This window comes from Kribbella sp. NPDC000426 (assembly GCF_040300265.1).
Lineage (GTDB): Bacteria > Actinomycetota > Actinomycetes > Propionibacteriales > Kribbellaceae > Kribbella.
In genome coordinates, this window is record NZ_JBEPDK010000005.1 from 668875 (window position 1) to 780657 (window position 111783).

General features: G+C 68.8%; 120 protein-coding genes, 3 tRNA genes and 2 pseudogenes (1 of these 125 only partly in view). 51 read left to right on the forward strand and 74 right to left on the reverse strand.

What is annotated here, in order from left to right:
• Positions 1–153: 153 nt before the first annotated feature.
• From ABT313_RS27405 to ABT313_RS27415, 3 genes are read right to left on the reverse strand one after another with little or no spacing between them, the layout of a single operon-like run.
• Positions 154–1179 (reverse strand): UDP-N-acetylmuramate dehydrogenase, encoded by a 1026-nt coding sequence (locus ABT313_RS27405; RefSeq protein WP_350859697.1) that lies wholly within the window; start codon positions 1177–1179, stop codon positions 154–156.
• Positions 1176–1580 carry a MaoC/PaaZ C-terminal domain-containing protein gene (locus tag ABT313_RS27410; protein WP_502884029.1) on the reverse strand — a complete coding sequence of 135 codons (405 nt, stop codon included), beginning with the start codon at positions 1578–1580 and terminating at the stop codon, positions 1176–1178. Before ABT313_RS27410 ends, ABT313_RS27405 begins: the two co-directional genes overlap by 4 nt.
• Positions 1574–1996, reverse strand: coding sequence for an FAS1-like dehydratase domain-containing protein (locus tag ABT313_RS27415; protein ID WP_350859703.1), 423 nt, complete (start codon positions 1994–1996; stop codon positions 1574–1576). Before ABT313_RS27415 ends, ABT313_RS27410 begins: the two co-directional genes overlap by 7 nt.
• 69 nt (positions 1997–2065) lie before the next feature.
• Here ABT313_RS27415 and ABT313_RS27420 point away from each other — a divergent pair, with 69 nt between their 5' ends.
• On the forward strand, positions 2066–2815 hold the full coding sequence (locus ABT313_RS27420) for a (2Fe-2S)-binding protein (protein WP_350859706.1): 750 nt from the start codon (positions 2066–2068) through the stop codon (positions 2813–2815).
• Between the two features lie 58 nt (positions 2816–2873).
• Here ABT313_RS27420 and rpmG read toward each other — a convergent pair whose 3' ends face one another.
• The 4 genes from rpmG to ABT313_RS27440 all read right to left on the reverse strand — a co-directional run bounded on the left by rpmG (position 2874) and on the right by ABT313_RS27440 (position 4361).
• Positions 2874–3041 carry a 50S ribosomal protein L33 gene (gene rpmG / locus ABT313_RS27425; RefSeq protein ID WP_130384703.1) on the reverse strand — a complete coding sequence of 56 codons (168 nt, stop codon included), beginning with the start codon at positions 3039–3041 and terminating at the stop codon, positions 2874–2876.
• Between the two features lie 64 nt (positions 3042–3105).
• A tRNA-Met gene (locus tag ABT313_RS27430) sits at positions 3106–3179 on the reverse strand.
• 45 nt (positions 3180–3224) lie between these two features.
• Positions 3225–3297 (reverse strand) — tRNA-Thr (locus tag ABT313_RS27435).
• A gap of 122 nt (positions 3298–3419) precedes the next feature.
• On the reverse strand, positions 3420–4361 hold the full coding sequence (locus ABT313_RS27440; protein ID WP_350859710.1) for an NAD-dependent epimerase/dehydratase family protein: 942 nt from the start codon (positions 4359–4361) through the stop codon (positions 3420–3422).
• Between the two features lie 127 nt (positions 4362–4488).
• Between ABT313_RS27440 and ABT313_RS27445 the strand changes: the two genes are divergently transcribed.
• A complete protein-coding gene (locus tag ABT313_RS27445; RefSeq protein ID WP_350859713.1) occupies positions 4489–5112 on the forward strand; it encodes a DUF899 family protein in 624 nt (207 codons plus the stop codon).
• Here the strand turns inward: ABT313_RS27445 and ABT313_RS27450 are convergent.
• The 4 genes from ABT313_RS27450 to ABT313_RS27465 all read right to left on the reverse strand — a co-directional run bounded on the left by ABT313_RS27450 (position 5109) and on the right by ABT313_RS27465 (position 9051).
• Positions 5109–5891 carry a DUF1684 domain-containing protein gene (locus tag ABT313_RS27450; protein ID WP_350859716.1) on the reverse strand — a complete coding sequence of 261 codons (783 nt, stop codon included), beginning with the start codon at positions 5889–5891 and terminating at the stop codon, positions 5109–5111. The genes ABT313_RS27445 and ABT313_RS27450 overlap by 4 nt on opposite strands.
• On the reverse strand, positions 5888–6982 hold the full coding sequence (locus tag ABT313_RS27455; protein ID WP_350859718.1) for an LLM class flavin-dependent oxidoreductase: 1095 nt from the start codon (positions 6980–6982) through the stop codon (positions 5888–5890). The genes ABT313_RS27450 and ABT313_RS27455 overlap by 4 nt, the downstream gene beginning before the upstream one ends.
• Entirely contained in the window at positions 6972–8897 is a 1926-nt protein-coding gene (locus ABT313_RS27460) for an FAD/NAD(P)-binding protein (protein WP_350859721.1), read from the reverse strand. Before ABT313_RS27460 ends, ABT313_RS27455 begins: the two co-directional genes overlap by 11 nt.
• Before the next feature lie 79 nt (positions 8898–8976).
• Entirely contained in the window at positions 8977–9051 is a 75-nt protein-coding gene (locus ABT313_RS27465) for a putative leader peptide (RefSeq protein WP_350860213.1), read from the reverse strand.
• Between the two features lie 342 nt (positions 9052–9393).
• On the opposite strand from ABT313_RS27465, the gene ABT313_RS27470 reads away from it, so the two are divergent.
• Positions 9394–10311, forward strand: coding sequence for a M23 family metallopeptidase (locus ABT313_RS27470; RefSeq protein WP_350859724.1), 918 nt, complete (start codon positions 9394–9396; stop codon positions 10309–10311).
• A gap of 41 nt (positions 10312–10352) precedes the next feature.
• Positions 10353–11045, forward strand: coding sequence for a hypothetical protein (locus ABT313_RS27475; protein ID WP_350859727.1), 693 nt, complete (start codon positions 10353–10355; stop codon positions 11043–11045).
• Here ABT313_RS27475 and ABT313_RS27480 read toward each other — a convergent pair.
• Genes ABT313_RS27480 through ABT313_RS27490 form a run of 3 tightly spaced genes read right to left on the reverse strand, consistent with a single transcriptional unit; the run spans position 11042 to position 13329 of the window.
• Positions 11042–11551, reverse strand: coding sequence for a GNAT family N-acetyltransferase (locus ABT313_RS27480; protein ID WP_350859730.1), 510 nt, complete (start codon positions 11549–11551; stop codon positions 11042–11044). The genes ABT313_RS27475 and ABT313_RS27480 overlap by 4 nt on opposite strands.
• Before the next feature lie 42 nt (positions 11552–11593).
• Positions 11594–12670: a sensor histidine kinase gene (locus ABT313_RS27485; RefSeq protein WP_350859733.1), complete on the reverse strand. Its 1077-nt coding sequence runs from the start codon at positions 12668–12670 to the stop codon at positions 11594–11596.
• Positions 12667–13329: a response regulator transcription factor gene (locus ABT313_RS27490; protein WP_350859735.1), complete on the reverse strand. Its 663-nt coding sequence runs from the start codon at positions 13327–13329 to the stop codon at positions 12667–12669. Before ABT313_RS27490 ends, ABT313_RS27485 begins: the two co-directional genes overlap by 4 nt.
• A gap of 87 nt (positions 13330–13416) precedes the next feature.
• Between ABT313_RS27490 and ABT313_RS27495 the strand changes: the two genes are divergently transcribed.
• Entirely contained in the window at positions 13417–13980 is a 564-nt protein-coding gene (locus tag ABT313_RS27495) for a M15 family metallopeptidase (protein ID WP_350859738.1), read from the forward strand.
• Here ABT313_RS27495 and ABT313_RS27500 read toward each other — a convergent pair.
• Positions 13977–14498, reverse strand: coding sequence for a GNAT family N-acetyltransferase (locus ABT313_RS27500; RefSeq protein ID WP_350859739.1), 522 nt, complete (start codon positions 14496–14498; stop codon positions 13977–13979). The genes ABT313_RS27495 and ABT313_RS27500 overlap by 4 nt on opposite strands.
• 38 nt (positions 14499–14536) lie before the next feature.
• On the opposite strand from ABT313_RS27500, the gene ABT313_RS27505 reads away from it, so the two are divergent.
• Positions 14537–15100, forward strand: coding sequence for a helix-turn-helix domain-containing protein (locus tag ABT313_RS27505; RefSeq protein WP_350859742.1), 564 nt, complete (start codon positions 14537–14539; stop codon positions 15098–15100).
• Here ABT313_RS27505 and ABT313_RS27510 read toward each other — a convergent pair.
• Positions 15067–16644: an FAD-dependent monooxygenase gene (locus ABT313_RS27510; RefSeq protein WP_350859744.1), complete on the reverse strand. Its 1578-nt coding sequence runs from the start codon at positions 16642–16644 to the stop codon at positions 15067–15069. The genes ABT313_RS27505 and ABT313_RS27510 overlap by 34 nt on opposite strands.
• A 65-nt stretch (positions 16645–16709) precedes the next feature.
• A complete protein-coding gene (locus ABT313_RS27515; protein ID WP_350859746.1) occupies positions 16710–17318 on the reverse strand; it encodes an acyl-CoA-like ligand-binding transcription factor in 609 nt (202 codons plus the stop codon).
• A 101-nt stretch (positions 17319–17419) separates the two neighbouring features.
• Between ABT313_RS27515 and ABT313_RS27520 the strand changes: the two genes are divergently transcribed.
• Positions 17420–18628 (forward strand): TerC family protein, encoded by a 1209-nt coding sequence (locus tag ABT313_RS27520; RefSeq protein ID WP_350859749.1) that lies wholly within the window; start codon positions 17420–17422, stop codon positions 18626–18628.
• Here ABT313_RS27520 and ABT313_RS27525 read toward each other — a convergent pair.
• The 4 genes from ABT313_RS27525 to ABT313_RS27540 are packed head-to-tail and all read right to left on the reverse strand — an operon-like array spanning position 18618 to position 23465.
• Positions 18618–19448, reverse strand: coding sequence for a carbohydrate ABC transporter permease (locus ABT313_RS27525; protein WP_350859751.1), 831 nt, complete (start codon positions 19446–19448; stop codon positions 18618–18620). The genes ABT313_RS27520 and ABT313_RS27525 overlap by 11 nt on opposite strands.
• On the reverse strand, positions 19448–20329 hold the full coding sequence (locus ABT313_RS27530; protein ID WP_350859753.1) for a carbohydrate ABC transporter permease: 882 nt from the start codon (positions 20327–20329) through the stop codon (positions 19448–19450). The genes ABT313_RS27525 and ABT313_RS27530 overlap by 1 nt, the downstream gene beginning before the upstream one ends.
• The gene (locus ABT313_RS27535; RefSeq protein WP_350859756.1) at positions 20326–21636 is read right to left on the reverse strand and encodes an extracellular solute-binding protein; all 1311 of its coding nucleotides are present in this window, start codon (positions 21634–21636) and stop codon (positions 20326–20328) included. The genes ABT313_RS27530 and ABT313_RS27535 overlap by 4 nt, the downstream gene beginning before the upstream one ends.
• A 2-nt stretch (positions 21637–21638) precedes the next feature.
• On the reverse strand, positions 21639–23465 hold the full coding sequence (locus ABT313_RS27540) for a glycoside hydrolase family 127 protein (RefSeq protein WP_350859759.1): 1827 nt from the start codon (positions 23463–23465) through the stop codon (positions 21639–21641).
• Between the two features lie 123 nt (positions 23466–23588).
• Between ABT313_RS27540 and ABT313_RS27545 the strand changes: the two genes are divergently transcribed.
• Genes ABT313_RS27545 through ABT313_RS27555 form a run of 3 tightly spaced genes read left to right on the forward strand, consistent with a single transcriptional unit; the run spans position 23589 to position 26632 of the window.
• Complete coding sequence (locus ABT313_RS27545) at positions 23589–24587, forward strand: LacI family DNA-binding transcriptional regulator (RefSeq protein ID WP_350859762.1); 999 nt, start codon at positions 23589–23591, stop codon at positions 24585–24587.
• Between the two features lie 53 nt (positions 24588–24640).
• Positions 24641–25819, forward strand: a complete 1179-nt coding sequence (locus ABT313_RS27550; protein ID WP_350859765.1) for a hypothetical protein — start codon at positions 24641–24643, stop codon at positions 25817–25819.
• A gap of 9 nt (positions 25820–25828) precedes the next feature.
• A complete protein-coding gene (locus ABT313_RS27555) occupies positions 25829–26632 on the forward strand; it encodes a TrmH family RNA methyltransferase (protein ID WP_350859768.1) in 804 nt (267 codons plus the stop codon).
• On the opposite strand, the gene ABT313_RS27560 is transcribed toward ABT313_RS27555, so the two are convergent.
• Positions 26615–27409 carry a class I SAM-dependent methyltransferase gene (locus ABT313_RS27560; protein ID WP_350859771.1) on the reverse strand — a complete coding sequence of 265 codons (795 nt, stop codon included), beginning with the start codon at positions 27407–27409 and terminating at the stop codon, positions 26615–26617. The two genes, ABT313_RS27555 and ABT313_RS27560, sit on opposite strands and share 18 nt — an antisense overlap.
• 170 nt (positions 27410–27579) lie before the next feature.
• Between ABT313_RS27560 and ABT313_RS27565 the strand changes: the two genes are divergently transcribed.
• Positions 27580–27876, forward strand: coding sequence for a putative quinol monooxygenase (locus tag ABT313_RS27565; RefSeq protein WP_350859773.1), 297 nt, complete (start codon positions 27580–27582; stop codon positions 27874–27876).
• Positions 27873–28622 (forward strand): isocitrate lyase/PEP mutase family protein, encoded by a 750-nt coding sequence (locus tag ABT313_RS27570; RefSeq protein WP_350859776.1) that lies wholly within the window; start codon positions 27873–27875, stop codon positions 28620–28622. Before ABT313_RS27565 ends, ABT313_RS27570 begins: the two co-directional genes overlap by 4 nt.
• On the opposite strand, the gene ABT313_RS27575 is transcribed toward ABT313_RS27570, so the two are convergent.
• Positions 28601–29857 (reverse strand): AlkA N-terminal domain-containing protein, encoded by a 1257-nt coding sequence (locus ABT313_RS27575; protein WP_350859779.1) that lies wholly within the window; start codon positions 29855–29857, stop codon positions 28601–28603. The genes ABT313_RS27570 and ABT313_RS27575 overlap by 22 nt on opposite strands.
• Positions 29858–29940: 83 nt before the next feature.
• On the opposite strand from ABT313_RS27575, the gene ABT313_RS27580 reads away from it, so the two are divergent.
• From ABT313_RS27580 to ABT313_RS27590, 3 genes are all read left to right on the forward strand, one after another.
• Positions 29941–30480 (forward strand): P-loop nucleotide/nucleoside kinase family protein, encoded by a 540-nt coding sequence (locus ABT313_RS27580; RefSeq protein WP_350859782.1) that lies wholly within the window; start codon positions 29941–29943, stop codon positions 30478–30480.
• Positions 30481–30590: 110 nt separating this feature from the next.
• On the forward strand, positions 30591–31274 hold the full coding sequence (locus ABT313_RS27585) for an RraA family protein (protein WP_350859785.1): 684 nt from the start codon (positions 30591–30593) through the stop codon (positions 31272–31274).
• The gene (locus ABT313_RS27590; protein WP_350859788.1) at positions 31271–32143 is read left to right on the forward strand and encodes an oxidoreductase; all 873 of its coding nucleotides are present in this window, start codon (positions 31271–31273) and stop codon (positions 32141–32143) included. Before ABT313_RS27585 ends, ABT313_RS27590 begins: the two co-directional genes overlap by 4 nt.
• Here ABT313_RS27590 and ABT313_RS27595 read toward each other — a convergent pair.
• A complete protein-coding gene (locus ABT313_RS27595) occupies positions 32136–33020 on the reverse strand; it encodes an LLM class flavin-dependent oxidoreductase (RefSeq protein WP_350859791.1) in 885 nt (294 codons plus the stop codon). The two genes, ABT313_RS27590 and ABT313_RS27595, sit on opposite strands and share 8 nt — an antisense overlap.
• Positions 33021–33115: 95 nt before the next feature.
• Here ABT313_RS27595 and ABT313_RS27600 point away from each other — a divergent pair, with 95 nt between their 5' ends.
• Both ABT313_RS27600 and ABT313_RS27605 read left to right on the forward strand, forming a co-directional pair.
• Positions 33116–33538 (forward strand): MarR family winged helix-turn-helix transcriptional regulator, encoded by a 423-nt coding sequence (locus tag ABT313_RS27600; protein ID WP_350859793.1) that lies wholly within the window; start codon positions 33116–33118, stop codon positions 33536–33538.
• Positions 33535–34230: an alpha/beta fold hydrolase gene (locus ABT313_RS27605; protein WP_350859796.1), complete on the forward strand. Its 696-nt coding sequence runs from the start codon at positions 33535–33537 to the stop codon at positions 34228–34230. The genes ABT313_RS27600 and ABT313_RS27605 overlap by 4 nt, the downstream gene beginning before the upstream one ends.
• Here the strand turns inward: ABT313_RS27605 and ABT313_RS27610 are convergent.
• Both ABT313_RS27610 and ABT313_RS27615 read right to left on the reverse strand, forming a co-directional pair.
• Complete coding sequence (locus ABT313_RS27610; RefSeq protein ID WP_350859799.1) at positions 34202–34399, reverse strand: hypothetical protein; 198 nt, start codon at positions 34397–34399, stop codon at positions 34202–34204. The genes ABT313_RS27605 and ABT313_RS27610 overlap by 29 nt on opposite strands.
• A gap of 25 nt (positions 34400–34424) precedes the next feature.
• Positions 34425–34622 (reverse strand): metallophosphoesterase family protein, encoded by a 198-nt coding sequence (locus ABT313_RS27615; RefSeq protein ID WP_350859802.1) that lies wholly within the window; start codon positions 34620–34622, stop codon positions 34425–34427.
• A 147-nt stretch (positions 34623–34769) separates the two neighbouring features.
• Between ABT313_RS27615 and ABT313_RS27620 the strand changes: the two genes are divergently transcribed.
• Entirely contained in the window at positions 34770–34976 is a 207-nt protein-coding gene (locus ABT313_RS27620; protein WP_350859805.1) for a hypothetical protein, read from the forward strand.
• A 157-nt stretch (positions 34977–35133) separates the two neighbouring features.
• Here the strand turns inward: ABT313_RS27620 and ABT313_RS27625 are convergent, their stop codons facing one another.
• The 5 genes from ABT313_RS27625 to ABT313_RS27645 all read right to left on the reverse strand — a co-directional run bounded on the left by ABT313_RS27625 (position 35134) and on the right by ABT313_RS27645 (position 42877).
• Positions 35134–35652 carry a YciI family protein gene (locus ABT313_RS27625; RefSeq protein ID WP_350859808.1) on the reverse strand — a complete coding sequence of 173 codons (519 nt, stop codon included), beginning with the start codon at positions 35650–35652 and terminating at the stop codon, positions 35134–35136.
• Positions 35649–36737, reverse strand: coding sequence for a hypothetical protein (locus tag ABT313_RS27630; protein WP_350859811.1), 1089 nt, complete (start codon positions 36735–36737; stop codon positions 35649–35651). The genes ABT313_RS27625 and ABT313_RS27630 overlap by 4 nt, the downstream gene beginning before the upstream one ends.
• A gap of 65 nt (positions 36738–36802) precedes the next feature.
• Positions 36803–38959, reverse strand: a complete 2157-nt coding sequence (locus ABT313_RS27635; protein WP_350859814.1) for an outer membrane protein assembly factor BamB family protein — start codon at positions 38957–38959, stop codon at positions 36803–36805.
• Between the two features lie 42 nt (positions 38960–39001).
• Positions 39002–42409, reverse strand: coding sequence for a phosphodiester glycosidase family protein (locus tag ABT313_RS27640; protein ID WP_350859817.1), 3408 nt, complete (start codon positions 42407–42409; stop codon positions 39002–39004).
• Between the two features lie 111 nt (positions 42410–42520).
• Positions 42521–42877, reverse strand: coding sequence for a YciI family protein (locus tag ABT313_RS27645; protein WP_350859820.1), 357 nt, complete (start codon positions 42875–42877; stop codon positions 42521–42523).
• Between the two features lie 98 nt (positions 42878–42975).
• On the opposite strand from ABT313_RS27645, the gene ABT313_RS27650 reads away from it, so the two are divergent.
• Positions 42976–43362, forward strand: a complete 387-nt coding sequence (locus ABT313_RS27650) for a hypothetical protein (protein WP_350859823.1) — start codon at positions 42976–42978, stop codon at positions 43360–43362.
• Here ABT313_RS27650 and ABT313_RS27655 read toward each other — a convergent pair.
• The 3 genes from ABT313_RS27655 to ABT313_RS27665 all read right to left on the reverse strand — a co-directional run bounded on the left by ABT313_RS27655 (position 43352) and on the right by ABT313_RS27665 (position 44341).
• Positions 43352–43627 carry a YggT family protein gene (locus tag ABT313_RS27655; RefSeq protein ID WP_350859825.1) on the reverse strand — a complete coding sequence of 92 codons (276 nt, stop codon included), beginning with the start codon at positions 43625–43627 and terminating at the stop codon, positions 43352–43354. The genes ABT313_RS27650 and ABT313_RS27655 overlap by 11 nt on opposite strands.
• A 66-nt stretch (positions 43628–43693) precedes the next feature.
• Complete coding sequence (locus ABT313_RS27660; protein WP_350859828.1) at positions 43694–44026, reverse strand: DUF1330 domain-containing protein; 333 nt, start codon at positions 44024–44026, stop codon at positions 43694–43696.
• Between the two features lie 232 nt (positions 44027–44258).
• Positions 44259–44341: transfer RNA gene (locus ABT313_RS27665), tRNA-Tyr, on the reverse strand.
• Positions 44342–44423: 82 nt separating this feature from the next.
• On the opposite strand from ABT313_RS27665, the gene ABT313_RS27670 reads away from it, so the two are divergent.
• Together ABT313_RS27670 and ABT313_RS27675 are read left to right on the forward strand one after the other, a co-directional pair.
• The gene (locus tag ABT313_RS27670; RefSeq protein ID WP_350859831.1) at positions 44424–44915 is read left to right on the forward strand and encodes a YajQ family cyclic di-GMP-binding protein; all 492 of its coding nucleotides are present in this window, start codon (positions 44424–44426) and stop codon (positions 44913–44915) included.
• 67 nt (positions 44916–44982) lie between these two features.
• Complete coding sequence (locus ABT313_RS27675) at positions 44983–45921, forward strand: phosphotransferase enzyme family protein (RefSeq protein ID WP_350859833.1); 939 nt, start codon at positions 44983–44985, stop codon at positions 45919–45921.
• Here ABT313_RS27675 and ABT313_RS27680 read toward each other — a convergent pair.
• On the reverse strand, positions 45905–47182 hold the full coding sequence (locus ABT313_RS27680) for a vanadium-dependent haloperoxidase (protein ID WP_350859836.1): 1278 nt from the start codon (positions 47180–47182) through the stop codon (positions 45905–45907). The genes ABT313_RS27675 and ABT313_RS27680 overlap by 17 nt on opposite strands.
• Positions 47179–47457, reverse strand: coding sequence for a hypothetical protein (locus ABT313_RS27685; RefSeq protein WP_350859839.1), 279 nt, complete (start codon positions 47455–47457; stop codon positions 47179–47181). The genes ABT313_RS27680 and ABT313_RS27685 overlap by 4 nt, the downstream gene beginning before the upstream one ends.
• 160 nt (positions 47458–47617) lie before the next feature.
• Here ABT313_RS27685 and ABT313_RS27690 point away from each other — a divergent pair, with 160 nt between their 5' ends.
• A complete protein-coding gene (locus tag ABT313_RS27690) occupies positions 47618–48370 on the forward strand; it encodes a response regulator transcription factor (protein ID WP_350859842.1) in 753 nt (250 codons plus the stop codon).
• Here the strand turns inward: ABT313_RS27690 and ABT313_RS27695 are convergent.
• Positions 48367–49101: a hypothetical protein gene (locus ABT313_RS27695; protein WP_350859845.1), complete on the reverse strand. Its 735-nt coding sequence runs from the start codon at positions 49099–49101 to the stop codon at positions 48367–48369. The two genes, ABT313_RS27690 and ABT313_RS27695, sit on opposite strands and share 4 nt — an antisense overlap.
• Positions 49102–49111: 10 nt before the next feature.
• Positions 49112–49903 carry a helix-turn-helix domain-containing protein gene (locus ABT313_RS27700; RefSeq protein WP_350859848.1) on the reverse strand — a complete coding sequence of 264 codons (792 nt, stop codon included), beginning with the start codon at positions 49901–49903 and terminating at the stop codon, positions 49112–49114.
• Between the two features lie 101 nt (positions 49904–50004).
• Here ABT313_RS27700 and ABT313_RS27705 point away from each other — a divergent pair, with 101 nt between their 5' ends.
• Both ABT313_RS27705 and ABT313_RS27710 read left to right on the forward strand, forming a co-directional pair.
• Complete coding sequence (locus ABT313_RS27705; protein WP_350859851.1) at positions 50005–50871, forward strand: phytanoyl-CoA dioxygenase family protein; 867 nt, start codon at positions 50005–50007, stop codon at positions 50869–50871.
• Entirely contained in the window at positions 50868–51164 is a 297-nt protein-coding gene (locus tag ABT313_RS27710) for a hypothetical protein (RefSeq protein ID WP_350859853.1), read from the forward strand. Before ABT313_RS27705 ends, ABT313_RS27710 begins: the two co-directional genes overlap by 4 nt.
• On the opposite strand, the gene ABT313_RS27715 is transcribed toward ABT313_RS27710, so the two are convergent.
• Positions 51161–52729 (reverse strand): GNAT family N-acetyltransferase, encoded by a 1569-nt coding sequence (locus ABT313_RS27715; protein WP_350859856.1) that lies wholly within the window; start codon positions 52727–52729, stop codon positions 51161–51163. The genes ABT313_RS27710 and ABT313_RS27715 overlap by 4 nt on opposite strands.
• Positions 52730–52748: 19 nt before the next feature.
• Here ABT313_RS27715 and ABT313_RS27720 point away from each other — a divergent pair, with 19 nt between their 5' ends.
• Positions 52749–53600, forward strand: coding sequence for an arylamine N-acetyltransferase family protein (locus ABT313_RS27720; RefSeq protein ID WP_350859859.1), 852 nt, complete (start codon positions 52749–52751; stop codon positions 53598–53600).
• Here ABT313_RS27720 and ABT313_RS27725 read toward each other — a convergent pair.
• The 12 genes and pseudogenes from ABT313_RS27725 to ABT313_RS27780 form a co-directional block, all read right to left on the reverse strand.
• Positions 53584–54060: a hypothetical protein gene (locus ABT313_RS27725; protein ID WP_350859862.1), complete on the reverse strand. Its 477-nt coding sequence runs from the start codon at positions 54058–54060 to the stop codon at positions 53584–53586. The two genes, ABT313_RS27720 and ABT313_RS27725, sit on opposite strands and share 17 nt — an antisense overlap.
• A gap of 75 nt (positions 54061–54135) precedes the next feature.
• Positions 54136–55587: an NADH-quinone oxidoreductase subunit N gene (locus ABT313_RS27730; RefSeq protein ID WP_350859865.1), complete on the reverse strand. Its 1452-nt coding sequence runs from the start codon at positions 55585–55587 to the stop codon at positions 54136–54138.
• On the reverse strand, positions 55584–57137 hold the full coding sequence (locus tag ABT313_RS27735; RefSeq protein WP_350859868.1) for a complex I subunit 4 family protein: 1554 nt from the start codon (positions 57135–57137) through the stop codon (positions 55584–55586). Before ABT313_RS27735 ends, ABT313_RS27730 begins: the two co-directional genes overlap by 4 nt.
• Positions 57134–58900, reverse strand: coding sequence for an NADH-quinone oxidoreductase subunit 5 family protein (locus tag ABT313_RS27740; protein WP_350859871.1), 1767 nt, complete (start codon positions 58898–58900; stop codon positions 57134–57136). The genes ABT313_RS27735 and ABT313_RS27740 overlap by 4 nt, the downstream gene beginning before the upstream one ends.
• Positions 58897–59214, reverse strand: coding sequence for an NADH-quinone oxidoreductase subunit NuoK (nuoK, locus tag ABT313_RS27745; RefSeq protein WP_350859874.1), 318 nt, complete (start codon positions 59212–59214; stop codon positions 58897–58899). Before nuoK ends, ABT313_RS27740 begins: the two co-directional genes overlap by 4 nt.
• A 1-nt stretch (position 59215) precedes the next feature.
• The gene (locus tag ABT313_RS27750; protein WP_350859877.1) at positions 59216–59710 is read right to left on the reverse strand and encodes an NADH-quinone oxidoreductase subunit J family protein; all 495 of its coding nucleotides are present in this window, start codon (positions 59708–59710) and stop codon (positions 59216–59218) included.
• Between the two features lie 149 nt (positions 59711–59859).
• Positions 59860–60075, reverse strand: a pseudogene (locus ABT313_RS27755) (4Fe-4S binding protein); the annotation flags it as partial.
• Positions 60076–60256: 181 nt separating this feature from the next.
• Positions 60257–61015 (reverse strand): methylenetetrahydrofolate reductase, encoded by a 759-nt coding sequence (locus ABT313_RS27760; RefSeq protein ID WP_350859880.1) that lies wholly within the window; start codon positions 61013–61015, stop codon positions 60257–60259.
• Positions 61016–61024: 9 nt separating this feature from the next.
• Positions 61025–62221, reverse strand: coding sequence for an RNA polymerase sigma factor (locus ABT313_RS27765; protein WP_350859883.1), 1197 nt, complete (start codon positions 62219–62221; stop codon positions 61025–61027).
• Positions 62218–62562: a YciI family protein gene (locus tag ABT313_RS27770; RefSeq protein WP_350859886.1), complete on the reverse strand. Its 345-nt coding sequence runs from the start codon at positions 62560–62562 to the stop codon at positions 62218–62220. Before ABT313_RS27770 ends, ABT313_RS27765 begins: the two co-directional genes overlap by 4 nt.
• Positions 62563–62596: 34 nt before the next feature.
• The gene (locus ABT313_RS27775; protein ID WP_350859889.1) at positions 62597–63802 is read right to left on the reverse strand and encodes a sensor histidine kinase; all 1206 of its coding nucleotides are present in this window, start codon (positions 63800–63802) and stop codon (positions 62597–62599) included.
• Positions 63799–64455, reverse strand: coding sequence for a response regulator transcription factor (locus tag ABT313_RS27780; protein ID WP_350859892.1), 657 nt, complete (start codon positions 64453–64455; stop codon positions 63799–63801). The genes ABT313_RS27775 and ABT313_RS27780 overlap by 4 nt, the downstream gene beginning before the upstream one ends.
• Positions 64456–64562: 107 nt before the next feature.
• Here ABT313_RS27780 and ABT313_RS27785 point away from each other — a divergent pair, with 107 nt between their 5' ends.
• From ABT313_RS27785 to ABT313_RS27800, 4 genes are read left to right on the forward strand one after another with little or no spacing between them, the layout of a single operon-like run.
• Positions 64563–65072, forward strand: coding sequence for a hypothetical protein (locus tag ABT313_RS27785; RefSeq protein ID WP_350859895.1), 510 nt, complete (start codon positions 64563–64565; stop codon positions 65070–65072).
• A complete protein-coding gene (locus tag ABT313_RS27790; RefSeq protein ID WP_350859898.1) occupies positions 65072–66124 on the forward strand; it encodes a peptidoglycan-binding protein in 1053 nt (350 codons plus the stop codon). The genes ABT313_RS27785 and ABT313_RS27790 overlap by 1 nt, the downstream gene beginning before the upstream one ends.
• Positions 66121–66786, forward strand: a complete 666-nt coding sequence (locus ABT313_RS27795; RefSeq protein ID WP_350859901.1) for an ABC transporter ATP-binding protein — start codon at positions 66121–66123, stop codon at positions 66784–66786. Before ABT313_RS27790 ends, ABT313_RS27795 begins: the two co-directional genes overlap by 4 nt.
• Positions 66783–67982, forward strand: coding sequence for an ABC transporter permease (locus ABT313_RS27800; protein WP_350859904.1), 1200 nt, complete (start codon positions 66783–66785; stop codon positions 67980–67982). The genes ABT313_RS27795 and ABT313_RS27800 overlap by 4 nt, the downstream gene beginning before the upstream one ends.
• Here the strand turns inward: ABT313_RS27800 and ABT313_RS27805 are convergent.
• On the reverse strand, positions 67979–68926 hold the full coding sequence (locus ABT313_RS27805) for a complex I subunit 1/NuoH family protein (RefSeq protein WP_350859907.1): 948 nt from the start codon (positions 68924–68926) through the stop codon (positions 67979–67981). The genes ABT313_RS27800 and ABT313_RS27805 overlap by 4 nt on opposite strands.
• A gap of 60 nt (positions 68927–68986) precedes the next feature.
• Here ABT313_RS27805 and ABT313_RS27810 point away from each other — a divergent pair, with 60 nt between their 5' ends.
• Complete coding sequence (locus ABT313_RS27810) at positions 68987–70171, forward strand: NAD(P)H-binding protein (protein ID WP_350859910.1); 1185 nt, start codon at positions 68987–68989, stop codon at positions 70169–70171.
• Here ABT313_RS27810 and ABT313_RS27815 read toward each other — a convergent pair.
• The 4 genes from ABT313_RS27815 to ABT313_RS27830 are packed head-to-tail and all read right to left on the reverse strand — an operon-like array spanning position 70147 to position 73289.
• Positions 70147–71079, reverse strand: a complete 933-nt coding sequence (locus ABT313_RS27815; protein WP_350859912.1) for a GNAT family N-acetyltransferase — start codon at positions 71077–71079, stop codon at positions 70147–70149. The two genes, ABT313_RS27810 and ABT313_RS27815, sit on opposite strands and share 25 nt — an antisense overlap.
• Positions 71076–71891 (reverse strand): NADH-quinone oxidoreductase subunit C, encoded by an 816-nt coding sequence (locus ABT313_RS27820; protein WP_350859914.1) that lies wholly within the window; start codon positions 71889–71891, stop codon positions 71076–71078. The genes ABT313_RS27815 and ABT313_RS27820 overlap by 4 nt, the downstream gene beginning before the upstream one ends.
• Positions 71888–72439 (reverse strand): NADH-quinone oxidoreductase subunit B, encoded by a 552-nt coding sequence (locus ABT313_RS27825; protein WP_134120366.1) that lies wholly within the window; start codon positions 72437–72439, stop codon positions 71888–71890. The genes ABT313_RS27820 and ABT313_RS27825 overlap by 4 nt, the downstream gene beginning before the upstream one ends.
• Positions 72440–72443: 4 nt before the next feature.
• Positions 72444–73289, reverse strand: a complete 846-nt coding sequence (locus tag ABT313_RS27830) for an alpha/beta fold hydrolase (RefSeq protein WP_350859917.1) — start codon at positions 73287–73289, stop codon at positions 72444–72446.
• Positions 73290–73389: 100 nt separating this feature from the next.
• Here ABT313_RS27830 and ABT313_RS27835 point away from each other — a divergent pair, with 100 nt between their 5' ends.
• The 7 genes from ABT313_RS27835 to ABT313_RS27865 all read left to right on the forward strand — a co-directional run bounded on the left by ABT313_RS27835 (position 73390) and on the right by ABT313_RS27865 (position 80000).
• Positions 73390–74847, forward strand: coding sequence for a purine-cytosine permease family protein (locus ABT313_RS27835; RefSeq protein ID WP_350859918.1), 1458 nt, complete (start codon positions 73390–73392; stop codon positions 74845–74847).
• On the forward strand, positions 74847–75362 hold the full coding sequence (locus ABT313_RS27840; protein ID WP_350859920.1) for a cysteine hydrolase family protein: 516 nt from the start codon (positions 74847–74849) through the stop codon (positions 75360–75362). The genes ABT313_RS27835 and ABT313_RS27840 overlap by 1 nt, the downstream gene beginning before the upstream one ends.
• Positions 75362–76069 (forward strand): GntR family transcriptional regulator, encoded by a 708-nt coding sequence (locus ABT313_RS27845; protein ID WP_350859922.1) that lies wholly within the window; start codon positions 75362–75364, stop codon positions 76067–76069. The genes ABT313_RS27840 and ABT313_RS27845 overlap by 1 nt, the downstream gene beginning before the upstream one ends.
• Before the next feature lie 127 nt (positions 76070–76196).
• On the forward strand, positions 76197–76355 hold the full coding sequence (locus ABT313_RS27850; RefSeq protein ID WP_350859924.1) for a hypothetical protein: 159 nt from the start codon (positions 76197–76199) through the stop codon (positions 76353–76355).
• Positions 76356–76625: 270 nt separating this feature from the next.
• Entirely contained in the window at positions 76626–76754 is a 129-nt protein-coding gene (locus ABT313_RS27855; protein ID WP_350859926.1) for a hypothetical protein, read from the forward strand.
• Between the two features lie 13 nt (positions 76755–76767).
• Complete coding sequence (locus ABT313_RS27860) at positions 76768–76938, forward strand: hypothetical protein (protein ID WP_350859928.1); 171 nt, start codon at positions 76768–76770, stop codon at positions 76936–76938.
• Between the two features lie 143 nt (positions 76939–77081).
• On the forward strand, positions 77082–80000 hold the full coding sequence (locus tag ABT313_RS27865) for a helix-turn-helix transcriptional regulator (protein ID WP_350859930.1): 2919 nt from the start codon (positions 77082–77084) through the stop codon (positions 79998–80000).
• Here ABT313_RS27865 and ABT313_RS27870 read toward each other — a convergent pair.
• The 3 genes and pseudogenes from ABT313_RS27870 to ABT313_RS27880 form a co-directional block, all read right to left on the reverse strand.
• Positions 79997–80212 (reverse strand): hypothetical protein, encoded by a 216-nt coding sequence (locus ABT313_RS27870; protein WP_350859932.1) that lies wholly within the window; start codon positions 80210–80212, stop codon positions 79997–79999. The two genes, ABT313_RS27865 and ABT313_RS27870, sit on opposite strands and share 4 nt — an antisense overlap.
• A gap of 180 nt (positions 80213–80392) precedes the next feature.
• Positions 80393–81628: pseudogene (locus tag ABT313_RS27875) on the reverse strand (serine hydrolase domain-containing protein); the annotation flags it as partial.
• 22 nt (positions 81629–81650) lie between these two features.
• The gene (locus tag ABT313_RS27880; protein WP_350859934.1) at positions 81651–82658 is read right to left on the reverse strand and encodes a dipeptidase; all 1008 of its coding nucleotides are present in this window, start codon (positions 82656–82658) and stop codon (positions 81651–81653) included.
• 40 nt (positions 82659–82698) lie between these two features.
• Between ABT313_RS27880 and ABT313_RS27885 the strand changes: the two genes are divergently transcribed.
• Entirely contained in the window at positions 82699–83598 is a 900-nt protein-coding gene (locus tag ABT313_RS27885; RefSeq protein WP_350859936.1) for an ornithine cyclodeaminase family protein, read from the forward strand.
• Between the two features lie 12 nt (positions 83599–83610).
• Here ABT313_RS27885 and ABT313_RS27890 read toward each other — a convergent pair whose 3' ends face one another.
• On the reverse strand, positions 83611–83967 hold the full coding sequence (locus ABT313_RS27890; RefSeq protein WP_350859938.1) for an NADH-quinone oxidoreductase subunit A: 357 nt from the start codon (positions 83965–83967) through the stop codon (positions 83611–83613).
• A gap of 9 nt (positions 83968–83976) precedes the next feature.
• Complete coding sequence (locus ABT313_RS27895) at positions 83977–84744, reverse strand: hypothetical protein (protein WP_350859940.1); 768 nt, start codon at positions 84742–84744, stop codon at positions 83977–83979.
• 269 nt (positions 84745–85013) lie between these two features.
• Here ABT313_RS27895 and ABT313_RS27900 point away from each other — a divergent pair, with 269 nt between their 5' ends.
• Both ABT313_RS27900 and ABT313_RS27905 read left to right on the forward strand, forming a co-directional pair.
• On the forward strand, positions 85014–87005 hold the full coding sequence (locus ABT313_RS27900; RefSeq protein ID WP_350859941.1) for a 2-oxoacid:acceptor oxidoreductase subunit alpha: 1992 nt from the start codon (positions 85014–85016) through the stop codon (positions 87003–87005).
• Positions 87002–88081: a 2-oxoacid:ferredoxin oxidoreductase subunit beta gene (locus tag ABT313_RS27905; RefSeq protein WP_350859943.1), complete on the forward strand. Its 1080-nt coding sequence runs from the start codon at positions 87002–87004 to the stop codon at positions 88079–88081. Before ABT313_RS27900 ends, ABT313_RS27905 begins: the two co-directional genes overlap by 4 nt.
• Positions 88082–88145: 64 nt before the next feature.
• Here ABT313_RS27905 and ABT313_RS27910 read toward each other — a convergent pair whose 3' ends face one another.
• From ABT313_RS27910 to ABT313_RS27940, 7 genes are all read right to left on the reverse strand, one after another.
• A complete protein-coding gene (locus tag ABT313_RS27910; RefSeq protein ID WP_350859945.1) occupies positions 88146–88463 on the reverse strand; it encodes a YlcI/YnfO family protein in 318 nt (105 codons plus the stop codon).
• 109 nt (positions 88464–88572) lie between these two features.
• Positions 88573–89325, reverse strand: a complete 753-nt coding sequence (locus ABT313_RS27915) for an alpha/beta fold hydrolase (RefSeq protein WP_350859947.1) — start codon at positions 89323–89325, stop codon at positions 88573–88575.
• A 1-nt stretch (position 89326) separates the two neighbouring features.
• Positions 89327–90478, reverse strand: coding sequence for a serine hydrolase domain-containing protein (locus tag ABT313_RS27920; protein WP_350859949.1), 1152 nt, complete (start codon positions 90476–90478; stop codon positions 89327–89329).
• Between the two features lie 51 nt (positions 90479–90529).
• Entirely contained in the window at positions 90530–91174 is a 645-nt protein-coding gene (locus ABT313_RS27925; protein WP_350859951.1) for an HAD family hydrolase, read from the reverse strand.
• A complete protein-coding gene (locus ABT313_RS27930) occupies positions 91171–92193 on the reverse strand; it encodes an alpha-hydroxy-acid oxidizing protein (protein WP_350859953.1) in 1023 nt (340 codons plus the stop codon). The genes ABT313_RS27925 and ABT313_RS27930 overlap by 4 nt, the downstream gene beginning before the upstream one ends.
• On the reverse strand, positions 92081–93841 hold the full coding sequence (locus ABT313_RS27935) for a nitrilase-related carbon-nitrogen hydrolase (protein ID WP_350859955.1): 1761 nt from the start codon (positions 93839–93841) through the stop codon (positions 92081–92083). The genes ABT313_RS27930 and ABT313_RS27935 overlap by 113 nt, the downstream gene beginning before the upstream one ends.
• Positions 93825–94409, reverse strand: coding sequence for a TetR/AcrR family transcriptional regulator (locus ABT313_RS27940; protein ID WP_350859957.1), 585 nt, complete (start codon positions 94407–94409; stop codon positions 93825–93827). The genes ABT313_RS27935 and ABT313_RS27940 overlap by 17 nt, the downstream gene beginning before the upstream one ends.
• 163 nt (positions 94410–94572) lie before the next feature.
• Here ABT313_RS27940 and ABT313_RS27945 point away from each other — a divergent pair, with 163 nt between their 5' ends.
• Genes ABT313_RS27945 through ABT313_RS27960 form a run of 4 tightly spaced genes read left to right on the forward strand, consistent with a single transcriptional unit; the run spans position 94573 to position 98594 of the window.
• A complete protein-coding gene (locus ABT313_RS27945) occupies positions 94573–95571 on the forward strand; it encodes a hypothetical protein (protein ID WP_350859959.1) in 999 nt (332 codons plus the stop codon).
• A complete protein-coding gene (locus tag ABT313_RS27950) occupies positions 95561–96757 on the forward strand; it encodes an MFS transporter (RefSeq protein WP_350859961.1) in 1197 nt (398 codons plus the stop codon). The genes ABT313_RS27945 and ABT313_RS27950 overlap by 11 nt, the downstream gene beginning before the upstream one ends.
• Positions 96758–96792: 35 nt before the next feature.
• The gene (locus tag ABT313_RS27955; RefSeq protein ID WP_350859962.1) at positions 96793–98040 is read left to right on the forward strand and encodes a DUF445 domain-containing protein; all 1248 of its coding nucleotides are present in this window, start codon (positions 96793–96795) and stop codon (positions 98038–98040) included.
• Positions 98037–98594 carry a DUF402 domain-containing protein gene (locus tag ABT313_RS27960; RefSeq protein ID WP_350859964.1) on the forward strand — a complete coding sequence of 186 codons (558 nt, stop codon included), beginning with the start codon at positions 98037–98039 and terminating at the stop codon, positions 98592–98594. The genes ABT313_RS27955 and ABT313_RS27960 overlap by 4 nt, the downstream gene beginning before the upstream one ends.
• A gap of 18 nt (positions 98595–98612) precedes the next feature.
• Here ABT313_RS27960 and ABT313_RS27965 read toward each other — a convergent pair whose 3' ends face one another.
• Complete coding sequence (locus tag ABT313_RS27965) at positions 98613–99353, reverse strand: D-Ala-D-Ala carboxypeptidase family metallohydrolase (RefSeq protein ID WP_350859966.1); 741 nt, start codon at positions 99351–99353, stop codon at positions 98613–98615.
• Positions 99354–99500: 147 nt separating this feature from the next.
• Here ABT313_RS27965 and ABT313_RS27970 point away from each other — a divergent pair, with 147 nt between their 5' ends.
• Complete coding sequence (locus ABT313_RS27970; protein WP_350859967.1) at positions 99501–100052, forward strand: SigE family RNA polymerase sigma factor; 552 nt, start codon at positions 99501–99503, stop codon at positions 100050–100052.
• The gene (locus ABT313_RS27975) at positions 100049–101482 is read left to right on the forward strand and encodes a hypothetical protein (protein ID WP_350859969.1); all 1434 of its coding nucleotides are present in this window, start codon (positions 100049–100051) and stop codon (positions 101480–101482) included. The genes ABT313_RS27970 and ABT313_RS27975 overlap by 4 nt, the downstream gene beginning before the upstream one ends.
• Here the strand turns inward: ABT313_RS27975 and ABT313_RS27980 are convergent.
• On the reverse strand, positions 101479–102231 hold the full coding sequence (locus ABT313_RS27980) for a sugar phosphate isomerase/epimerase family protein (RefSeq protein WP_350859971.1): 753 nt from the start codon (positions 102229–102231) through the stop codon (positions 101479–101481). The two genes, ABT313_RS27975 and ABT313_RS27980, sit on opposite strands and share 4 nt — an antisense overlap.
• Positions 102232–102361: 130 nt before the next feature.
• Here ABT313_RS27980 and rarD point away from each other — a divergent pair, with 130 nt between their 5' ends.
• From rarD to qcrB, 5 genes are all read left to right on the forward strand, one after another.
• Positions 102362–103279, forward strand: a complete 918-nt coding sequence (rarD, locus tag ABT313_RS27985) for an EamA family transporter RarD (RefSeq protein ID WP_350859973.1) — start codon at positions 102362–102364, stop codon at positions 103277–103279.
• 55 nt (positions 103280–103334) lie between these two features.
• Positions 103335–103817 carry an RrF2 family transcriptional regulator gene (locus ABT313_RS27990; protein WP_350859975.1) on the forward strand — a complete coding sequence of 161 codons (483 nt, stop codon included), beginning with the start codon at positions 103335–103337 and terminating at the stop codon, positions 103815–103817.
• A gap of 54 nt (positions 103818–103871) precedes the next feature.
• The gene (locus ABT313_RS27995; RefSeq protein ID WP_350859977.1) at positions 103872–104333 is read left to right on the forward strand and encodes a cupin domain-containing protein; all 462 of its coding nucleotides are present in this window, start codon (positions 103872–103874) and stop codon (positions 104331–104333) included.
• Between the two features lie 20 nt (positions 104334–104353).
• Positions 104354–105868, forward strand: a complete 1515-nt coding sequence (locus ABT313_RS28000) for a phospholipase D family protein (protein WP_350859979.1) — start codon at positions 104354–104356, stop codon at positions 105866–105868.
• Between the two features lie 78 nt (positions 105869–105946).
• Complete coding sequence (gene qcrB / locus ABT313_RS28005; RefSeq protein ID WP_350859981.1) at positions 105947–107338, forward strand: cytochrome bc1 complex cytochrome b subunit; 1392 nt, start codon at positions 105947–105949, stop codon at positions 107336–107338.
• Here qcrB and ABT313_RS28010 read toward each other — a convergent pair.
• The 4 genes from ABT313_RS28010 to ABT313_RS28025 form a co-directional block, all read right to left on the reverse strand.
• On the reverse strand, positions 107297–108409 hold the full coding sequence (locus ABT313_RS28010) for an XdhC family protein (protein WP_350859983.1): 1113 nt from the start codon (positions 108407–108409) through the stop codon (positions 107297–107299). The two genes, qcrB and ABT313_RS28010, sit on opposite strands and share 42 nt — an antisense overlap.
• Positions 108402–108884 (reverse strand): (2Fe-2S)-binding protein, encoded by a 483-nt coding sequence (locus tag ABT313_RS28015; RefSeq protein WP_350859984.1) that lies wholly within the window; start codon positions 108882–108884, stop codon positions 108402–108404. The genes ABT313_RS28010 and ABT313_RS28015 overlap by 8 nt, the downstream gene beginning before the upstream one ends.
• Positions 108885–108891: 7 nt before the next feature.
• Entirely contained in the window at positions 108892–111237 is a 2346-nt protein-coding gene (locus tag ABT313_RS28020; protein ID WP_350859985.1) for a molybdopterin cofactor-binding domain-containing protein, read from the reverse strand.
• A gap of 126 nt (positions 111238–111363) precedes the next feature.
• Positions 111364–111783: the final stretch of a PucR family transcriptional regulator gene (locus tag ABT313_RS28025; protein ID WP_350859987.1), read on the reverse strand. The gene runs 804 nt beyond the window's last position; 420 of the gene's 1224 nt are visible here — the last part of the coding sequence; its start codon lies beyond the right edge, outside the window; its stop codon occupies positions 111364–111366.

Here is a 111783-nt window from a genome sequence, read left to right on the forward strand (position 1 = left end):
CCCCAGCCGCCAGCCCCGCCCCCAACCCCGCGAGAACCTCCCGCCGAGAAAATCTTTTGCGCCTCACACTCCACCTCCCATCAACTTTCGCAAAAGATTAGCGAGAGAGGCCGTGAGGCGGAAGGGGTCGTGTAAAAGTTTTTCAGGTCTCCGTCAGAGGGAGCAGTTCACCAGGACGGGTTCGTTGATCAGGGTGATGTTGAAGGAGTGCTGGACCTGGGTGCGGACGTGGGTGGCCAGGGTGAGGAGTTCCTTGGCGGTGGCTCCGCCCTGGTTGGTCAGGGCCAGGGTGTGTTTGGAGGAGACGGCGGCGGCGCCGATGGCGTAGCCCTTGGAGACGCCGGCGTGTTCGATGAGCCAGGCGGCGCTGGTCTTGACCCGGCCGTCGGGTTGGGGCCATTGGGGGGCGCCGGCCGGGACCTCGGCGGGGGTGTCGAGGATCGGGTTGGTGAAGAAGGAGCCGGCGCTCCAGGTGTCGTGGTCGGCGGGGTCGAGGACCATGCCTTTGCTGCGGCGCAGGCCCAGGACGGCTTCGCGGACCTCGGTCATCGGCGCGCGGGAGCCTGGTTCGACGTCCAGGACCCGGGCCAGCTCGGCGTACCCGACCTCCGCGGACAGGTCACCCAGCGTCAGTTGGAAGGTGACCTCGAGGACGACGTACCGCGACGGGTCGGCCTTGAAGCGGGAGTTGCGGTAGCTGAATCCGCAGTCCGCGGCGAACATCGTCTGCACCTTGCCGAGCACCCGGTCCCAGACCCGGACCGACGCGATCGTCTCGGCGACCTCGTGACCGTAGGCCCCGACGTTCTGCACCGGTGTCGACCCGGTCAGGCCGGGGATGCCGGACATCGACTCGAGCCCGCTCCACTCCTCGGCGATCGCGCGTTGTACGACGCCGTCCCAGTCCTCGCCGGCCGCGATGTGCACCATCGCGCCGGAGCACATGTCCGCGTCAACGCGGATCCCCGTGGTCGCGATCTTGATGACCGTCCCGCGGAATCCGTCGTCCCCGATCACCACATTGCTGCCGCCCGACAGCAACAGCACCGGCTCCCCGGCGGCGTCCGCGTCGCGGACCGCGGTGATCAGGTCGTCCTCGGTGCTGACCTCGACGAACTTGTCGGCCGACCCGCCGATCCGCAGCGTGGTGTAGTCGGCCAGCGACACATGCGTTCTCACTGGACGCGCACGACCGCCCTGGCCCGGCCGAGCACCTTCTCCTCGCCGGCAACTGCGGTGATGTCGATCTCGGCGCGTCCGTCCGCGACCTTGTCGACCTTCGCCGAGAACATCACGTTCACGCCCTTGTCGTCATCCGGTACGACGACGGGCTTGGTGAACCGTACGCCGTACTCGATCAGGTCGGCCGGATCGGAGATCCAGTCCGTGACGACGCGGACGGCGGACGCCATCGTGAGCATCCCGTGCGCGATCACGCCGGGCAGCCCGAGCGCGCCGGCCATCCGGTCGCTCCAGTGGATCGGGTTGAAGTCGCCGCTCGCTCCGGCGTACCGGACCAGGTCCTCGCGCCGGAACGTCACGGTCAGCGGCGGGAGCTCCGTGCCTACCTCGATCACGATTCCCCCCGGTTGTGCGAGATCGTCGACGTCGACGTGGCGATCGGCTCGCCGTCGACGGTGGTCAGGGCGGTCTCGTACATGATCACCTCGACGTCACCGGCCTTGCGCACGGTGGTGATGGTCGCGGTCGCGGCGATGTCGTCGCCGGCCTTGATCGGACGGGTGTAGCTGAACTTCTGCGCTCCGTGCACGATCCGGTCCAGCCGCAGGCCGAGTTCCTCGTCGTTCAGCAGCTGCTCCAGGGCCCGGCTGCCGAGCATGAACGCGAACGTCGGCGGCGCCACCGCGTCATCACCGGTGTACGCCGGGTTGGGGTCGCCGATCGCGGCGGCGAACTCGCGGATCTTCTCCCGGCCGACCTGGTAGGACTCGGCGGCCGTGTAGCTCCGGCCGACCATCGTGGCGTCGATCGTCATATCCGCTAACCCTACTGGCAGACTGTTCCCCGGGTTGCCGCCGCCCACCGATCCGACTGGGGAAGGTTGATGGTGACGGCAGTTGCGGGGCTGGCGCGGTATGCGCCGAGGTACCAGGTGCATCTAGGCGTGCCGGAGGGTTCGGACTGGCTCCGGGTGGACCGGATTCTCGAGCCGGGCAGTCCTGAGCTCACCGAGCTGCTCAAACGCGACGACGAGGCCAGCAACCACCGCAGCGCCCATGCGAACGCGCTCAGCATGATGTCGTTCTACGCCGGCCGCGCACCGGCGACCGCGCTGTTGCTCTGGGCGCTGGAGGGCCGTGTCCTCGACATCCGCCCGCAGAACCTCTGGGTCCGCCCGCACGACGGCCATGGCATCGCGGGCGTCGCCGTACGCTCTGCCAGCTTCCTCCCCGGCGGGTTGGAGACGCTGTACGACGTCGTACTGCGCCAGCACCTGCTGCCGTTGGCCGAGGAGCTGCACCGGCGGACGCGGGCCGGGCTGCGGCAGGTCTACGGAGCGGTCGCGGCCGGATGTGCGATGGGGTTCTGCGCGGCTACCCGCGAGGAGGTCACCGTGAAACCGGAGTACATGCTGGATCGGTGGATGACCTTCGCGACCAAGGCGCCCGGCGGGCTGGCACGGCTCGGCGACGTGGAGATCGCGGCCGGGAAGCTCGTCTACCTGCGGAACACCTGCTGCCTCTACTACACCAGCGAGGTCGGCAAGGGCACACTCTGCGGCTCCTGCTGCCTCACTCCGCGTGACGAGCGTCTCACCGCCTACGAGGGCGGCCGCCCGATCCTGACCGTCTGAAGACACAGCGAAGGGCCGCTTCGACTATCCGAAGCGGCCCTCGCAAAGAGACCTGAGGTCAGCGGGTCTCGCGGTGGTCCGTGTGGTCGTTGCAGCGGTGGCAGTACTTCTTCAGCTCAAGACGGTCCGGGTCGTTACGCCGGTTCTTCTTGGTGATGTAGTTCCGCTCCTTGCACACCGTGCACGCCAGCGTGATCTTCGGGCGAATATCGGTCGACTTGGCCACTGCTACCTCTTCAGGTCATGAGTACGCAACTTGGGTGATCGCACTCTCGAAAGTACAGATTCGGTAGCGGGGGCGGGAGTCGAACCCGCGACACCACGATTATGAGCCGTGTGCTCTAACCACCTGAGCTACCCCGCCGGGTGAGGTGAGCGATCCCACCCGAAGGTGGGATGCCGTTCTCCGAGCCCCTTTACGGAATCGAACCGTAGACCTTCTCCTTACCATGGAGACGCTCTGCCGACTGAGCTAAAGGGGCGGGCCGAGGAGAGAGATTACACGGTCCGCCACCTCGATGTGAAATCGAGCCGGCCGACCCTGCGAGCCCCTCAGTCCGTCCCGGAAAGCATACCGGTTCCCCGGAGTGCTTCTGACCAATTTTCAGCCGAGTACGGCGTCATCCGCGGAGAAGTCGTCCGACGCATCGGCCGGCGGGTTCGCCAGGTGCCAGCGGACCGACGTCAGCAGCGTCCCGGACGGGTCCGCCGGCGCCCAGCCGAGCACCGTCCGCGCCTTCGCCGAGTCGACGAGCAGATGCTGGTCGACGGTCCCGGTGAGCGCCAGATCCTCCGGCAGCAGGTCGTCCCGCACCTTCACCAGCTCCACATCCGCAGCGTCCGCCGCAGCCAGGATCTGCTCGGCAAACAGCCGGTACGGCGCTGTGGACGGCTCCGCCAGGTTGAACGCACCCGGGAAGTCCCCCGCGAGCACCAAGGACACGGCGGCGGCCACGTCCCCGACGTACACGCGGCTGAACAGGAACTGCCCCGATCCGACCGGTATCCGCCTCCGGCCCGCCCGCACCCGACGCAGTACGAACTCGAATCGCGTCTGGTAGTCGTGCTCGCCGTACACCGCCCCCAGCCGCAGCACGGTCGCCCCGCGCGGCAGGTACCGCTCCTCCATCTCCAGGTTCTCGTACTGCGACCCGTCGATGAACCGCCGTTCCCGCAGCGGCGACTCCTCCGTCAACGGCAGCGCATCCGTCGTCCGGTCCGAGTGCACACCCTCGTACGCGCGGTAGACGTCACAGCTGGAGATCGCGACCAGCTTCACGTCCGGCCCGACCGCACCGAGCGCCGCGTCGGCGGCCGCCGCGTTCATCCCGGAGATGTCGACCAGCGCCTCCGCGTCGAACGGCTTGAGCGCCGCAGCCAAGGCCGCGCCGTCATGGCGGTCCACGTGGGCGTGCTCGACGGCTGCCAGGCCGGACGGCTCGTGGTCGCCGCGGTGGACCACCAGCAGCGTGTGTCCCTCTGCGGTGAGGCGCTCCACGACTGCCCTGCCGATGAACCGGGTTCCACCCAGAATCGCGATTCTCATGCCCACAGTCCTATCGGTCCGGGCACCGGGAACCCAGACTCGTCTGCGACCGGCAGAAAGTCGATGTCGAGAAGGTCCGGGCGGCTTCGTCATACGAGTAGGACCTAGCAACAGGAAGGAACGGCTCATGACTGCAATGCCGACAGTTGTCTCGGCTGAGGAGTGGGAGAAGGCTCGCGCGGAGCTGCTGGTCGCGGAGAAGGCGGCCACCCGCGAGCAGGACCGGATCGCCGCTCAGCGCCGGCGGCTGCCGATGGTGGAGTTTCCGGAGTACACGTTTGCGTCGGCGGACGGGCCGGTGACGCTGCTGGACCTGTTCGGCGACCAGCGGCAGCTCGCGCTCTACCAGTTCATGCACTCCGGCCCGGACCACTTCTGCCCGGGCTGCACGCACTTCACGAAACACGTGGCCAACCTCGACGTACTGGCCCGGAGCGGACTGGCCTGGGCGACCGTCTCTGACATGCCGCTCGACCAGATGGCCGGCTACTGGAAGCGGATGGGCTGGACTGTCCCGTTCGCGTCCTCGGCGGGTACGACGTTCTCCGCGGACTGCGGCGCGGGCGGCGGATTCCTCCTCAACATGTTCCTGCGCGACGGCGACACCGTTTACCGCACCTACTCGACCGGCCAGCGCGGCGTCGACCGGCTGCTGTTCGTCAACCACCTCCTCGACCACGCACCGTACGGCCGCCAGGAAGACTGGGAGGACTCCCCCGAAGGCTGGCCCCAGGACCCGACGTACGGCTAGGACCAGGGCTTCTTCTCTCCTGCGGTGACCGGCAGCCCCAGGCGGTTGCCGGCTACCGGCGCGGGGCAGGTGCCGTACGCCGTGAACGCGAAGGGGAGGTTGATCGTCCGGTTGAAGTCGATGACCACTGACCCGTCCCGTCCGACCGGGCCGGTGGTCACCGTGCGCCAGGGAGCGGTCTCCTCACCGTTGGTCTTGTCGTGGAAGGACAGGTTCAGTCGCCCGTCCCCTGCGGCAGTGGCGACCAGCTCGTACGCCGTGCCGCCCAGTGCGACGTGTACCGCGCCGACCGTGGTCACGTGCTGCCGCAGGTCGTCCCGCGCGGTGGCCACCTCGACCCGCTCCGGCTTCGCGATCGGCGTGAAGTAGCCGGTCACGACCCAGCGGTCGTCCTGCGGGTACGTCGGTACGCCGGTGAACTCCTGCCTGGTTGCAGCACGCGGATCCCGCTGGCGTACGGCGTACCGTCCGCCGCGGAGCACCAACTCGACCAGGCGGTCGCCGTAAAACAGCCAGCTGAGTGAGCCGGCTTCGGGGACGCTGGCGGACACGGTGCCGTTGACCGGCTCACCGCTGAGTGTCAGCTGCCCGTCGGCCGTCACGTGTGCACGCTGGTCGTCGGACCACCAGATACCTGGCAGGCCGGGCAGTGCGACCGGTGAGCTCGGCAGCCAGTCGAAGGCGACGACGGACAGCCAGCCGTAATCGGTGTCGAGGTCGCGTTCGCGCGCCGCGTGCCAGGTCTGCCAGTCCTGCTCCAGGTCCGAGATGACGGTCATGACGCCTTCCTCTGTTCGCGGTGGGCTACCTCGGAGCGGACGAGCGGGATGACGTAGCGGCCGAAGTCGGTCGCGTCGTCGTAGATGTCGTAGCCGCGGGCGGAGAAGATCCGGATGCCGAGGTCGTAGCAGTCGAGGAGGGCGGCCGCGATCGTCTCCGGCGTACCGACGAGAGCCGTCGAGTTACCGGTTCCACCGGTAACACCGGTCGGTGCGGTCCAGAGGGCGCGGTCGTGACGCTCGCCTTCCGCGACGGCTTTGAGTAGTCGCTGGGAGCCGGCGTTCTCGGGTGTCTTCGAGCGGAGTCGTGTCGGCGCCGGGCCTGCCTTCACGTCCTTGATCCGGCCGAGGATGCTTTCCGCCTTCTCCCACGCGAGTTCTTCGGTGGGCGCGATGATCGGCCGGAACGCGATCTGGATGATCGGCCGATCTGCCCGGCCGGCACGAGCGGCCTCGGCGTCGATCGTCGCGAGCTGTTCGCGGGTCCCGGCGAGCGGTTCGCCCCAGAGCGCGAAGATGTCCGCTTCCGCGGCACCGACGGCGTACGCCGCAGCGGACGAGCCGCCGAACGAGATCCGCGGACGCGGTTGCTGGACCGGCTTGATATCGGCGAGGAACTGCTCGAAGCGGTAGTGCTCGCCGTTGAAGTCGAACCGGGTGTCGGAGGTCCAGGCCTGTTTGAGGATCTGGATGAACTCGCGGGTCCGCCCGTACCGGTCGTCCTTGGCCAGGAAGTCGCCCTCGGCCGCCTGGTCGGCGGTCGAGCCGCCGGTGATCACGTGCACCTCGAACCGGCCGCCGCTGATGTGGTCGAGGGTCGCGAACGTCTTCGCGGTCAGGGTCGGGTAGGCGACGTTCGGCCGGTGCGCGACGACCAGGTTGATGTGGCCGGTGCGACCGGCGACGTACGCCGCGACCTGGGCCGGGTCGGGCGATCCGGAGTGGTAGGCGAACAGGATCCGGTCCCAGCCGTTGTCCTCGTGGGCGCGGGCGAGCTTGGAGGTGTACTCGAGGTCCAGCGGGCCGCCGGTTCGCGGCGTCACCTCGCTGGCCGGGTTGGTCCCGGCGATGCCCAGGAACTCAACTGGCATGGCGTTCTTCCTTCCATATGGTGGGTGCGAGCAGTTTGAGGAGGTCCCGCGCGACGGCGTCGTTCTGCCGGAATCCTGGGCCGTTGAAATACGGACGGGAGAACCCGGACGAGCCGGCCGAGCCCGACACCGACGGGCCCAGCAGGAACAGCTCTTCCTGGACGGACCCGTCGGCGCGGATCGCGCGGGACCGCGAGTCGGCCTTCAGCTGCCCGCCGCCGAGACTGGTGCCGTCGGCCGCGAACAGTTCGTCGGCCGCGAGCGCGCCCGAGTCGAGCAGACCGCGCAGCAGCGGATCGGTCGTGGCAAGTACGTCGGGCCGCGGCAGCCGGGCTTCGACGAACGCCCGCGCGCGGAGCCCGCCGGCCACTCCCGGGCTCCGGGCAACGAAATGGTCGTTGTCGATGGCAACTTCAAGGTCAGGCCCGGCGAACCGCACGACCCCGGCCCGGTGCAACGCCAGCAACTCTTCCAACCGCCGCGGCGGAGGCCCACTGGCCACGAACGAGAAGAACCCGTGCCACTCGGTCTCAACCCGCCGCACCCGATCCTCGTCCGACAGTCGGCCTGCGGTGATCGCCGCGGACAGAACGCTGTAGATGCTCAGGAGCGCGTCGAACACCGCCAGATCCGCCGAGTACTCCGGACTCGCCCGCCGCAGCAGATCACCCTCGATCAACTCGGTCAGGAACCGCTCGAAACGGTCGCGGTCCTCGAAGAACCGCCCAGCCAGCGGCCGATCCACCTCCTGCCGAACGAACCGGTCCGCAGAATCCGGCACAGCAGCAGCAACCACAACAGCAAACGGCCCGCTACTCACGCCGGCCGATCCCTCGTCGGCTTCGCCTGGCGACCAGGCGTCGAGGACGTTCGCGAACTCTTCCCATGGCCAACGGGTGCGTTCCGGATGGGCTGCGAACAGTTGCTTGTAGTGGGCGTAGGCCAGCTCCTTCTCGATCAGCGGGGCGACGTCGCGGTCGAAGTCGAGCGGGCCTTCGCCGAGGGCCTCGGGTGTCAAGTACCGGGTAGGAACGGGCTTCGTGCCGGCGACGGTGTAGCCGAGCTTCGCGTGGTACGGCACGCCGCGGCGGGACCCGACGTACAGGATCGGCTCCTCGCCGGACGGGTGATACGTGAGCAGCCCGGAGCACTCGTCGTACCAGCCGCCCCGGCCTTCGGTCAGCAGGACCATCAGGTCGATGAACGCCTGACCGAACCCGCGCACGATCACCGGCGCCTGGGGCCACAACCCGTCGAGGTCAACGTCGGCCGTATACCCAGGCGGGATGTAGGTCAGCCCCGCATCCGCGGCCTGCGCCGCCCACGCGGATTCCGATGCTGTAGGCAACCGATCGAGGTAGCCGAGGGCAAGTACCACAGCGTCGGCCGCGATCTCCCGGCCCGACTCCAGCACCACCCGCCGGTCCGCGGTCAGCTCGACCGCGCGCTCGCGATGGGTGGTCACGGTCGCGGGGAGATCGCGGACGACGCGCTCCCACACCCACGCCAGGTACTCCGCCTGCACCAGCCGCGGCGGGAAGTCCATCGGCCCCGGCTGCTCGAGCCCAGCCTTCTCCAGAATCACCGCGCCTTCACCGGCAACCCAGGTCGCAAGATCCGGACCCGGCACGATCGGCCCGTCACACTCGACCGAATCGTCGGTAAAGATCGTCACGTCCGACGTCATCGAGTTCATCCACAACAACCGCGACTGCTCCCGCCGCCAGATCCGCCCACCACCGACCGGATACGGATCCACCACATGGATCTCGACGTCACGCCCGTCGAGCAACTCCGCCGCACTGGCCGCGAACCGCTCGAGCAGCCCGACCGTCCGCGGACCTCCACCCACGAACACGACAGTCGCCGACGGGCCGGACGCAGACGTGACTGACCTAACGGACGTGATCGACACGATGAGACTCCCTGGCGATGGGCAGGCTTCCGCGCACGTCCGGAACCGGACGCCTCAGCGGTACGAGAAGGGGTTCAGCTCAACGCCGACACAGCGCGCTGGAGACCCGGAGAAGGTCGATGTGGAGCCGGTAGTACGGCGGCTTGCGCGACATCCCCGTCTCCTCTCGTCGCTCGTGTCATTCAGTATGGGACGGCAGCGAAAGTTCAGTAAGTGGGTCGACAAAGCTCTCAATATATGGACGCCTTATACCGCCCCGGAGGGGCTGCGCCGCGCCAATCGGGCGGTGATCCGCGTCACGCAGATAGTTGAGTCTTCACTGGGCAGGTTCACGCCTGAGCGCGTACAGGGCGGCAGGACGGCCTCACCGAGCGTGTTCGATTTCGTTGATCTTTTCGCAATCCGTGTTTGAGGCCGCTGTGATGCCGTCGTTATGGTCGTTCAGGTCGCCGTACCCCTCCCTGACGGCGAACGCCCCTCCCTGGAAGGTTTTCTCGTGCCTACGCACCAAGACGTGCCGGAAGCAGATCGGCCGGCATCGCGTCGTCCGGCTGCCCCGCGCCGGGTGGCCAAGCACCGCTCGCTCAGTCGACTCGGAACCCGCCGTACCCAGCTGATCGGTCTGACCGCCGCTCTGGCTGCCGCGGCCGGCACCACCGCCGTCGGCGTCAGCTCGTCGGCCGCCGGTCCGGCCACCCCGAACACAGGCACCGGCCTGAGCCCCTCACAGGCCGGCGCTCTTACCTCCGCCCGGATCGACCGTCGTGACCTCGGGTCCCGGGATGCCTCCCGGATCGACCTGTCGCTGGCGTCGACGCAGAAGGCGGCGGCCGACAAGGCCGCGAAGCAACGCGCCGCGAAGCTGGCCGCGAACGCGACCCTGACCCAGCGCCGGGCGCTCGCCCTGGTAGCGGCGAAGGCAGCCTCGGCGAAGAAGGCAGCCGACTCGGCCAAGGCCCTGGCCGCGGCGAAGAAGGCAGCGATCGCGAAGGCGGCCGCGATTGCCGCAGCCGCGCCGAAGATCGTCCTGCCGACGACCGGGTATCACCTGACCGCCCGCTTCAACCAGGCCGGCGGCCGCTGGGCGCACAACCACACCGGCCTCGACTTCGCGGCCCCGATGGGTACGCCGGTCCGTTCGGTGATGGCCGGCGAGGTCATTCAGGCCGACTGGGAAGGCGCGTACGGCCGCCAGGTGAAGGTGCGTCACGCCGATGGCACGGTCACGTCGTACAGCCACATGGAGGAGTTCGACGTCTCCGTCGGCGACTCCGTCCAGGCCGGCACCATGGTCGGCCGCATCGGCATGACCGGCAACACCACCGGCCCCCACGTCCACTTCGAGGTCCTCCCCGGCGGCGGCGCCCCCATCGACCCCGAACCCTGGCTCCGCAAGCACGGCCTCAACCCGTAGTCCGCTAGCGTTCCCCCACACACTTCCAAGAGGGGGAACTCTTGAAGCTCTACAAGACGCTGCTGGCTGCCGTCGCCCTGATGGCAGCCAGCCTTGTCACCGTCCAACCGGGCCAGGCCGCCACCACGCGCGCCACGGCGGCGACCTGTTCGCTCAAGGTCCCACCGCGGCTGGCGATGACTGCGGCGAGCACGCGCTACGACATACCGCTCGGGAGCGACTGTCCGGCCACCATGGTCTCGGGTCTCTGGACGGCGACGTTCAAGAACGGCAACGTCGAGGATGTCCTGTGCCAGAACGGTACGTGCCCACGCATCCTGCTATCGACGGACTATGTGCCGGTCGGCAAGGTCACCTGGGTGGGCTCCCCGTACGGCGGCGTCGACCAGAACAACCAGAAGGTCGCGACCTTGCTGCCGGCCTACTCGGAGGTCAGGCTCGGCTCGTCGGCGAGCGTGAATGCCGGACGGAAGGGCACCCGGACCGCCTTCCTGACGACCGTCTGGTACTTCAACCCGAAGACCAACACCTACTCCCGCTGGGCCGGTCGCAAGCTCCTGCTGCAGTACCAGGAGATCGGTACGACGACCTGGAAGGGCCTCGCCTACACGACGACGAACGCCAGCGGCCAGGCGGCGTACACCTACTACCCCGGCCGGACCCGCAGGTATCGCGTGTATGTGCCAGCGTCGACGTCCGTCTGGGACTACTACAGCCCAAGCATCAGCCGTTAGAGCATCTTCGCCATGTCGAGGGCGGCTATCAGGTTGCCCTCGATGAGGAATTCGTTGGGGTGGGTGCCTTCGACGAGGTAGCCGTGGCGTTCGTACAGGGTGCGGGCGGCGGTGTTCGTGCTGTGGACGTGGAGCGAGATCTTGCGGGCGCCGCGCAGTACGCCCTCGGCGGTCGCCGCTTCCAGGAGCGCGGACGCCGCACCCAGCCGGCGTGCGGACGGCGCGATCGCCAAGCCGTTGATCGTCAGCACGCCGGCGCCCTCGGGGAACGGGTACTTGTCCTGCAGCCGCAGATACCCGACAACCTCACCGTCGTACTCGGCGACCAGGTGCGCCTCCGGGCCGCTGCGCGCGAAGAACGTGTCCTTCAGGTCCTCCTGGTACGACGGGAAACCCGACGACGCGTCCCACGACACCTGCTCGATGGCGAGCAACGCGGCGTCGTCCTCCTCGACGGCACGTCGTACGGTCACCTGCTGGTCGGCTGAACGGCGCTCGTCACTCACCGCACCATCCTCTCCCGCAGACCGGGCCAACCGCTTGCCGGGTCAGCTATCAGCCTCAGGCAGTACGACGGTCGCGGTCAGCCCGCCATCCACGTTCGCGACCAGTTCGAGCCGCCCGTGATGGACCTCGACGATCCGATCCACCAGCGCGAGCCCCAGCCCGTGCCCGGCGCCGTACCTGCTCTTCGCGAACGGCTCCACGAACGTCCGCACCACGACCGGGTCGAGCACCGCACCGTCGTTCCGTACGACGAGAGTCCCGCGCGCGACCGTGACCGTGACGATGCCACCACCGTGCCGGATCGCGTTCTGGACGAGATTCGTTACCAGTTGATGCAGTAACACGTCGTTGCCCTCAACAACGGATTCCTGCAGCTCGGACGCCAGCCGCACCCCGGCTTCGGCCGCCTCCGACGAGAGCGCCGGCCACGCGGACCGCAGTACCGTGGCCAGATCGACCGGGTCGAGCTCCACTTCCCGGTTGCTCAGCGCGGTCAGGCTGAGCAGCGTTTCGACGATGTTGATCCCGCGCTGGTTGGTCTCCGCCAGCCGTTTCACCAGTTGCGGCACGTCCTGATGCTCCGGATCCGCCTGGGCCACGTCGAGCATCGTCTTCATCACCGCGTGCGGCGTCCGCAACTCGTGTGAGGCGTTCGCCGCGAACCGCCGGTACTGCTCGAACGACCGCTGCAGACGCTCCAGCATCTCGTCGAAGGTGTCCGACAGATCGGTGAACTCGTCCCGGATCCCGGTCAGCCCGATCCGGTGATCCAGCGACCCGCTCGCCGCCTTCCGCGCCGCGGCGGTGATGTCCTGCAGCGGCTTGAGCATCCGGCCGGCGAGGAACCACCCGCCGACGAGCCCGATGATCGCCAGGATTCCCAACGCCCAGCCGGACAGCGTCACGACCAGGTGGAGGATCTCACCGCGGGTCGGTGCGGGCTGTTGGTCATGCGGGTTGGCCGCGGTGAGCGGGTAGTTCGGCACGATCCGGAAGACCAGCCAGATGATGCACGCGACCACGGCTCCGGCGACCACGAGCAGCCCCGCGTAGCTCAGCGTCAACCGGAGCCGAACCGTCAGCCGCGGCCGCCACGTCATCAACCGCTCGTCACTCATGGCTCCCCGATCCGGTAGCCGACGCCCGGCACCGTGTGGATGACCCACGGATCGCCCAGCCGCTTCCGCAACGCCGAGATCGTCAGCCGGACCGAGTTGCTGAACGGGTCGGCGTTCTCGTCCCACGCCTTCTCCAGCAGGGTCTCCGCGCTGATGACCCCGCCGCGCGCCGCCATCAGCACCTCCAGTACGGCGAACTGCTTGCGCGCGAGCTTCACGTACCGCCCGCCCCGGTAGACCTCCCGCCGGTACGGGTCGAGCCGCACTCCGGCGTACTCGAGCACGACCGGCGTGGCGGCAGCGGGCCGCCGTACCAGCGCCCGCAGGCGGACGACGAGCTCGCGCAACTCGAACGGTTTCGTCAGATAGTCGTCCGCACCGAGCTCGAACCCGGCGACCTTGTCGTCGAGATCGCCCGCCGCAGTGAGCATCAGCACTCGACATCCGATGCCTTGCGCAACGATCTGACGGCAGACCTCGTCACCGCTGGTCCCCGGCAGATCGCGGTCGAGGACGACCACGTCGTACGCGTTGACCGTCACGGACTCGAGCGCGGCGTTGCCGTCGAACGCCAGATCGGCCGCGATCGCCTCCAGCCGCAGCCCCGCCTGGATCGCCTCGGCCAGATAGACCTCGTCCTCGACGACCAGCACCCGCATATCACCCATTGAACCAGGCCGGGCGTATCGAAAACGTATCCGGATTCACAGACGCTCTCGCAACATCACCTTGGATGAACTGTCGGCATGCTGACCGATCACCGCACCACCGTCGTGGCGATTGTTGCCGCCGTCACCTGTCTGGGACTGACCTCCTGTACGGCGGCCTCGGCCCAGGACGACGCGACCCCGTCCACCTCAGGCTCGAGCGGACCGCCGCGCGCGGCCGACGGCGTACTGCCCGACCACACCTCGGCGTACGACACCGACCTCCCCGGCATCGCCAAGCTCGACCCAGAGCTGCGCAAGGCGGTCCAGCAGGCCGAGACCGCCATGAAGAACGACGGCATCAACATGCAGGTCACCACGGGCTGGCGCAGCAAGAAGTACCAGGAAGAGCTGCTGGACAAGGCGATCCGCAAGTACGGCAGCAAGAAGAAGGCCCTCGAGTACGTCGCCGAACCCGACGCCTCGCATCACGTCACGGGCCATGCCGTGGATATCGGCCCCACCGACGCCGACGACTGGCTCTCCCGCCACGGCAACCGCTACGGCCTCTGCCAGACGCTCTCCAACGAGATCTGGCACTTCGAGCTGGTCACCAAGCCCGGCGAGGACTGCCCGCCGATGACTGATCCCACCAAGAGCTAGCGGGGTTCCGAGGGCGGGTCGGGGAGTTGCGCGAGGGGGCGCTGGACCCATGCCACGTCGTGCCAGTTGTCGAGTTTCCAGCCGATGTTCCGGTAGGTGCCGATCGGCTCGAAGCCGAGGGACTTGTGCAGGCCTTCGCTGGCCGCGTTCGGGAGGGTCATGCCGGCGACCGCTGTGCGGTAGCCGCGGGCGGTGAGGCGGGCGAAGAGGGCCTCGTAGAGCGCGCGGCCGGCGCCGGTGCGACGGCGGCCCGCTTCCAGGTAGACGCTGACCTCGCAGGACCAGCGGTACGCCGCGCGCGGTTTCATCGGGCCGCCGTACGCGTAGCCGACCACGCGATTCTCGTCCTCGGCGACCAACCATGCGTGGGTCGACTGAGCCTGGGCGATCCGCGAAGCCATCTCGACCGGGCCGGGCGGGTCGATCTCGAAGGTGATGGCGGAGTCGGTGACGTAGGGGGCATAGATCGCCGCGCAGGCCTCGGCATCGGCTACCGAGGCGTCTCTAACCTGAACCATGACACGATAGTAGCCACAACTGCCGCTATAGTGGCAACGTGATTGACGATCTGTCTCGCTCCCTGGCAGCGACCGTGCAGCAGGCCCGCACGACGCAGGACCTGTCCGTGAACGCGCTGGCCGAGCGGTCGGGCGTCTCGCGGGCGATGATCGGCAAGATCGAGCGCGGCGAGGCGCAGCCCACCGCCGTACTGCTGGGCAAGCTGTCCGGAGCACTCGGTATGACGTTGTCCGAGCTCGTCGCCCGCGCGGAGAACACCGGCGAACTGCTGCGCCGGGCACAGGACCAGCCGGTCTGGACAGACCCGGTCACCGGGTACCACCGCCGCGCGGTGTCCCCGGTGACCGAATCACCGCTGGAGTTGGTCGAGGTCGAGCTGCCACCCGGCGCATCGGTCTCGTACCCGGCCGACGCGTACATCTTCAAATACCAGCAGCTGTGGATCCTCGACGGCCATCTCCGCTTCCACGAAGGACCGCAGGTCCACGAGCTACACATCGGCGACTGCCTGCAACTCGGCCCACCCTCGGCGACAACCTTCCACAACCCAGGTACGACGCCGTGCCGCTACCTCGTCGCACTCGTCAAAGGCCGTGCCTGAAACCACGTGTCAAGCGCATCCAGCAGCCCGTCCCGCTCAGCGGCCCCATCACCCTCAGCAGCCCAGGCGACGTAACCGTCGGGGCGGATGAGCAAAGCGATCTGACGATCGCTGCGGCCGGTGATCACGTCGACCTGGTCCGGCACGGCGGTCGCGGCGAAGGCGCCGTTGGGCGTCAGGTCGAGGAGGACCGGACGGCCCGAGCGCATCAACTCAGCCAACCGCACCCGGGCGGAGGTGGAAGGCGCCAGCGCCGACCCGAGTGACGAAGAGGCTGGGGCCGCGGCTTCTATCGAGAGATCCGGTGCCCAGCGGCCCGTCAGCGGGTGGGCGCCGTCGTAGTAGCGGATGTCGGCGCCGGTGATCAGGTCCGCGATCCGCTGGACATTGCGCGGCTCAGTGAGGAGCTCACCGAAGAGTTCGCGCAGTGCCGTCACCTCGTTGCCCGGGGCAATCAACGCAGTCTGCGCCTGCGTCTGCATCACCACGCGCTCGCCAACCGGCCGCCGCTCCGACTCATAGGTGTCGAGCAGACCCGACGGCGCACGACCCTGGACCTCCGCGGCCAGCTTCCAGCCGAGGTTGATCGCGTCCTGCAACCCGAGGTTCAGCCCCGGCCCGCCCATCGCCGAATGAACGTGGGCAGCGTCGCCGACCAGCAGCACCCGGCCCTCGCGGTACCGGTCGGCCAGCCGGCTGTTGCCACCGACGAGCCGGCGCATCAGCCGAGGACCGTCACCGTCCGGCGGCGTCAGCGGAACATGCACGCCGAGGACGCGATCGGCGCTCGCCTGAAGCTCCTCGAAGGTCATCTCCACGTCGTCGGCGGGATCGTCCCACTCCCCCGTGCTCACCGCTTGACGCCCGGGGAACGGCGCGAACACGAACATCCCGCGCTCGGTCCGGTGATGCATGAACGGCGGAATGACGCCGTACCCCGGAATCGTCAAGGCACCGGTCTCCGGATCGACGAGCTCCGGCGGCACCAGGGCACTCGCCGTACGGGAGACCATCCGGTCGTTGGTCACGCCGGGGAAGTCGATCCCGGCCAGCTTGCGGGTGAGGCTGTGACCGCCGTCGGCGCCGACGAGATAGCGGGTCTGAAGCTCGTACACACCATCCGGACCAGTGACCTCGACCGTGACCGAGTCCGCATCCTGCGACAGCCCGGACAGCTCGTGACCCTGACGGATCTCGGCGCCGAGTTCGAGCGCCCGCTCACGAAGCACAGCCTCGACCCGGACCTGCGGCACCGGCAGCAAGTAGACAGGGTTGTCCTCGATCGACGCGAGCGGCAACTCCATGGCCCCGAAGATGTACGCCGCTTGCGGTTGCGGCGGGCCGGGCGTACCCGCGAGCCGTTCGTACAGCCCGCGCCGGTCGAGCATCCGCACGACCTGGCCGACCAGGCCGTTGGCCCGTGGAGTGGAGTTCGGTTCGGGCAGCCGTTCCAGCACCAGCGGCCGGACCCCGGCCAAGCGCAGTTCGATGGCGAGCATGAGGCCGTTCGGTCCGGCCCCGGCAATGACGACTTCGGCATCCATGACGTTCCTCCGTTTAGGCATGACTGACCACCCCGGCCGCCGGCCAGGGGAATCAGGAAGTTGGTTTATTCGGGTACTGGCAGGCCGGCTTCGACCTGGTCGAGGGCCTCGGACAGCAGATCGGCGATCGAACGCGGCGGGTCGGCCCGCATCCACTCGGCCATCACGACACCCCGGACCGCGCCGATGACCTCGGCCACCAGCCGCGGATACAGCCCGGTCGTGCCCGTACGGTCGGCGATCGCGGCGGCCATCTCCTCGCCGACCCGGGCATACGCCCGCGCGATCGCGCCCTGCAGCGCGGGCTCGGTCATCATCACCCGGATGCCCTTGACCCATTGCTCGTCCGGCGGCGTCCGGCTCCCGTGTCCCTCCGCACCGAGCGCAAAGTGCGCCTCGATCGCGGCCCGGACCGCCACCCACAGCGGCTCGTCGGCAGGCCGGGCACGGAGCTCCTCGGCGATCTTCAGGCTGCGATCCACCTCACGCGCGGCGATCGCGTCCGCCTTGCTGTCGAAGTAGTTGCGGAACGTCCGCAGCGAGACCCCGGCCTCCGCGGCGATGTCCTCGATCCGGACCGCGCCGTACCCGCGCTCGACGGTGAGCCGGACCGCCGCCCAGCTCAACGCGATCCGCGTCTCCTGCTTCTTCCGCTCCCGCAACCCTTCGGCCATGACACGACGGTAGCAGAACTTGCCGAAAGAGCAAAGATGCCTTTTAGGCAATTTCACTTCAGCGCGGGAATCCCACCGGCCCGCCATGGTTGGGTTACGACATGACGGTGTCGCCGCTGGTCTGGGTGCTGACATTGCTGGCGATTGCCGGCTTGCTGCTGTTCGACTACTTCTTCCACGTCCGGTCGGCGCACGTCCCGACACTGCGCGAGGCCGCGGCCTGGTCCGCGGTGTACGTCGGGATCGCGATCCTGTTCGGTCTTGGCGCGCTGGTCATCGGCGGCACCGAGATGGGTTCGGAGTACTTCGCCGGGTACGTCACGGAGAAGGCGCTGTCGGTCGACAACCTGTTCGTGTTCCTGATCATCATGACCGGCTTCCGGGTGCCGCGGGAGAACCAGCAGAAGGTACTGCTGGTCGGGATCGTGGTCAGCCTGATCGCGCGGGCGGGGTTCATCTTCGCCGGCTCGGCGCTGCTGCACACGTTCTCCTGGGTGTTCTACCTGTTCGGCGTCGCCCTGCTGCTGACCGCCGGCAACATGCTCAAGCCGGAGACCGAGGAGTCGCACCAGGCGCAGAACTTCGTGGTCCGGTTGGCCCGCCGCCTGTTCCGGACCAGCGAGGAGTACGACGGCGACCGGCTGACCACCGTGGTCGACGGCCGCCGGATGCTGACGCCGATGCTGCTGGTGATGGTCGCGATCGGCGCCACCGACCTGCTGTTCGCACTCGACTCGATCCCGGCGATCTTCGGCCTGACCCAGAACGTGTACGTCGTCTTCACCGCGACCGCGTTCAGTCTGCTGGGACTGCGGCAACTGTTCTTCCTGCTCGACGGACTGCTGGACCGGTTGATCTACCTGTCGTTCGGGCTGGCCGCGATCCTGATGTTCATCGGCGCGAAGCTGATCCTGCACGCGCTGCACGAGAACAACCTGCCGTTCGTGAACGGCGGCGAGCACGTCGAGGTGGTGGAGATCAGCACCGGTCTCTCGCTGGCGGTGATCCTGGTCGTGCTGCTGATCACGATCTTCGCCTCACTGTTCAGCACCCGCGGGCGGACGCAGACCGCGATGGCCCACATCCGCCGCGACGCGAACGCCTACCTCGATCCGGAGTACACCGACGACCCGGACGAGCGGGAGCGCGTCTTCCAGCGACTGCTCCGCGCCCGCGACCACATCACCGACCTGGGCCCGAAGGCCAAGCAGCACGTCCTGAACGAGGCGGACCTGATGGCCCTGTGCCGCCAGGTCGGCGAGGCCCACGCCGCCGCCCACGCCGACCACGAGATCCGACCTAGCCTTTGACTGCTCCCGACGCGAGGCCGCTGACGTAGAAGCGTTGGAGGCCGACGTACAGGATCACGCAGGGGATCATCGCGATCACCGCGCCGGCCACGAGGGAGCCGAAGTTGATCTCGCCGTACGCGCCGGCCTGGACGTTCACCAGCGCGACGGGCAGCGTGTAGAGCTCGTCCTTGGTCAGGAAGGTGAGCGCGCCGAGGAACTCCGTCCACGCGGCCAGGAACGCGTACAGCGCGACGGTCGCGGCGCCCGGCATGATCAACGGGCGCAGTACCGAGCCGAGCATCCGGAACGTGCCGCAGCCGTCGACGTGGGCGGAGTCCTCGAGCTCGACCGGCACCGAGGCGAACGAGTTCCGCATCACGAACACCCCGAACGGCAGGTTGACGGTCGTGTAGAACAGCACGAGTCCGAACAGGCTGTCGGTCAGCCGGAGCGTGTTCATCTCCAGGTACAGCGGGGTCAGGATCGCCTGGAACGGGATCATCATCGACACCACGACCAGCGCGAACAGCACCGGCGCACTCCGGAACCGGAACCGCGCGAACCCGTACCCGGCCAGCGTCGCCAGCAGCGCCGTCAGGATCGCGGTGCTCAGGGCAACGATCAGGCTGTTGCCGACGGCCCGGATCAGGTTGCCCGGTCCCTCGATCAGCGTCCGGAAGTTGTCCCAGGTCAGATGGAAGAACGTCGACGCGTTCGGGGCCGCGACGATCACGTCGTTCGGCTGCACCGACCGGAAGAGTGCCCACAGCAACGGTACGGCGAAGACCAGGAAGGCGCCGCCGCCACCGATCACGTAGAAGGTGTTCTTGAGTCTCATCAGTCCTTCTCCCGAAGCAACCGGAACTGGGCCGCGGTGACGAGTCCGACCACGATGACGAGCACGATCGACAGCGCGGTCGCGGCACCGAGCTGCAACTGGACGAAGGCCCGGTTGTAGATGTACTGCACCACGGTCGTGGTGTCGGTGCCCGGACCGCCGCGGGTCAGGATGTAGAACTGCGAGAACGCCAGCAGCGAGCCGATCACCGAGATGATCACGGCCATCGCGATCGTGCGGCGCAGGATCGGGATCGTGATCTCCCGCTCGGTCTTCCACCAGCCCGCACCGTCCAGCTGCGCCGACTCGTAGTACTCCCGCGGGATGGCCTGCATACCGGCCATCAGCAGCATCATCGTCAGCCCGCTGACCGCCCAGATCACCAGCACGCAGATCAGCCCGGTCGCGAGCGGGCCGTCCACCAGCCAGGCCGTCGTACCGTCGGTGATCCCGAGCTTCTTCAGCACGATGTTGATCACGCCGCTCTCCGGCTGCGCCTCCAGGACCGTCACGAAGCTGAGCGTCGACAGCCCGACGACGAATGGGAGGAAGAACACCGTACGGAGCAGCGTCGAGCCACGGCGCTTGCGGCGTACCAGGACGGCGAGGGCGTAGCCGAGCACCAGGATCGGCCCGGTCACGATGACCGTGTAGAGCAACGTGTACAACACGGACTTGGCGAAGGCGGCGTCGGAGACGATCGCGGTGTAGTTCTTCAACCCGCTGAACTTCACCGAGCCGATCAGCGGCCAGTTGGTCAGCGAGATCACCAACGCGAACGCCAACGGCACCAGCACGAACACACCGACGAAGAGAACCGCTGGGGTGACCAACAACAGCCCGGTTCGTCCCGGGTGGGTCAGAGAACGCGAGGTACTCATGCCTGCCCCTGTTTCAGGATGCGGTCGTAGTTCTGCTGGGCTTCCTTCATGGCGGCCTCCAGTTCGCCGTCGAACACCGCGCGCCGGAACATCTGCAGCCACGGCCCGTCCGGCTGGTTGTAGAGGAGGTTGTAGGACAACGTGGTCGGCGCGTACCCCTCCTGGATGCGCTCCAGCGGCAGCGTCGCCAACGGATACTTCTTCGCGAACTCCGGCGTCCGGGCGTCCGATCGCACCGGCGTGTAGCCACCGGCCGGCAGATCGATCTGCTGCGGCAGATCCAGCGCGAACCGCACGAACTCCCACGCCCCCGATGCATTCTTCGCGCCGCGTGGGATACACATGTTGTCGCCGCCGTCGAAGAAGGCCGACCCGCCGTCCGGCCCGGACAACAGCCGTGGCGTGACCTTCTGGTGGAACGCAGCGTCGGACGCCGACACGACCACGCTGTAGTTGGACGGGAAGATGCCGATCTTGCCGGCCCGGAAGTCGCTGCCCCACCGGGACGCGTCGTCAGAGAAGTTTGCCCTCGGCACCAGCCCGTCGACCCACAACTGACGGTGCAGCTCGAGCATCCGCTGCACGACGTCGTTCCCGACGATGTGCCCGGACTGGCTTCCGATCGTGCCCTGGATCAGGTCGGTGTCCGCGGCCCACACCATCGGCTGTACGACGAACCCGAGCGCGCCCGGGCTGTTCGCCGGGAAGCTCCACGCGTAGATGTCGTCGCCGAGCTTGCGGAGCTTCTTGGCCGCATCGAGCAGGTTGTCGAACGACTTCACCGCCTCGTCCGGATCGACCTCGGCGCGATCGCACAACTCGGTGTTGAACCAGAACATCGAGTTGTCCGCCAGGTACGGAACCCCGTACACGCGGTCGCTCTTCGTTGCCAGCCGCAAGTGACCCGGGCTGAGCTTGTCCCGGAAGTCCAGCGCGGCGAGCGGTTCGGTCAGATCGGTGAAGGCGTCGCGATAGATGAACAGCATCGAGTTGATGTCGTCGATATCGACCAGGTCCGGCACGCTCCGCCCGCGGATCGCGGTCGCCAGTTTGGTCACGTACTGCGCGTCCAGTACCGGCGTCAGCTCGACGGTGAGCCGGTCCTGGGACGCGTTGAACTTCTTCACCAGGTCGGTGAGACCGGTTTGCGTCGCCGCCCGGCACCAAACCTGCACGGTGCCGGTGGCCTCCTGCCCGAAACCCGCCGCCTGGACGTCGGGTTCGGGCAGGACCGAGCTACAGCCCGGAAGCAGACCGGCCGTGGTCGCTCCGGCCGCGAGGCCGAGGAACTGCCGACGCGTGACCACGGTCAGCCCCTGGGCAGCCAGACACGCATGGCACCGATCTCCCGGTTGGCCCACGCGTAGTACGGCACCGCGGTCACCTCGACCTCGTCGCCCAGGGCATCCTCGGCATCGACGACGAACGGCCATCCCGGCCGATGGCCCTCACCCCGGCGCCCCCGGGCCTTCAGGACGGTGACTCCGTCCAGGAGATCCGAGTTCTCGGAGGTAGGTGCCTCAGGCAACAGATGCAGATCGTCGACGGGTGCCTGGTTGTCGGCCTGTTCGACGGCGTAAACCAGCGGCCCGCGCTCGAGCGCCACACACCCGCGGACTGCATCGACGCGCGGATCGGCGCCGACTACGCGGGGCGTGAGCGGTAGATGCAGCTCGATCTCGGCTGCTTCGACACGGGCATACCCACCCGCGGCGACCGCGTCGCCGTTCACGGTGGCACCTTCTGCCCACGCCGGAATGCGGAGCTCGACAACGGTCGGTTCCGGAGCCGTGATGCGGACCGTGCCGTCCCACGGATAGGCCGTCTCCACCTGCAGGTTGCCGATCACGCCGGTGGCGTACTGGTGGATCTGGATGGCGTCGTCGGTGGTGGTTGCCAAGTAGCCGTCGAGGCTGGCGAGCGTACGCATGATGTTCGGCGGGCAGCAGGCGCAGTCGAACCAGCCGCGCCGGCCGTGCGCCGGACTCCGACCGTTGTCCGGATGCGCCCCGCCGCGCAACTGCAGCGGGTTCACGTAGAAGTACTCCGTACCGGCCAGCGACACCCCGGCGAGGAAGCCGTTGTAGAGCATCCGCTCGATCGCGTCGGCGTACGACGCCTCGCCCGTCGCGAGCAGCATCCGCCACGCCCACTGGATGCCGCCGATCGCAGCGCACGTCTCGGCGTACGCCCGGTCGGCCGGCAGCTCGTACTCGTCGCCGAACGCCTCGCCCTCCCAGCGTGCACCCAGGCCGCCGGTGACGTAGGTCTTCGTCGACCACATGTGGTCGAACTGCCGCTTCAGCGCTTCGAGCAGCTCGGTGTCGCCGGTCTCCAGCGCGACGTCGGTCGCACCCGCGGCCAGGTAGACCGCGCGGACCGAGTGCCCTTCGACCGTGGTCGCCTCGCGGACCGGGACACGGTCGGAGAAGTACGTCGGCGAGTGGCCGTGGTTCTCGATGATCCCGTGCCCGCGCGCCTCCACGAACCACCTGGCCAGGTCCAGGTACGCCGCCGTACCGGTTTCTCGATAAAGCTCGACCAGGGCCATCTCGATCACCGGGTGGCCGTCGACGTCGACGGTCTTGCCGTCGCCGAACGTCGCCAGCAGGTGATCCGCGAGCTTGGTCGCGACCTCGAGGAGCGCGGTGTCGCCGGTGCAGCGGACCTGGGCGACCGCGGCCTGGATCAGGTGGCCGGCGCAGTAGTGCTCGTGGCTCCAGACGAGTTGCTGGTAACGCCCCTCGTCGCCGTACCGGAGCTGGACGACCGAGTCGAGGTATCCGTCCTCGCGCTGCGCGGCCGCGACGACGGCGGTGAGATCGCGGATGCGCTTCAGCAGGTCCTCGTCGGGGGTGCGGCCGTACTCCCAGGCTGCGGCCTCGAGCCATTTGTAGACGTCGGAGTCGGCGAAGACCGGACCGATCGCCTCGCCCTCGCCGATACCGGCGGCCAGGCGGAGGTTCTGCAGGTTGCCGGCCTTCTCGAGCTGATCCTGGCCGCTGGGGATCGCGTCCAGACCGTTGCGGGTCTGCCGCGGCGCCCAGAAACCGCCGGTGATCGTGGCCTGGCCGAGTCCGAGCGGGCGGCGGCGCCCCTTCGTGGTGGCGGCCGGGCTGCGGGTGGCTGCGCTCATCTGTCGTGGCTCCTGAGTTTAGGAAAATCCGGAACACGTTTTCCTGCTTGAAGGTAGAGCGGATGATGGCGACGGTCAACCCTTCGGGCTAGACTCCCGGAAACCTCGGAAAGGAGTTGCCGGATGGCGTCACCGCTGCGTTCACAGCCGCGGATCACCGACGTGGCTGCGTTGGCAGGGGTCTCCACGAGCACCGCGTCGAAGGCGCTCAACGACACCGGCCAGCTCCGCGAGGAGACCCGCGAGCGGGTCCGCCGGGCCGCCGAGCAGCTCGGGTTCACACCCGACAGCCGCGGCCGGGCGCTGTCGTCCGGGCGGAGCTTCACGGTCGGGCTGATCACGACCGACAGCTCCGGCCGGTTCAGCATCCCGATCATGCTCGGCGCCGAGGACGCGCTCAGCGCCGGCGAGATGGCGCTCGTGCTGTGCGACACGCGCGACGACCCGCTCCGCGAGCAGCACTACCTGAAGTCGCTGGTCTCCCGCCGGGTCGACGGGATCATCGTCACCGGTCGCCGGACCGAGCCACGGGCGCCGATCGACGTACCGATCCCGGTCATCTACGCGTTCAGCCCGTCGACCGATCCGGATGACACCTCGGTGATCGTCGACGACCACGGCGGCGCCGGTTCGGCCGTGCGGCATCTGCTGTCGCTCGGTCGCTCGAAGATCGCCCATGTCACCGGCCCGGACTCCCACCACAGCGCGCGGGTCCGCGCCGCCGCCACCGTCGAGGCGGCCGGTGACGCGTTCGCCGGTGAGCCGCTGCACGGCGAGTGGAGCGAACGCTGGGGCCGGCACGCGGTCGACGTACTGCTGCGGTCCCGACCCGACGTCGACGCGATCGCCTGCGCCAGCGACCAGATCGCCCGCGGGGTCTGCGACCGCCTCCGCGAGCTCGGCCGCTCGGTCCCGGACGACATCGCGGTCACCGGTTACGACAACTGGTCGGTGATGGCGCTCGCGAGCCGGCCGCCGCTCACCACCGTCGACATGGAGCTCGAGGAGCTCGGCCGCCGTACCGCGAACCTGCTGCTCGACGCGATCGCCGGCTCGGCCCATCCCGGCCCGATGGAGCTCCCCACCCGGCTCATCACCCGGGAATCGACGCTGGGCACCTGAACGTCACCTTCGCGACTCCCGGTAGTCGCCCAACGGGCCCTAGATTTGTTCGGGTGCTGCGCAAGCTCGTTGTCGGCGTAGCGGTGATCGCCACCCTGGTGGCGGGGGTGGGCACCGCACGCCTGGTTCTCGATCCCACCGGCGGCGTGGTCAAACAGCTCGCGTTCCTGCGGGCCGAGATCGAGAACGGGGCGGATCGAGCTGCACAGAAACAGTTTCCGGAGGGGTACTTCTTCCTGAACGTGCTGTACGGACTCAGCTGGGTCCAGGTCGGTCTCGACGACCCGGAGCAGTCCGCCGACGCCACCACGGAGGTCCGCTGGTCCCTCGATCGGCTCGCCTCCACGGACGGTACGGTGCCCTTCGACGCGTCGCTCGAACCGCAGTACGGCGTCTTCTACGCGGGTTGGACGAACTGGCTGCGTGGCGGGCTCATCGCACTCGGCCACTCCGACGCGGCCGACCGCGACACGTTCACCAGCGAGTCGGTCGAACTCGCCACCGCGTTCCGGACCTCGAGGACGCCGTTCCTCGCGGCGTACCCGGGTCAGGCCTGGCCGGTCGACTCGGTCGTCGCGATCGCCTCACTCCGCCAGTACGACGCGTTGGTCGCGCCGCGGTTCGGGCAGATCGCGCGGAACTGGGTGACGACGGCGAAGACCAAGCTGGACCCGGCGACCGGGCTCCTGCCGCATCAGGTGGCACCCCAGGTGTCGGGCGCGCGCGGCTCCTCGCAGGCGATGATCCAGCGCTTCCTGGTCGACATCGACCCGACGTTCGCGCGGACGCAGTACGAGATCTTCAAGGACAAGTTCGTCACCGGGATCGGTGTCCGCGAGTACCCGAAGGGCAGCGACGGCACGGGTGATGTCGATTCCGGGCCGCTGGTGCTCGGGTCGAGTCTGTCCGCGACCGTTGTTGCGATGGGTGCGGCGCGGGTTCACAACGATCCGCTCGGGGATCGGCTCGGGCGGGAGGGTGAGCTGCTCGGGCTTCCGCTGTCCGGGTTGAAGACCAAGCGGTACGCGTTCGGCGCGGTGCCGATCGGGGACGCGTTCCTGGCCTGGTCGACCTCCGCGCGGCCGCTGGTCGCGCCCGAGCAGCCGAAGCTCGACGGCGGCTCCGGCTGGTGGCGGCTTCCGTGGCTGCTCGTGCTGTGGTTGCCTGCTTTGATCCTGTGGGGCGTTCTCCGACTCAGGCACCGGGGCCGAAGACGACGGCGTGCACATTAAGGTGGTCGGGTGCAACGGATCTCGTCGCGGAACGCCAGGTTCCAGGTGTGGCAGGCGTCGCTGACCAATCGGACCAAGCGGCAGCGGGCCGGCGAGTTCCTGGTCCAGGGCGTGCGGCCGATTTCTGTTGCCGTAGACAACGGTTGGCCGGTGCGGACGGTGATCACCGACGCCTCCCGGCCGCTGTCGAAGTGGGCGTCGGAGTTGCTGCAGCGACTCCCGGACGTCGAACGGGTCGCGATGGCGCCGGACCTGCTCGCGGAGCTTGGTGAGAAGGAGTCGGAGCTGATCGCCGTACTCGAGCTGCCGGCCGACGACCTCGATCGGATCCCGGTCGGGCCGGACTTCCTCGGGGTCGTGTTCGACCGGCCGACCGGGCCGGGGAACATCGGCTCGATCATCCGGTCCGCGGACGCGTTCGGCGCCGACGGGCTGATCGTCACCGGACATGCGGCCGACGTGTACGACCCGAAGGCGGTCCGCGCGACGACGGGATCGCTGTTCGCGGTTCCCGCCGTACGCGCGGCATCCCATCGCGAGGTCCTCGACTGGGTACGCCGCTCCCGGGTCCCGATCGTCGTCGTCGGCACCGACGAGCACGGGTCGACCGACGTCTACGACTTCGACTTCACCCAGCCGGTCCTGCTCCTGATCGGCAACGAGACGGCCGGCCTGAGCTCGGCCTGGAGAGAAGCGGCCGACCACCTCGTCCGCATCCCCATCACCGGCTCGGCCAGCTCGCTCAACGCGGCCAACGCCGCAACCGCAGTCCTCTACGAGATCTCTCGCCAGCGTTCACGCCCGGCACAGTAGTTCGCCGTGGAGGATGGAGATGGTCGCGTCCGGCGTGGCCGTCCAGGACTGCCACGCTTCCGAGATCGCCTCCAGCTGCTGCTCCGGTACGCCGGATGCGCGCGCCTGGTCCGCGAGCGCCGACTTCAGGATCCGGTCCGCCCACATACCGCCCCAGAACGCACGATCCTCGGGGTTGGTGAACGCCCAGGTCGAGGTCGTCGCCTCGACGTCCTGGAAGCCCGCCGCCAGCGCCCAGGACAGCAGGCGTCGGCCGGCATCCGGCTCGCCGCCGTTGGCGCGGGCCATCCGCTGGTAGAGCGCCATCCATTCGTCGAGCTCGTGCAGCTCCGGGTACCAGATGAAGCCGTGGTAGTCCGAGTCGCGGACCGCGACGATCCCGCCGGGCTTGCAGACCCGGCGCATCTCGCGCAACGCCTGCACCGGATCTGCGACATGCTGTAGGACCTGGTGCGCGTGGACGACGTCGTACGTGTCGTCCGGCAGGTCCAGCGCGTGTACGTCGCCAACGACGAACTCCACGCCGAGGTCGAGATCCGCGAACGTCGCCCTGGTGATGTCGAGGGCGGCGTCGTTGGCCTCCAGCGCGGTGGTCCGGCCGGGCTCGACCAGGCGGGCCAGGTCGGCGGTGATCGTGCCGGGACCGGCGCCGACGTCGAGCAACGACATCCCGGGCCGCAGGTGCGCCAGCAGGTAGCCGGCCGAATTCTCCGCCGTGCGCCAGGTGTGCGATCGCAGTACCGACTCGTGATGTCCGTGCGTGTACACGTTGTTCATCCCAGGCTCCTTTGCCTTCTCTCGACAGTCTCCACGCTAATCCACAATCTTGATTTATGAGACATATTGTCTTGAGATACGAGACGATGGAGATGACCGAATATGGCCAGACCGAAGGCCCGCCGGCGGGCGAACCTTGAGGAACGAACGAACCCGTCAGGAGGATGCAGATGCTGGCAAAGGTGTTTCCGATCAAGCTGAAGGACGGCAACCAGGCCGCCGCCGAGGCGATCGTGCAGGAGTTCGCGCCGAAAGGACCGGGCGCGGAGGAAGGGACGCTGTCGTTCCGCGTGTACCGCGACCCCGCGAAGCCCGATTACCTGTTGTTCGTCGAGCACTTCGCGGACCAGGCGGCGTACGACGCGCACACCGGCTCGTCGGCGTACAAGGAGCTGATCGCGGGCCGGTTCGCCGACCTGATCGTCGAGTTCGTCGAGATCGACCACGAACTGCTGGTGAGCCTGTGAGTGGGCAGAACGAGTTGGCGCGGCGGTTGCGTGCGCTGCACGAGGAGGCGCCGCTGGTGCTGCCGAACGCGTGGGACGCGGGGTCGGCGCGGGCGATCGAGGCGGCCGGAGCGAAGGCGATCGCGACGACGAGCGCCGGTGTGGCTTGGGCGCATGGTGTTGACGATGCGGGTGGTCTCGACCAGGAGTCGGCGGTGGCGGCGCTGCGGTTGATCTGCGCGGCGGTGTCGGTGCCGGTGACAGCGGATATCGAGGCCGGGTACAGCGACGTCGCGGGCACGGTGACCGGCGTACTCGAGGCTGGGGTGGTCGGGGTGAATCTCGAGGACAGCACCGGGCGGGTGGTCGACGATCCGCTGGTACATGTCGAGCGGATCAAGGCAGCGCGAGCGGCAGCTGTTGCCGCGGGCATCGAGCTGGTGATCAACGCCCGGACCGATACGTACTTGTTCGGCGACAAGACCGGGACCTTGGAGCGCGCGAAGATGTACGCCGACGCGGGTGCCGACGTACTGTTCGTGCCCGGCGTGGTCGACGCGGCGACGATCGCGGAGCTCGTCGAGGGATCGCCGTTGCCGCTCAACGTGATGGTCGGCCCAGGTGCTCCCACGGTCGGTGAACTCGCGGAGCTGGGCGTCGCGCGCATCAGCGTCGGCCCGGCGATCACCGGCGCCGCCTATGCCTTGGCGACCACTGCGGCAAAGGAGCTGTTGACCACGGGCACCTACGAGGCGTTGGTCAGTTGATAGACGGCGGCGAGCGAGCGCCAGGGCCTGAGGCGCTCGCTCTCGTCGCTCAGCGGCCACGCGTCACGGGCGCCGAGGCGCAACGCGACCTCTTGCGCCGCACGCTCGCTCATCACTCGCGTCAGCATCTTCACGTCGCCTTCGAGAACAATGTTGCCGTCAGCAACTTCACGCGCGAGCGGACCGACCAGCTCCGCATTCGTCAGCGCCGCCGGCCCCGGGAACGCATGCGTCAGGCCGTGATCGAGCCCCGGCACGGGTACGCCGTACACCTCGACGAGCTTGCGCAACGCCTCTGTCGCGTCCTCCGGTGGCAGCTGATCGCGGACGACCGCTGAAACCGCGACCTCGAAAGGTCCCCAAACACCGGGCACCCGAACGCCGGGCCGGGCCGCGACCAGCGGGCCGAACTCCGGATCCGCAGCCAATCGTGCACGCGCGGAGACCGGCTCACAATCGAGACCGACCAGGCACACGGCCCGGTCGACGACATGCATGACGCCTTCCCAGAACGGAAGATGCGCGCGAAGGATCAGATGATCATCGCCGCCCTGGCCGACCTCCAGCACACCGGGCTCACCGTCGATCGAGATCGTCCGCCGGTACACACCGCCGTCGACCGACTCGACGCCAGGGATCGCACGGGATTGCAGGAACGCACTCATCGCCTCCCAGTCGTACGGCGGGGTGAACGGCATCCGCAGTACCAATCCCCCGTCGGCGGCCAGGCGATCCCCGCGCCGCCGGCGGTCGCGGAGCTCGCGCGGCGAGGCCCGGAAGATCTCGCGCATCGCCCGGTTGAATTGCCGCAGACTGCCGAAGCCCGACGCGAACGCGACATCGGCGATGCCGAGATCGGTGTCGTCGAGCAACCGCCGCGCGAAGTGCGCCCGCCGGGAGCGCGCGAACTGATCCGGCGTGACGCCGAGGTGCTCGTTGAACATCCGCCGCAGATGCCGCGCCGACACCCCGAGCCGCGCCCCCAGCGCTTCCTCCCCGGACTCGTCCAGCAGGCCGGCGATGATCAACTGCACCGCGCGACAGACCAGCTCGGGCGCCTCGTCCGCAACCGTCCCGGCGACCCGATACGGACGGCAGCGCAGGCACGCACGGTATCCGGCCGCCTCCGCCGCAGCAGGCAGCTCGAAGGTGGTCACATTCTCCGCGAGCGGCTTGGCGCCACAGCCTGGGCGGCAGTAGATCCCCGTCGTGCGCACCGCGGAGTACGTCGTCACGGACCCAACGCTAGTGACGCCCACCGACAGTTCTGACACGCTCCTTACACCGCGCGACGACGGTCACCGCTAAGGTACCGCTGGTGCATTCCAAACCGATGCTTGTCGTGGTTAGTGGTCCGCCCGGGACCGGCAAGACGACGCTGGCGCACCGGCTCGCGAGCGCGATCGGCTGCCCGGCGATCTGCCGCGACGAGATCAAGGAAGGCATGGCGCACGCGACGCCCGGATTCGTCCCCGGGCCCGGCGACCCGCTCACGATGCGCACCCTTTCGACGTTCTTCGACGTGATCGGCCTGCTGATCGGCCGGGGTACGACGGTGGTCGCGGAGGCCGCGTTCCAGGACCGGCTGTGGAATCCCGGGCTGACCCCGCTGCTCGGGCGCGCGGACATCCGGATCGTGCACTGCGTCGTACCGGCCGAGGTCGCGCTCGCGCGGATCACCGCCCGCTCCGACTCGGACCCGCGCCGCTCCGCGCACGAGGACGCCCAGATCAGCTCCGACGCCCGGCTCCGCACCCACAACTCCTTCCAGCCGGTCGATCTGCCGGTCCCCAGCTTCACCGTCGACACCTCGGCCGAGGTGCCGCTGGACGACGTGCTCAGGTTTCTGTCGCGCTAACGACAGGAGGTCCCCGCCTCCGAGCGATCTTGCCGGAGGTGTTCAGGCGCGACTTGAACGGGCGTGGTGGACTACTTCCTGTCGTTAGCTATCTGGGGAAGGGGATCTGGATGTTCGAGCGGTTTGCGGCCCTGACCACTGCGCATGTTGCTGATGCCTGTGTTCGGGCGGGTGTGCCGGTGCGGACGGTGTCGTTGACGGCTGTCGTCGGCGAGCGGGTCGCGGGGCGGGTGTTGCCGGCTCAGCATGTAGGCAGCGTGGACGTGTTCCTGGAGGCATTCGAGTCCGCCGCGGCGGGCGACGTACTCGTCGTGGACAACGGCGGGCGGCGGGACGAGGCCTGCGTCGGCGATCTGGTGGCGCTCGAGGCCGCGGCGGCCGGGATCGCCGGGATCGTGATCTGGGGACTGCACCGCGACACGGTGGACATCACCGCGATCGGGATGCCGGTGTTCAGCCTGGGTGCGTTGCCGACCGGGCCGTTGCGGCTCGATCCGCAGCCTGCCGATGCGTTGTCCAAGGCAACGATCGGCGAGTGGACGGTGACCTCGGCGGACGTCGTCCTCGCGGACGAGGACGGCGCGATCTTCGTCCCGGCGGACCGGGCGGACGAGCTGCTCGGGCTGGCGGAGTCGATCCGGGACACCGAGCATCGGCAGGCGGACGAGATCCGGGCCGGCCGGTCGTTGCGGGAGCAGGTGCGGTTCGCGGAGTTCCTGACCGCGCGGGCGGCCGATCCGTCGTTGACGTTCCGGCAACATCTCCGTGCGGTGAGAGGGGCGATCGAGGAATGAGCGCAGGGACCTGGCAGCTGGGCGACGTGACCGTCAACCGGATGGGCTTCGGCGCGATGCGGATCACGGCGAACCCGGATCGGTCGGTCGCGATCCAGGTACTGCGGCGTGCCGTCGAGCTCGGCGTGAATCACATCGACACGGCCGCGTTCTACGCGTCGCCGGGTGGCACGCTGCGGGTCGGTGAGGGCGAGAAGCGGTACGCGAACGAGTTGATCCGCGCGGCGCTGGCGCCGTACCCGGACGATCTGGTGATCACGACGAAGGTCGGGCCGGGCGAGGACGCCGAGCGCGGGTTCTACAACGCGACGACGGCCGCCGAACTGCGGGAGCAGGTGGAGACGAACCTGCGGCAGCTCGGCGTCGACGCGCTCGACGTGGTGAACCTGCGGATCATGAAGAAGCCCGGCGAGGACTCGATCGCCGAACGCTTCGGCTGGCTCGCCGCCCTCCGCGACGAGGGCCTGATCCGGCAACTCGGTGTCTCGAACGTCCGGCTCGATCATGTCGAGGAGGCGCATGCGATCGCCCCGGTCGTCTGTGTGCAGAACAGCTACTCCGTCGACCAGCGAGGCGAGGAAGACGCGACCATCGCGTACTGCGCCGAGCGCGACATCGCCTACGTCCCGTTCTTCGCGATCGCCGGCGCGTCCCGCGAGGGCGGCGCCACCACCGACCACTCCGCAGCCGTCGAGAAGGTCGCCGCCACCCACAAGGTCACGCCCCAACAGGTCCGCCTGGCCTGGACCCTCCACCACTCCCCCAACATCCTCGCCATCCCCGGCACCGGCAACCCCGCCCACCTCGAAGAAAACATCGCCGCCGGCAGCCTCCAGCTGTCGCCGGAGGACCTCGCCACTCTCAGCTGATCGCCGCGCGGATCGCGGGGACTACTTCCTGGGACCAGCGGGTCAGTTGTACGTCGTACGGGTCGGCGCCGCGGGGGAAGAGGGTGAAGCCGGCGGCGTTGTGGTTGAGGATGGCGTCGGTCAGTTCCTCGACCCATTGGGCCGGTGAGCCGCCGATCCAGCGGCCCTCGTCGTCTCGGGTGCGGCGGAGTGGGGTCGCGGTGAGCGCGCCGGGGAAGTTGTAGATGGTCGCGACGTCGGAGGGTTTGCGACCGACGGACAGCGCGGCCTCGTCGATGATCGGACGGGCCTGAAGGTAGCCGTCGCTCAGCCAGTCCGCGGCATGGCCGGGGATCCATCCGTCCGCGTGCCGACCGGTCGCGGCGAGCGACTTCTTGCCTTTGGAGCCGGTCCAGATCAGCGGCGCCGGTACGGCGGCCGGCCGGAGCGCGCCGATCGGATAGTGCTTGCTCGGCTCCGGGCGCCCGCCGTCGGACATCGCGTGCACGAGTTGCATCGCTTCCTCGAACGCTTCGACCGCCTCGGCGGGACGAAGCTCGGGCACGCCCATCGTGGTGATCCGGTCCCACGCGCCGCCGGCGCCGAGGCCGAGCACGAACCGTCCGCCCGACAGCGCCGACAGCGACGTCGCGGTCCGCGCGAGCACCGGGGCCGGGCGGAGCGGCAGGTTGGTCACGTTGACGAACGCGGACAGTCGCTCGGTCCGGCCGAGGATGAACGCGATCGCGGCGTACCCCTCGAGCAGGTCCGGAACGTACGGATGGTCGGACAGGCTGACGTGGTCGAGGCCGTCGCGGTCCGCCTGCGCAGCCAGGCGCAGCATCGCGTCCACGTCGCGCAGGTGGTCGGGTGAGCCGTAGCCGAAACGCACAGTCATGTCGTCTCCTCTCTCAGATAGTTCGAACACCTAAACAGTAGCACTGCGAACTATCTATCCTGCGAACTATCCGGCCACCGGACTACCATGGGGTCATGGTGACGACGACGGCTCGGGATTCCGACCTCGCGAGTGCGCTGGTCCAGACGATGCACCGGCTGCAGGACCTGCACGCCGAGACGAGCCGGCCGCTCGGCCTGACCCCGCAGCAGGCCCATCTGCTGTGCGTCCTGATCACCGGCCCGCTCGGCATGACCGAGCTCAGCCGGATCCTGAGCATCGAGCGCTCGAGCCTGACGAGCATGGTCGACCGCCTCGAACGCCGCGACCTCGTCGCCCGCGTCGCCGACCCCGCCGACCGCCGCGCCTGCCGCATCGAGCTCACCGCCGCCGGCAAGGACCTCGCCCACCAGTGCCACGACGCGGTCGTCGACCGCATCCAGGACCTGACCACCGACCTCCCAGCCACCACCCGCACAACCCTCACCAAGGCCCTGCAGTCGATCCTCGCCCAATGACCTACCGGTACGCCGAACTCGCCGGCGCCCGCATCGCCTACCGGGCAAGCGGTTCCGGCCCGGCGCTCGTACTGATGAAGAACAACCGCCGCCCACCGGATTTCCCGATCGCCGACCAGCTCGCCCAGCAGTTCCGCGTGCTACAGATCCACCCGGTCGGCTTCGGCGCCGCGGACCGCCCCGACGAGTACGACATCGGCAACATCGGCGGCCAGGTCCGCACGGTCCTCGACCACGAGGGCATCGACCGGTTCGCGATCTGGGGTTTCTCCCAGCCGGCCTGCATGTCCGCGATCGCTGCCTGCTCGACGGATCGCGCGACCGCGCTCGTCATGGGCGGCGTCACGCCGATCGGCTTTCCGACCGACGGCGAGATGCGGCGACTGGAGCGCGAGCCGCGACTCCCTCGGCCCGCGCTCGAGTTCTGGCGGAGTTACCGCACCTACGACTGGCACCACGAGCTCCGGCTCTACTCGGGCGTGAAGATCGCCTACATCGGCACCGAGGACCCGGCGATCCGCCGGCTCCGCAAGCTAAAGCCGGTGCTGGAAGGCATCGGCTTCACCTACCTCGAGTTCGACGGGCTGACCCATGCCACCTGTGGTTTGGGCGACGCGTCGGCAGCTGGCCGGCGCGTCGCCCGGGCCGTGGTGGATTGCTTGATCAGCCGCGGCGTGGGCGTTTCAGGGTGAAGGACTCGAACTCTGATAGTTCGCCGCCGGGGCCGAGTACGTCGTAGTACGTGACCGCCATCGTGGTCTGGCCGTCGGGGTGGCCGGGGTCGACCGTGAAGGCTGCGAAGCCGTACGGGTGGGCGGCGTTGCGGGAGGCGGACCAGGGGGCCGGCTCCTGGACGTACACCGGCGGACGTTTGCCCGTGGTCGGATCAGGTGCGCGGGGTCAGCGTCTGGTTGGGCTGCTGGCCGCGGATCGGGTGCGAGCGCTCGTAGTGGTGCTCGTGCCCGCAGACGACGAGGTCGACGCCGTACTTGTCGAACAGCGGTACCCATTCCTGCCGGATGCCGAGGTCGGCGCCGTTGGCCTGGTCCGCGCTGCTGACCACGACCTGGTGCATGCAGACCACGATCCAGTCGATGCCGCGGTCGGCATTCGTTGCCTTGAGCTCCTTTTCGAGCCAGGCCTTCTGCGCGCCTTCGAAGTACCCGCGGACGTAGCTGTTGCCGCCGTCCGCACGCGGTCATCGGCCAGGTTCGCGTAGCAGAGGTCTCCGTTGAACAGGTGGAACAGCGGCCGGACCCGCTCCACCCCTGCGGTCACGTCACCCGCGGCCGGCGAGCCGAGGTTGTCGTTCACGAACGGCGGGTTCGGGATCGCCACGCCGGCCGGCGGTACGTACACGTACTCGTTGTCCGCCCGCAGCCGGCTGATCCGGGCATGGTGGGCGTACACGTTCTGCCCGGACTTGGCGTCGGTGTAGCTGGTGCTGACCGCGGTCACGGTCCGCTCGAAGTCCCCGTCCGGACCGCCCAGCAGGACGCCGACCCGGGGTGTGGTGACCGGGTCGGCGGCCGGCGCTCTTCGTCATCGATCACCTCTCCACGCTGGGCGTGGGAGGTGAATCCGGGACCAATTCGCTACCGCCTGCCGCCGAACTCCCAGGGATGTACTTCGGCGTCCTCGGCCTCCACCAGTACGGCGGCAGCCGCGGCGTCGGGCGCCTCGACCAGCGCCGCCCGGCCCACGTGCGTGTCGCCGTCGAGCAGGTCGCCGTACACGATGAGGTGGTCCGAGGTCAGCGGTCGCGGGCCGTCCTTGGTGCGGACGAGGTAGCGGCCGAGGCCCTCGACCGCGGTCGCGAACTCCCACATCGTGCGGCCGGTGAGGTTGCGGAAGCGGTACAGCTCGACCGTCTCGAACGCGCCGCCGACGTAGTACGGCTCGTCGTACGCGAAGGTCTTGAGCGCCTCGTCGTCCGGGAGGTCGACGATGTGCAGGCTGCCGGTCGACTCCTCGCGGTCCTCGGTGAGCGTCGGGCCGCGGGCGACCAGCTCCTCGGCGTACCGGTCCATGAAGGCCCAGTGCTCCTCGGTCAGCCGGCCCTTCAGGTCGCCGGTGCCGGCCCGATCGCGGCCGTGGACGAAGTACTGCGTCACTTGCCGGCCAGGTGCAGGCGCAGGATCGTGTCGTAGTCGACGATCTCGACACCCGGCACGGGCACCACCGTCTCCTGGCTCGGCACGATCAGCAGCTGCCGCGGGTCGGCGACGTCGACGTCGTACTTCGACTTCACCTGGGAGCGGTTGTCCGCGGCGCTCAGGTACTCCGTGTAGCGCGCTAGCTCGGCGGCGCTGTCGAGGACCGGCGTCCGGAACGAGCGGCGGCGCTTCTTGCCGTTGACGACGTCGACGACCGGGAGCTCGAGGCGGCCGACGATGTGGCGGCCGTCCTCACGCTCGAGGATGAAGTCGGGCTGCAGGTCGTCGAGCGACGGCTGCCGCAGCAGGCGGGTCGCGCCGAACGCCGACAGCAGGATGCTCTCGTGCTTGCCGAGGAACTCGTCGACGGTGGAATCCTGCAGGCCGTGGGCGAGGTACGTGCTCGCGAACGCGTCCGCCTTCAGCTCGGCCGGGTCGACCGGCAGGCTGATCGTGCCGATCGGGTCCAGGTGGGGCTGGGAGTTGGAGTAGTTCCGCAGGAAGTCCAGGTACTTGTCGACCGGCTCCGAGCGGTGGATCGCCAGCGCGAAGAACACCCAGTGCGCGCGCAGGGAGTCGCCGCCGCCGTGCACCAGCAGCGTCCGGTCGAAGGTCGAGTAGTTGCCGGGCGCGAACCGCAGCAGCTCGTCCGCCGGGCCGACCAGCTCGTTGCCCAGCATGTTCACGGCCGTCGGGAACCGCTTGTCGAGCGAGTTCCGCCCGGCCTCGGTCGCGACCGTCGCGTCCTTGAACCAGTTCTGCCCCTCGAGGTTCGCGACCACGGTGCCGCCGTCGCCGACCCCGAAGTACTCCTCGACGCTCGCGCGCTTCTGCCGCCGTACTTCGAGGCTCCGGTACTCGCGGCTCAGTCCGACCAGCTCGAGGATGTTCCAGTCCGGCGTCTCGGTCAGCACCATCATCCGCGGGAACAGCATCGGCCCGGGCAGCTCACCCCGGTGGCTCACCGGCAGGTGCCCGGCCGCCTCCTTCAGGTGCTCCCCCCAGAACTGCGCGTTCACCTTCACGAACTCAGTGGGTTTCATTGCTCTCCTCGCTCGGACACTCCGTCATAACCGACAACTCCCGCCCAAGCAGACCCTATTCCCCGCTAGCGGAGTGCGATCAACCCGTCCTCGCCGTCGACCAGGACCAGATTCCCGGCCGCCCGGACGCCTCGCCCGCACAGGACCGACTCGTCCAGTGGGTAGTAGGCGACCGCGCCGTCGGCGACGATCGCGAGCCGGCAGGTCCCGCCGTCGTACGGACCGGTCAGCACCACGTCCCCGTCCGTCGTGACGGCGTACGCCTGGCCGAACCCGACCTGCACCGGGGTCGTCGACACCGCCTGTCCACTGCGGGCATCGACGATCTGTACGACGCTGTCGGTCCGGTTCTGCGTACCGCTCGGACAGCTGACCAGTACGACGTGGTCGCCGGACGCCTGCACCTGGACCGGGCAGGTCCAGTCCGACGGGATGTCCGTCTGCCACTTGACGTCGCCGGAATGCGGATCGACGCCGACCAGCGGACCGTGGGCGGACTCGAGACCGGCAACGAGCCCGCCTGCCGTCTGCAGGTCGTCCAGTGAGCCGTGGTGCGCCCAGAGCTTCTTGCCGTTCTTCAGATCGAGACCGACGAGCTGGTCGGCGTCGCTGCCGCAGCTGTGGTTGAGCTCGACGACAACCCTGTCCGCGGTGGCGGTCGCGCCGATGCCGGTGCAGCGGCCGGGCTCGTACGTCCACCGGTTCGAGCCGTCGGTGTTCGTCCCGTACAACTTGTCGGAGCCCTTGCTGACCGACTTGCCGGTGACAAGCGGATCGTTGTCGTCGATGTCGTAGTCCCGGGTGCTCGCGGGCCACGCGGCTGTGCGTTTGCCCGTGTCCGCGTCGAGGGCGACGTACCCGAGGTCGTCGTACGACGCGAGCACCTGCCGGCCGCCGTCCAGGGCGTAGAGGTGCGCGGCGTCGTCGGTGTCGGCGCGGGTGTACCGCCAGCGCGAGGCGCCGGTCGCGGGGTCGAGCATCTCGACAGTGCCGCGACCGCGGGCGATCGCGATGCCATGCGCGGTCGCGACCAGGTTCTGCACGTTGCCCGGGCTGGTCCAGAGCGGTCCGCCGGCGAAGGCTGTACGGGCGTCGAGGTTGGCGGGTTGATGCGAGCCGTCGAGGTACTCGTTCGCGCTGAACAGATACGCGCGCTGGAGCGGGTCGATGACGAGAAGGACGGCGAGAACGACGACGATCACTGCACCGCCGCCGGCGAGCAGCTGGCCGCGGTTCCTGCTCTCGCTGCGGGCGAAGGTGGTGGCTGCGACGGCTGCAGCGCCGGCGACAACAAGGAGGACCGACAGGATCATCAAGAGCGGGACCCGTTGGCCGACTCCCGATGCACCGTTGGTGTCCGGAGTGGTGAGCCAGACGACCAGGGCCCCAACGACTCCGACGGCGGCCGGGGCAGCCGCCATGACGCGGGCGTTCCGGCGTACGGCGCTGTAGACGACGGCGACAGCGGCCAGCGCGGCGAGCATCAGTACGACCGCGCCCCAGACCGAGTCACCGCTGTACGCCGGAACACGCCAGGGCGCCCGTACCGCGGCCACTCCGGCGACGAACGCGACCAGCGCCGCGAGAACCGCCGTCACCGCCAGACCCGCTCGCTGCCAGCCGCGCCACGGATGCGGCGTCATACCGTCGAGGGTGATGAGTTCCTCGGCGAGATTGGCGCGGGCCGCCGTCTCGTAGCGGTCATAGGCCAGCTGCGTCCGGTAGATGCGGTCCGCTGCGAGCAGCGCCTCGGCCCGTTGCTTGTTGCGCGGGTCGTACTGCGTGTCGCGGCGTACTTCGGACGCGTGGGTCGGATAGCGCGGATCGGCGTACACGGAGTTGACGGCGTCGAGCAGAACCTCACCGTTGGGGTCTGTCCCGCTGACCTGCGGGCTCCCGGTCAGCCGGACGAGTCGAGCGATCTCGGCCGTGCGGACCGGGCTCACGTCGTACTTAGGCAACAGCTCCTCGGCGAGCCGCGCCGACGCATCCGCGTCATCCGCGGGCGAGTTTCCCTTGGTGTGCTCGGCGCGGTGGAACCACGCCGCCAGCCGGACCGCGACCGGGTCGGTGCACAACTGCTCCAGCGCGCCGAAGGCCGTGAGTACGCCGGTGAGATACCGCTCGCGGTAGGCGACGCGCTTCCCGCCGTACCGTCGGATCACCTCGTCTCTCAGGGCCTCAGGCAACGACTCGTCCCAGAACTCCCGAAGACCGGCCACCTGTCGATCCTGACAGACGGCCGGTCCTCGGCAGGTGCGTGCTCAGCCGCGGGCGACCGTGATCGTGGTCGAGGTGGTGATCGGCGCCAGCGACGCGTCACCGGCGTACGGGCGCATGGAGTCGTTCGTGACCGACACGGTGACGGTGCCGGGACGCAGTGCCGTCAGGATGCGGGTGGCCGGGTCCAGTACGGCGATCTTCCCGGCGGACCGCGCCTTCTTGATCGCGTCCGCCCCGGATCCGATGGCCAGACCGGACGAGCCGCTCCAGTGCACCGACATCGGGTAACGCAGCGGTACGACGCGAGTACCGGTGCCGACGCCCTCCGGCTGGACGATGCTGCCGCTGAGCTGGGTGGTCGTTCCGGCCGGCACCGAGGCCGGAGCGTTCAGCGTGATCGACTGCGCGAACGCCCGTACGTCGGCCTCGAGCCACTGCTGGTCGGCGGCCTTGTGCGAGTCGATCGACCAGTCGACCCATCCGGTGAAGCCGCCGCGGTCCGGCGTACCGTACGGGTCCTTGCCGGACGACGGGAGCACCGTGTACGGCACACCCTCGACGCGGTGGACGTTGGCGACCTGTGCGTGCGAGCCGACCATCGCCGCGCCCTTGTCGGTCCTGCCGCGGAAGTCGGTCAGCATCTTCTCGATCAGCGCGACCTCGTCGCGGTCACCGAGCTGGCTGGCCTTGGTCTCCTCCGGGTCGTCGACCGGGTGATGCGCGAAGACCATCACGTTGTGGATCGACTTGTCGCGGGCGGCCGTGTCCAGCGCCACCTTCAGCATCGGGAGCTGGTCCCACGCCGACGTACGCAAGGTGCCGAGCGAGCTGGCCAGCAGGATGAAGCGGGTGCCCTTGTGGTCGAACGTCCGGTAGGGCTGGCCGAACTCCTTGGTGAAGTTGGTCAGGTCCTGCTGGACGTTGTTGAGCCCGTACGACTCGTGGTTGCCCGGCACGTAGTAGCACGGGACCGTCGGACCGTGCGGGGTGCTGTTCGGCGGCGGCTCGTGTCCGACCGGGATCAGGTCGCATCCCGCGTCGGTGAGGACCTTGCGCGCGAGCGACAGATCCTCCGGCAGCCCGCGGTCGGTGATGTCGCCGTTCAGGACGACGAGGTCCGGGTGGGTCTTGCGGATCCGGGCGAGCGCCGCGGTCGCGACCTGCGACAGGGCCGGGTTGTCGGCGGTGAACTGGACGTCCGACAGCGTCGCGAACTTCCACGTATCGCTTTGCAGCTTGCCGTCCGCCGAGATGAGCGGGTCGGCGACCAGGTCGGGCTGGGCCGGCAGGTCGACCGACGTCGGTACGTCGGCCTCGAACCGGTCCAGGACGAACGTGCCCGCCTTCTGCTGGGCGACCGCGGTATTGATCCCCTGGAACGACGAGATCGAGATCGGGTACGCCGTGTTCGCCGGCAGCGTCCAGGTGATCGTCTGGTAGTCCGGGCTCGCCTTCAGCCCCGGCCCGTACACGCCGAGCGACTTGCCGTTGCCGTCGATGAGACCGAGGTAGTCCAGCCCGCTCGGTACGTCGATGCTCGACTTGATCCGGAGTCGCAGCCGCAGCGGCTGACCCGGGATCTGGATCCGGTTCGCGGCGCCGTTCGCCGAGATCCCGACGTTCCGCATCGCGGGGAAGTCGATGCGCAGCCCGTCAGGGTCGACCGAGCGGGTGGTGGCCGCGGTGCTGTTGTTGTTCCACCGGCTGAGTACGTCGTCGTCGAACTCGTAGACGACCTTCGTCTGCACGCCGACCGTGATCGGCAGCTTGACCTGCTTGCCGGCGGCGGACACGGTCAGGACTGTGCCGGCGCTGGTGAGCGGCGTGATCTTGAGCTTGCCGTCGACCGGCTGCACGTCGACCACCGCGTGGTCGTAGTCGAGCTTGAGGTCACGCGGGTCGATCGGGGCCGTGTAGCCCTGTCCGTCGCGACCCGTGACGGCGACCGTTGCGGCATTGGCCGCGGTCGGCTCGGTCAGGGACAGCTTGTCGGTCGACAGTTCCACGCTTGCCAGCGGTCCGAGTACGGCGACGGTCTGCGAGGCGTGGACCTTGCCGTACGTCGTACTAACCGTGATCGGACCGCGCGTGCCGACCGTGAGCGAGCCGTCCTTGATGCTGCCGCCCTTCGCCTTCCAGACAAGCTTCCTCGGGTCAGGCGTGACCGGGGTCAGGTGGTTGTCGACAGCCTTCACGGCCAGTCTGCGGTGCATGCCCGGGAAGACCTTGAGGCCGCCGTCCGCGGCGGCCTGGCCCGCGCCCGGCTTCAGTAGCAGTTCGTCGACCTTGCCGTCGCCGGGGCGGACGAAGACGCCGACGCCGTTGGGGTCGTTGCGCTCCTGGCCGTCCGACGGGGTGTTGCGGACCGAGACACCGTCCTCGCCGAGGGCACGCGCGACCATCGTCGTCGAGCCGCCGCCGTCGAGGTTGACCGCGGTCTCGACGCCGCGGGCCGCGAGTTCCTGGGCCTCGCGGTCGATGCCGATCCCGCCCTTGCCGGTGCCGCCCGGGCCGTCCCAGGTAGCTAGTACGAGGGTGCGGCCGCCGTTCTTGAAGCCGAGCGCGGTCCGCGGGGCGATGGACGTGTCGAGACCGGGCACGACCTGGCCCTTGCTGACGATCGTGCCGCCCTGGCCGAGCGCGAACTTCATCGTCTTCGCGACATCGTCGGCGAGCTCGTAGTGCAGCGTCAGCGGGTCACCCGGCTGCAGCGCCCGGAGCGCGGTCGCGGCGGCGTCGCGGCCGACGAGGTAGAAACCGTCTGCCGGGATCGGGCCGGAGCCGGCTGTCGGGCTCACGCTCACGACCTTGTTGTTCTGGACGAGTACTTCGGCGAGGTCGGTGACGCCGGTGAATCCGCGGCCGCGGCTGTACTCGCCCCAGGCAGAGGTGTACGCGACCAGGCCGTTCGCCGGGACTCCGCCGCCGTTGGCAGCGTTGAGAGTCAGCACCTTGTGGTCGGTGCCGGCGAACGTCGCGGTCGCGTCCACAGCCAGATCGACCAGCTGCGCGATGCCGTCCTTGCTGACCCCGACGTGCTGACGGCCGCCGGCATCGGCGGACTTGATCAGCTGACCGTTCTGGACCTCACCACCGAGGGCGGCGTTGCTGTTGCCGATGTCGAAGAACTCGCCGTTGACGCCGGCGACCGCGCCGGCCTTGTCGGCGGAGACGCTCAGCGGACCGCCCGATGCGACCGGGCCGGAGGTGAGCAGATCGGTGTTGACCGCCTTGTCGGCGAGATCGATGCTGAGGTACTGCGCGTCGACCCAGCCGCGCTGATCGACGCTCTTGACGTGATTCAGCGCGATGCCGGGACCGACGCGTTCGGTCGTGTTGACCAGGGCGAGTCCGCCGGCCGGCGCGTCGGCGGCGTACCCGAGCGCCGGAACAGACGACAGGGCCGCGACGGCCAGGATGCCGGTCGCGAAACGATGAGGAGATTTCACTCCGCCACGGTCGACCCGCGTGGCAACGCCCCGGTTAACCGTTGACGACACGGTCGAGTCAACCCGTAGACCAGTTACCCGCGTCCTCGCTCACGCTCGCGGTCGACCGGTCTAGGCTTCGTCTGGATGGTGCCCGAACAGGCGTACCTCCTGCGGCCACCCGCAGGCCTCCGCGACCTTGCCGGCCCACATCTTGGCGACCTCGTCATCGGGCACGTCCACCACGGTGAGCCCGCCGAGGAACTCCTTGGACTCGACGTACGGCCCGTCGGTGAGCAGCACTTCACCGCTGTTCGGGTCGGCGGTGTAGATCGGTCCGTCCTCCTCGAGTCCGCCGGCGAACACATACACGCCCGCCGCCTTCATCTCGTCCACCACGGCCTTGGCCAACGGCGCCCGCTGCCCGAACCACTCCGGCGTGTGGTCGCCCACCCACTGCTGGTTGAAGTAGATGAGGTACTCAGGCATGCCGTACTCCTTAACTAGGGCGAACCCCGCGTCCGCCTGCACCCACGCTACGAACGCCGTACCCCGAATCCGACAACCGACCCGAAAGTTTGCCCAACATGGCCCACTACCTCTTCAACCTCACTGAGAAGGACGCAGAAACCGGGCAGTCTCTCCCCGACCTGGCGGCAGCCTTCCTCCGCGACAACAGGTGGCCCGTCGACCCCACCGAGCCCCACGCCGAGGCACTCGCCCCCGGCGACCAGGTCCTCATCTACCTGGGCCCACCGCACCGCGTCTTCATAGCCAACGCGGAACTAGCGTCCCGGTGGACCGACGCCACCGTCGTACTGAGTCACATCGAACACTGGACGCCACCCGTCCCGATGGAAACCGTCCTCGCCCGGATCCCCCCGACCGAGAAGGCCAAAGAGGATTTCCCGATGGCGGTGGTCCGCATCACCGCCGTCGAATACGAATCCGCTCTGTCCGCAGCTACAACCTGAACGCGATCGACCGCAGAATCAGCGCCGCCACAAACACCACCGTGAACGCAAGATCAAACGCCACGGCCCCCGCCCGCACCGGCGGCAACCGCCGCCGCACCGGCGCAATCACCGGCTCCGTCCACGCATGCGTAACCCCTCGCACGCGCCCCACCCACTGGTTCCCGCCGGCCAACATCCCCGTCCAGTCCAGCACCATCCGCACGATCAACAGCAGGATGAACGCCGACAACACATACCCGACAAGGGCCCCGATGACGCTCATAACCCACACTCCTCCACCACGACCACCCGGCCGTCACCCCCAGTATCCCCACCCCGCCCAAGCCAGTCAGTCGAGTCCTTCAACAATCCGAAAGTCCCGCTCAACCCCATCCCCAAGCACAGCCAGCGCCTCCTGGTACGCCGCACTCTCCCGAGCCGCCACAGCCCGCTCAAAGCTCTCGAACTCAACCAGAACCGTACGCTCAGCAATCCCCCCGTCATACCCCAAAACCCGCTCCCCCCGAGACAAAAGCCGCCCCCCAAACTCCCGAACCACCGCCCCCGCCAACGGGTCGTAAGCAGCCACCTTCTCCCAATCCAAAACGGCCGTATAAACGCTGACCCAATACCCCTTAGCCACAAAACCCTCCAATGTCCCAACGACCAACCCAACCCACACCGGCCACCGAAAGCGCCAAACCCAACCCAAGCAGCTGACCAAACCGCCCAACCCAACCCAAACCGGTCACCGACCCGCCCAACCCAACCCAAGCCGCCGAGCGCAGCGAAGGCGCAGGGGGTGCGGGTGGCGGAGCCCCCGCTCCGCGGCGAGCGCAGCGAAGCCGCACAAATGACGAGGGCGAGGCGGTCAACGCAGGAAGCTGCGTGACACACCTCGCCCATCGCACTCGTGGCGGGTGCAGGGTTCGAACCTGCGTAGGCATACGCCGACAGATTTACAGTCTGCTCCCTTTGGCCGCTCGGGCAACCCGCCAGGGTGCTGCCGGTTCGTGAACCGGCGTGGGAGACGATACAACAGGTAGTGGCCCTGACAGCAAATCGGAAAGGATGTGCCCATGGCTTCGGAGTCCTCCTTCGACATCGTGAACAAGGTGGACCGTCAGGAGGTGGACAACGCCGTGAACCAGGCGGCGAAGGAGATCAGCCAGCGGTTCGACTTCAAGAACGTGGATGCCGGGATCAAGTGGTCCGGCGAGGCGATCGACATGCAGGCGAACACCGAGGAGCGGGTGAGCGCCGTCCTGGACGTGTTCAAGGACAAGCTGGTCAAGCGGCAGATCTCGCTCAAGGGGCTGGATGCGGACGAGCCGAAGCTGTCCGGGAAGATCTACAAGATCACCGCGACGATCGACGCCGGCATCACCCAGGAGAACGCGAAGAAGCTGTCGAAGCTGATCCGCGACGAGGGCCCGAAGGGCGTCAAGGCGCAGATCCAGGGCGAGGAGCTGCGCGTCTCCAGCAAGAGTCGCGACGACCTGCAGGCCGTACAGGCGCTGATCAAGGGCCAGGACCTCGACTTCGCCGTCCAATTCGTCAACTACCGCTGACCTGCCGCGCCCGCCACGCCCGGTAATCGGGTCGCACCCGAGCTGGTTGCCGGGCATGCTGGCGGGTGTGGGTGTGACGTTGTTGCGGAAGTGGTTGCTGGCGGACTTCGGGCTTGAGGTGGTGGAGCTCACACCGGTGGCGTACGGCGCTGACATCGCCGCGCAGGTGTGGAAGGCCGCTACGGCGACCAACACGTACGCCGTGAAGTGGAGCGCCGCCGGCACGAACACGGGTCATCAGGTGGCGGCGTTCCTCGCGGACAGCGGGCTGCCCGGCGTACCGGAGCTGATCCGGACCACCGAGGGCGGCCTGTGGTCGGTGCACGCGAAGAAGCGGCTGACGATCACGCCGTGGATCGACGGCGTACGGGCGGCGCAGTCCGGGCTGACGGACGAGCAGTGGTCGGAGTACGGCGCTCTCATCCGGCGGGTGCACGACTCGGAGCCGCCGCACCGCCTGCGGGATGCCCTGCCGAAACACAGCCACATCGACGCTCGGACGCCGGCGATCGCGGAGGAGGTCGGCAAGCGCCTCGAGACGCCCGAGGGTGAGGTCGAGGAGGAGTTGGCGGCCGTCTGGAAGCAGTTCGACCACGTCATCACCGACCTCCGAACCAACCGCCCACCGGCGCCGGAAGGCCCGCGGGTGATCTGCCACGGCGACCCGCACCTCGGCAACGTCCTGGTCGACGAGCACCTGCACCTGATCGACTGGGACGACGTCATCTACGCGCCCCGCGAGCAGGACCTGATGTTCATGCTCGGCGGCATGGGCGACGTCGGCCCGACCACGCCCGCCCAGCTGGAGGCGTTCCTCAACGGCTACGGCCCGCACGAGCTCGACCAGGACGCCATCCACTACTACCGCCACGTCAGAGCGTTCGAGGACGTCATCGGCTGGGCCCACCAGGCCATCACCGGCCCCGACGAGTCCTATGCGCTGGCCGTGGTCAAGGGCATCCTCAACCACGGCCTGGCAGCTCTGGCGGTCAGTGCCGAGCGCTGATCCAGCCAGCAACCCGGGTGCCTAGGGCGTCGCCGTCTGTCATCGAGTGGCGGAAGTGGAGGCCTGAGGCGATGCGGGCTTCTTGTACGTCGGCTCGTACCGCGGGCAGGTTTGGATACACCCGCGTCGTACCGGTGACCACACTGGACATTTCCAGACGTACCTGTGACGTGTGGAAGAACGCCTGCAATGCCCCGGCCACACCAGCCGTGAAGCAAGCATGCCCAGACGGGTACTCCGGGTGGTTCCCGTTCAGCAGCGACTGCCAACTCGGATCGGCTTCGGTCAGCGGGTTGCCGTCCGTGTCACCACGCTGCACAGCATGGACCGGCCGCCACGACAGATAGTGGAACTTCGCGTCCCAGCACGCGATCACCGAGTCACCCGCCGACACATGTGCCAGCGCGAGCATGTTCGCAGCACCAGACAGTGACAGGTGCCTGTCCCGCGCCAGCTGCAACAAGGCGCGGCTCCACTGCTGTGCGGTCTGCTCGGACCAGAACAGCGCTGTCTCGGTCTGCCAAGCAGTCCGGGTCACACTGTCCTTCCGGCCGACCGAAGCAACCTCAGCCACATCTCGTGCGTACCTCTTGCTCGTCAATGCATCCGGCCCGCCCGGCCGGAACTGCGCCCGGTACCGGAGCGCCAGCGGCCGGACCTGCGTCAGCACGATGTCCACCGGCGGCGTCGGCAGCGTCGGCTCCCACACACCCGGCCCCGGCGTCCGCTGCACATAGGGCACGGTGTTCCCAAGCCCGTCCCCAGCACGCCACGCCAGCACTGCGGCCGCCACCGACTGCCCCAACGCCACACCGCGGTCCTTCGCGCGCCCAGCCGGCACACCGGCCAGATAGTCGGCGTACGTCGAGTCCAGCCCAGACGCATTGGGTACGCGAGCCCGCAACACGTCGTACGCCGCCGTAGCAACTGCCGCCGCAGCCGACGCCCGCCGATCAGGCCGTACGGCGACCTTGAACGGCCGGCCATATCCCAGCCCAGCAACCGTGTCCGCGATCGCGACATGCACGATCCCGAGCAACACCTCCGAGCTGGCCGGCGGCCGACCAGCCACGATCGTCTGCGTAGCGATCCGACTCCACTCCAGCACCGGCCCAGCGCCGCCAACCCCAGCCGAGCCACCCCCGGCCGAGCCAGCCTCAGCCGAACCCACCCCGGCAGAGCTAGCCGGCGGCGACAGCCCGACGGTCAACAGCAACGCTCCGGCGACCAGCACCGCGACCCGACGAGGCAGCAGTCTCATGAGATCCCCTGCGCAGGCCGGTGCAGGACGAAGGCGGTCAGCACCGACGCGATGACGGCCGCACACAGCATCAGACCGATCACCTGCAGTGTGGACGGCCCCACCGTGTGAACGATTGACGGCGCGACATTCGACGTCGGGTCGCTCGACGGCACCGCAGCAGCGGGATGCCCGGACGGATCACGCGGTTGCATGGCGAACGCCGTACCCGGCAAGGCCACCGCGGACAGGACCAGCGTGACCACCAGCGCGGCAAGACGAGTCAGTAGTTTCATGGTCGTTCCTTCCCGAGAACGAGCGGCGCGATACCGCCCGCATCCACCGTTGCCGCGGCCGGACCCGGCGGGCCATACGCAGTTCGGCGTATTGCCCCGCGTCGGATCGGGCCTAGGCTGAATTCCAGGGGAGGGGCAGGGAGGGGCAGGGAGGGCAGCCATGGAACAGCTGACGGTCACCGAACGCGATCTGCGCCGGATGCTCGACGTCGTCGACCGCGAGCGATGGGGCGGCGCCGGGCAGGAGTTCCCGCGGGAGGTACTCCGCGCGCTCCACGAGCTGATCCCGGCCGACGACATCACGTTCCAGGTGAGCCGGCCGCACGACCGCGTCTTCATCGGCCTGGAGGAGCTGACCGACCTGCCTCCGGAGGACGAAGAGGACGGCTGGGAGGACCTGTTCTGGAAGCTGTACTGGCGACACAAGACCTGTAGCCGACCCCAGGTGACCGGTGACCACGAGAGCGTCTGGATGATGTCCGACTACCTGTCCGTGCGTCAGCTGGTGAACAGCGAGGAAGGGCTGTGGGACCGGATGCACGGCGTACGCAGCGAGATCGCCGTGCCGTTCCCGGAGCACGACGGCGAGGACCGCCGGATGCTCCTGTTCCGGACTACCGGGCCCGCGTTCTCCGAGCGCGAGCGCCTGATCCTGCAGCTGCTCAGGCCGCACCTGGTCGACATCCGCCGGGACCTGGAGCGCCGCCGCGCGGGCATCCCCGATCTGACCAGCCGTCAGTGGGAGCTGCTACGCCTGGTCGCGGCCGGCCACAGCAACACCCAGATCGCCCGCCGGCTGTTCGTTGCCGAGGGCACCGTTCGCAAGCACCTGGAGAACATCTACGAGCGACTCGGCGTGAACAGCCGCACCGCGGCGGTAGCTACCGCGTTCCCGGTCGCCGATACGGCTTAGGCGTGACGCAGCCAGATGTTCGGTTCGACGTACGTGCCGCGGTCGGCGTCGCGGTCGACATCGAGCGTGGTGAGGCCGGCCGGGATCGTGTAGGTGCCGGATGACGGGAACAGCATGGAAGTCCACTGCTCCCACTCGGCGACCGTGCCGGTCATGGTCTGCGACGCGGGCGCCGGAGCCAGCAGCTTCGCGCCGAGGCGGACATGCGTGCGGAGCCAGGGGTCCAGAGGCAGCCCATCCGGACGGGTCCAGGTCATGAAGGTGTCGATGGGAGTGAGCGGGTAGCTCGACTTCAGGGTCGGGCGGACCGGCGCGATGACCTGCGGGAGCCCGTTGGCGACCGCACGGTCGCGGACGGCAGTGATGACTCGGCCGGCGTGGCCCTGCCCCTGCTCGTCGGAACGTACGGCGGCCGCCATCAGCACGAAGGTGTTCGGTACGACGCCCTCCTCGTACGACGTCACCGAGCGCGCCAGCGAATCCGTGAAACCGCCCGGCAGATCCGCGACCGTCCCGTCCCACGCGATCGGCACTCCCCAGCACCCCGCGATCAGCCGCTCCTCGGACGTCACCAGGTAGAACTCCCACTGCGGGAAGTACTGCACGCGGCGATCCCGGTACGGCTTCACGCCTTCGTCGTGGAAGATGAACTCCGGCCACTCCTCGACGAAGCGCTGCTCGGCCTCTTCGTCGTACTGCGGACCGTCGGCGGCCGGGATCAGCTCATACATGCCTGGAACGCTAGCCCGCCGAGGTGGCACCGGCCACCGTATTGAGCACCGCATTACGCACCGCGCGTGGCGACCCGCCGAGCTCGCGGTGACAGGTCTTGTTGAAGGCCTGCAGGTCCGCGATCCCTACCGATGCGGCCACCGCGGGGATGGACAGCGTCGAGGACACCAGGAGGTGCCGGGCGCGGTTCATCCGGCGCTTGCGGATGTAGGCGATGACTGTCTGACCGGTCTCGTGCTGGAAGAGACGGGTCAGATGGTTGTGCGAGACGCCGGCCAGCCGGGCCAGTGCGGGCACGGTCAGCGGTTGGGCGAGGTTCGCCTCGACGTACGCGATGGCAGCGGCGACAGCCGGGTGCCCGGTCTCGGTGGTTGCGGGCGTGAGGTCGGCGATGCGCCACAGCGCCGTCCAGACCTCGGCCGTGGTGCGGCCGGAGCCGGACGGGGACGACTCGATGGCGGACCGCAGCAGCGTGGACAGCAGAGGTGCGATCGCGGCCGCGTCCTGTACGACGGGTACATGCGACGGCTGGCCGGACACACGCGGCCGGAAGTGGGCGTAGAGGTGCTCCGAGCGACCCAGGTAGTCGAACTGCACCGACGCTCCGGCCGGCGTGAGAGAGACGCAGCCCGGAGTGACGGCGTAGGTGGTGCCGTCGACCGTCAGATCGGCTGTGTAGTTGTAGACGTGCAGCTGCCAGAGGTCCGGCAGGCGGAAGACATCCCGGCGCTTGTGCACCCCGTGGATCCCGGCGCCGACGTTCACGACTTCCGGCGGAGCGGCCAGATGCAGCTCGATCATGGTGAGAAATTACCACTAGTGGTGATCACAGCCCACGCGAGACAACGCTGTCGAAACTTACGCTGGAGGAGTAGTAACCACTACCCACCATGGGAGTCTTGATGCCCCATCCGCATCGCAAGCACCTGCTCACCTCGGTCCAGATGGCGCACTTCGTCGCCACCGGCGCGTTCCGGATGGACGCCGTCGTACCGGACGACATGAACCAGCAGGCGATCGAGGTCCTGAAGAACGGCATCCCGGGGGTCCCGTACGGCACCCCGCTGTCGGAGGCGTTCGCGGACAGCGAGTTCGTCCAGCGGCTGGTGGAGCTGCCGGAGGTCGCCGGCGCCATCCACAGCCTGGTCGGTCCCGAGCCGACCGTCGACCACCACGCCGTACACATCCGCAAGGCGCACGAGGGCGAGGCGCAGAACCTGCACGGTGACGCGATCATCGACGTCCGCACCGACGCCTTCGACGTCCAGCTGATGTACTACCCGCAGGACGTGACGCTCGAGATGGGCGGCACGCTCAGCGTTCCCGGCAGCCACCTGCGCCGGACCAACGAGTCCGACACCGGCCGCTACCAGAACCTGCTCGGCCAGACCCGCCTGGTCTGCCCGGCCGGCACCGTCCAGTTCCTGCACCACGGCATCTGGCACGGCGGCCGCAAGAACGACAGCAACATCGACCGCTACATGTTCAAGATCCGCTTCAACCCGACCGTCCGCCAGGTCCGGCTCTGGAACACCGACGACCTGTACGACGACGCCGTCGCGGCCGAGCTCGACCAGAGCTTCCCGTGGTACGAGAACGCGACCGGCCGGCTGGAGAAGTACAACCGCATCGTGATGTGGCGGGCGATCAGCGGCGACGACACCTACGACCCGAACTACTGGGTCACCCGCGTCTCGAACCGGCCGCAGCGCGTCGTCACCGACCGCGCCAACAACCCGCACGCCAAGGGCAAGAAGGAGATGGTATGACCGCCACGGCAGAGAACCCGGTGCAGACCGGACTGCGCCAGCAGGTGCTGGTGCTGTACCTGGCCTCCTCCGCGCTCGACGCGCGCGTGGTCGGCTGGTCGACGTACGACGGCACCGGCGAGACCCACCCCACCACGGGTGACTCCGACGAGCCGCCGTACACGACCGGACTCGACGCGCTCAAGGACGGCTGGCGGCTGTTCCAGGCGTCGCAGCTGAACCCGCCGTACCCGGGTCACGAGTACGACGTGTCGTTCCTCAAGCACGAGTTCTTCTTCGAGAAGCTCGTCTAGACAGGCAGGATGCAGACCGGCTTCGGCCAGCTGACCGGCTCACCTGTAGCGGTCAGCTTGCCGTCGTCGGCGATGCTGAAGGTCGCGATCTGGTCCGAGCGTTCGTTGGCGGCGTACAGCGTCCGCCCGTCGTTGCTGAAGGCAAGGTGTCGCGGCCAGTCGCCGCCGGAGCCGATGGTCTGCACCAGTTCCACCGACAGGCCGTCGGCCGCGGTCGCGAAGACCGCGATCGTGTTGTCGCCGCGGTTCGAGCCGTACAGGAACCGGCCGTCGGCGGAGATCAGCAGCTCGGCCGGGAAGTTCTCCCCCGGCGAGTCGGCCGGCCGGGTCGAGGCGGTCTGCACGGTCTGCAGCTTCCCGCCGGCGTAGCTGCAGACGGTCAGCGTCGAGTCGAGCTCGTTGATCACGTACGCCGCGCCCGCGGTCGGGTGGAACGCCAGGTGTCGCGGCCCCGCACCCGGGTGGATCCGCAGTTGGCCGACCTCCTTCAACTGCCCGTCCTCGGTCAGCGTCGACGAGTACACGGTGTCGGACCCGAGGTCGATGTCGAACACGTATTCACCGGCCGGGTCGAACGCGACCTGGTGGGCGTGCGGCCCTTCCTGGCGCTCGGCGTTCGGTCCGGTGCCGGAACGCTGGACGAAGTACGCCGTCTCGCCGAGCGAGCCGTCGTCGTTGATCGGGTGCACGGCGACCGACCCGGACGTGTAGTTGGCCGACAGCACGAACCGGCCGGACGGGTCGATGTTCACGTGGCAGGGGTGCACGCCGCCGGTCGGCTGCTGGTTGAGCAGCTCGAGGCCGCCGTCCGGCTGGATCGCGAACGCGGCGATCCGGCCGCTGTCCTCCTCGTCGGTCGAGTAGAGGAACCGCCCGTCCGCGGACCTGACCAGGAACGACGGGTCGGCGATCGTCGCCACGGTCTCGATCGCGTCCAGGGGTCCGAACGCGATCCCGTCCCCGCCGCCGGCCTGACTGGTGTAGCTCCCGACATAGATGCGCTCAGAAGTCATGGGCCCTACCCTGCCAGGTGATCGGGTATCGGGCACTCCCCTGTCCAAACCGTAGAGCGCCGATCCCCAGCCGAGGTCCGGGACCAGGACCTGCCATCCCAACCGCCGGTACAGCCGCGGCGCCGGACGGTCGTCGACGTACGTCGTGAGCAGGGCCTTGCGATGAGGCAGACCGGCCAGCAACGCCGTCATCAGCTCGGCGCCGAGGCCCTGGCGCTGGACGTCCGGGAGGACGGCGAGCTCGACGACCTCGAAGTGCCCGCCGATCCACTCGTCGGCGAGTTCGGCGGACACGACCGCGGCGACACGGTCCGGCCACCACTGGCCGAGCCGCCCGGTGAACCCGTACGCGAACCCGACCAGCCGGCCGTCCGCCCGCGCGGCAACCAGTCTGAAGTCCTCGCGGTCGGCATGGGTCGGCAGCTGGTCGGTGGCGAAATGCTCGGCGTCCGGCTCCTCGTCGTACCCGGGCGCCCCGAAGGCCGCGGCGAACACCTCGCCGAGCTCGGGAGCGATGGCCAGCGCGCCTGTCCGGTCCAGGGTCTCGATCACCTCGCCTAGCCTAGGGCGCATGGATACCACGGCGTTCCTGCAGCGGATCGGAGTCAGCGGGTACGACGGTCCGCCGCGGCTGGAGGCGTTGACGCGACTGCATGAGGCCTTCGTCGACCAGGTGCCGTACGAATCCATCCAGTACCAGCTGACGCCCGGCGGTCCACTGGAGCCGGAGGACGTGGCGAAGCGGATGATCGCGCGGGAGACCGGCGGGTACTGCTTCCAGATGAACGGGTCGTTCGCGCTGCTGCTGACGGAGCTCGGGTACGGCGTGCGGATGCACCGCGGCGGCGTACAAACGGCCAACCGTCCCGGCGGCGTCGACGCCAGCCACATGGTCCTCACGGTGACCGGGCTGATCGACGATCCGGACCGCGTCTGGCTCGTCGACGTCGGCCTTGGCGATGGTCTGAGGCAGCCGATGCCGCTCGAGGCCGGCGAGGTGTATCAGTACCCGTTCACACTGAGCCTCCGCCCGTCCGAGCTCACCGACGGCTGGCGCCTCGACCACGATCCCCGCGCGAACCTCATCGGCATGGACTTCGAGTCGGCGCCCGTCGGGCTGGACGCGTTTGCCGCCCAGCACGCCCGCCTGTCAACCGATCCCGCGTCACCCTTCGTCCGGCTCGCGTCCGCGTTCCGCCGTACGCCGAAGTCCGTCGTCGTACTCCGCTCCATCGGCCTCGCCGAGACGTCCGCCGACCGGATCGACAACACCCTCCTCGAAACCCCCGCCGACTACTTCGCCGCCCTCGCCGACGTCTTCGGCCTTTCGCTCCCCCACTACACGCCGGCCGACCGCGACCAGCTGTGGCGCCGAGTCTGGACGCAGTACGAGGACTTTCTGAGGGCTACTTCGTCGTCGTAAAGGCCGCGACGACGATGTCGCCCTCGGCGTACGTCAGAGTTGCCGTGTGCTGTGGGCCGCCCTGATCGCTCCAGCTGACCGCGGCGATTCCGCCGGCCACGCCGCCGGCGGTGCCGCCGCCGCTGCGGCTGACGTCGGTGCCGTTCTGGCTCAGCGAGATGTAGCCGTGGGAGTCGGTGAGCTTGAGCGTGCCTTTTGCGACTGTCGCCGTGAACTTGTCGCCGTTGAGGTTGAGGACGGCCTTCGTGCGGATCATCACCTCGCAGGTGCCGTCGACGCAGGCCTTGTAGTTCTGGCCGTCCTTCGCCGGCGGGATGGGCGGGACGGGGGTTGGAGGCTGCTGGCTCGGGCTGATGATCGGTGACGCCGACGGACTTGCAGCTGTCGTGCTGGTCTGCGGAGTGCCGGCGCTGTCCTTGGAGCTCCCGCAGGCGACCAAGGTCGCGAGCAGGCCAGTCACTAGAAGTCCTCGTGCGATCACGCAGTACACGCTAGTCACCGACGGGACCGCCGCTGGGGCGATGGCCGGAAGCTGTCAGGTGGCCAGGGAAAACATGATGCTGGGCAGGACCGAGAGGACCGCGGTGAGGGCGGCGCAGAGGGAGATCATGGCGACGGCCGGGGTCTCGATGTCGACCGAGAACGGGTCGTCGGCGGGGAGGCGGAAGAGTTCGGCCACCCAGCGCAGGTAGACGGCGAGGCCGATCATCACGTTGAGGGCCATCACGATCGCCAGCCAGCCGAGGTGCGCGTCGATGACGGCCTGGAAGGCGGCGAACTTCGTGAACAGGCCCGCGAGGCCCGGCGGCAGACCGGCGAGGACGACCAGGAAGAAGATCAGCGCCGCGGCCAGACCGGGCTCGGAACGGACCATGCCGCGGTAGTCGGTCAGCAGGCCGCCGGCGCGGTGACGCTGTACGACGGCCACCGCTCCGAACGCGCCGAGCGTGACCACGACGTACGCCGCCAAGTACCCCACGACCGCCTGCGCATCGCCGACGGCCAGCGGCGCGAGCAGGAAGCCGACCTGGCCGATCGACGACCACGCGAGCAGCCGGACCGCCTCGACCTGACGCAACGCGGCGAGGTTGCCGACCGTCATCGTGAGTGCCGCGAGGATCGCGATCACGGTCCGCAGGTGCGAGCCGTCCGGCGCGATCCCGGCCGTCACCAGCACGAGCAGTCCGGCGACGCCGGCCGACTTCGAAACGACCGCGAGGAACGTGGTGACCTCGATCGGCGCCCCGACGTACGTGTCGGGCAACCAGGCGTGGAACGGCACCGCCGCGATCTTGAACGCGAACCCGACGATCACGAACAGCCCGGCCGCGAAGGCCACTCGCCCGAGGTCCGGGTCGAGCCCGGTCAGCCGGTTCGCGATCGTGGTCAGGTAGAGCGAGCCGGTCACGCCGTACAAGTAGGAGACGCCGAACAGCATCACGGCAGTGGACAGCACCGACACCAGGAGCGCTTTCATCGCGCCCTCGGATCCGCGCCGGTCGCGCCGCAGTCCGACCATCGCGAAGCTCGGCAGCGACACCACCTCGAGCGCGATCACCAGCGTCGCGAGATCCCGCGCACCGGCCAGCACGGTCGCACCGGTCAGCGCGCTCAGCAGCAGGAAGTGGTACTCACCGATCGGCACGTCCGAGGCCAGCAGCCGGTACGTCGACAGGCCCACCACGCCGAGCCCGCCGACCAGCAGCACCGCCCACAATCCGGCCGTCAACGGCTCGAACACGAAACTGCACTCCGCGGGTCCCTCGACCGCCGGCCGGCAGAACGCGGGCTTGAACCCGCCGCGCTGCGCCCACACGAACACGAGGCCGAACAGGACCACCGCGCTCGTCAGCAGCGTGACGACGGTGTGCCGCAACTCGGCCGAGGCGCTCTTCCAGAAGCTGTCGATCAGCAGCACCGCAACCGCGCCGATCGCCAGCACCAGCGGTACGGCGATCGCCTGCCAATCGGTCCAGGTCAGCGTCATAGGAACGTCCACTGGTTGAGCAACGTGAAGGGCCACAGGCCGAGGAACACGGTCAGCACGACCAACGGTGCGAACGTCACGAACTCGATCCGGCTCAGGTCGACCGCGAACGCGGCCGGCGGATTCTCGGCCGGATCACCCTGGCACAGCTCGCGGATCAACCGCAGGAAGTACGCGGCGGTCAGGACGGCGCCGAGTCCGGCGATCACCATCAGCACGATGAAAGTGGCCCGTGGCAACCAATCCGCCGGGTGGTAGGCGCCCAGCAGGACCAGCATCTCGCCCCAGAATCCGGCCAGACCGGGCAATCCGAGCGACGCGAGGCAGGCGTAGGTGAGCAGCCCGCTGATCCGCGGCAGCCGCGCGTACAGCGCCCGGCCGATCGCCCGCAGATCGCTGGTGTCGTGCCGGTCCTTGATCGCGCCGGCCAGGAAGAACAGCTGGCCGGTGATGATGCCGTGGGCAAGGTTCGCGTACAGCGCGCCGTTCAGCCCCTCCGGCGACATCGTCGCGATCCCGAGCCCGATGAAGCCCATGTGCCCCACGCTCGAGTAGGCGATCAGCCGCTTCACATCGGTCTGCGCCAGACAGGCCAGCGACCCGGCGATGATCGCGACGACCGAGAACCCGGCCAGGTACGGCGCGATGGTGGCCGTCGCGTCCGGCAGGACCGGCAGCAGGATGCGGATCATCCCGTAGCTACCGAGCTTCAGCAGTACGCCGGCCAGCAGCACCGAGCCGACCGTCGGCGCCTTGGCATGGGCATCCGGCAACCAGATGTGCAACGGCCAGAGCGGCATCTTCACCGCGAGCCCGACCGCGATCAGGATCGCGGCGGCCAGCGGAACCCCGTGCCCGCCTTTGATCGGATGCCGACCGAGGAACACCAGATCGAACGTCCCCGCGTGCCGATAGATCAGCAGGAAGCCCAGCAGCATCAGGGCCGACCCGAGGACCGTCATCAGGATGAACGTGGTCGCCGCGCGCCGACGGCCGGCCGGATCGTGGTCGTCGCCCCAGATGTCGATCACGAGCCACATCGGGATCAGCACGATCTCGAAGAACACGAAGAACAGCACGAGATCGGCGGCCGCGAACGTGCCGATCACGCCGGTCTCGATCACCAGCAGCAACGCGATCAGCGAGCGGGTCCGGCCGATGCGCGGCGTGATCTTCAACGAGTACACGCAGCACAGCAGGACCAGCAGCGCGGTCAACGCGATCAGCGGGATCGAGATCGTGTCGACCGCGAGGTGGAACCGCACGCCCAGCGACGGGATCCACGGCGCGTTGATGTCGACGTCCGGCACCAGCTTGCCGGGCACGGTCCGCGGCCCCGCGCCGTACACATCCACGAGTTCGGTGGTGCACGGGCAGTGCGGGCGGCGCACGTCCCACCAGAGGACGAACGACGCAACCAGCAGGACCCCGGACACGATCGTCCCGACCAGCGCCGCGACCCGGTCGGCCGTCACCACGGGCAACGCCCACAGCACGACGGCGGTCAGCACCGGGACCGCGATCAGGGCGATCAGCAACCAATCGCTCACGAGCCGATCACCCCCGCCAGGATCGCGAGCGCGACCGCACCGATCACGGCTGCGGTCAGGTACGTCTGCACGTTGCCCGTCTGCAGCTTCCGGAAGCCCTGCGACGCCAGCACCCCGGCCCGCCCGGTCGCCCGAACATAAGCGCCGATCACGTCCCGGTCGTTGCCGACCGCGAGTTTCGCCAGCCATTCCACCGGTACGACGAACAACCGCTGGTACGCCGGATCCACGCCGTACTCACGTTCGAGCACGACCGGTCGCGGATCCGCGCCCCGATGCCAGAGCGAGTACGCCGCGAAGCCGCCGAGCAGAGCGAGAACGGTCGTGATCAGCGCGATCGGCAGGTTGAGGTGTACGCCGTCGGTGTAGCCCAGCCCGATCGCACCGATCGCGAGCAGCACCATCGGCGCGAGCATCAGCCACGACCCGTCGCGGAGCTTGTTCGCGTCGGGCTCGTCGAGATCCGCCATCGGGTCGTCGCCCTCGAACGCGCCGACCGCGCCCGCGAGGGCCGGAGTACGGAAGAACACCCACAACCACATGCGCACGCAGTAGAACGCGGTCATCGCCGCGGTCAGGCAGATCGACACGAGCACGATCCAGCCGACCGTGGATCCGTCGTTGGCCTGCTCCCACGCAGCCGCGACCACCGCGTCCTTGGAGAAGAACCCGGCGAACCCTGGTACGCCGGCCAGCGACGCGAGGCCGATCGTCATCGTCACGAACGTGACCCGCAACTGTTTCCGCGAGGCGCCGCGGCGGGTGTACCGGCGCAGTACGACGAAGGCCGCGCTGCCGACCTGGTGCAGGAGGACGCCGGCGCAGAGGAAGAGCAGACCCTTGAACGCCGCGTGCGTCAGCAGGTGGAAGAGCGCCGCCCGGCGACCGTCGTGCGTGCCGAGCGAGAGCCCGGCGAACATGATCGCCAACTGGCTGACGGTCGACCAGGCCAGGACCCGCTTCACTTCCACGGCCGCCATCGCGCAGGACGCGGCGAACAGCATCGTCACGCAGGCGACCACGGCCAGCACGGTCAGGGTGGTCTGCGCCTCGACGAACACGTTGTACAACCGGGCGATCAGGAAGACACCGGCGGCAACCATCGTCGCCGCGTGGATCAGCGCGCTGACCGGACTCGGGCCGGGCATCGCGTCGGGCAGCCAGGTCTGCAGCGGGACCTGCGCCGACTTGCCGATGACACCGACCAGCAGCAGGATCGTGCCGATCGTCAACGTGTGCGGCTCGATCGGGCCGCTCCCGAGCTCGGAGATCCGGGAGGTGTGGTAGCCGACGCCGAGGACGAAGATGCCGAACAGGAAGCCGACATCGCCGAGCCGGGTCATCAGGAACGCCTTCATCGCACCGGCCCGGGCGTCGCGGCGCTCCCAGTAGTGACCGATCAGCAGGTACGAGCAGACACCCATCACCTCCCAGCCGATCAGCAGGAGGAACAGGTTGTCCGAGATCACGACCGTCACCATCGCCGCGGTGAACAGCGTGACGAGCGCCGTGTACGACGCGATCCGCTCGCGGACGTACCCGATCGAGTAGATCTGGACGCAGGCGGAGACCACGCCGACGACGGCGAGCATCAGCACGGTGAGGCCGTCGGTGCGGAACTCGTACGAGAACCAGAAGTCCTCGCCGATCATCGCGCCGCCGGCCTGGGTCTGCTGCGGATCCACGCCGTACAGGAGAGCTGCGGCCAGCACGACGAGGAGCGAGAAGCCGACGCCGGCCACCCGCCACGCGGTGGCGATCACGTGACCCGCTCCTGTTCGGCGAGGTCGCGGGCGGCGTCGACGTCGACATGACCGTGGCCGCGGAACAGCAGCAGGACGATGGCCAGGCCGAGACCGATCTCGGCTGCCGCCAGCGTGATCACGAAGACGGCCAGCGTCTGGCCGGTGGCGTCGTTGATCCGCCAGGCGTCGAACGCGACGAGGTTGAGGTTGACCGCGTTCAGCATCAGCTCGAACGACATCAGCAGGGTGATCACGTTGCGGCGCGCGAGCACGCCGTACACCCCGATGCAGAACAGCGCGACGGCCAGCAGCAGCGGGAGGATCAACGGCACGTCAGTCCTCCTTCTTCCGCACCGACAGGGCGATCGCGCCGATCAGCGCGGCCAGCAGGAGGACCGAGAGAACTTCGAACGGGAGCACCCAGGTCTTGAAGACCTGCGTCCCCACGGCCAGTGCGGAGCCGTCCGTCACCGGCTTGATCATCTCGTTGCCGAAGGCAAGAACCACGCCAGTGCCGAGGATCACCGCGAGCACGGCCGCGACGACGGCCGCGAACGGACTGCGACCGGTCGTCAGGCTGGGCAGCGGATTGGTCGGTGCCTTGGTCAGCATCAGCGCGAACAGCACGAGGACGACGATCGCGCCGACGTACACCAGGATCTGGACCAGTGCGACGAACTCGGCATGCAGTACGCCGAAGCAGCCGGCGATCGCCCCGAGCGCGACGACCAGCCACAGCGCGGCGTGCACGATCCGCTTCGAGGTCACGACGAGGACCGAGGCGATGAGGGCGACGGCTCCCGCAACGCTGAACAGGGCTGTTGTCACGCCTCGTCCTCTTGCGTCGGGCCGGGGGGCTCTGCCGTCGGGCCGGGGTCGATGGGTTGCGGCGCGGGCACGGTCCACATCCAGTCGCGGAGGCGGTCCTTCTCGTGGGTCAGGTTGCGCAGGTCGGTCTCGGCGTACTCGAACTCCGGGGACCAGAACAGCGCGTCGAACGGGCAGGCCTCGATGCAGATCCCGCAGTACATGCACAGACTGAAGTCGATCGCGAACCGGTCCAGCACGTTCCGGCTGCGCTCCCGGGCCTGCTCACCGACCGACGGCGCGGTCTCGGTGTGCGAGTCGATGTAGATGCACCAGCTCGGGCACTCGCGGGCGCACAGCATGCAGGAGGTGCAGTTCTCCTCCATCAACGCGATCACGCCGCGGCTGCGCGGCGGCAACTCCGGCAGCACATCCGGATACTGCTCGGTGACCGACCGACGGGCCAGCGTCCTCGCGGTGACCTTCAGTCCCTCGACCAGCCCCTTACCCGGCACCCCCACGCTCCACCTCCCGTCTCTAAGCAGGACACTAGCCGATCTGCCGCGGTTACAGGTCCCGTTCCAGGCGGGCCGCGACCTGGCGGTACCGGCTGACCGGTACCAGATGAACGCCCTCGAAGGCGCCGGAGTCACGGATCTTCAGGATTTGCTCGCAGGCGTGGTCGACGCCGGCGTCCGGATCGCGCTCCACCGCCCGGATCAGTTCGTCCGGGATCGTGAGCTGCGGCAGGGCGGCGAGGTTGTGGGCCATCTTCGCCGAAGCGAGCACCATCACCCCGGCGTACACCGGGATGCCGAGGTCGACCGAGTCACGCCAGCGGAGCAGCTCGTCGAGGTCGTAGCTGACCTGCACGTACAGGAAGTCGGCCTCGGCCTTCCAGCGCGGGACCTTCGTCAGGCGGGTCGCGGCCCCGACCTGGAACGGGTTGCAACCTGGGTACGTCGTGTCGCGCGCCTGCTCGATCATCGTGCGCACCGTGAGCTGACTCGTCCGGGCGCCCTCGGCGGGATCGTCCCCGTGGACGAACAGGAACTGCTCGACGCCGTACGCCGCGGCCGTCAGCAGGTCGCGACGGAAGCCGAGCAGGTTGCGGTCGCGTGAGTTGAGACAGGCGATGCCGCGGGCACCCATCAGCTGCACCTCGTTCGCCACCGCGACGCTGGACACGGTCGCCCGGCCGATGTGGTTGTCGGGGATCAGGAAGCCGTCCGCGATCGGGCTCATCACCCCGATCTGATGCCGAACCCGCTTCAGATCAGGCCGAGTCGGCGGCTCGACCTCACAGACCAACTCGAATCCCCGCACGGGTGGACCTTACGCCAGACGGGTCCGGAGGAAGTTCTGTTCGGCCTGGTTGGGGGTCAGGGAGATGGCCCGCCGGTACGCCGTCTGCGCCTCGGCGGGGCGATCCAGTTGGGTGAGGAGGTCGGCTCGGATGGCGTAGAAGAGGTAGTACGTGTCGAGGTCGAGCGCGTCGACGAGGGTCAGGGCCGCCTCGGGGCCGTCTACCTCGGCTACGGCTACCGCTCGGTTGAGGGCGACCACCGGCGAGGGCTCGAGGGTCAGCAGGTGGTCGTAGAGCTGGACGATCTGGCGCCAGTCCGTGGCCTCGGGAGTCGCCGCGTCGGCGTGGACGGCGTTGATGGCGGCCTGGAGTTGATACGGGCCGGGTTGGTTGCGGCGGAGGCATCGGCGTACCAGCGCTTGGCCCTCGGTGACCAGCTCCTGGTCCCACAATGCGCGGTCCTGCTCGCGGAGCCGGATCAGCGTGCCGTCGGGGCCGACCCGGGCGGGACGGCGGGAGTGCTGGAGGAGCATCAGCGCGAGCAGGCCGACGGCCTCGGGTTCGTCGGGCATGAGCTCGGCCACCAGGCGGCCGAGGCGAATGGCTTCGAGCGCCAGTTCGTCGCGGACAAGCGATTCGCCCGACGAGGCGGCGTACCCCTCGTTGAAGATGAGGTAGACGACCGCGAGTACGCCGCGTACCCGCTCGGGCAGATCGGCCTCGTACGGGACGCGGTACGGGATGCCGGCCGTGCGGATCTTCGCCTTCGCGCGGACCAGTCGTTGCGCCATCGTCGGCTCGGGGACGAGGAACGCGTGGGCGATCTCGGTCGTGGTGAGGCCGCCGAGCATGCGCAGGGTGAGCGCGACCCGGACGTTGAGCGCGAGGGCCGGATGGCAGCAGGTGAAGATCAGCCGGAGCCGGTCGTCGTCCACGGCACCCACCTCCTCCGGCTCGTCCTCGGCATGCAGTAGCGCGGCCTGGGCCTGCTTGTCGGCCCGCGCGGCCTCGCGGCGCAGGCGGTCGATCGCCCGGTTCCGGGCGGTCGTGATGATCCAGCCGGCCGGACTCGGCGGTACGCCGCTGTCCGCCCACTTCTCGACCGCCGTCGCGAACGCGTCCTGGACGGCGTCCTCGGCGATCTCCAGATCCCCGAACACGCGCGTCAGCACGGCAACCGCCCGCCCGTGCTCGGCCCGGAAGATGCCGGCCAGATCAGGTGTCACGACTGGAAGGGTCTGACTTCAACGGAGAGGTTGCGAAGGACCTTGGCGAGGCGCCGGGCCCAGTGCAGGGCAGCGTCGAGATCTTCGACCTCGACGACAGTGAACCCGCCGAGATGCTCCTTGCCTTCGGTGAACGGCCCGTCCGTGATCAGGACCTCGTCACCGTGCGCCTTCACCACGGTCGCGCTCTCCGGCGCGTGCAGCCCCGCCGAGAACAGCCATACGCCGGCCGCCTGCATCTCCTCGGTCAACGCCTGCAGCTCCCGCATGATCGGCTCCAGCACCTCAGGCTCCGGGATCGGGCCGTCGGGCTGGTAGATGCTGAGCAGGTACTGGTTCATCGTTGCCTCCTTCTCATCAGCTGTACGAATCAACTCAGCCCGGATCGACAGGTAGCTCCACAGTAATTTCCAGACCGCCTCCCGCTCGCGGTACGGCAGTCACAGTCCCGCCGTGTGCCTCGGCCACCGAGCGGACGATCGACAACCCGAGCCCGGCGCCCTTCCCACTCACGAGCCGCTCGGCCCCCAACCGGTAGAACGGCTTGAACAAACTCTCCACCTCGTACGGCGGAATCTCGGGCCCGGTGTTGGTCACCACCACCTGCACGTGAGACCGGACCGTCTTGCTGACCACCCGGACCCAGCCGCCAGACGTGTTGTGGCGGATGCCGTTCTCCACGAGGTTGTGGACCAGGCGCTCGAGGAGCAGGGCGTCGCCGCGGGTCGGCGCGTCGCCCGGGCCGCGGATCAGTTCGACGCGCGCCGCCGACGCCTCAGCCGTCAGCTGGCTGCAAACGTGCGTCACGACGTCGGCCAGGTTCACCGGGTAGACCGTGGTGAGCTGCTTCTCGGAGTCCGCGAGGATCAGCAGCCCCTCGATCAGCTGCTCGTGCCGGGCGTTGATCGTCAGCAGGCTCTCGCCCAGCTCCTTCACGTCAGCAGACGCCGTACGTCGGTGCATCGCGACCTCGACCAGCGCCCGGCCGAGGGTCAGCGGCGTCCGCAACTCGTGCGACGCGTTGGCCACGAACCGCCGCTGGCCGTCGAACGAATGGTCCAGCCGCTCGACCATCGTGTCGAACGCGTCAGCCAGGTTCTTCACCTCGTCGTCCGGCCCCTGCAGCGCGATCCGCTCATGCAAAGCCGCAGGTGAGGCCGCGATCCGGCGAGCCGTGTCGGTGACCCGATGCAGCGGCGCCAGCACCCGCCCGGCCACCAGCCAGCCGAACCCTGCCGCCAACCCACCGACCGCGACCAGCGCGATGCTCCCCTGGATCAGCAGCGACTTGATCGCAGCCTGCCGGACCTGCTGCCGCTGTTGCTCGAGCACCTTCTCCGCATCCGAGCCGGTCAGTACGGCGCCGTCCTTGTTCATCACGTAGACGTCGTTGGTCGGCGGCGGTGGCTTCTGCGCACCCGGCCCCGGGCTCAGGTACGTCCCCTTCACGATCACGCGGTACTGCTGGCCGAGGTTCGCGTTGAACAGCGCGTACGTCACCCCGAGGAGCAACACCCCCGCGACCATGAACAGTCCGCCGTACAGCAGGGTCAGCCGGCCCCGCAGCGTCAGCCGTCTCATGGGATGCGGTACCCGACGCCGGTCACGGTCTCGACCAGCCCCGGCTCGCCCAGCTTCCGGCGCAGCTTGAGGATCGTCAGCCGCACCGCCCCGGTGAACGGGTCCACGTGCTCGTCCCATGCCTTCTCCAGCAGTTGTTCGGCCGACACGGTCGCGCCGTCGGCCCGCAGCAGCTCCGCGAGTACGGCGAACTCCTTCTTCGACAACGGCACGTACCGGCCGTCGCGGAACACCTCGTGGCGCGCCGGATCCAGCGTCACCCCGGCACGTCGCAGTACGGGCGGATCGGCCGGACGACTCCGCCGCCCCAATGCCAGCACCCGGGCAGCCAGCTCCGCGAACGCGAACGGCTTGGTCAGGTAGTCGTCCGCACCAAGCCCGAGCCCCTCGACCCGGTCCGTGACCGCAGCAGCGGCCGTCAGCATCAGCACCCGGGTGTCCGACCCGGACTGCACCAACTGCCGGCACACCTCATCGCCGTGCACGACCGGGATGTCGCGGTCCAGCACAAGTACGTCGTACGCGTTCACCGACAGCCGTTCGAGCGCAGCGCCGCCGTCACCGACCACGTCGACCGCATGTGGCTCGTCACGCAGCCACTCCGCGATCGCTGCCGCCAGCAACGGTTCGTCCTCGACCACCAGAACCCGCACGCACCCCATGATCCCCGACACCCGTGTTTCCCCGGTGTTAGCGCACTCGGAAACGGCCGGGAAACGGCCTCCGGCGAAGGCTTCGGGGAAACGAGAGGAGCGCACCGATGCGCAAGACCATCCTGGCCGCCACCGTGCTCGCGGCCGCCGTACTCATCACCGGCTGCGGAGCGGACAAGCCCGACGCCCAGGTCGCCTCCGGCAGCGGCGGGACCCAGTCGACCGCTCCGACCAGTGCGCCGGCCAGCCTCAGCCGGGACGAGATGGCAGTCAAGTTCACCCAGTGCCTGCGCGAGAACGGCCTGAACGTCCCGGACCCGGAGCCGGGCAAAGGTCCGATGCTGAAGTTCGACAAGAACTCCGGTGTCACGCAGGAACAGGTCCAGAAGGCGATGGAGGCGTGCCGTGAGTACGACCCGCAGTCGCAGGGCAGCGCCAACCCGCAGCAGGCGGAGAACGGCCGCAAGTACGCCGAGTGCATGCGGAAGAACGGTGTCGAGAAGTTCCCGGACCCGAAGCCGGACCAGCGCGGCATCATGATCGGCCCGGGTGTCGCCGACGACCCCGACTTCCAGAAGGCGCAGGACGCCTGCCAGAGCATCCTGGCGGCGCGCTGATGCGGAAAGCACTCACGGCTGTCGTCGTCCTGGCCGCCGGGGGCGCCGCGAGCGCGTTCCTGGTGAACCGGGGCGACACCAGCCAGGCGACCAACCAGCCCGGACAGCCCTCGCCGGTCAACACCACCAAGGTCACACAGCAGACCTTGAAGGACACCGAGACCCAGGACGGCCAGCTCGGCTTCGGTACCACGTCGTCCGCCGTCAGCCGGACCGCCGGCACAGTGACGGCGGTGCCGGACAGCGGGCAGGAGCTGCGGCGCGGGAACACCGTCTACAGCATCGACAACAAGCCGACGATCCTGCTGTACGGCGCACTCCCGGCGTACCGGAAGCTGTCGATCGGGGCCGAGGGCAACGATGTTCTGCAGCTCGAGCAGAACCTGAAGGCGATGGGCTACACGGGATTCACTGTCGACGACGAGTACACCGACGCCACCGCCGCGGCGGTCGAGGAGTGGCAGGACGATCTCGGTCTGGACGAGACCGGGGTCGTCGAGCTCGGCAGCGTGTTGTTCGCACCCGGTCACATCCGCGTCGACAGCGTGCAAGGCCAGGAGGGTACGCCGCTCGGCCCGAACCAGCCGGTGCTCTCCTACACCGGCACGACCCGGGCCGTCACGATCCAGCTCGACGCGGCGGACCAGCGGCTCGCGGTGATGGGTGCTGCGGTCACGGTCGCGCTCCCGGACGGCAAGACCGTACCGGGCCGGATCGAGAAGGTGTCGACGGTGATCATCCCGGCGGAGAGCCCGGACCAGGACCCGGAGACCAAGGTCGAGGTGATCGTTGCCATCGCCAACCAAAAGGCCGTCGCCGCCTGGTCGTCGGCGGCAACTGACGTCACCTTTACCGCCTCCGAACGCAAGAACGTGCTGACCGTCCCGGTCGCGGCGCTGGTCGCGCTGCGCGAAGGCGGGTTCGGAGTCGAGGTCACCGACGGCACGACGTCGCAGTACGTGCCGGTGAAGACCGGGTTGTTCGCGAGCGGTCAGGTCGAGGTCAGCGGCGCCGGGATCAAGGCCGGCACGACAGTCGGGATCCCGAAGTGATCGAGCTCAGCGAGGTGACCAAGGTGTACCCGGGCGGCGTGAACGCGCTCGGCGGCGTCAGCTTGCGGATCGACGCGGGCGAACTGGTCGCGATCGTCGGCCCGTCCGGCTCCGGCAAGTCCACGATGCTCAACGTGCTCGGCACCCTCGACCGTCCGTCCTCCGGCACGGTCCGCATCGATCGGTACGACGTGGCGCGGCTCTCCGACGCCGGACTCTCGGCCTTGCGGGCGACCCGGATCGGCTTCGTGTTCCAGCAGTTCCACCTCGCGGCCGGGGTCCGCGCGGTCGACAACGTCGCCGACGGGCTGCTGTACTCCGGTCTGCGGCTGGGGGTACGACGACGGCGCGCCGCGGCTGCCCTGGAACGCGTCGGCCTCGCGCACCGACTCGACCACGAGCCGCACGAGCTGTCCGGTGGCGAACGACAACGCGTCGCCGTCGCCCGAGCAGTCGCCGGCGAACCCGCCGTACTGCTGGCCGACGAACCGACCGGGGCGCTCGACTCCGCGTCCGGCGCCGGGGTGATGCAGCTCCTCCGCGACCTGCACGCCGCCGGTACGACGGTCGTCGTCATCACCCACGACCGCGACATCGCCGCCTCCCTCCCCCGCCAGGTCCGCATGCGCGACGGCCGCATCATCGAGGAGATCCGCTCATGAGAGGCGAGCTCAAGCCCGCGACGCTGAGCCTGCGTGACGTCGTCCGGGTCGGGGCGGTCGGGCTGCGGACCCGGCCGACCCGCGCGTTCCTGTCTGCGTTGGGGATCGCGATCGGGATCGCGGCAATGGTCTCCGTCGTCGGCATCTCGTCGTCCTCGCGGGCCGAGCTCGACGGGCAACTCGATGCCCTGGGCACCAACCTCTTGACGGTTGCCCCAGGCACCCGACTGACCGGCGAGCAGGCCCAGCTGCCGCTCACGGCCGAAGCCATGGTCCGGCGGATCGCTCCGGTCCGGGCCGAGTCCGCGGTCGGCAAAGTCGACGACACCCCCGTCTACCGGACCAACAAGATCCCGGACGTCGAAACCAACGGCATCATCGCGTACGCCGCCCGCACGAACCTGCTCGACACGATCGGCGCCACGGTCCGCAGCGGCAAGTGGATCGACGCGGCAACCGGCTCGTACCCGGCGACCGTACTCGGCTCGAGCGCCGCCGACCGGCTCGGAATCACCAAGGCCGGTCCGGATACCCAGGTGCTGATCGGCAACATCTGGTTCACGGTTCTCGGCATCCTCGACCCGGCCGCGCTGGCGCCCGAGCTCGACAGCGCAGCCCTGATGGGTTGGCCGGCGGCTGGTCGGCTCGCCTTCGACGGGCATCCGACCACGATCTACACCCGGTCGGACGACGCCCAGGTGCCGGCGGTGCGATCGGTGCTCGGGGCAACCGCCAACCCCGAGGCGCCGAACGAGGTCGAGGTCTCGCGGCCGTCCGACGCGCTCGCCGCGAAACAGGCCGCCGGACAGGCGTTCACCGGTCTGTTGCTCGGGCTGGGCGCAGTCGCACTCCTGGTCGGCGGTGTTGGGGTCGCCAACATCATGGTGATCTCGGTGCTCGAACGCCGCGCGGAGATCGGCCTGCGTCGGTCGCTCGGCGCGACCCGCGGCCAGATCCGCACCCAGTTCCTGACCGAGTCGCTGCTGCTGTCCGCGCTCGGTGGAGTCGGTGGCGCGTTGCTCGGATCCGCGGTCACCGCGGCGTACGCGTCGTACCAGAACTGGCTGACGGTGATCCCACCCTGGGCTCTCGTCGGCGGAGTCCTGGCGACGCTCGTGATCGGCGCCCTGGCCGGCCTCTACCCCGCCGTCCGGGCCTCCCGCCTCTCCCCGACCGAGGCGCTGGCCACGCCCTAGAAGACGACGACGCCGATGCCGGTGAGTGCGAGCTGGGCGAGCGCCACCGGCACCAGGCCCTGCCAGGCGAGCTTCTGCAGCTGGTCGGCGCGCATCCGCGGGAACGACACGCGCACCCAGATCACCACGACCGAGACCAGCGCGACCTTCAGGATCGTCCAGATCCAGCCGATCGACTCCGGTCCGGGGCCGCTCCAGCCGCCGAGGAACAGCACCGTCGTGAGCCCCGCGAGGACCACGATCCCGGCGTACTCGGCGAGCAGGAACATCGCGAACCGCAAGCCGGTGTACTCCGTGTACGGGCCGAAGATCACCTCGGAGTCCGCGACCGGCATGTCGAACGGCGGCCGCTGCAACTCGGCCAGACCCGCGATGAAGAACACGATCATGCCGGGCAGCTGCCACAGCAGCCACCACGGGTTCCACGCGTGCGCGATGCCGGTCAGGCTGAGCGAGCCGGCCGCGACCGCGACACTCGCCGCGGACAGCACGAACGGCAGTTCGTAGCTCATCAGCTGCGCCGCGACCCGCAGTCCGCCGAGCAGGCTGTACTTGTTCCCGCTGCCCCAGCCCGCCATCAGCGACCCGAGTACGCCGATGCTCATCACGGCGAGCACGAAGAACAGGCCGGAATCGAGATCGGCGCCGACGATGCCCGGCGCCAGCGGGATCGCAGCGAGCGCGGCGAGGTACGGCAGGATCGCGACGATCGGCGCCCACTCGAACACGCGCTTGTCCGCGGCCGCCGGGACGATGCTCTCCTTCTGGACGAACTTCACCCCGTCGGCGACCAGCTGCGCCCAGCCATGGAACGCACCGGCGTACATCGGGCCGAGCCGTGACTGCATGTGCGCCATCACCTTGTGCTCGGCCTGACCGACCAGCAACGGCGCCACCAGGAAGGCGACCAGGACGCCCACCACCCGCACCACGAACTCCAGCATGACCGCAGCCTATCGACTCCAGCTTGACCTCAACCAACGTTGAGGTCGAAGGATCGTGTCATGACTACCGTTCTTGTCACTGGAGCCACCGGCCGGGTCGGCCGGCATGTCGTTGCCGGACTGCGCGCGGCGGGGGTGACCGTGCGCGCCCTCGTCCGTACGCCGGACCTCGCTGGATTCCCGCCCGACGTCGAGCTGATCCAGGGCGACATCACCGACGCCGACGCCGTACGACGGGCCGCGGCCGGCGCCGATGCCGCGTTCCTGCTGTGGCCTTCGTTCAGCGCGGACGGCGCGGCGGAGATCGTCCCGGCGTTGCCTCCGCGGGTGGTGTACCTGTCGTCGCTCAATGCCGCCGAGGGCGGGGTCTGGGGTGATGTCGAGCAGTTGCTGCGGGACCTGGGGAAGGAGTGGACGTTCCTGCGGCCGAGCGGGTTCGCGGTGAACGCCCAGGCGTGGGCCGGCGACTTCCGCTCCGGCGACACGCTGCGGCTGCCGTATCCGGAGGCGTCGCGGTCGATGATCCACGAGCGCGACATCGCGGCGGTCGCCGTACTCAGCTTCGTCAACCCTGGCCACGCGGGCCAGATCTACGAACTCACCGGCCCCGCGGCGCTCACCCAGGCCTCGCAGGTCGCGACGATCGGTCGTGCCGTCGGCAAGGACATGCACGTCGTACCGCTGACTGAGGACGCCGCCCTGCAGGCGATGCTCGACCAGGGCGCCGACCCAGCTCTCGCCGCGAGCGCGGTCAGCTACTGGGCCTCGCTCGTCGACAACCCCGAACCCGTCACCACCACAGTCGCCGAACTGACCGGCCGCCCCGCACTCACCTTCGCGGAATGGGCTGAGGAGCACGCCACCGAGTTCCGCGTCCGCACCACCGCCGAGGTCGCCCAGGGGTACGTCGACGCACTGTCCGCCGGCCGCCTTGACGAAGCACTCGCCTACTTGGACCCGGACGTGATCCGCTCAGCCCCACTCGAATCCGCGACCGAACTCAAAGGCGTCGACGCCATCCTCGAAAACACCCGCCGCCTCAACACCAACGTCGAATACCTGGCGGTCGAGGCCCTGGGCCCACTCCTCCACCCCAACCACTTCGCCATCCGCTTCACCTTCACCCAACGCAACACCACCACCGGTGTGCAGTCCCAAACCACCAAGCTCTCCCTCTGCACAGTGGAGTCCGGCCACATCACCCGCGAAGACGTCTTCTACTACACGCCGCCGAGCGGGAGTTGAAGCCAGCCGCCTATGTCGTGGCGGCCGGCGGTCAGGGCGGCGGTGCGGGCGCCGTGATTGGCGGAGTGGATGGTGCCGATGAAGATGCGGGTCGGGTCGGGGAGGGCCTGCGCGAGGAGCGTGCTCAGGTGGGGGCCGTAGCCGTGGCCGCGGTGGGGCTTGGCGAGGATGAGCTCGCGGACGACGTACGCCGGGAGGCCTAGTGCGTCGTCGGGTTTGATGATGGCGGCGGCGTACCCGGCCCACTCGTCGTTCACCGTGACCTCGAAGAGCAGGCCGTCGTCGGCGGATTCCTGGAGGTCCTCGAGGTCCTGCAGGGTGGCCTCTTCGGTGTGGTGCGGGTGGTCGGCGTCCACGGCCTCGTATGCGCGGCGTGCCTCGTCGTAGTGTTCGACGCTCTTCGCCTGGCGGAGGGCGAGACCGGGCGGTACGTCGCGCGGTTGCAGCTCGCTGATCGGTGCGGCGAGGAAGCGGCGGTCGGGCACGGTGCCGTCGACGCCGGGGGCGGCACTCCACAGGCGGAGGTAGAGCGGGTTGTGGACGCCGTAGTACTGCTGCGCCGCGTCGGCGAGCCCTGGTAGGTCGCGGGGCTCGGGTGAGCGGCTCATCGGGGTGGCGTCGACGAACGGCTTGGCGACGTTCATGTTCTCGAAGCGCATGCTGAACATCACCTCGAGGTCGTTGCCTACGGCAATCCAATGGTTGAGCATCGCCTCGACCGGCTTCCCCGGCGCCAGCCGCGCGGTCCGCTGCCGCGCGATCTCCACATCCTCGGCCAGCAAGAGATCCAGCGCCGCATGCTCCTCAGCCAGAATCGCCAACCGCCGTACGTCGTCCACCCACGTCCGCGTCAACGGATGCTGCCGCTCCAGGGTGTACCGCGCCAGCACCTCAGCCGAAGGAATCACGACAGCCCGCCCGACTCATCCCCCGCCGCGGGATCCGCCGCTGCACCGTCCGACGGCTCCGTCGGAGCCGCGGCTGCAGGACTCGCGGGAGGCTCGGGCGCTGGATCTGGTGATGGGGCGGCTGCCGGGGATTGGCGGCGGGCGCGCCTCTCGCCTCCAGCGCCAGCACCGGCGCGGCGGGGGCGGGCCGGGGTGGCGGCGGCTTGGGCTGCGGCCAGGGGGTCCGGTGCGGGGGAGCCGGGTGGGCGGGGGCCCCAGGTTTCGGGGTCGGGGACGCCGGGTGGGAGGGTGCGGCGGCGGCTGGGGGCGCCGGCGGGGGCGTGGTCGGACTCGCCAGGTTCTTTGGCGCCGGGCCACGGCTTGGCGACCCGGGAGGCGAGGACGAACTCCTTGCGCAGCGGGTGGCCCTCGAACTCGTCCGGCAGCAGCAGCGTGATCAGGTTCGGGTGACCGTCGAAGCTGATCCCGAACATCTCGTACGTCTCGCGCTCGTGCCAGTTCGCCCCGGCGTACACCTCGGACAGCGTCGGCAGCACCGCCTTGTCCCGCGGCACCAGCGTCCGCACCAGCACATGTTCGACATGCGACCCGCCCCAGAAGTCCGCGAGATGCGACACCACCCGGAAGCCGTCGGTCAGCTCGTCCGAAGCACTCAGGAAGTCGAAGAACGTGAGCCCGACGGCATCCCGCAGTACCTCGTGCGCCGCCACCCACGACTCCGGCGGTACGTCGATCGCGGTCGGGCCGAAGCTGTCCGTCGATGTCGCGGTGATGCCGGCACTCGTCAGGGCCTCGAGTGCGTCGGCGCTCAAGGCTGCACCAATCCGCGGGTCAGCGCCGCCGCGGACGGCTCCTCGTACCGGTCGGCGAGCGCCTCGCCCGCGATCTTCTCCTGCAGTTTGAGGATCCCCTGCAGCAACGCCTCCGGCCGCGGCGGGCAGCCGGGCACGTACACGTCGACCGGGATGATCTGGTCGACGCCCTTGGTCACGCAGTACGAGTCCCAGTACGGGCCGCCCGAGTTCGAGCAGGAGCCGAACGAGATCACGTACTTCGGCTCGGGCATCTGGTCGTACAGCCGCTTGATCGCCGGCGCCATCTTGTCCGTGACGGTGCCCGAGACCACCATCAGGTCGGCCTGCCGCGGTCCGGGCGCGAACGGGATCACGCCGAGCCGGATGAAGTCGTGCCGGCCCATCGACGCCGCGATGAACTCGATCGCGCAGCAGGCCAGGCCGAAGTTGAACACCCAGAGCGAGTACTTACGCCCCCAGTTCAGCAGGTAGCGGACCGGCTCGGGCGCGAGCTTCGCCAGCGCGCCGACCGCCGGCCGGACCGTCGGCATCCCCAGCTCCGTCATACGGTCAGCCTAGTCCGACAATCTCCTCCGCGAGGACCGCCGGGTATTCGAGCGGCGCGTAGTGCCCGACGCCGTCGACGTACCGCACCCGGACGTCGCTGAAGAAGTCGTCCACCCGATCCGACCACGCCCGCGGGAACAGCGGGTCGAACTCCGGCCACAGCACCACCGTCGGTACGGCGATCCGGTCGTACGACGGCGGCGCCGTCTCGGCCGCGGACACGGCGACCGACCCGGCACCCGCCCGGTACCACTGGATCGACGCCGTGAACGCACCTGGCTGTGAATACGTATCCACAAGCTGGTCGAGCTCCGGCTCGAACCCCGGCCCGGACCAGTGCGTCCAGAAGTGGTTCAGGTACGAGCGGACCGCGTCCGGCTTTCCGTCGATCAGCTCCTCGATCACCGGCAGCCGATGGAACGACTGGTACCAGAACTCCGCCTGCGCCTGCTCGGAGAACACCCGCTTCCCGATCCCCGGCAGCGGCGGTGCGACCACGATGCCGTCGATCAGCTCGGGCTGGTTCCGCGCGATCCCCTGCGCGATCCGGCTGCCGATGTCGTACCCCGCGAGCACCGGCCGCTCCAGCCCGAGCTCCTCGATCAGAGCCACCACGCTGCGCCCTTGCCCGGCAACGCCGTACTGCGCCGGGTCGGTGTCGGCCGCGTCCGACGCACCGAACCCGCGGAGGTCCGGCACCACCACCTCGAAGCCGCGCTCCGCCAGCATCGGCGCCAGCAGCCGGTAGTCGGTCCGATCACCCGGCCACCCGTGCAGCAGCACCACCGCCGGCCCTTCGCCGGCCCGGTCGTACGCCAGCCGGAACCCGTCCACCGCTTCAGTCAGCATGGCCCCAATTTTCGACGCCCACGCATGGTTGACCACCCCGGCACGCAGACTTACCGTGATTGAACAGGACTGAACAGGTCCACTCCGGTGGGGAGACACCATGGCTGACCAGCTCGAGGTGCAGCAGACCCGCGCGCTCTCGGTGGAGAGCAACGGGCTGAACGTGATCGCCGACGCGGACCGGAAGGGCCGCCCGAGTCAGCTGTTCTGGCCGTGGTTCGGAGCCAACGTCTCCGTGCTGGGGCTGAGCTACGGCGCGTTCGCACTCGGATTCGGGATCTCGTTCTGGCAGGCGGTGATCGCCGGCGTCATCGGGGTGGTGTTCTCGTTCCTGCTCTGCGGGCTGATCGCGCTGGCCGGCAAACGGGGTTCGGCGCCGACGATGGTGCTCAGCCGGGCGGCGTTCGGTGTCCGGGGCAACAAACTGCCGTCGCTGGTGTCGTGGTTGCTGACGGTCGGCTGGGAGACCGTCTTGACGATCCTGGCGACGCTCGCGACCGCGACCGTGTTCGAGCGGCTCGGCTGGGGCGGCGGCAACGTCACCAAGGTGATCGCGCTGATTGTGGTCGGCCTGCTGACGGTCGCTTGCGGCGTACTCGGGTTCGACCTGATCATGCGGGCGCAGACAGTCATCACCGTTGTCACCGGCGTACTCACCGTCGTTTACATCATCCTGGTCGCCGACCAGATCCACTGGAGCACGGTGTCCGCGCTGCCGAGCGGTTCGTCGCAGGCGGTCATCGGTGCGCTGGTGTTCCTGATGACGGGCTTCGGGCTCGGCTGGGTGAACGCGGCCGCGGACTACTCGCGGTACCTCCCCCGCCAGGCGTCGAGTCGCGGCGTGGTCGGCTGGACGACGTTCGGCGGCTCGGTGGCTCCCGTCGTACTGCTGATCTTCGGCCTGCTGCTGGCGGGTTCGTCGGCGGACCTGAGCAAGGCGATCGGCGCCGACCCGATCGGTGCGCTCGCGGAGGCGTTGCCGACGTGGTTCCTGGTGCCGTTCGTGATCGTCGCGGTGCTCGGTCTGGTCGGCGGCGCCGTACTCGACATCTACTCGTCCGGTCTGGCGCTGCTGTCGCTCGGCCTGCCGGTGAAGCGGTACGTTGCCGCGTTCGTCGACGGTGTCGTGATGATCGCCGGGACGATCTACGTCGTCTTCTACGGCGGCGATTTCCTCGGGCAGTTCCAGGGGTTCCTGATCACGCTCGGCGTACCGATCGCGGCCTGGTGCGGGATCATGCTCGCCGACATCGCGGCCCGGCAGCGGGACTACGCCGAGGACGACCTCTACCGGTCGACCGGACGGTACGGCGACGTGCAGTGGTTGCCGGTGGCCACGATGCTCGTTGCCACCGGCATCGGCTGGGGCCTGGTCACGAACACGCTGGCGTCGTGGCTGACCTGGCAGGGCTACCTGCTCGGTCCGTTCGGCCTCGGCGGCAAGGACGGCGCGTGGGCGTACGCGAATCTCGGCGTACTCGCGGCGCTCGTGATCGGGTTCCTGGTGCAGTGGTTCGGCCGCGGACCCGCAGTACGCCGGCAGGAGGCGACCGCCTGATGGTCCTGGCGCTCATCGACCTGCAGCGGATCTTCGCGGACCCGGAGTCCGGCTGGGCGACCCCGGACTTCGAGCGGGTGATCGCGCCCACCAAGGAGCTGCTGGGGATCTTCGGGGATGACGTCGTGTTCACGCGGTTCGTGGCGCCGGCCGCACCGTTCGGGGCTTGGGTGCCTTATTACCAGGAGTTCCCGTTCGCGTTGCAGTCACCGGACGCCGACGACTACCAGCTCGTCGACGAGTTCAAGGGTGCTCGAACCCTGGACAAGACCACCTTCGGCGCCTGGGGTCCGGAGCTTGCGGCTCGCGCCGACGGGCGGCTGGTGCTCGGCGGGGTGACGACGGACTGCTGCGTGATCAGTACGGCGCTGGCCGCGGTCGACGCCGGCGTACAGGTGCAGGTCGTCGAGGAGGCGTGCGCCGGATCGACCGAGGAGAACCACCGCAAGGCGCTGGACATCATGCGGCTGTACGCGCCGATGATCGAGATCGTGCACCTGGAGCAGTTGCGGTGATGCGCCGGATCTCCCTGAAACACGAGCGGGTCGCGCGGGTGCTCGCCCGGGAGATCAGGTCCGGCGTCGTACGGCGTGGTGCGCAATTGCCCGGCGAGGTCGAGTTGGCTCGCCGGTTCTCGGTCAGCCGCAACACGGTCCGCGCGGCACTCGCCGTACTGGCCGAGGACGAGTTGATCGCGACGCATACCGGTAAGGGTTCGTACGTGCTGTTCGATGGACGCCCGTTGGACGGGCGGCTCGGGTGGACGCATGCCCTGTCCGAGCACGGCATCGAGACCCGGATGCGAACCGTGCGGATCGAGCGCGCGACCGATCCCGGGCTGGCGTCGCGGCTGGGTCTGGAATCTGCTGGTGTGGTGGTGATCGAACGGGTCCGGCAGCTCACCGACGGTACGGCGATCTCCCTCGAGCGCAGCCGGATTCCCGCGCTGGACGCACTGCGCGACCTACCGGAACGCGGCCTGGACAACGACTCCATCAGCGTCACCCTCAACCGCGCCGGCCTCTACCTCGACCACTGCGAACAACGCCTCCGAGGCCGCACCCTCACCCCCACCGAAGCCGGCCACCTCAACCGCCCCGCCACCACCTGGTTCCTCCACACCACCCGCACCAGCTGGACCGCCGACGACCGCTTCGCCGAGCACGCCGACGAACTCCTGGACCCCGAACACTACGAACTGAGCCTCTCCTACCGCAGCTGATGGCCCCGCGATGTGCCTACTCCGGCGCCTAAGGCATTGGTTGCCTCTGGCATAGGGAGTTGTGCGGATGTGGGGGGCCTCCTCAGGGGCGCACTGTCTACTCATCGACAGGAGCTCGGAGGAGATCATGTTCATGTACTCGACCGACGCGGTGCGGGCCGAGATCAAGTACCGGCAGGACCGTATTCGGAACGACTTCCAGCGTCCGTTCTGGTTCCAGCGCAAGCCTAAGCAGCAGCCGCCCGCGCCCTGCGCGCCCGAGCTGCGTGCCCGTCCGGCGATGTGACCGCGAGGTCACCGCCCCAGGCCCCCTCCCCCCAGGCGCGGCCGGCTCCCCGGAGCCGGCCGCCCCGGCAGCCGCCCCCGCCCCCCCCCCCCCGCCACCGTCATTTCAGGGCTCTTCCGGGGGTCCCTAGGCACCTACTAGGACCCCCTAGGAGCGGCTAAGGCGGTGTGGGGGACGGGGATAGGGAGGAGTTCCGATGTGCGGGGTCTCCTCAGACGAGCAGATTGGTACCTGTCAGCAAGGAGCTGGCAGCGACAGACGGAGGAAGACATGTACACGAACGACTCGGTCAAGGCAGAGGTTGCTTACCGCAGGGAGCGGCTCAGCCGTGACTTCCGGCAGCACCGGAGCAGCGGAGCTCGCCGGACCATCAGCCACCTGTTCGGCCGGAAAGCCTGAAGGGAGGGAAACCATGTTCAACACTCCACTGAGTCAGTACGCGGTGAAGGCGGAGGCGGCGTACCGGTTGGAGCGGACCAAGCGTGAGTTCGGGTCCGCGAGCCGCAAGCAGCGTCCGGCGAAGGGCTCCAAGCCCGAGTCGCGGCACGCGCGCCGTGCCCTCCGACCCACCACGGCCCGATGACCGCCCCAGCCGCCGTCCCTGATCGCACGATCAGGGACGGCGTTCTTTTACCCGCGAAGACACCCGCGAAGACCGAGGCTGACAGCAGAACCGGGGCTCAGCGGACGGGATGCCGTCGATTTGTGTCGGCTCCAGGGGCGAAGATGGACAACGTGCCCTGGAACTCGACACCTCTCGTCGGCCGCTCGACCGAGATGGCCGCCCTGCTGAGCGCCGTTGACGATGCCAAAACGCGTCGCGCCGGCGCCGTACTGCTGTCGGGTGACGCCGGCGTCGGCAAGACCCGGATGCTGGACGAGGTGGCCACCGGCGCGCACGAGCGCGGTTTCGGCGTGCTCGTCGGGCACTGCACCGACTTCGGCGACGCCGGCCTGCCGTACCAGCCGTTCTCCGAGATCTTCGGCCGCCTGGCCGGCGACCGCCCCGACCTCGTCGAGAGCGTGCTGACCAACTTCCCGGCGATCAGCCGCCTGCTCCCGGCCCACCGACTGCTCAGCGCGCAGCCTGTGCCGCAAGAGGGCCAGCTCGACCGCGCCGCGTTGTTCGACGCCGTGCTGGGCGCGTTCACCGCGCTGAGCACCAGCGAGCCGATCCTGGTGATCATCGAGGACGCCCACTGGGCCGACGACTCGACCCGGGACCTGATCGGTTTCCTCATCACCCGGCTGACCTCGCAACGCCTGGCCCTGGTCGTTTCGTACCGCAGCGACGACCTGCACCGCCGCCACCCGCTCCGCCGGCCGATCGCCGAGTGGTCCCGCAACCCTCGGGTACGTCGGGTCAACCTGCTCCCGCTCGACGCCGACGAGTCCCGCACCCTGCTGAACTCGCTGCTCTCCGAGCCCCTGTCCCCGATAGAGGAGCGGCGCATCCTCGAGCGCGCCGGCGGGAACGCGTTCTTCACCGAGGAGTTGGCCGCGGCGGCCTCGATGGGTGACGGCGACGCCGTACCGCCCGATCTCGCCGACCTGCTGCTGGTCCGCCTCGATCCGGTATCGGACGACGCCCGGCAGGTCGCCCGCGTGATCGCCGTGGCCGGCCGTCGCGTCCCGCACGATCTGCTCACCGCGGTCGCCAAGCTGCCGGATCGCGAGCTCGACGACGCCCTGCGCGAGCTGATCGACGCGCACATCATCGACGTGCCGACCAACGATCGCTACTACTTCCGCCACGCCCTACTGGCCGAGGCGGTGTACGACGACCTCCTGCCGGGCGAGCGCGTCCGCGAGCACGCGGCGTACGTGCAAGCGCTGGAAGACAAGACCGTCGCGGGTACGGCGGCCGAGCTTGCCGGGCACGCCACTCGATCGCACGATCTGGCGACGGCGTTCGAGGCCCGCGTCCGGGCCGGCCAAGAGGCGCTGTCGGTCGCGGCGCCGCAGGAGGCGTTGAAGCACTACGAGATGGCGCTCGAGCTGTTCCCGAACGCCGCACCGACGAGCACCGTCGACAAGACCTGGCTGATCGTCGACACGGCAACCGCAGCAACCTTGTCGTCACAGCATCTGCGCGCGCTCAAACTGCTCCGCAAAGCGCTGGCCGATCTGCCGGCCGACGCACCGAAGCTGCAGCGGGCCGAGCTGCTCCTGCCGCTGGCCGATATCGCGCTGATCATCGACCAGGACAAGGAGGCCAGCGAGGCGATCTCGCAGGCGCTGAAGCTGGTCCACGACGAGCCGTCCAGCGTCTTCAAGGCACAGGTCGCCTCGCTGTACGCGCGGGTGTCGGACGCGCTCGGCCGGCCGATGGAGGCCGAGCGCTGGGCGCACCGGGCGCTCGAGATCGCCCGCGAGGCCGGTCAGGAGTCCGCGGCGAGCGACGCAGGCATCACGCTTGCCCAGCTCCGCCGTCGGGCCGGTGATCCGGAGACCGCCGCGAAGCAGCTGGAGGAGGCCGCCGTACGGGCGCAGCTCACCGGCGACCCTGCTGCCGAAGTGCGGAGCCGGTTCCTGCTGGGGTCGACGCATTACGAGCAGGGCGACCTGCTGAACGCGAAGGCCGCGTTGTCGTTCGCGGCGAAGCGGGCCGGCGAGCTCGGGCGGCAATGGGCGGCGTACGGGTTCGACGCCCGGCGGATGCTCGCACTGACGCAGTTCATGCTCGGCGAGTGGGACGAGGCGACCGTGACCGCCCGCACCGACTCGATGACCCCTGCGGCGGCCGCGGCGGCGCTGCGGGCGGTGGAGTTCTCGGTGCGGAGCGGGCGAGGTGACACCGCGGTCGCCGAGGAGTTCGAGCTGTCCCGGAAGTGGTGGGACCTCGACATCATGCTGCCGCTTATCGGCGTACAGCCTGCCGTCGAGGCGTACCTGCAGCTCGATCAGCCGGCCGAGGCGGAGAAGCTGATCGCCGACGTGTCCGCGCTGTGCGCCGACCTGTTCCAGACGGAGTGGTTCTTCGCCCGGATCCGGTTCTCGGCCCTGGGTCTGCAGTTGCTGTGCCACCGCGCCGTCGGCGAGCCGTCAGCGGCCGCCGAGCTGGTGTCGCGCGGCGCGGAGCTGGTCGCGGCCGGGCAGGCGACGGCCGAGAAGGGTCTGCCGCCCGGGAGGTTGATGGGCGTCGAGGGCCTCGCGTGGCTGGCGCGGCTGGAGTCGGAGTGGGATCGACTGCGGTGGCTGGCCGGGGTCGACGCGCCGACACCGCAGGAGCATGTCTCTGCCTGGGAGCGGACGACGGACGCCTTCGGATACGGGTACGTCCACGAGCAGGCGTGGTCGCGGGTCCGGTTGTCGGCTGCTTTGCGGGCCGCCGGCCGGGTCGCCGAGGCGAACGAGCAGACGGCGCTGGCGGCCGAGGTCGGTCGCGAGCTGCGGGCGAAGCCGTTGATCGACGAGACCGGCGGCGGCGAGACCGCGGGTGCGAGTGCGCTGACGTCGCGGGAGACCGAAGTACTGCGGTTGCTCGCCGAGGGACGCACCAACCGGCAGCTGGCGCGCGAGCTGTACATCAGCGAGAAGACGGTCAGCGTGCACGTGTCGAACATCCTGGCCAAGCTCGGCGTCCGCTCGCGGACCGAGGCCGCGGCGGTGGCCCGCCGTGACGGCCTGCTCGACGCCGATTAGCCGTGTTTGCGGTGGCGATCCGGCTCGGGGCGCGCGTGCCGTGCGCGGGCTCGGGCCAGGTCGTCCGACGTCACCGGCGGCGTGAGACGGATCGGCCGGTTCAGGTCGGTGATGTCGTCGAAGACTTTACGGGCGTGCCGCATTCGCGCCGCGGCCACAACCACGAGCCCGGCCGCAGCGAGTGCAATCACTACCCACAGTTGCCACGACATAGCCTCACCGTCCGGTATTCGCCCCGTTCCCCCGGGTAATCACGATAGCCCCGAACCCACCAGTTGGCGACCGTTCGTACGCAGACCGTTAAGCCGGCCGCTTGAAACTCACGTTGGTTGCCGATCGCAATCACAAATGGTGATCAGGCAACGAGTTGGGATCGGGCCCGGCGACTACTTTCAGTCACCACGCGGGGAGAGCCGGCCTCCCCGGAACAGATACGTCGCGCGACCGTCGACCGGTGCACTGAACGCCATCACCTCGTGCATGCCGTGCTCCGGCTCGGCCGCGATCAACCGCGCCCCGTCGAACGGCACCAGCCGGGACCGCTCCGGCTCGGGCAGCAGCAGCCTCGCCTCGTCGCTCAGCGGCTCGTCCAGCAGCCAGAACTCGCCGTCCTCCACGCTGATCGTTGCCCGGAACAACACCCCGTCGTACCGCCCGACGACGAGCTCGGCGGCGATCTCGGCCGGCTCCGCAGGTGGCACCGGTCGCGCCGGCAGCTCGACGCCGGCTGTCTCGCGCAGGACGTGACCCATCAGTTCGTCGTACAGCGCCGAGACCCGGCCGCCGTTCGTGAGCAGTGCGACGGCCACGCCCCGGTCCGGGACGAGCCGGAAGAAGGCGGACTGACCGACCGTGCCGCCGTCGTGCCCGAAGTACGGCCCGGGTTCGCTGTCGAAGATCATCCAGCCGAGGCCGAGTTGATGCAGGTCGCCACCGGTCGGAGGTACGTCGACCTGCGGTTCCCACAGCCGGTCGATCGTTGCCCGGTCGAGCAGTCCCGCATCGAGGAACGCCCGGCCGAACGTGATCAGGTCGCTCGCGCTCATCGCCAGCAACGATCCGGCCGGCGCCATCCCGTGGACCAGGCTCCACACCGGCGCGACCTCGAGCGGCGCGCCCGGCTTCGGCGAGACGTGACCGACCGCAGCCCGATACAGCAGTGCTTCGTCCGGAATCGTCGCGACGTGCCCGAGCTCCAGCGGTACGGCGATGTGTTCGCGGATCAGCTCGTGGAACGGCTTCCCGCGCAGTACCTCCGCGATCCGGCCGAGGACGACGAACCCGGCGTTGTTGTACGAGAACCCGGCGCCGAGCGGAACCTCCTGCGGCAGACCCGGTACGACGTCGCGGACGAACAGTTCGACGCCGTCGTCACCGCGCGACGTCGGGATGAAGGCGTCACCGGAGAAACCGCTGGTGTGGGTCAGCAGGTGCCGCGGGGTGACGGCCGCCGCGGTGGCCTCGTCGGCGAGCTTGAAGTCCGGCAGGTACTCGCGGACCGGGTGGTCGAGGTCGATCTTGCCTTCCATCACGAGCTGCATGATCAGCGTGGTCGTCCACAGCTTGGTGATCGAGCCGACCTGGAAGACCGAGTCCACCGTCGCCTCGACCCGCGTGTTCCGGTTGAGGACGCCGGCTGCGGATGCGGGCTCAGCCGAGAACGCGGACCAGGTTCTCGCCGAGGACCTTACGGATGGTTGCTTCGGGCAAGCCTCGACGGACGAGGGCGTCGGTGACCAGCGGCATACCGGCCGGACCCTCGAGGCCCGGGACGTACAGCTCGGCGTCGAGGCCCTGGATGATCACCGGGCGGTCGCAGGCCGGGATCTTCTCGCCGAAGACCTCCGCAACGAAGTCGCTGCCGAGGCCGACGTGATCCTCGCCGGCGACGTCGAGGATGTGCAGGATGTGGTCGGCCAGGTGGTCGACGGTCGGCTTCTCGGCCGTGGTGAGGAAGCCGGCGAAGAAGTTCACGCAGACCACACCGCCGGTCGCCGCGATCCCGCGGAGCTGCTCGTCGGTCAGGTTGCGGTGGTGGTCACGCAGCGCGAACGCACTCGAGTGCGACGCGACGACAGGCTTCGTCGCGAGTTCGAGAATGTGCTCGACCCCGGCACGGCCGACGTGCGAGACATCGATCAGTACGCCGAGCTCCTCGAGCAGCCCGACCGCCTCGACGCCGGCGTGCGTCAACCGGCCGCCGGTCGCGTCCTCGCCGGATCCGTCACCCAACGCGCTGCGACCGAAGTGGGTGAACGAGACCATCCGCACGCCGAGCCGGTGCAGTGTCTGCAGGAGCTCGACGTCGGTGTCGATCTGCGGGCAGCCCTCGAGGGCGAGCACCAGCGCGATCTTGCCCGCGTCGGTCGCGGCCGCGATGTCGCTGGGCGCCGTACACAGCGCGACCTGGTCGGAGTTCGCCGCCGCGATCCGGTGTGCGGCCTCGATCATCCGCAGGGTCTCGCGGAGCGCCCCTTCGGGCAGGAACTCCGAGTCGATGAACACCGGCAGCACCTGGACGTCGATCCCGCCGTCGCGCAGCTGCGGTATCCACCGCTCCCGGAAGTACTGCGACCAGACCTCCTTCGGCCGCCGCGCCACGAGCATCAGTAGGTCGTTGTGTCCGTCGGCCACGATCGCGTCGCGGTGCAGATCCATGCGATCCCCTTTCGAGTCCGGACCAGAATATGCTCGCCGGGTGAAGGTGCTTTCTGCTGAGGACGTGCGCCGGCTGGTTCCGATGAGTACGGCGGTCGACGCGGTGCGGGACGCGTTCCGCGAGCTCGCGGCCGGGAACTTCGTGCTGCCGCCGCGGCAGATCTTCGGCGACGGGACGGTGCTCGTGATGTCGGCGTACCACACGCCGACCGGCACCGCGGTGGTGAAGAAGATCGGGATCGCGCTCGACCAGGTCCCGGCGATCCGGGCGACCGTGATCTGGACCGGCGACGGCGAACAACTCGTCGCCGACGGCGGCTCGATCACCACGTTGCGCACCGGCGCCGTCGTCGGCGTCGCGACCGACCTGCTGGCTCACGCCGACGCAGCCCGCCTCACCCTGATCGGAACCGGCGCCCAGGCCGCGGACCAGGTCCGCGCGGTCCTCGCCGTACGACGCATCGCCGACACCACCGTGACGGGCCGCTCGGCAGACCGCGCAGCCGCCCTCGCACGGCAGCTGAGCGACGAGTTTCCTGACGTGAAGTTCACGCCCAGCACCAGCATCGACGAAGCGATCGCCGACACCGACATCATCTGCTGCGCCACCTCGTCGACAACCCCGCTCTTCGACGCCGACGCACTCCCGGCCACCGTCCACGTCAACGCCATCGGCGCCTTCCGCCCCACCATGCGCGAACTCCCGCGCAACCTCCTCACCACCGCTTCCACAGTCGTGGTGGACCAACGCGAAGCCGCCTTGGAGGAGTCCGGCGAAATCATCGACGCCATCAACTCCGGCGCCCTCCCGGAGACAGCCCTGGTAGAACTCGGCTCCGCCCTCACGACCCCGCCACTCCGAGAGGGCCGCACAGTCTTCAAGTCCGTCGGCGTCGGCGCCCAGGACTGGGCCATCGCCGCGGCACTCACCCGCGGCTAGCGAATCCCCAGCTCAGGTCCAGCGGAGGACGCCCTTGCGGTAGGCGTACAGGAGGCCGACGGCGACGAAGGCCAGGAAGATGAACATCTCGATCAGGGTGGCGTAGCCGAGGGTCGCGAAGATCGTGGCCCAGGGGAAGAGGTAGATCGCGTCTACGGCGAAGATCACGTAGAGGTAGGCGAACAGGTAGTAGCGGATGTGGACCTGGGCCCAGCCTTCGCCGACGGGGTCGACGCCGGACTCGTACGTCTTGAGCTTGCCCTCGGTCGGATACGTGACGGTGAGCGCCTTGTTCAGCGCGAAGGCGCCGATCAGCCCGACCAGGCCGAGCGCGACCACCGCGGCGATGACGCCATAGCTGTCCGACACAGGAGCAGCTTAGTTCGTGCAGAGCAGCAGTGAGTCGATCGAAACGTACGGCCCGTACCCGGACCGGATGTCCGCGACCTGCAGCCGCAACCGGGTCACGCCGGAGATGTCGTAGTTCAGCCAGGTCTCGGTCTCTTGCTGCATCCGGATCGACGTCATCGCCGTCGTCCCGTTGTGCAGCGAGACCCGCACCAGACCGTCGGTCAAGTTGCCGAGCCAGTTCCGCACGTACCGGCAACCGGTCGAGTCCACCTCGCCCCAGACGTACCCGCCCTGGTTCGCGAGCAGATCAGCCTCCGCCCGCCGCGGTCCCTCCGAAGGCGGTACGACGGTGAACTGCGGCTGCCCCGCCCCACCCGCGGCGACCAGCCCCTTCTTGAACATCCCCCGCCACACGTAGTGCTTGAAGCTGATCATCGGCGAGATGGCCGCGGCGTACGGCGCCTGCGCACCGACCGCGATCCGGTACGTCCGGACCGAGCCGGGCTGGACCGTGGTGATCGTCACGCTGCTACCGGACGAGTACCCGTGCGCGACCTCCTGCCACCGCTTCAGCGACGGGATCCACTGATGCAGCGGGATCCGCGTGCCGGCCGCGGGCGCCGGCGTGATCGTCCCCACAACCGTGATCACGCCCTTGGTCGCATCCGTCGTCCGGATGCTCGCGATCGTCGCGGTCCGCACGGGACCCGGAGTCGCACCAGCCGCCGTCGGCACCACGCACGCCGTGCACGCCACGACCAGCAACGTCAGTAGTCCGGCCAGCACACGACGCATGAAGACAACTCCTCGAAGTCACAGCTTGATGACGACACCCTGCCGGTTCTCACTTCGGATCGCAAGCGAGCCGCTGCGGAGTGTGATACTGGGAGATTTCGTCCCTACCTGACCCGACGACCCGTTAACACCGCGTCCCAGGCTGTGGACCACCGGGGCTTCCGCATGGTTCTGTTCTAAGGGCGAACTAATATTGGGGTTATCGCCCTGACGGGGGGATCGGCCTGTTGCCCACGAGGCGGCCGGACGACCCAAGCTTCGACTTGGAGATGAAAAGAACAGTGACCATCGAGGTCAAGCAGCTCGACCGCGTGGTGATCCGCTTCGCCGGCGACTCCGGTGACGGGATGCAGCTCACGGGGGACAGGTTCACAGCGGAAACGGCATCGTTCGGCAATGATCTGTCGACGTTGCCCAACTTCCCCGCCGAGATCCGGGCACCAGCCGGAACCCTGCCGGGAGTGTCGTCCTTCCAGCTCCACTTCGCCGATCACGACATCCTCACGCCGGGCGACGCGCCCGACGTGCTGATCGCCATGAACCCGGCGGCCCTGAAGGCGAACCTGAAGGACGTCCCCCGCGGCGCGACGCTGATCGTCGACACCGCGGACTTCACCGCCCGCAACCTGAAGCGGATCGGGTACGACGAGAACCCGCTGGAGACCGGCGAGCTCGACGCGTACCACGTGATCCCGCTCAACCTGACGGGTATGACAGTGGAGTCGGTCAAGGAGTTCGGGCTGACCCGCAAGGACGCGTCCCGGGCCAAGAACATGTACGCGCTCGGCCTGGTGTCGTGGCTGTTCCAGCGGCCGGTCGAGTCGACGATCACGTTCCTGCAGACCAAGTTCGCCTCGAAGCCGGACATCCGCGACGCGAACATCGCGGCCTTCCGCGCGGGCTACAACTTCGGCGAGACCGCCGAGGAGTTCTCCGTCCGGTACGAGGTGAAGCCGGCCAGCATGGCCTCCGGCACGTACCGGAACATCTCCGGCAACCTCGCCCTGGCGTACGGCCTGGTGGCCGGCGCCCAGCGGGCCGGGCTGCCTCTGGTCCTCGGTGCGTACCCGATCACCCCGGCGTCCGACGTACTGCACGAGCTGTCGAAGCTCAAGCGGTTCAACGTCACCACGGTCCAGGCCGAGGACGAGATCGCCGGTATCGGCGCGGCCCTCGGTGCGTCCTTCGGCGGCGCGCTCGGCGTGACCACGTCGTCCGGCCCGGGGATCAGCCTGAAGTCCGAGACAATCGGCCTCGGCGTGATGCTCGAGCTGCCGCTGGTGATCTGCGACATCCAGCGCGCCGGACCCTCTACGGGGATGCCGACCAAGACCGAGCAGGCCGACCTGCTGCAGGTGATGTTCGGCCGCAACGGCGAGGCGCCGCTGCCGGTGCTGGCGGCCCAGTCCCCCGCGGACTGCTTCGCGATCGCGGTCGAGGCAGCCCGGATCGCGATCACCTACCGCACGCCGGTGATCGTGCTGTCCGACGGCTACCTGGCCAACGGTTCCGAGCCGTGGCAGATCCCGGTGGTCGCGGACCTGCCGACGATCGACCCGAACTTCACCCTCGAGCCGAACACCGAGGACGGCAAGTACCTCCCGTACCTGCGCGACCCCGAGACCCTCGCCCGAGCGTGGGCGATCCCGGGTACGCCGGGCCTGGACCACCGCATCGGCGGTCTGGAGAAGGAGGACAAGACCGGCAACATCTCCTACGACCCGGCCAACCACGACCTGATGATCCGCACCCGCCAGGCCAAGGTCGACGGCGTCGACGTGCCGCCGATCGAGGTCGACGACCCGGACGGTACGGCGAAGGTGCTGGTGCTCGGCTGGGGTTCGACGTACGGCCCGATCGGGGCCGGTGTCCGCCGGGTCCGTGCGGTCGGCGGAAAGATCGCGCACGCGCACCTGAGGCACCTGAACCCGTTCCCGGCGAACCTCGGCGACGTGCTGAAGTCGTACGAGAAGGTCCTGGTCCCGGAGATGAACCTGGGCCAGCTCGCGATGCTGCTGCGGGCGAAGTACCTGGTCGACGTCGTCTCCTACGCGCAGGTCCGCGGGATGCCGCTCGGCGCCGCGGAGCTGGCCGAGGTGATCGGCAACCTGGTCGAGGAGACCGAGGGCATCGACGACGACGCCCGGCACCTCGGGTCGGCAGCCGCCGGCCTCAAGCACGGCGAGGCGCTGCACACCGAGAACGGCCGGGCCAACGGTCAGTCCAACGGCCAACTGCACACGTCGGAGGGAGCACGATGAGCACGGTCGACCTCGGCCTGCCGAGTCTGCCCGGCGGCCTGCGCGGCGTACCGGCCGCGACCGAGCCGCAGAACCGCAAGGAATACGTGTCGGACCAGGAGGTCCGCTGGTGCCCTGGCTGCGGCGACTACGCCGTACTCGCGGCCTTCCAGGGATTCCTGCCCGAGCTCGGGATCAAGCGCGAGAATGTCGCGATGGTCTCCGGGATCGGTTGCTCGTCGCGGTTCCCGTACTACCTGTCGACGTACGGCATGCACTCGATCCACGGGCGCGCGCCGGCGATCGCGACCGGCCTCGCGGTGGCGCGGCCCGACCTGAGTGTGTGGGTGGTGACCGGTGACGGCGACGCGCTGTCGATCGGCGGCAACCACCTGATCCACACGCTGCGCCGCAACGTGAACCTGAAGATCCTGCTGTTCAACAACCGGATCTACGGCCTCACCAAGGGTCAGTACTCGCCGACCTCGGAGCCGGGCAAGGTGACGAAGTCGACGCCGATGGGTTCGGTCGACAACCCGTTCAACCCGGTCTCGCTGGCGCTCGGCGCGGAGGCGACGTTCGTGGCCCGGACGGTCGACTCCGACCGCAAGCACCTGACCTCGGTACTGCGGGCCGCCGCCGAGCACCGCGGTACGTCGTTCGTCGAGATCTACCAGAACTGCCCGATCTTCAACGACAACGCGTTCGAGGCGTTCAAGGACCCGGAGACCCGGGACGACGCGATCATCCCGCTAGTCCACGGCGAGCCGATCCGCTTCGGCAAGGACGGACACCTCGGCGTGGTCCGCGACGGGTTCGCGTCACTGGCCGTCCGCGAGGTCGCGGAGCTCCCCGGCGGCGAGGCCGATCTCGTCGTCCACGACGCTCACACCGAAGACCCGGCGTACGCGTTCGCCCTCTCCCGCCTCACCGACGCCGGCGTCCTGCACCGGGCCCCCATCGGTGTCTTCCGCTCGGTCGAACGCCCGGCGTACGACGACCTCGTCCGCCAGCAAATCACCACCGCCCAGGAAACCCAAGGCACCGGCGACCTCCAATCCCTCGTCACCGGCGCCGACACCTGGACCATCAACTAGCGAGCATCAAGGGGATCTCGAGTCCGATTCGAGATCCCCTTGGTCATTAGGCCTCGTGCTGGGACTAGCTGGCCTGTCGGTGGGCGGTCAGGTATTCGATGATGGCCTCGCGCATCACTTCACTGAGGTTGCGATGGTTCTGTTCGGCGAAGACCACCAGGTCGTGATCGATCGCACGAGGCAAGCGAACCTGCCGAACCGGCGACGCCTCGCCCGGTCCCGCATCCGGGTCTATCGATGGCCGGCCGCCCCGGGAGCGCTCGATGAGATCCCTGCCGAAGGCAGCCGCATCCTCGCCCCGAAGAGCGGATTTCGACTGCTCGGGGAGTTGCATGTCGTGCTCTGCCCACTCCGCAGCCGCGTCGTAGTCCTTCTCGCTCATCTGCCCTCCTCCATCCGCTCGAGGTGCTTGCCCCGTGCAACCATCACATGAAAGACATGGAGGTCCCGAGGCGGACTGATCTCGACCATAACCTCCAGCGGACATGAGTTCATCCGAGGAAGTCCCGGACTGCTTTTTCGAAGGGGGTTGGGGCTTCTAGCCACGGGTAGTGTCCGACTGCGTCGAGCACTACCCGTTGTGCGTTGGGTAGGGAGTTGAGGAGGGTGTCGGTTACGGGTGGGGGGCGGAGGTCGGCGGCGCCGTGGATGAGGAGGGTTGGGGCGGTGACTCTTGCGCAGGCGCTCGCTCGGTTCGGCAGGGCGCTCAGTTCGGCGCGTAAGGCGTCGGCGCATGGCTGGTTGGGCTCGAACCGTGGAGTGTTGAGCTTCCAGGACAGGTCTACGGCCGTCGTGCGATCGGCGAGGTTGACGGAGATCTGGGCGATCCACGGGTCAGCTTCCGCGGTCTCGGCGAGGCGCTCGGCGACCTTCGGGCGGTAGTCGGCTGGTGGGCCGTCGAGGCCGACGGATGACACCAGCACCAGGCGGGACACGGCCTCGGGATGGGCTTGGGCGAATTCCAGGGCGAGTGCGGCTCCCCAGGAATGGCCGATCACGATGCACGGATCCGGGCCGCACACGGTGGCGAGGTCGGCGACGGAGCGGGCGAGCGTGTATGGGCCGCGGCGGTCCGAGCGGCCGCAGCCTCGCTGGTCCCAGCGGTGCAGCGTGAACCCGGGCAGCGACAAGTCGTGGAACACATCCCACCAACCAGGACCACCGTGGACGAGGACAATGCGCGGGCCGTGCCCGGCGACGTGGGTCCACAACCGGCAGCCGTCGTCGGTGATGAGGTACGGCATGTCAATCGTCCAGCGCGCCGTACACGGCAGCTCTGAGCTCGCGCCGGATCGGGTACGTCGCGGACGGGACGAGCTGGGTGAGGAACACGACCACAAGCTCGTCGGCCGGTGAGACGAAGAACGCCGTCGAGGCCTTGCCGCCCCAGAAGTATTCGCCGGGCGTCCCGATCGTCTGCGCGACGGCCGGATCGAGCAGTACTCCGAAGCCGAGCCCGAACCCCTGCCCCGCCCGCTTCGTCTCCCCGCCGAAGTCCGCGAACGCGGCGAGATCCCGGCCACCGGGCAGATGGTTGGCGGTCATGAACCGCAACGTCCGCGGCCCGATGATCCGCGTCCCGTCGAGCGAACCGCCGCCGGCCAGCATCCGGGCGAACCGCAGGTAGTCGTTCGCCGTCGACACCAGCCCGGCGACCCCGGACAGGAACCTACGCGGCCGGGTGTAGGCGCTGGTCCGCGGATCATCGGTCAGCTTGAACCCGCCGTCGTCGTACCCATAACAGGCAGCGAACCGGGAAATGCTTGCCTCTGGCACCGAAAAGCCGGTGTCGGTCATGCCGAGCGGTTCGAAGATCCGGGTCCGCAGATAATCGTCTAGCGGTTGCCCGCCGATCACCTCGCACAGCAGACCGACCAGATCGGTAGAGATCCCGTAGATCCAGCGCGTCCCAGGGTCGGCCTGCAACGGCAGCCCGGCCAGCCGGCCCGGCAACTCGGACAGCGGTGCGTCCGAATCCATCCCGCTCAGCCCGGCCTGCCGATAGAGCAGGCTGACCGGATGCTTGCCGTTCGACGCAGCAAGCCCGGACGTATGCATCAGGAGATCCCGCACGGTCATCTCGCGACTGGACTCGCGGAGCGCGCCCTCGTCGTACACCTTCGGCCGGCCGAGGTCCGGCAGGTACTTCGTCACCGGATCGTCGAGCTGGAACCGTCCCTCCTCGTAGAGCTGCATCAGCCCGAGGCTCACGATCGGCTTGGTCATCGAGTAGATCCGGAAGATCGTGTCCGCGGTCATCGGCAACTCACGCTCGACGTCGCGACGCCCGTACGCATCGAACAGCAGGACCTCGCCGCGCTGCGCAACCACTGTGACCGCGCCCGGAAACCGGCCGCTGTCGACGTACCGCCGGACCAGCGCCGCCACGTTCTGCACCGCGACCTCCTGTAATGATCGCTTCAGAGATCGGCATCTCTGTCGCAAAGACTACATCAGGTCGAGCAGATTCGCCCCTGCCGCGCGATCCAGGTGCCGCGCGGCCAGCCCGGCCGCCTGCGCGCCGAGCACGTCGTTCTCGAGGTTGTCGCCGATCATCAGCACGTCGGCCGGATCGGCTCCCAAGGCCTCGCAGGTGCGCAGGTAGGCCTCCGGGGCCGGCTTGCTGAACCCGAGCGCCTCCGAGGTGCAGACCACGTCGACCAGGTCGGCGAGGCCGATCGCGGCGAGCTTGGCGTTCTGCTGCACCGTGTTGCCGTTGGTCAGTACACCGACACGCCATCCGTTGCCGCGGGCAACTTCCAGCGCCGGGCGTGCGTCCGGGAACGCGGTCCAGCTGCCGCGGTAATGCTTCAGGTAGCCCTCGAAGAACTCGTCCTGCTCGGGCTCGGTCGGCGGAACCGGGTGGCCGATCACCGGGAGGAACTCACGCAGGCGGACGCGGCGCTGGCCCTGATGCGTAAGCTCCCCGGACAGCCAGCGGTCGTAGACGCGGTCCTCGATCGCGAACCACTGCGCGACCAGCTCGTCGGTCGGCGTGCCGCCGAGGTCGGTGACCCAGCTGCGGACTGCGTAGGTGGCCGACAGCGTGTGGTCGAACAGCGTGTTGTCGAGGTCGAAGATGACCGCCTTCACGCGCGGACCACCGAGTCGCGGTTGAGCTCGCGGTGGTTGGCGTAGCCGGAGAGCGCGAGGGTCAGGTCCAGTTCGGCGAGGAAACAACGCAGTACGTGCTCGACGCCTGCTTGGCCGGCCAGCGCGAGGCCGTAGAGCAGCGGCCGGCCGAGGAGCACGGCCTTGGCACCGAGGGCGAGCGCCTTGGCCGCATCGGAACCTGTCCGCACGCCGGAGTCGAACAGGACGGTCAGTTGTTCGCCGACCGCATCCGCGATCGCGGGCAGCGCGTCGAGCGAGGCGACCGCGCCGTCGACCTGACGACCGCCGTGGTTCGAGACGACGATGCCGTCGACGCCGTGCTCGGCTGCGAGTTTGGCGTCCTCGACCGCGGTGATGCCCTTGAGGACGATCGGGCCGTCCCAGTTGTCGCGCAGGAACGACAGGTCGTCCCAGGACAGCCCGACGTTCGGGAAGATCTGTGCCCAGAGCATCACCGCCGCGCCGGGATCGTCCTCGATCGGCTTGGCCAGCTTCGACCGGAACGCCGGGTCGCTGAAGTAGTTCGCGAGCCCCTCCCCCTTCAGGAACGGGAGGAACCCGCGATCCAGATCGGCCGGCCGCCACCCGATAGTCCCGGTGTCGAGCGTGACCACGAGTACGCCGTACCCGGCGGCCTTGGCGCGCTGCAGGAAGCTGAGGCAGACGTCGCGGTCGGTCGGGTAGTACAGCTGGAACCACTTGTTGCTCGCCTCGATCTGCTCGATCGCGTGGCTCGCCTGGGTCGAGTGGGTGTAGGTCAGCCCGAGGGTGTCGGCGGCCCGGGCCGTGGCCAGTTCGCCGTCGGGGTGCGCGAGCGTCTGGACCCCGATCGGCGCGACCAGGACCGGCGCGGGCATCGCCGTACCGAGGATGGTGCAGGACAGGTCACGTTCGGTGCTGCCGCGGAGCATCCGGGGCGCCAGCCGCCATCGGTCGAACGCCGCCTGGTTGGCCCGCGCGGTCGCCCCGCCGCCCGCGCTCGGCACGATGTACCCCATCGCCTCGAGCGGGAGCTTCCCGGCCGCCTGCGACTCCAGCCGGGCCAGGTCGGTCGTGATCTCCGGCTTCGTCCCCTGCAACATCCCTTGCAGGTAAATCTGCAACTGGTAGTCCCCGAAGTTGGCCATGCCGGATGTTTTCACGCCCGCCGCGGGACCTCAACAACAGCAGCCCGGCCAGCGCCACCAGCCCGCACAACCAGGCGAACCAGTCGCCCCAGGCGGTGTAGACCGTGTGGTCGATACCCGGTCGGAGCTCGCCGATCAGGACGGCCGGTCCGTTCGGCGGTGCAATGGTCTCGGCGATGATGCGACCGTTCGCGTCGGTGAGAGTGAGGCGGCCCTGGCTGCCGTCGCGGGCGATCGGAATGCCGTTCTCGATACCCCGCAGCAGCGCCATCCGGCTGTGCAGCCAGCCGTCGTCGACGAAGTCGAGCGCGGGGACGAGCAGGAGCGAGGTGTCGAGCTTGCCGTACTGCCGGGCCAGCGCGGGGAAGTCCAGGTCCTTGCAGATCATCAGACCCCAGCCGTCGTACGTCGCGAGCCGGTCGCCCGGCGTGTACGGCTCCATCCCCGGGATCAGGTGGTGCTTGTCGTACGACGTGGGCGCGGCGCCGTCGGGGTGGAACATCAAGGCGCGGTTGTGGTCCCCGTCGCCGAGCACGGTGAGCCCGACGACGAGCTCGATCTTGTTGCTCATGGCAAGCGATTGGAACTGCTGGGAGAGCCGCGGAAGGTCGGTCGTCCGGACGTCGACGATCTTCTCCGGCAGCAGGACGATCTTGGCGCCTGCTCCCGCGGCGTCGGCGATCAGCGGGCGGTAGCGCTCGATGATCTGCGGGCCAGCGGCGTTCGGCCAGCCCGCGTTGTCCGCTCCTTGGGCGGAGAGTACGGCGATCTTCACCGGCTCGCTCTGCGGTGTCCCGTGCAGGCGCACCACACCGTAGACACAGGTGCTCGCGGCAACGATCGCCAGGACGCCAATGAGGAGGAGCTTGCGTGCGGCAATCACCGCGGCCGGGAACAACAGCAGGAAGCTGAGGCCCCAGGGCCCGGTCAACGACACGATCTGGTTGATCGGGGCAACCTCCACCTGCGTGTACGCAAGACTCGTGAACGCACCGTGCGGGGAGAGGGTCGCAATCAGGTAGTCGAGCGCGGCCCACAAAGCCGGGGCCGCGAACGCAGCCATCACCCGGTGTCCGCGCACGACCAATCCCCTGAAGAACAGGACGGTTCCGGCGAAGACGGCCGCCAACGCCAGGAGGAACGCCAACGCAACCACCGGCAACTCGAGGTCCTCCAGCAGATACCGCGAGAGATTCGCGAGCCCCAGGAGCCAACCTACAAAGGCAGTCAGCCCCGCAGCCCAAGCCCTCAGCCGAGGGGCCACCAGAAACACGGGAATGGGAGCAAGCCAGGTCAACGCGGGAATGGTGTGGAGCCCCGACCCCAGATACAACAGGACGCCGGTGGCAACAGCCGCCAGCGCGGCTACCACTCCGCCAGGCGCTCCAACCACCCCGGCGCCACCCACGCCCCGCGCTCCCGGCTCTCCCACCGGACCGGCGCTGCCTGCACCTGCTAGCCGGCTCGAGCCGGCCGGGGGCCGGCGAGGGCCGGCGGGGTCTTCAGATTCGTAGTTCATCGATCATCCTTTCGCCCAGGCGTAGGCAGAGGGCGCGGAAGGCTGGTTCCGGCATGCCGATGCGGTCGCCGTGGTGGAGTTGGATCAGGCCGTGGAGCAGTGCCGCGAACATCAGGCTGGTTTCCCAGATGTCTGTGTCGGCGCGGAACAGCTCCTGGTCGACGCCGGCGGTGATCGCGTCGGCGACGAGGTTGAGCGTTGGTGACTTGCGGGCCCGGAAGTCCGCGGGGAACTTGCGGGCCTGGTCGCGGCGCTCGGTGAACATGTAGTCGTAGAGCCGCGGATGCTCGAGCGCGAAGTCGACGTGATCGATCAGCATCTCCCGCAACAGCTCGTCCGCCACGGCCGGACGCTCGGCCGACTCCCAGCGCCGTACCAGCTCGACGAACGCCGCGTCCGCGACCGCGTTCAGCAGCGTCTCCCGGTCGCCGAAGTACTGGTAGATCGCCATCGGCGTGATCCCGACCGCGGCCGCGACCTTCCGCATCGACACACCGGCCGCGCCGTGTTCGGTCAGCAGGTACGTCGCCGCGGCGGTGATGCGGTCCTTCGTGGTCACGTCGCTCATGACGACCATTAAATACACATTCCCTATACGCCGTATAGGCAGAATTACCCTGACCGGACCCTGAGCCATGACATCCGTCAGGCCAGGGACCGGACGTCCGTCAGCGCCGGAACCGGACGGATCGCATCCGCACGACCGCCCCGCGCGCACGACAGTTGTGACCATGACGAACACGAACGTGGTGACCGCGCCCCAGCGCTACAGCGTGAAGCGGAGCCTGCCCGCCCTCGGCCTGTTCTTCCTGTCGCCCCTGGTCGCGGAGTTCCTGCTCGGGAACATCCCGATCAGCGCGTTCTTCGCGCTCCTGACCCTGGCCCCGCTGTACGGCGGCGGCGCGGTCCTGATCCGCGAACTCGTCCGCCGCCGCGGCTGGGGCTACCCGAGCGTGATCGTCCTGGCCCTCGCGTACGGCGTGATCGAGGAAGGCATCACCACCCAGTCGCTGTTCAACCCGAACTACGCCGATCTGCGCCTGCTCGACCCCGGCCACATCTCCGCACTGGGCATGGGCGCGCCCTGGACCGTGTTCGTCCTCGGCCTGCACACGGTGTGGAGCATCACCGTCCCGATCATTCTGATGGAGTCGGTCTCGCGCCGCCCGCGCGAGCCGTGGCTCGGCAAGATCGGCCTGTGGGTGTACGGCATGCTCTTCCTCGCCGGCATCGTCGCGACAACCGCGTTCGGGTACACGAAGGACTCGTTCCGCGCGTCGGCCGGCCAGGACGTCGGTGTCGGCATCGCGATCGTCGTCCTGATCGCGCTGGCCGTGTGGATCGGCCGCCGGACCCCGCGCCGTACGACGGGAGGCGTGCCGTCCGCGTGGATCGTCGGGGTGGTCGCACTCGCGCTCGGCTCCGGCTGGATGGTCGTCAACGACGAGGTCAAGAACGGCTGGCTCGAGGCGGTCCTGATGCTCGCGATCGAGGTACTCACGGTGTTCGTCCTCGTGACCTGGTCCCGGCGGACGGGCTGGACCCGGATGCACACGCTGGCCGCGGCGGGTGGTGCGCTGCTCACCTACGCATGGCACGCGTTCCCGGAGAAGCCTGTCTTCGACGCCGCGCACACCACCGACCTGATCGGGAACGCGGTCTTCGCCCTGTTGGCGGTGGCCCTGCTGATCTCTGCGACAATCAGGTGTGACAAGTTCGGTGACTCCTGACACACGCCGTACTGCGCGGCACGTCAGCCTGGCGTTGTTCGCGCTGGCGACCGGTGGTTTCGCGATCGGGACCACCGAGTTCGTCACGATGGGCCTGCTGCCGCAGATCGCGGACGGCGTCCACATCTCGATCCCGACGGCCGGCCATGTCATCTCGGCGTACGCGTTGGGGGTCGTGGTCGGCGCTCCGGTGATCGCCGCGTTCGGCGCACGGACCGGGCGGAAGCGGCTGCTGCTCGGACTGGTCGCGGTGTTCGTGATCGGCAACGTGTTGTCGGCGGTTGCCTCGAGCTACGAGTTCCTGATGGCGGCCCGGTTCCTGTCCGGCGTACCGCACGGCGCGTTCTTCGGGATCGGCGCGGTCGTCGGCGCATCGCTGGTGGCGCCGGAGCGGCGTGCGCGGGCGGTGTCGATGACGATGGTCGGGCTTCCGATCGCCAACATCATCGGCGTACCGCTGACGACGTTGCTGGGACAGCAGCTCGGGTGGCAGGTGCCGTTCCTCGCGGTCGGCGTACTAGGGACATTGACACTAGTTGCAGTGTGGCTATGGGTGCCGCCTCAACCGGTCGGCAGCGACGTGAACGTCCGGAGCGAGCTCAGCGCCCTCAAACGTCCGCAGGTGTGGATGGCCCTGCTGGTCGGGATGGTCGGCTTCGGCGGCATGTTCGCGACGTACTCCTACATCACACCGACGATGACCGAGCTGGCCGGCTTCTCGGAGTCGACCGTGACGATCGTGCTGGCTGTGTACGGCGTGGGCATGACGGTCGGGACTGTGGTCGGCGGCCGGCTCGCGGACCGGTCTCTGATGGGCAGTGTGTACGGCGGACTGGTCGCGGTCGCCGTCGTACTCGGCGCCTTCGGCTGGCTCGCGCAGACGCGGCCCGGCGCGCTGGTCGCCGTGTTCGCGATGGGCTGCTCGGCGAGCATCCTCGTACCCGCGCTGCAGACCCGCCTGATGGACGTCGCTCACGAAGGCCAGTCTTTGGCCGCGTCGCTCAACCACTCCACGCTGAACATCGCCAACGCGCTCGGCGCCTGGCTCGGCGGCGTCGTGCTCGCGGCCGGTTACGGCTACGAATGGCCGAGCCGGCTGGGCGCCGGGCTCGCCGTCGCGGGCCTGTTCCTCGCACTGATTTCCGGTCTGATGGAACGTCGAGGGACAAATCAGGTGCTTGCCTGACCTGTTGTTCACCGCCCACTTGGTTGAATCGGGGTATGGCGACCATGACCCTGACCGCAGCCGATCAGGTACGCCGGCGTGGGCTGCGGCAGATGCGGTCCGTGGCGTTGGCGCTGCTCGTGCTCGCAGCCGTGATCTACGTGGCCACGCTGCACCTCAGTGGCGGCTGGGCGTACCTGAACGCGGCGTCCGAGGCGGCGATGGTGGGTGCGCTGGCGGACTGGTTCGCGGTCACCGCGCTGTTCCGGCATCCGCTCGGGCTGCCGATCCCGCACACCGCGATCGTGCCGACCCGCAAGGACAGCCTGGCCGAGAGCCTGGAGCAGTTCGTCACCGAGAACTTCTTGTCCGAGGAAGTCGTCGCGGAGAAGATGCGGACGGCGGAGGTCAGCCGCCGGGTCGGTGAATGGCTCGCGGACGGCAACCACGCCGAGCGGATCGTGGCCGAAGGCGCGCGGACGATCGGGGCGGCGTTGCCGAAGCTCGGCGACGAAGATGTATCCGCGTTCGTGCGCGGGTCGTTGCTGCCGCGGTTCGTGAAGGAGCCACTGAGCCCGATCGCCGGGCACTTCGTGCAGTCGGTGGTCGAGGACGGCGCGCATCACGCGCTGTTCGATCTGCTGATGGTCGAGGCGTACGACTGGCTGGCGAACAACCGGGAACTGCTCGCGGACGTGGTCGGTCCGCGAGCGCCGCGCTGGTCGCCGCAGTGGGTCGACCGGCTGGTGATCGACCGCATCCACCGCGAGGCGCTCGCGTGGCTGGCCGAAGTACGCGACAACCAGGCGCACCCGGCGCGACGGGCTGTCGACCGGCTGCTCGCGCAACTGGCCGACGACCTGCAGCACGACCCGGAGACGATGGAGCGGTTCGAGGCGTGGAAGGCGCGGATGCTGACCCATCCGGACATGGGCTCGAGCCTGACCGCGGTCTGGGACGCGATGCGTACGGCGCTCATCGACTCGATCAACGACCCGCACAGCACGCTCCGGGCACGCGCGATCAAGGCGATCCACGATCTGGGCGGCCGGCTCCAGGACGACGAAACGCTCCGCGCCCGCGTCGACGCCCGCGCCGTCGAGGCCGTCGGGTACGTCGTCCGCACGTACGGCACCGAGATCGTCTCAGTCATCTCCGACACGATCGAACGCTGGGACGGCCGCGAGGCATCCGCGCGGATCGAGCTCCACGTCGGCCGGGACCTGCAGTTCATCCGGATCAACGGCACGGTCGTCGGCGCGCTGGTCGGGCTGCTGATCCACACCGTGAGCCAGCTGCTGTGAAGACGACGTACATCCGCAAACGCAAACGGCCTTCGGGGTCGGGACTGTGGTCGGCGTACCAACTGGCGACGGATGCCTTCGGCACCTGGTTCTACACGCCCGCGCACTCGCTCTACCGCGGCAGCAACGGGGAGCTTTGCGAGGTGGCCCAACTCGGTCCAGGCCAGCCGGGTGAGCACTCGGTCCAGCTTGCGCCGCATGACGGCTGGTGGTTCGCCTACTTCCGCCAGAGCGGACTCCTGCACGTCGATGTCAGCACGCAGGCGGCGCAGGTCGGCGCGGAGTGGACGTTCGAGGATCTGGAACTGGACCCGTTCCGGCGCGCGGACGGGACAGTCGGCACTGAGGATTGGGACGAACTCGCCACCGCCCACGCAACCGGTCTGGTCACCGATACCGAACGCGAAGCAGCCGAGCGAGCCGCCCACACCCTCGAGCAACAGTTCACTCAAGGTGCAGAGCCGTTCGGCCACGTGGGCTGGGATCGCCTGTCAGCGGCGATAGACCTGGACCTACCGCCACTGACCGGCTTCGGCGACCGCCCACTCGACTAGACGGGCAGCCAGAGCGCGCTAGATACCGCAGTTGGGTGCACTCCACGAGTTCGTGGTCCGGATGTCCACATGGGTGTGGTCGTTGTGGTCGGGGTAGCCGGGCCCGAAGATGCCGCCGAACCCGTGGTTGCGGGCCTCCTTCGCCATCGTGCAGAAAGAATGGACGCCGGTGAGGTCGGCCGAGCGCCCGTACAGGTGCTGGCTGTTGCTCGCGCCGCCTACCGAGTTGTTGCACGGGATGCTGCGGAAGCCGCTCGAGATGTTCAGCGGCTGGTCGCCGAGCGCGTGCCGCAGCGCCTCGAGCTGCCACATCGTCTGCAGCGCGTTGGCCTTGGTCGCCGCCTCCGACAGCGGACCACCGTCGTACCCGGATCCGCCGCAGCCGTCGTCCAGCTCCGCATACGTGAAGTGGATCGGTGTGCAGTCGTCGTCCTGCAGCGCATAGATCTTGCTGTACGTCGCCGGCCCGGCAACGCCGTCGGCACCCAGCCCGTACGCCGATTGGAACCGCTGGACGGCCGCCTTCGTGGCCGGCCCGAAATCACCGTCGGTCGCGAGATGACCGCCGTACCCGGGGTAGCCGGCGACCCGGATCTGCAACTGCCGCACATCCTCGCCGTTCATCCCCTGGCTGAGCGTGCGGCCCCAGGTGTAGCAACCGTCGGCGTGCGCGACGGTCGTGGCGACGACCTGCGAGGCGGTGAGGGTTGCCGCAAAGAGCATCAGTACGGCGAGCAGTCGTGGGAACGTAATGGACATCGGACACCTCCGGGGCGGTGAAGGAACCTGTCACGCCCAGCATTCCGGCAAGATCCGGCGGTTGACCAGCCCTCGGCGAAACTTTCTGACAACCAAATTGCGGGTGGCGAGGCAACCATTCGGGCGGGCCGGCCGGTCCGTCAGGATGTGAGCATCGACGACGGTGTGGTGACGACGGGGGTGACGCGGGTGCCGGCCGACGACAGCACCGCGAGCTTCGACGCCTTCGTGGCGGCGCGCTCGCAGAGCCTGTTGCGGACCGCCTACCTGCTGACCCGTGACCACGCACTGGCCGAGGACCTGGTCCAGACGGCGCTGGCCAAGGCCTGGTTCCACTGGGCCCGGATCCGCGCCGACAACCCGGAGCCGTACGTCCGCCGGATCCTCGTCACGACGTACTCGTCCTGGTGGCGCCGCCGCTGGAACGGCGAGATCCCGACCGAGGAGCTACCCGAATCCCCTGCTCCGCTCGGCGAGGACCAACTCGATCTCTGGGACGCGATCGGCCGCCTCCCGCGCCGCCAGCGCGCCGTCGTGGTTCTGCGCTTCTACGAGGACCTCAGCGAAGCCGAGACCGCCCGCATGATGGGCAGCACGGTCGGCACCGTCAAGAGCCAGACCGCCAAAGCCCTCGCCAAACTCCGCGTCGACCCCGCGCTGACCGCCGGTACGACGGCAGACCTGGAGACCCCGCGATGAACCTCCAAGACCTGCGCGACGAGCTCGCCACCCGCGCCGCCACCGCCGACGACCACCCGGCCGACCTGCTCCCCGGCGTCAGGACCAAGATCCGCGGCACCCGGCGCCGCCGTACGTACACCGCGCTCGGGGTCGTCGCCGTCATCGCCGCGATCGGCGCCGGCCTCGTGCCCAGCCTGCGGTCGACGCGGCCCGACCCGGCCGACGACACCCCGCGCGACTACACCCGGAACGGTCTGACGGTCCCCGGCACGGTCGGCAGCGACAAGTTGCTCAAGGCATGGATCGGCGACCGCGGCCAGGACGAGCTGTCGTTCGCCTGGACCCCGCAGACGACCTCGGTCACGCTCCGCGCCGACTGCAGCGCCGACGGCGGCATGTTCGGCGTTCGCTTCACGATCAACGGCTGGTACGTCGGCGACGCCGGCTGCGACAGCGGGCCGGACACGTGGACCATGGGCAGCAGCGCCGAGATCCGGGCAGACGACGCCCTCTGGCTGACCTCCCCCGTCGGCAAGCCGGTACAGGTCACGGCCCAGGTGATCGACGTGCAGACCCGCAAGCCCGGAGCGAAGAACGCCCAGCTCGCAGTGGGCATCTACGCCACCGGGCCGAAGTCGACCGACGGTCCCCCGACCCGGGCGGTACCGGCCGATCCGAACGCCTACAGCAAGGACGGCGTGGTCTATCGGTCGACGATCGGCGGCGACACCCTCGCCGGAGCGAAGGTGGCCGACCCGGGACGGACCGAGGTGCGGTTCAGCTTCACCGCGACCGGCAACCGCCTGGTATTGCACGACTTCTGTACGGCGAACGCGGGCTACGACTCCACGGACCGCCCGTACTCGGTCTCGATCCGGGTCGGGCCCGGGGCGCCGTACAGCTCCACCTGCGACGCGAGCTCGACCGATGCCGGGACCGGCAGCAGCATGACGATCGCTTCACCGGTGCCGGCCGGTGAGCGCGTCGACGTGGTCGCGCAGATCGTCCCGTCGCACCGGAACGGTCCGGCAGCGCCGCCGGATGCCCGGTTGGGTCTGGGCGTCTACTTCGAGGGCAACCAGCACGTGGTCGACGGTGTCTTCCTCCCCGAGCGGATCGAGAGCGGCGGGTACGACTACAAGCTCGCCGACGTCCGCACCGCCCCGGGGCCGAGTAAGACGCTGTCGATGGTGACGCCCGCGAACACGCCGTACGTGATCGCGTACGGCAGCTCGCCGCTCGGCGTCTCCGAGCATGTCGAGGGCACGCTTCGGGTCGGCAAGTCGGAGAGCGGGATCGGGGTCGCGGCGGGCTCGGGCGGGTCACTCGGGATCGCGCGCGATCCGCGCCCGGCCGGCCCCGCGGAGACGGCCGGCGTGACCGTGGCCGTCACCGGCGGCGTACCGACGAAGGGCAAGCTGATCCTGGCGATCTACCTGCCCGTCTAGACCCAGCTGTGCAGGTCGGCGGCGTCCTTGGAGAACTGTTCGGTGGAGTCGTCGGCGACGAACTCGAGCAGGGCGTTGATCTCGCGGGGCTCGGCGGCGAGACGGTCGAGGACCGGGCGCCACAGGGACTCACGGGCCGCGAGCGGCAGGCGGTTGTTGGACGGCCACCACGAGAACACGTGGACCGTGCTCAGCCACGGCATCAGCGCCTCCAACTGCTGGAGGCACTGCGCGTCGTCCAGGTCGACCGGCGGCTGCCAGTAGGTCTTGAGGTTCGGGGCGCCGACGTCGAGCAGCAGCGTGATCGTCGAGTCGACCTCGTCGGTGAGCGTGTTGCGGTGGAACTCCATCGCGATCTCGATGCCCGCACCGGCGGCCATGTCGGCGAGCTCGCCCAGTCCGCGGGTCACGGCCATCCGGTCGCCGACGCCCGCTTCCGCCGTACCGACGTTGCCGGCCCAGACCCGGATCCGGGGCGCGCCGAGCGCCTCGGCGGTGGCGACCGCGGAACGCATCTCCTCGCGGTCCACGTTGCCGGCCCGCAGATAGGAGCCGTACGCCGCGACCTGCAGGCCGTGGACCTCGGTCAGGTTCCGCACCCGCTTGGCGTTGACGAGGTTGCCCAGCGGGACATGCACGTCACCGCCCCACTCGATCGCCGCGAGCCCGGACTTCGCCGCCACCTCCACCACCTGGTCGACCGGCAACTGCCGAAACGTCACCGAGACCAGACCGGTCCTCACACCCACGCGCGCCTCCTGGTGTTCACCCCTCCATCCAACCCCATCACACCAACGGACTCACGTCCCGCGTCACCCGCGTCTCACGTCATGAGCAAAGCAGTTGGATGCGACTGTCGGGCAGGCTTACGCTGACGCCGTGCCGGAACAGCGAAGAGGATTCACCTACGGGTTCACCGCCTACCTGATCTGGGGTCTCTTCCCGCTGTACTGGAAGCTTCTGGACCACTCCGGCGCGGTCGAGCTGCTCGCCCACCGGATCCTCTGGTCGCTGATCACGATCGCGATCCTGGTCGCCGTACTGCGGAAGTTCGGCCGGGTGAAGGCACTCCTGGCGGAACCGCGCCGGCGCTGGCCGTTGATCGCGGCGGCCTTCCTGATCTCGGTGAACTGGGGCACCTACATCTGGGCCGTCGGCCACGGGCACGTCGTGGAGACCTCGCTCGGGTACTTCATCACGCCGCTGTTCACGGTCCTGCTCGGCGTCTTCGTCCTGAAGGAACGGTTGCGGCCGATGCAGTGGACCGCGCTCGGGATCGCCTTCGTGGCCGTCCTCGGGCTTGCGATCGAGAACGGGAAGCCGCCGTGGGTGGCGATCATCCTGACGCTCTCGTTCGGCTGCTACGGCTTGGCGAAGAAGCAGGCCGGCGCCGGCGCGATCGAGGGCATGGCCGTCGAGTCCGGCACGGTCGCCCCACTGGCGCTCGCGGCGATCGTCGTACTCGGGCTGCAGGGCCACGCGACGGTGACGCACCACGGTACGGCGTACCTCGTCCTCGTTCTGCTGACCGGCCCGATCACCGCCGTACCCCTGCTGCTCTTCGGCGCGGCGGCCACCCGGATCTCGATGACGACGCTCGGCCTGCTGAACTACATCGCGCCGATCATGCAGTTCATCTGCGGCCTGCTGATCTTCCACGAACAGATGACACCGATGCGCTGGGCCGGCTTCGGCCTGGTCTGGGTCGCACTGGCCCTGTTCACGTTCGACAGCATGCACTCCCGCCGCCGCACCCTCGCCCTCGAACGCGCCGCGGTCACCGCTTCGGCAGTCTGATGCACGCCCTCGAACAGCTTGACGACGCCTATTCAGGACATCTAATATCCAGGTTATGAAGATGAACGAAGGCGTCGAGTGGGCGATGCACAGCTGCGTGAATCTCAGCTGGGCGTCGGGCGAGGCGGTCACCGCCAAGCGGCTCGCGGCCTTCTACAACCTGCCCACGGCGTACCTGAACAAGCAGCTCCAGGCGCTCACCCGGGCCGGCATCCTCACCTCGGTCTCCGGGCCGAAGGGCGGCTTCCAACTGGCCCGCGACCCACGCGACATCAGCCTGCTCGACATCGTCGTCGCGATCGACGGGCCGGACGACGCCTTCCGCTGCATGCAGATCCTCAAAGAGGGCCCCGGCGCCGACGCGCGGGCCGACTACACCAAGGTCTGCGTGATCTCGCAGGCAATGCGCGGCGCCGAGCTGACCTATCGCCGCGAACTGGCAAGCAGGTCGATCGCCGACATCGCCGAAGAGGTCGTCCGCCAGAACCCAACCGCCCCCGCCAACACCCGCAACCGCTTCACCAACCTCAAGTCCTGAACCCAGACTCTAATTCTGGACATTTAACATCTCGAATACCGAGGAGAAACCGTTATGACTGTTCTGATTCGTGCGAGCGAAGCCGAGGTCCTGTCCGCGAGTGGTGTCACGTTGCTGGCTGATGTGACTGAGACGGATGGTCACCTGACCAGCCATCGGTCGATCTTCCAGCCCGGCAAGGAGGGTGCTCCCCCGCACTTGCATCGCGAGGCCGCCGAGTTGTTCTTCGTGCTGAAGGGCTCGCTCCGGGTGCTGACCGGCGAGGACCTGATCACGCTCGGCCGGGGCGACTTCCTGCTCGTCCCACCGAACACGCCCCACGCCTTCGAGGCAGCCGGCGACGAGCCGGCCGAGGTCCTCTTCGTCCTCACCCAGGCAAAGCCCCGCTTCGGCTACTACCGCCTGCTCGAGGGCGCCTACCGCGGCGACACCGACTGGGCCGAGGTCGCGAAGACCAGCGACCTCTACGACAACCACTATGTCGAGAGCCCGGCCTGGCAGGCGCGTCAGTCCTGAGCTGATGGGCACAGGGAGCCATGACGCACGACTGGTTCCTGACGGCGGCTGAGCGGGGGAACCCTGGGACGGACATCGATTCCGATGGTGCCTGGTCCGAGGGGAATCTCGTGCGGCCGCTGGTGCATGGTGCGACGTACTTCAAACAGTTGTACGACGAGCTGTGCGCCCTGCAGCCGGGTGATCGGGTCTACTTCACCGACTGGCGTGGGGATCCGGACGAGGCGATGTACGACGACGGTCCGACGATCGGCAAGGTTCTCTGCGATCTTGTCCGCTCGGGAGTGGAGGTCCGGGCGCTGCTGTGGCGCTCGCACTCCGACCGTCTCAGCTTCAACGCCCAGGAGAACCAGCACCTCGGCACCGAACTCAACGCGGCCGGCGGTGAGGTGCTGCTCGATCAGCGGGTACGCCGGCTCGCCTCGCACCACCAGAAGCTGTTCGTCATCCGCCACCGTGACGACCCGGCCGCCGACCTCGCCTTCGTCGGTGGGATCGACCTGTGCCACGGGCGCCGCGACGACGAGCGTCATCTGGGCGACCCGCAGACGGCGCCGATGGATCCGCGCTACGGATCCCGGGCGCCGTGGCACGACGTGATGCTCGAATTCCGCGGGCCCGTCGTCGGCGACCTGCTGCGGACCTTCGTCGAGCGGTGGGACGATCCGCACCCGCTCGACCGGCGTACGCCGTACCGGATGATGGTCCAGCGGCTGGCCCGGATGCCGCGGCACCCGGGCGATCTGCCGGAGTCGTTCCCGGATCCGCCGCCGGCCGGGAAGGACGCCGTCCAGGTACTGCGGACGTACGCGCACAAGCATCCCGGGTTCCCGTTCGCGCCGCGTGGCGAGCACAGCATCGCGCGGGCCTACCTGAAGGCCTTCGGACGGGCGAAATCCCTTATTTACCTGGAAGACCAGTACCTCTGGTCCGCGCCGGTGGCCGACGGACTCCGGGAGGCGCTCGAACGATCCCCCGACCTGAGGATCATCGCGGTCGTACCGCGCTACCCGGACCAGGACGGCCGATTGAGCGGGCCGCCCGCACGGCATGCCCAACTGGAGGCGCTCCGCCGGCTGGACTCCGACCGGGTCGCCGTCTACGACCTGGAGAACGAGAACGGCGTACCAATCTATGTCCACGCGAAGGTCTGCATCGTCGACGACACCTGGATGACCTGCGGATCGGACAACTTCAACCGCCGGTCGTGGACCAACGACAGCGAACTGACCTGCGCGATCGACTCACCTGACCTCGCCCGGTCGGTGCGCGCGCAACTCTGGTCCGAGCACCTCGGCGAACCCGTCCCCGACCTGGACCCGATCACCGGCTTCGACCACTGGCAGACAACAGCCGCAGCTCTGGACCAGTGGTACGCCGACGACCGCCGCGGGCCACGACCTGCCGGACGGATCCGCCCTCATCGCCCGCAGCCCCTCGGCCGGTTCGAGTCGCTGTGGGCCGGTTGGCTCGCCGATCACCTCTACGACCCCGACGGCCGCCCTCGCGCGGCCCGTCGCCGGAACACCTTCTAGCCAGGTGTGAGGTCTGACACCACTCGTCACAATCTCGGTCTCTGCGGGGTCGTATATATGACCGAGGAGGGCCGAATCGTGCCGGGTCCCTTAAGCACTGCGCGCAATCTGCGAGCGAGAGTTTTCCCTGATCACTGGTCGCTGCTCTTCGGCCAGATCGCCTTCTACAGCTTCGTTCTGGTCACGCTCAGCGGCCTCGTGCTGATGGTGCCGTACCAGCCGTCGGTCGAACACGTTGTGTACGACGGCCCGTACGCACCGCTGCACGGCATACAGATGTCGCAGGCGCTGGACTCGACGATGACGATCAGCTTCGAGATGCGCGGCGGCCTGCTGATCCGGCAGCTGCACCACTGGGGCGCGCTGATCATGGTGGCGGCGATCCTGCTGCACCTGCTCCGGCTGTTCTTCACCGCTGGTTTCCGCCGGCCGCGGCGGCTCAACTGGGTGGTCGTCTTCGGGCTGCTGATCATCACGCTGGGTGCCTGCCTCACCGGTACGTCGCTCCCGGACGACATGGCCTCCGGCACGAGTCTCGCCGTACTCGACGGTGTGTTGCAGGCGACCCCGTTCGTGGGCACGCAACTGTCGGCGCTGCTGTTCGGAGGGGATTTCCCTGGTGACGTGATCGCGCGGTTCTACCCGCTGCACATCATCGTCCTGCCCGCATTGCTTGTCGTGCTGTTCATCGTCAGCGGCTTCCTTGCGTTGAAGAACAGGCCTGCGCAGTTCGCCGGCCCCGGGCGGACCGAGGACAACGTGGTCGGCAGTCCAGCGGCTGTCGCGGTGGTCAAGGGCGCCGGACTGTTCTGCCTCGTGGCCGCAGTACTGACGTTGATGGCCTCGCTGCTCACCATCAACCCGGTGTGGCTGTTCGGCCCGGCCGATCCGGCGGATACCTCGGCCGGAGTCGGCCCGGCGTGGTACCTCGCCTTCCTGGACGGCGCCCTGCGGCTGGCGCCCGGGTGGGAGGTCGTCTGGTGGGGCAGGACCATCAGCTTCGCCATCCTGCTGCCGGTCGCGGTCTGCACGCTGTTCCTCGCGATCGTCGGGATCTACCCCTTCATCGAAGAGCGAGTGACCCGCGACCGGCGCGAGCACAACCTCCTCGAACGCCCACGCAGCAACCCGATCCGCACCGGCATCGGCGTCGCCGGAGTCGTCTTCTACGGCACGCTCTGGGCCGCGGCCGGCGCCGACACGATGGCCGTCCAGTTCCACCTCTCGGTGAACGCCCTGATCCACATGTTCCAGGTGCTACTGGTCCTGGGTCCACCGATCGCCTTCAGCATCACCCGTCGTCTCTGCCTGGGCCTGCAGCTGCACGATGCCGAGGTCGCGGCGAACGGTATCGAGACCGGCCATATCCTCCGCCTTCCCAGCGGCGGGTACGTCGAGCCGCACGGCCCGGCCAAACCTCAGCTCACGTCAGCGGAGGACAGCCGCGTGGATGCGACCGGTGGTCGTTGACAGCGGCCGGGCACTCGCCGCGCTACGCGTCGCGATGATCTCGGCCGCGATCGAGATCGCGGTCTCCTCCGGAGTTCGCGCGCCGAGATCGAGCCCGGTCGGCGACAGCAGCCGGGCCAACTCCCCCTCGGTCATCCCCGCAGCTCGCAACCGGGACAGTCGATCCTCGTGGGTACGCCGCGAGCCCATCGCACCGATGTAGCCGGCCTCCGTCCGCAACGCCAACTCCAGCAGCGGTACGTCGAACTTCGGGTCATGGGTCAGCACACAGATCGCGGTCCGGCTGTCGATCGCGTCGAGCTGACCGGCGAGGAACCGGTGCGGCCAATCGACCACGACCTCGTCCGCCTCGGGGAACCGCAACCGCGTCGTGAACACGCCGCGGGCATCGCAGACCGTGACGTGATACCCGAGGAACTTGCCGACCCGGGCGACCGCGGCCGCGAAGTCGATCGCACCGAACACGAACATCCGCGGCGGTGGCGCGAGCGCCTGCACGAACACCGCGACGTCCGTACGCCGGCATTCGCCATGAGCGCCGTACTCCCGGATGGCGGTGGTGCCGGCGTCGAGCATGGCGACCGCGTCCTCGATCACGGCGGCGTCCAGGCCGGGATCGCCAAGGCTGCCGCTGACCGCGTCCGCCTCGACGACGATGCGCCGACCCAGGCCTGCGCCCGGTGTGACGACGGTCGCGACCGCTACCGGTCGCCCCGAGCCGACCGCGGCGGACACCGCCCCGAAGTCTGCGAACGACTCCGCGTCGACGGGCTCGACCAGCACCTCGACCACGCCGCCACACGTCAGACCGATGGCGAAGACGTCGTCGTCGGACACGCCGTACCGCCGTACCTCGGGCCGGCCCGTCCGGATGACTTCCTGCGCCACCGCGTAGACGTCCGACTCGACACAGCCGCCGGAGACGCTTCCGACCGCCACGCCGGCGCCGGACACGGCCATTGCCGCGCCCGGCTGGCGGGGCGCCGACCGGAACGTGTCGATCACCGTCGCGATCGCGAACCTGTCACCCTCGGCGTACCACCGGCGGACGTGGGGCAGGACGTCACGCACCCATGTCCTCCGCGCCGGCCTTGACCGCTTCGCGAATCCGCGAGTACGTGCCGCAGCGGCAGATGTTGCGCAGCTCGTCGAGGTCCGCGTCGGTGATGTCGCGGCCCTCCTTCCGGGCCTGCTTGACCTTCGCGACCGCGGCCATGATCTGGCCGGGCTGGCAGTACCCGCACTGTGCCACGTCGTACGTCAGCCAGGCCTCCTGCATCGGGTGCAGGTCCTTGCCGACGGTGGCCGGCAGCCCTTCGATCGTGGTGACCTCGTCGGTCGGCTCGATGTCCTTCACCTGGACCGAGCACGGGTTGAACGCCTTGCCGTTGATGTGCGAGGTGCACGACTTGCAGACCTCGAGCGCGCAGCCGTACTTCGGGCCGGTGACGCCGAGCAGGTCCCGCAGGACCCACAGCAGCCGGACGTTGTCCTCGGCCTCGACGCTGATCTGCTTGCCGTTGAGCTTGAACGTGTGCGTTGGCATGGATTCCTCAGAACGTGTGGTCGAGGCCGTCGGTCGGCGACTGCGGAGTGGACGGCTGCACCGGCAACGGCTCGAAGCCGAGCGTGCCGTGGTTGATCGGGAAGTACGTCGGCATCGTGCCGGTCGCCCGCGCATAGGCGCATGCGACCGCCGCGAACGCCGGAGCGACCGCGAGCTCGCCGGCACCGCTCGGGCTCTCGCTCGTGTTCGGCATGATCACCACCTCGACGTCCAGCGGTGAGTTCCACTCGCGGGTGTAGAAGTAGTTGTCCCAGCTGCCCTCGAGCGGGATGCCGTTCTTGATGTGCAGGCTCGACGTCAGCGCCAGCGCGATCGCGTCCTGCAGCCCGCCGATCATCTGGGCCTCCAGGCCCCGCGGGTTGATGCAGAACCCCGGATCGACGACGATCACCGCCTTGGTCACCCGCGGACCGGTCACGCCTTCGCCTTCGACCGGCCGGTTGACCGTCTCCGGCCGGCAGTCGATCTCGACCAGCGTCGCGACCGCGGCCCGGTACTCCGAGTGCACGCCGACGCCCTGCGCCGTACCCTTCGGCATCGCCTTGCCCCACTTGCCGACCTCGGCCGCCTTGTTCAGCACGGCCAGCAGGCGCTTGTCCTTGAGGAAGTTCCGCCGGAACCGGACCGGGTCCTGACCCATCTTCGCGGCGAGCCGATCGACCACCAGTTCCTCGGCGCAGACCACGTTCGGCGAGTAGATGTTGCGCATGCTGCCGGTGTTGAACTTCAGCGGGACCTCGTTGAGCAGCTGTGTCGTCACGCCGAAGTTGTACGGCGACGACTGGGTCAGCTCGAAGATCGTCTCGGCGAACGACAGGTTGCCGCCGACCGGCAGATCCGCGGCGTACGCGGTGATCATCTCGCCGAGGCCGTGGCCGAAGTCGGTCTGCACACTCGTGTGCCGCTGCTCGTAGGTGAGCACGTTGCCGGCCAGGTAGTTCACCCGGACCCGTGAGGTGCTCATCGGGTGCGTGCGTCCCTGGCGGAAGTTGTCCGTCCGCGACCAGGACAGCTTGACCGCCTTGCCCATCTTCTGCGAGATCTCCGCCGCCTCGGCCGCGACGTCGTGGAACAGGTGCCGGCCGAACGACCCGCCGCCCTGGATCACGTGCACTTTCACGGCGTCGATCGGCAGACCGAGCTGTTTGGCAATGTCCTCCTGGGCCACGATCGGCACCTTGAGGCTGGACCAGATCTCGGCGCTGTCCGCCCGGACGTCCGCGATCGCGCAGTCCGGTTCGAGCGGGCTGTTGCTGGCGAACGCGAAGACGAACTCGGCATCGATCGTCTGCGACAGCACCGGCGGCACGGCCATCGGCAACTGGGCCGCGCGCAGCTTCGCCAGCACGGTCGCGTCGGACTCGTTGTCCACGGTGCCCGGTCCCCAGGTTGCGTCGACCTTCTGGATCGCGTCGATGCACTGGCCGAACGTGTCGCCCCGGATCGCCACACCGTGGGTGATCCCAACGACATCGGTGATGCCGGGCATCGCGCGCAGCGCGGCCAGGTTGTTGACCGACTTCAAGGTCCCGTTGATCGTCGGCGGCCGGGCCACCATCGTCGGCTTCGCGCCGGGAACCTGCATATCCATCGCGAACTGCTTGCGACCGGTGACGATGTCGTGGCCGTCGACCCGGTTGCGCGGCTTGCCGAGCACACTGAACTCCGACGGCGACTTCAGCTCGGCGGACACCGTGATCGTCTTCACGGCCGCGGCGGCCTCGGCCAGCGATCCGTACGTCGCCGTCAGGCCTCCCGGACCCGTGAGCACACCGGCCCGGGTCGTCACCTTGCCGGCAGCGACGCCCCAGTGCGCCGCGGCCGTGTCCACCAGGCGTTGCCGAGCGATCGCGGCGGCGGTTCGGACCGGGAGGTACATGCTGCGCATCGAGTTCGACCCGCCGGTGAGCTGGTTCATCAGCAGCTCCGGCCGCGCGTCCGCCAGGCCGATCTCGACCTTGTCCATCGGCAGATCCAGCTCTTCGGCGACCATCATCGCGAACGCGGTGGTGATGCCCTGGCCGACCTCGGCCCGCGGTACGGCGAAGTACGCCGTACCGTCGGTCTTCAGCTCGACCGTGATCAGCCCGGAGGTCGGCGCGGCCGCGAGGTTCTGCAGGTCGCCGAGGTCGAAGATGTCCACCGGCTGCGGCAGCGACGGTACGGCGGCGTCGGCCGCGCGCGGGTCGGCGTCGTTGACCAGCCAGCTCACGCCGACCGCGAGGGTCGGCGCGGCGATCAGGTACCCGAGGACGCGACGGCGGCCCAGCAGCCCGCGTCCGCCGGTCGGCTGATCGGTTGGTTGGTCCAACGAACGACGATGTTCGGCCATGGGGGGTCCTCTACGCTCGAGCAATGCTGGGAACGCAGTCTGGCACCGCCGATCAGCCGGCGGCATGGCCGCGATGCCCATGTTTTACACGGTTTCACTGTGCACAACGCACAGGCCGCGGTTCGGTCACGGGGAGGGCGGAAACAGCCTGAACGCACGCAGCGCGAGGCCGAGCTCCAACTGGAAGCCGTCGTCGGTGAGGTTACGCCCGGTGATCTGATGGATCCGGTGCAGGCGGTTGATCACCGTGTTCCGGTGACAATGCGCAAGCTCGGCGGTACGACGTACCGAGCCGGCCGCCGTCACCCAGTTGTCCAGCGTGCGGAGCAGGAGCTCACGTTCGGCCGCCGGCACCGTCATCAGCGGCACCAGCCAGGTCTGGACCAGTTGCTCCGCCAACTCCGGTGCGCTCAGCAACAATGCCTCGGGGAGCCGCTCCACCAGGGCGGCGACGTCGATCTGACCGGCGGGCAGGGTCCGGCGGGCCATCATCGCCTGGCGATAGGCGACGTCCACCTCGGCCAGTCCGGAGACGACGCCGGACAG

Bases quoted from the DNA above. Each gene is read 5' to 3' on its own strand.
- ABT313_RS27415 (WP_350859703.1), bottom strand. From the start codon at position 1,996: ATGACGATCGACGCCACGATGGTCGGCCGGAGCTACACGGCCGCCGAG.
- ABT313_RS27420 (WP_350859706.1), top strand. From the start codon at position 2,066: ATGGTGACGGCAGTTGCGGGGCTGGCGCGGTATGCGCCGAGGTACCAG.
- ABT313_RS27440 (WP_350859710.1), bottom strand. From the start codon at position 4,361: ATGAGAATCGCGATTCTGGGTGGAACCCGGTTCATCGGCAGGGCAGTC.
- ABT313_RS27445 (WP_350859713.1), top strand. From the start codon at position 4,489: ATGACTGCAATGCCGACAGTTGTCTCGGCTGAGGAGTGGGAGAAGGCT.
- ABT313_RS27450 (WP_350859716.1), bottom strand. From the start codon at position 5,891: ATGACCGTCATCTCGGACCTGGAGCAGGACTGGCAGACCTGGCACGCG.
- ABT313_RS27455 (WP_350859718.1), bottom strand. From the start codon at position 6,982: ATGCCAGTTGAGTTCCTGGGCATCGCCGGGACCAACCCGGCCAGCGAG.
- ABT313_RS27485 (WP_350859733.1), bottom strand. From the start codon at position 12,670: ATGAGTGACGAGCGGTTGATGACGTGGCGGCCGCGGCTGACGGTTCGG.
- ABT313_RS27490 (WP_350859735.1), bottom strand. From the start codon at position 13,329: ATGCGGGTGCTGGTCGTCGAGGACGAGGTCTATCTGGCCGAGGCGATC.
- ABT313_RS27495 (WP_350859738.1), top strand. From the start codon at position 13,417: ATGCTGACCGATCACCGCACCACCGTCGTGGCGATTGTTGCCGCCGTC.
- ABT313_RS27500 (WP_350859739.1), bottom strand. From the start codon at position 14,498: ATGGTTCAGGTTAGAGACGCCTCGGTAGCCGATGCCGAGGCCTGCGCG.
- ABT313_RS27510 (WP_350859744.1), bottom strand. From the start codon at position 16,644: ATGGATGCCGAAGTCGTCATTGCCGGGGCCGGACCGAACGGCCTCATG.
- ABT313_RS27515 (WP_350859746.1), bottom strand. From the start codon at position 17,318: ATGGCCGAAGGGTTGCGGGAGCGGAAGAAGCAGGAGACGCGGATCGCG.
- ABT313_RS27520 (WP_350859749.1), top strand. From the start codon at position 17,420: ATGACGGTGTCGCCGCTGGTCTGGGTGCTGACATTGCTGGCGATTGCC.
- ABT313_RS27525 (WP_350859751.1), bottom strand. From the start codon at position 19,448: ATGAGACTCAAGAACACCTTCTACGTGATCGGTGGCGGCGGCGCCTTC.
- ABT313_RS27530 (WP_350859753.1), bottom strand. From the start codon at position 20,329: ATGAGTACCTCGCGTTCTCTGACCCACCCGGGACGAACCGGGCTGTTG.
- ABT313_RS27540 (WP_350859759.1), bottom strand. From the start codon at position 23,465: ATGAGCGCAGCCACCCGCAGCCCGGCCGCCACCACGAAGGGGCGCCGC.
- ABT313_RS27545 (WP_350859762.1), top strand. From the start codon at position 23,589: ATGGCGTCACCGCTGCGTTCACAGCCGCGGATCACCGACGTGGCTGCG.
- ABT313_RS27560 (WP_350859771.1), bottom strand. From the start codon at position 27,409: ATGAACAACGTGTACACGCACGGACATCACGAGTCGGTACTGCGATCG.
- ABT313_RS27565 (WP_350859773.1), top strand. From the start codon at position 27,580: ATGCTGGCAAAGGTGTTTCCGATCAAGCTGAAGGACGGCAACCAGGCC.
- ABT313_RS27585 (WP_350859785.1), top strand. From the start codon at position 30,591: ATGTTCGAGCGGTTTGCGGCCCTGACCACTGCGCATGTTGCTGATGCC.
- ABT313_RS27590 (WP_350859788.1), top strand. From the start codon at position 31,271: ATGAGCGCAGGGACCTGGCAGCTGGGCGACGTGACCGTCAACCGGATG.
- ABT313_RS27595 (WP_350859791.1), bottom strand. From the start codon at position 33,020: ATGACTGTGCGTTTCGGCTACGGCTCACCCGACCACCTGCGCGACGTG.
- ABT313_RS27600 (WP_350859793.1), top strand. From the start codon at position 33,116: ATGGTGACGACGACGGCTCGGGATTCCGACCTCGCGAGTGCGCTGGTC.
- ABT313_RS27605 (WP_350859796.1), top strand. From the start codon at position 33,535: ATGACCTACCGGTACGCCGAACTCGCCGGCGCCCGCATCGCCTACCGG.
- ABT313_RS27630 (WP_350859811.1), bottom strand. From the start codon at position 36,737: ATGAAACCCACTGAGTTCGTGAAGGTGAACGCGCAGTTCTGGGGGGAG.
- ABT313_RS27645 (WP_350859820.1), bottom strand. From the start codon at position 42,877: ATGCCTGAGTACCTCATCTACTTCAACCAGCAGTGGGTGGGCGACCAC.
- ABT313_RS27650 (WP_350859823.1), top strand. From the start codon at position 42,976: ATGGCCCACTACCTCTTCAACCTCACTGAGAAGGACGCAGAAACCGGG.
- ABT313_RS27655 (WP_350859825.1), bottom strand. From the start codon at position 43,627: ATGAGCGTCATCGGGGCCCTTGTCGGGTATGTGTTGTCGGCGTTCATC.
- ABT313_RS27670 (WP_350859831.1), top strand. From the start codon at position 44,424: ATGGCTTCGGAGTCCTCCTTCGACATCGTGAACAAGGTGGACCGTCAG.
- ABT313_RS27680 (WP_350859836.1), bottom strand. From the start codon at position 47,182: ATGAGACTGCTGCCTCGTCGGGTCGCGGTGCTGGTCGCCGGAGCGTTG.
- ABT313_RS27685 (WP_350859839.1), bottom strand. From the start codon at position 47,457: ATGAAACTACTGACTCGTCTTGCCGCGCTGGTGGTCACGCTGGTCCTG.
- ABT313_RS27690 (WP_350859842.1), top strand. From the start codon at position 47,618: ATGGAACAGCTGACGGTCACCGAACGCGATCTGCGCCGGATGCTCGAC.
- ABT313_RS27695 (WP_350859845.1), bottom strand. From the start codon at position 49,101: ATGTATGAGCTGATCCCGGCCGCCGACGGTCCGCAGTACGACGAAGAG.
- ABT313_RS27700 (WP_350859848.1), bottom strand. From the start codon at position 49,903: ATGATCGAGCTGCATCTGGCCGCTCCGCCGGAAGTCGTGAACGTCGGC.
- ABT313_RS27705 (WP_350859851.1), top strand. From the start codon at position 50,005: ATGCCCCATCCGCATCGCAAGCACCTGCTCACCTCGGTCCAGATGGCG.
- ABT313_RS27710 (WP_350859853.1), top strand. From the start codon at position 50,868: ATGACCGCCACGGCAGAGAACCCGGTGCAGACCGGACTGCGCCAGCAG.
- ABT313_RS27720 (WP_350859859.1), top strand. From the start codon at position 52,749: ATGGATACCACGGCGTTCCTGCAGCGGATCGGAGTCAGCGGGTACGAC.
- ABT313_RS27730 (WP_350859865.1), bottom strand. From the start codon at position 55,587: ATGACGCTGACCTGGACCGATTGGCAGGCGATCGCCGTACCGCTGGTG.
- ABT313_RS27770 (WP_350859886.1), bottom strand. From the start codon at position 62,562: ATGAACCAGTACCTGCTCAGCATCTACCAGCCCGACGGCCCGATCCCG.
- ABT313_RS27775 (WP_350859889.1), bottom strand. From the start codon at position 63,802: ATGAGACGGCTGACGCTGCGGGGCCGGCTGACCCTGCTGTACGGCGGA.
- ABT313_RS27785 (WP_350859895.1), top strand. From the start codon at position 64,563: ATGCGCAAGACCATCCTGGCCGCCACCGTGCTCGCGGCCGCCGTACTC.
- ABT313_RS27790 (WP_350859898.1), top strand. From the start codon at position 65,072: ATGCGGAAAGCACTCACGGCTGTCGTCGTCCTGGCCGCCGGGGGCGCC.
- ABT313_RS27800 (WP_350859904.1), top strand. From the start codon at position 66,783: ATGAGAGGCGAGCTCAAGCCCGCGACGCTGAGCCTGCGTGACGTCGTC.
- ABT313_RS27805 (WP_350859907.1), bottom strand. From the start codon at position 68,926: ATGCTGGAGTTCGTGGTGCGGGTGGTGGGCGTCCTGGTCGCCTTCCTG.
- ABT313_RS27810 (WP_350859910.1), top strand. From the start codon at position 68,987: ATGACTACCGTTCTTGTCACTGGAGCCACCGGCCGGGTCGGCCGGCAT.
- ABT313_RS27825 (WP_134120366.1), bottom strand. From the start codon at position 72,439: ATGACGGAGCTGGGGATGCCGACGGTCCGGCCGGCGGTCGGCGCGCTG.
- ABT313_RS27830 (WP_350859917.1), bottom strand. From the start codon at position 73,289: ATGCTGACTGAAGCGGTGGACGGGTTCCGGCTGGCGTACGACCGGGCC.
- ABT313_RS27835 (WP_350859918.1), top strand. From the start codon at position 73,390: ATGGCTGACCAGCTCGAGGTGCAGCAGACCCGCGCGCTCTCGGTGGAG.
- ABT313_RS27840 (WP_350859920.1), top strand. From the start codon at position 74,847: ATGGTCCTGGCGCTCATCGACCTGCAGCGGATCTTCGCGGACCCGGAG.
- ABT313_RS27845 (WP_350859922.1), top strand. From the start codon at position 75,362: ATGCGCCGGATCTCCCTGAAACACGAGCGGGTCGCGCGGGTGCTCGCC.
- ABT313_RS27850 (WP_350859924.1), top strand. From the start codon at position 76,197: ATGTTCATGTACTCGACCGACGCGGTGCGGGCCGAGATCAAGTACCGG.
- ABT313_RS27855 (WP_350859926.1), top strand. From the start codon at position 76,626: ATGTACACGAACGACTCGGTCAAGGCAGAGGTTGCTTACCGCAGGGAG.
- ABT313_RS27860 (WP_350859928.1), top strand. From the start codon at position 76,768: ATGTTCAACACTCCACTGAGTCAGTACGCGGTGAAGGCGGAGGCGGCG.
- ABT313_RS27865 (WP_350859930.1), top strand. From the start codon at position 77,082: ATGGACAACGTGCCCTGGAACTCGACACCTCTCGTCGGCCGCTCGACC.
- ABT313_RS27870 (WP_350859932.1), bottom strand. From the start codon at position 80,212: ATGTCGTGGCAACTGTGGGTAGTGATTGCACTCGCTGCGGCCGGGCTC.
- ABT313_RS27880 (WP_350859934.1), bottom strand. From the start codon at position 82,658: ATGGATCTGCACCGCGACGCGATCGTGGCCGACGGACACAACGACCTA.
- ABT313_RS27895 (WP_350859940.1), bottom strand. From the start codon at position 84,744: ATGCGTCGTGTGCTGGCCGGACTACTGACGTTGCTGGTCGTGGCGTGC.
- ABT313_RS27900 (WP_350859941.1), top strand. From the start codon at position 85,014: ATGAAAAGAACAGTGACCATCGAGGTCAAGCAGCTCGACCGCGTGGTG.
- ABT313_RS27905 (WP_350859943.1), top strand. From the start codon at position 87,002: ATGAGCACGGTCGACCTCGGCCTGCCGAGTCTGCCCGGCGGCCTGCGC.
- ABT313_RS27910 (WP_350859945.1), bottom strand. From the start codon at position 88,463: ATGAGCGAGAAGGACTACGACGCGGCTGCGGAGTGGGCAGAGCACGAC.
- ABT313_RS27915 (WP_350859947.1), bottom strand. From the start codon at position 89,325: ATGCCGTACCTCATCACCGACGACGGCTGCCGGTTGTGGACCCACGTC.
- ABT313_RS27930 (WP_350859953.1), bottom strand. From the start codon at position 92,193: ATGGGGTACATCGTGCCGAGCGCGGGCGGCGGGGCGACCGCGCGGGCC.
- ABT313_RS27935 (WP_350859955.1), bottom strand. From the start codon at position 93,841: ATGAACTACGAATCTGAAGACCCCGCCGGCCCTCGCCGGCCCCCGGCC.
- ABT313_RS27940 (WP_350859957.1), bottom strand. From the start codon at position 94,409: ATGAGCGACGTGACCACGAAGGACCGCATCACCGCCGCGGCGACGTAC.
- ABT313_RS27945 (WP_350859959.1), top strand. From the start codon at position 94,573: ATGACGAACACGAACGTGGTGACCGCGCCCCAGCGCTACAGCGTGAAG.
- ABT313_RS27955 (WP_350859962.1), top strand. From the start codon at position 96,793: ATGGCGACCATGACCCTGACCGCAGCCGATCAGGTACGCCGGCGTGGG.
- ABT313_RS27965 (WP_350859966.1), bottom strand. From the start codon at position 99,353: ATGTCCATTACGTTCCCACGACTGCTCGCCGTACTGATGCTCTTTGCG.
- ABT313_RS27975 (WP_350859969.1), top strand. From the start codon at position 100,049: ATGAACCTCCAAGACCTGCGCGACGAGCTCGCCACCCGCGCCGCCACC.
- ABT313_RS27990 (WP_350859975.1), top strand. From the start codon at position 103,335: ATGAAGATGAACGAAGGCGTCGAGTGGGCGATGCACAGCTGCGTGAAT.
- ABT313_RS27995 (WP_350859977.1), top strand. From the start codon at position 103,872: ATGACTGTTCTGATTCGTGCGAGCGAAGCCGAGGTCCTGTCCGCGAGT.
- ABT313_RS28000 (WP_350859979.1), top strand. From the start codon at position 104,354: ATGACGCACGACTGGTTCCTGACGGCGGCTGAGCGGGGGAACCCTGGG.
- ABT313_RS28015 (WP_350859984.1), bottom strand. From the start codon at position 108,884: ATGCCAACGCACACGTTCAAGCTCAACGGCAAGCAGATCAGCGTCGAG.
- ABT313_RS28020 (WP_350859985.1), bottom strand. From the start codon at position 111,237: ATGGCCGAACATCGTCGTTCGTTGGACCAACCAACCGATCAGCCGACC.